We start from the raw sequence: 113664 nt of genomic DNA on the forward strand, positions 1-113664 counted from the left end.
GAGTGAAGGTGTTTTGGTGAGAGATTAGTCGGCGCTTTCCATGCCTTTGGCCGCCAAGCGTCCCTGCGATACGGCCATCCAGTTGCAGAGTTGGTAAAGCAGGCGGGCACCTACAATGCCATTCCACTCGCTGTCGCCGGGCGCCACCTCATTCAGGTCGAGGCCAATGATGGTACGGCCCGAGCGCACTACCTGACGCAGCAAGTAGGTCGCCTCCTCAAATTCCAGGCCGCCGGGTACGGGTGTGCCGGTGCCGGGGCACAGCTTGGGGTCGAGGCCGTCGATATCGAAGCTGATGTACACTTTCTGCGGAAGCTGTGCGATGATTTTACCACAGACCTTCTTCCAAGACTTCTTCACAAACTTCTCTTCGCTCAGGAAGCGCTGGCCAAAAATGGCCACCCGGCCCACCGAATGCTCGATGAGGTCAGCCTCTTGCTGGCACATATCCCGAATGCCCACTTGCACCAGTTTCTTCACCTGCGGCAGCTGCAGGGCGTTGTACATGATGCTAGCGTGCGAATATTTAAAGCCTTCGTACGCTGGGCGCAGGTCGCAGTGCGCGTCGAACTGCAGAATGCCGAAGCCTTCGGGATGGCGCTCAGCTAGCGCGTGCAGGTACCCTAGGGGCGTGCTGTGGTCGCCGCCAAGCACGGCCACGGCCTTGCCCGCATCGAGCAAGGCACCGGTTTTTTGCTTGAGCCACTGCAGTAGCTTATCGCCTTCAGCATTAATACGCGTTGTAGCTGGCGCATGCAAGGTAGCCTCGGTGGCGGGCTGGCCATTTTCGAGCCAGCCAATGTAGCCAGACGCCAGCGGACGCAGGTCGCGGCTGGTTTGGGCAATTACCTCGTCTTCCTCTTCCATAGCCAGGCCTAGCTTCCAGGCGTCGGGCAGGTCGGGGTCGTAGAGGTCTACTTGCAGCGAGGCTTCGCGGATGGCTTCGGGGCCCTGCGCCGTACCGGCGCGGTAGCTCACGGTTACTTCCCAGGGCACGGGCACTACTACTACCTGCGCTTCGTCGGGGGTGAAGGGCAGGCCAAACAAGCCGCCCGCCGCATCGCCCAAGGCGTTGGGGTCAAAATTGGCTATTTTTTGAGCGCGAGAATCTGTTGACACGGGTAAAAAATAACACCAAGTGCTGGGCACTTGGTGGAGTGAAAAGTGAGCTTAGAATAGATTAATGTAAAGTCCTAGGTGGCTACCTATACGCAGTAGAGCAGTGCTAGGCAGCCGATTGAGTTTTGCCCAGAAAATCGTAAGTACGGATGATTTCCAGAATTTTCTCGAAGGTAGCCCGGTCAAAAAACAGCATTAGCGGCAACTCCACCGAATTATTTTTGTCCGAGAACTGCGTAATAACCGAAAAAATCAGTGGCTGCAACGTGTCGGGGTCCGGCATCAGGCTATGCAAAGCCGTCGACAGGTCGCCAGTTGGCGTGAGCGGCGGCGCTCCATAGATACTGGCCTTCAATATGTTGGCTAATTGGGTCACCAATGCACCCGTAATGATATTGCTGATTTCCAGCAGTAGCGACTCCTGCAGCTCGTTGAGTTGCAAGGAATCGGGCACCTGCATACGCAGGCAAACCTTGGACAGCCGCTGAATGTGCTGGCCCGAGAAGAACATAAACGTCGACCCGTTGAAGTCGCCCCTGATGTCGCTTTGAATGGCTACGTAGCGCGCCTGGTACTCGCGCACCCGCCCGATGATGTCGGTGCTCGGTAGCAAGTCCAGATTAGGCACTTCCAGCATCACCCGCTCCTGCGCAATCACTGCGAAGCTATCGGCCGCGCGTGCTAAGCCAATATTGAGAATTTCGCGGATGATGTCGCGCTCCAATTCATTCATTAAGACACTCATAACATTCTAGGCATAGAAGCAGCAAGCAGAGCCTGCGCGGTACTTACGAAAGCAAGTGAAAAGCGGCTGAAGTCAGGGCCGTTTAGTTAAGAACAAGCGGGTGAGAGCAGGCACGTCGAGCACTAGGCATAGCTGCCCACTACCCAGCAGCGTAACGCCCCCAAATAAGTCTATTGTATCCAGCGGCTTACTTAGGGGTTTGACCACAATGCTCTGCTGGCGCAGAAAGCGGTCTACTATCAACCCTAGGCGGCGATTGTTGTAGCTCACCACCAGCACTTGGTGCAGCGTATCGTCGGGGGGCAGGTCGGCGCGGGTAGCGCGGGGCAAGGGCTCGTCGCCTTCTACATATAGCAGCTGGCGCAGGGGCACGAGGGGCACATTTTCTTCTTGCACGCGGGTCATCAGCAGACCGCCCACGGCAAATATTTCGTCGGCGTGCAGCGCCAGTACTGTGTCGGTGTGAAGCAGCGGCACGGCATAGGCGCGCGCATCGAGTTCGACCAGCAAAGCGCCCTTCACGGCAATAGACGTGGGCAGCACTAAGGTAAACGTGGTACCTTTGCCTAGCTCTGAGTTTACACGCAGGCGGCCACCTAGGGAGTCGATGGCCAGCTTTACCACGTCGAGGCCCACGCCGCGGCCCGAGATGTCGGTAATCTTCTCGGCCATCGAAAAGCCAGCTTCGAACAGCAGCATCCATACGCCTTCCTCGTCGAGCAAGGCAGCGGCATCAGCCGTCACCACACCCTTGCGAATGGCTTTTTGGCGCACTGCCTCTGTGTTGATACCGCGGCCATCATCCTGCACCTGAATCAGAACATCATCACGCTCGGTGAGGGCCGAAATGCGCAACTGGCCCACCGGGGGTTTGCCAGCCGCCACGCGGGTAGCGGCATCTTCGAGGCCGTGGCTGACGCCGTTGCGCACAATGTGCAACAGCGCATCCGTAATAAGCTGCAGCACGTTGCGGTCAATCTGCACGTCCTGCCCAGCCAGAGTGAGCTCTACCTGCTTGTTTTCGGCAGCAGCCACGTCGCGCACCACCCTAGGAAACTTATTGAGCAAAACTCCTGCACCAACTAGCCGCACATCCATTACGGAGTACTGCAAATCGTCGGAAATGCGGAACAAGTGCTGGGCCGTGGTTTGCAAGGCGGCATTGCCAATTTCGGCAGCCAGGGTCAGAATACGGTCGCGGTCGATAACTAGCTCCCCTACTAGATTAAGTAGGTTGTCGAGCTTTTTGACCGGGATATATACCAGGTCCGACAGCTCTAGCTTGCGGCCAGCATCGGCATCGGCCTCTTCAGTGGTTTGCTCCGTGGCCGCCTGTATGGGTTCTTCCCCCTGAATAAGCCGCTCCAAGTTGTCGAGTAGCGTGTGCGCATCGGCCGATTCTTGGCCGGCCCCCACGGCCCGAATCATGTTGCCTAGGGTGTCTACTGCCCCGAACGTAAGCGGAACTAGTGAGCCCGTAAACGTACGCTCCTGCCCTCGAATCTGTCCAAAGAGGGTTTCCATCTTGTGGGCCACTTCCCCCATGTCCACAAAGCCCATGGCGCGGGCATTGGCCTTGAGGTTGTGCATCAGCCGGAATAGCTCATTGAGCGCCTCCGTATCCTGCGGGTTGCGCTCGAGCTCGCTCAGGTGGCGCGACATGGCGTCGTAATATTCCAACGCCTCGGCCATGAACAGCTCCCGGTATTCCTGGTCGCGTGATTTCATAGCCGTTTAAGTAGTGGTCCGCGCTGGCTAGCTCGCGGCGGGCTTCCGGCTAGCCCAGCCGCGCCCCACCTACCAGCCAGGAGTACCCCGGCTGGCCGGTAAAGGCCCAATAGCAAACTAGCAGTAAACATCAGCAGCAACGCAATGCAGAAAAGATGGATGGAAACCAGCCGCTAGGCTGGTAGCACAGCAAGAGAAAAGCGAGGAACCTAGGCGCGGGGGCCGTCGCCCTGCAGCGCGCCGCCCACTATTTCGAGCACGCGCTCTTCGGAAAAGGGCTTCACGATATAAGCGAGCGCTCCATTTTCAATGGCCTCGTTCACAATAGTTTCTTGGCCAACGGCCGAGCACATTACTACTTTGGCATCGGGCTGCTGCTGGCGAATGCCTTTGAGCACGTCGAGGCCCGTGTTGTCGGGCAGAATCACGTCGAGCGTGATGAGGTCGGGCGTGGTGGCCACGGCCATTTCCAGCGCTTGCTGGCCGTTGGCAGCTTCGCCCACCACGTCGTAGCCGGCGTCGGTGAGCATATTTTTGAGCATCGTCCGCATATAGAACGAGTCGTCGACGATGAGAATGCGCTTATTCATGAAGCTGTACTTGGGATAAAGAGGAAAGCGGTGGGAGGCTAGCAGCACAAGGCCACGCGGGCTCTCTACGGCTTTTCGGGCGGGGTGGGTGCATTCGGGGCCTCATCGGCCTTGGTGGCGGGTGGTTCAGACCGCCCAGGCAGGCGCATTATCTCACTAGGAGTTAGCAGCTTAGCCATGTCTAAAACAATAATAACCCCTTCGCTATCGGGTAGCTTTGCAATGCCTTCGAGGTACTTATCGCGCTGGCCACTGTCTTGCACAAATTCTGGAGCTGGCTCGATAAGGCTCACCGGCATGGTGACAGGGCGCGGCACCTCGCGCACCATCAGCCCTAGGGTGTAGTCGGCAGCCTCTACAGCCAAGGTGTACGAAAAATCGGGCACCGGCCGGCCAGCTGGTCGCAGTTGAAACCGTTCCTCTAGGTCTACGATGGCAATAATATCGCCGCGCAAGTTGGCAATACCCTTGATAAAAGGCGGTGTTTTCGGCATTTTTACCACTTCGGGCGTTACCGTCACTTCCTTCACCTGCTCGATGCGGATGCCATAGTCCTCGTCACCCAGTCGAAAAACGATGAGTTGGACAACGGCTTCCGGCGCTACTGGAGCCGCGCGCCGCGAACCGGGTGCCGCAGAAGAATCAGCCATAGTTAGTTATGTACTTCCTGGGTTAGACCTAGGCACTCGCCACTGTAGGGCGAGCACATAGGTAGCGTTACATTAATCTTTCGAGCGAGCTTTAGCAGCAGTGCGCGAACGTGTTGGCTTTGTTGGAGTAGCAGCGGGCGCGGGCTCTTCAGGCGCGGGCGTCGCTGCCGCCTTGGCGCGGCGGCGTGGTGGCGCGGTAACTACTGCGAGCTCAGGGGCTGGTGCAGCCGCGGCAGTAGCTGTAGGCTTGCGCATGGGCCGTGCAGCTGCAGCCGTTTGGCCGTTGGTGCGGCCATTGGCGCTGGCTTCACTCGTGCTGTGGCTCAAGGCGGCGCGCGCTGGCTGTGTGCGGCTGCTAGCAGCAGGGGCCGATGGGGCAGCCACCGGGGCTGGAGCAGCTGCCACTGGGCGGCGCACTAAGCGGCGCGGCAGGGGTTCGGGCTCTGGCTCGGGTTCGGGCTCGTAGTATTCCACGAGCTGGAAGGTTTCGAGGCCGCCTTGCAGGTCGTCGGCAATGTCGGAGAGGCGCTGCGAAGAGCTTACCAACTCTTGCATCGAGGTCGAAAGTTGGCGGGCCGTACCGGCCACCTGCTGGGTACCAGTAGCCGTTTGCTCGGCAATAGCTACTACTTCTTCCACGTACTTCACTACGTCGCCAATCGACGTTTGCTGCTGGGCCGTAGCCGTGAGAATATCGCGCGAAGTGCGCAGCGTTTCGCCGCTACTAGTCGCAATATTCTTAAAGGCTGTGCTGGCTTCGAAGGTAGCATTTTTGCCCTTGAGTACCCGGCTTTCCATGGCGCTGATAGCCGCGGCAGCGCTAGTCGTGTCCTTGCGAACGTCCTCAACGAGCGTTGCAATTTCACTGGCTGATTTACGCGAGCCTTCGGCCAGCTTGCGGATTTCCTCGGCTACTACAGCAAAGCCACGACCAGCCTCGCCAGCGCGAGCCGCTTCGATGGCGGCGTTGAGGGCCAGCAAGTTGGTTTGCGAGGCAATGTCCGTAATCACGCCCAGCGACTTGCTGATTTCCTGTGAGCGCGTGCTGAGTACTTCGATGGTGCGGGAAGTCTGAGTAGCAGCACCGGAGATTTCCTCCATGTTCTTCACCACCTCGGCTACCGTTTTCAGGCCCTGCTGCGAGCTTTGCTCACCCATGATAGCCGATTTGTTTACCACGTCGGCTTTGTTAGCCGTTTCGCGGGTGGCCGTCATGATTTCCTCAATCAGCTTGAAGGCCTGGTCGGTCTTGAGGGCTTGATTTTGGGCGCCCTCGGCCATCTGCTGCATGGCCAAGGCCACGTCAACCGTCACCCGGCTCATTTCCTGGCCTTTGTCCACCATTTCCTCCGAAGAAGTACCCACTACCTGCGCCGAATCGTTGATTTCGCCGAGCAGGGTATTGAGGTTTTCTACGGCCAAGTTCAGCGAATTCGACATTGAGAGAATGTCACCCGTCGTCTGAATCTCCACGAGCTGCGTTAGGTCGCCTTCCGACATCGCCTGCACCACACGGCTCACTTCCAGTACCGGCAGGCCAATGCTCTCGATGAGCGCATTCAGCGTGTCTACCAGTTCTTTCCACGAACCCGACACGCCACCCACCGTAGCACGCTCGGTCAGTTTGCCCTCGGCGCCGGCCACACGGGCCACACGGCTTACTTCCGAGGCCAGGCGGTTGAGGTCGTCCACCATCAGGTTGATGGTCTGGGCTAGGTCGGCTACCTCGCCCGCAGCCTCTAGGGTCAGCTTTTGGGTCAAGTCGCCTTGGCTTACCGCCGTCACGATTTTCACAATGCCCCGCACCTGCGTGGTGAGGTTGGTAGCCATCGTGTTTACGTTGTCGGTCAAGTCTTTCCACACGCCGCTCACGTTGGGCACTTCGGCTTGGCCGCCGAGTTGGCCTTCGGTGCCCACTTCCACGGCCACGCGAGTTACCTCGCCGGCGAAGATATTCAGGGAGTCAACCATCTGGTTGATGTTGTCCTTGAGGTCGAGCAGTTCGCCGCGCACGTCTACCGATACCTTCTGCGAGAGGTCGCCGCGGGCTACGGCCGTAGTCACGTTGGCAATGTCGCGCACTTGGCTAGTGAGCGAAGCGGCCATCGTATTTACATTGTCCGTCAAGTCTTTCCAGGTGCCTTTCACACCCGGCACGTTGGCCTGTCCGCCCAGTTTACCTTCGGTGCCTACTTCGCGGGCCACGCGCGTTACCTCGTCGCCGAACACGTTCAGCGAGTCCACCATCTGGTTGAGGTTCTCTTTGAGCTGCAACAGCTCGCCGCGCACGTTCACCGTGATTTTCTGCGAGAGGTCACCGCGGGCTACGGCCGTGGCCACATTGGCAATGTCACGCACCTGACTTGTCAGGTTCGAGGCCATTGTGTTCACGTTGTCCGTCAGCTCTTTCCAGGTACCCGATACGCGAGGCACGTTGGCCTGGCCACCTAGGATACCCTCAGTACCCACTTCGCGGGCCACACGCGTTACCTCACCAGCGAAGATGTTTAGCGAGTCCACCATCTGGTTGAGGATGTTTTTCAGGTCGAGGATTTCGCCCTGCACATCCACTGTCATTTTCTGGCTAAGGTCACCACGCGCTACGGCCGTAGCCACGTTGGCAATGTCACGCACCTGACTCGTCAGGTTAGCGGCCATCGTGTTTACGTTGTCCGTCAGCTCTTTCCAAGTACCACCGACCCTAGGTACTACAGCTTGGCCACCAAGTTTGCCTTCGGTGCCTACCTCGCGAGCCACGCGGGTTACTTCGTCGCCGAACACGTTCAGCGAGTCTACCATCTGGTTGAGGATGTTCTTCAGCTCCAGAATCTCGCCCTTCACGTTCACCGTCATCTTTTGCGAGAGGTCACCGCGGGCTACGGCGGTAGCCACGTTGGCAATATCGCGCACCTGACTTGTCAGGTTGGCCGCCATATTGTTCACGTTGTCGGTCAAGTCTTTCCAAGTGCCCGATACGCCCGGCACGTTGGCTTGGCCGCCGAGCTTTCCTTCAGTGCCCACGTCGAGAGCTACCCGCGTCACCTCACCCGCGAAGAGGTTCAGCGAGTCCACCATCTGGTTGAGGTTCTGCTTGAGTTGAAGCAGTTCACCCTTCAGTTCTACCGTTACTTTCTGGCTAAGGTCGCCGCGAGCTACGGCCGTGGCCACGTTGGCAATGTCACGTACCTGACTTGTCAGGTTTGAGGCCATCGTGTTTACGTTGTCCGTCAACTCCTTCCACACGCCCCCCACGTTGGGCACTACTGCCTGGCCACCTAGGCGGCCTTCAGTACCCACTTCCTGCGCCACGCGGCTTACCTCGCCAGCAAAAACGTTCAGGTTGTCGATGGTGCGGTTGATGGTTTCGGCCATCAGCTTAAAGTCGCCCGACACCGGAATTTGGAAGCTTTCGTCGAGGTTGCCCCGGCTGATGTTTTTCAGCACTTTTCCCACCTCCAACACCGGTACCGCAATGCTGTCCACCAAACCGTTGATATTGTTGAGCATATCGCGCCAAAAGCCCGCTGCTCCGTCGGCCGAGGCCCGCGCCTTGAGGTTACCCTCTACGCCGGCCACTTTGGAAATGCGCGATACTTCGCCTCCTACCCCGCCTATCATCTCCACCATCGAGTTGTAGGCCTCGGCGATTTCGGAGAAGATATCGTCGTTTTGCTTCGTCAGCCGCACCGATACATCGCCTTTTTTGAAGGCGTCGAGGGCGAAAAGCACGCGGTTGAGTTGCTCGTTGACGTAGTCGGTATCCTGGGTCGAGTTGGGGTTGGCCCGGCGGGTGCCACGCTTGCGCGTGCTGTCGCCACGCCCAGGGCTGGGCGCGGTAGGCGCAGTAGTTACCTCGGCCGCACCATCGACTTCGGGTAACTCAGAGTTTCTTTTGGCAGTAGCCATATAATAAGGACAACGGGAAAGCTAGACCTAGGCGGCCCGGCTGGTGGGGTTAGGCAAAAGTATAACAACGGCGCGGCTTGCCAAGGCGCGCCGCCTAGGGCGGGTTTTCAAATCGAGCGCGGCGAGGCGTGCATCTTTGCCCCCGTTTTCAACTTTTCGGCCGGGCGCAACGTTCTTCGCACCGAGAACAAACTCGCTACCCGTCTTTTTCCCGCCTGCATGGTCAAGAATTTAGTTATCGTCGAGTCGCCCGCCAAAGCCAAGACCATTGAGGGCTACCTCGGGGCTGATTTTGTGGTGCGCTCCAGCTACGGGCACGTCCGCGACCTGCCTAAGGACAACAACGCCGTCGATATTGCCAATGGTTTCAAGCCAACTTATGTGGTGGATGCCGACAAGCGCGAGCTGATTTCGCAGCTAAAGAAGCTGGCCAAAGAAGCCGAAACCGTATGGCTGGCAAGTGACGATGACCGCGAGGGCGAAGCTATTTCGTGGCACTTATCTGAGACCCTTAACCTCAAGGCTGACAAGACGAAGCGCATTGTGTTTCGCGAGATTACCAAGCCTGCGATTCTCAATGCTATTCAGCATCCACGCGAGATTAACCTCGACCTAGTAAATGCCCAGCAGGCCCGCCGCGTGCTCGACCGCTTGGTGGGCTTCGAGCTGAGCCCGGTGCTGTGGCGCAAGGTAAAAGCGGGCCTATCAGCGGGCCGCGTGCAGAGCGTGGCCGTACGCCTGGTAGTAGACCGCGAGCGCGAAATCAACCAGCATAAATCGGCCAGCGCCTACCGCGTGGTGGCCCGTTTCGACGCCGGCCAGGGCACCACCCTAGAAGCCGAATTACCGACTCGCTATAAAACTCGCCAAGAAGCTGAAGATTTTCTGACGCGCTGCATTGGGGCTACTTACAGTATTAATAGCCTCGATAAAAAACCTGGTAAGCGCAGCCCTGCTGCTCCATTCACGACCTCTACTTTGCAGCAGGAAGCTTCGCGCAAGCTAGGCTTTTCGGTGGCCCAGACCATGACGGTGGCCCAGAAGCTGTACGAAGCCGGCCGCATCAGCTATATGCGTACCGACTCGGTGAACCTGTCGGAGGAGGCCCGCAAGGGCGCCCGCGAGGCCATCGAGGCTGCCTACGGTGCGGAGTACGTGCACGAGCGGCAGTTCAAAACCAAATCGGCTTCGGCCCAGGAGGCCCACGAAGCCATTCGACCTACCGATTTTAAGCAAGTGAAAGCGGGCGCTGATGCTTCGGAGCAGCGCCTCTATGACCTCATCCGCAAGCGGGCGATGGGTTCGCAAATGGCCGATGCGCAGATTGAGCGCACAACGGCCGTTATCGGCATCAGCACGCAGCCGGGCACCACGTTTTCGGCTACGGGTGAAGTCATTACGTTTGAAGGCTTTCTGAAAGCCTACGCCGAAAGCAAGGACGACGAAGACCAGCCCGCTGACGGCGAAAGCTCATTCTCGCGCGGCTTGCCGCCCCTGAGCGTGGGGCAAAACCTGCCCCTGCAAACTCTGACGGCGACCGAACGCTTCTCGACACCGCCCGCCCGCTACACCGAGGCTTCGCTTGTGAAGAAGCTGGAAGAAATGGGCATCGGCCGACCCAGCACATACGCCCCTACTATTAGTATCGTGCAAAAGCGCGGCTACGTGGAGAAGGATTCGCGCGAGGGCAAAGAGCGCAAGATTTACGCGCTTGCGCTAGTTGGTGACGAGGTAAAAACGGAGCAGCGCACCGAAACCTACGGCGCCGACAAAGCCAAGCTTTTCCCAACCGATACTGCGCTAGTTGTCAATGACTTCTTGGTTGAACACTTCCCGGCTATTGTGGACTTCCAGTTCACGGCCAAGGTAGAGGACGAATTTGACCAGATTGCCAACGGCCACGAAGACTGGGGCCACATGCTGGCAGGCTTCTACGAGCCTTTCCACAAGAGCGTAGAGCGCGGCCAGGACATCGAGCGCAGCACCCTAGGCAGCACCCGCGAGATTGGCCTGCACCCCGAAACCGGTGAAAAAATAACTGCTCGCCTCGGCAAATACGGCCCCTACGTAGCCCTAGGTGACACCGAAGGCGAAACCAAGCCTGCCTACGCCAACCTGCGCAAAGGCATGTTTATCGAAACCATTACGCTCGAAGAAGCGCTGGATTTGTTTAAGCTGCCTCGCGTGATAGGTGAGTTTGAGGGCAAGGACATGACGGCCGCCCTAGGTCGCTTTGGCCCCTATATTCGCCACGATAGCAAGTTTTACTCCTTGACCAAGGAGCAAGACCCGCACACTATTACGGGCGAAGAAGGGGTAGCTCTCATAGAAGCCAAGCGCAAGGCTGATGCAGAGAAGCTCATTAAGGATTTCCCCGAAAACCCCGACATCCAAGTGCTTAACGGCCGCTTCGGTCCCTACATCGTGGCGGGCAAGAAGAATGTGAAGATTCCGAAGGGCGAAGAGCCTACCGAGCTGACCCTCGAGCGCTGCTTAGAGCTAGCCGCGGCCACTCCTGACAAGCCCGCCAAGGGGGGCCGCTTTGGCAAGAAGGCTGCCGCTGAAAAGCCCGAAAAGGAAGCCGACGCCCCAGCCAAGAAAGCTGCTAAAGCACCGAAAGAAACTGCTGCTAAAAAGAAGGCACCGGCTAAAAAGGCCACAACTGCCAAAGCACCGGCGGCAAAAAAAGCGGTTGCTAAAAAGTAATTGTGTTCAGCATGCATAAAAAAAGCCCCGCCTACTGCGGGGCTTTTTTTATACTTTAGTGGTCCTAGGTTTCGTTTGCAGGCTTTCTTCAGCATATGACTCACTCCTACTCACTTGGCTTAGTACTCACGGCCTTGGGAATGCTACCGAGCGCTTTGGCTAGCCCAACACCGGCGAGCCCAGCTTATCCCTGGCTAACTACTATTCCGGCGGCACAGCAGCAGGTAGCCGCGCGCTTTCCGCCACCCGCAGGTTGCCGGCGCGTGGCGGCAGCGGCGGGCTCGTGGGGTGCGTGGCTGCGCGGCTTACCCCTACGCCCAGCCGGTACGCCAGCACGTCTTTACACGGGGCAGCTTAAAGACAATCAGGCCGTAGTGGCGGCGGTTATCGATATAGACCCTGGTACCAAAGACTTGCAGCAATGCGCCGACGCCGTCATCCGGCTGCGAGCGGAGTATTTATTTAGTCAGAACTTCAATAAAATTCATTTCCACCTGACCACCGGCTACGATGCTTGGTTTTCGGACTACGTAGCTGGCCGCACCTTTCGGGTGCAGGGCGAGCAGGTGCTACCAGCCACCAAGGCCACTGAGGCACCTACGCACGCCGCCCTAGGTCGCTATTTGCAGCCAGTATTTGGGTATGCGGGCACGCTGTCGCTCAGCCGCGAGCTGCGGCGTATTCCGTTGGAGGAAGTGCGTCCTGGCGATGTGCTTATTCATGGCGGGCGGCCCGGCCACGCGGTGCTGGTGGCCGACGTAGCCGAGCATCCGCAAAGTGGCCAGCGCTACTTGCTGCTGGCCCAGAGCTACATGCCAGCCCAAAACATCCACATTCTGCGCAACACTGCCCGGCCAGCTCTAGGTGCCTGGTTTGCGGTGCCGGGGCCCGAGAAGCCGCTTGTCGAAACGCCCGAGTGGACATTTGCCCGTAGTGAGCTAGGGCGCTTTGACTGAGTGCCCCGCTAGCGGCCCGTGCGTGCCGTAATTTGCGCTTTCTGGTAGTTTTCTTGCATGAATCTGTTTTCTTACGCCACCTTGGCTAGCTACGAGTGGCAGCACCCGCGCGTGTTGTTGCTACTCGGGTTGGTGCCTTTGCTGCCGCTGCTGCGTGGCCTGCTGGCGCGGCGCCGGCGGCAGGTGGTAGTAGCTTTTGGGCCGGGCGGCATCCGGCGCGATTGGCGGGCCTTGCTGCGTTTCGTGCCCGATATCGTGCTCAGCCTGAGCCTAGGGCTGCTCGTGATAGCCGCTGCTCGGCCTCAGCACCCAAGCGAGCACCTCACTCAAACCGGCCGCGGCATTGATATCATGGTAGCCATCGATGTGTCGGCGAGTATGGAGTTAGAAGACCTGAAGCCTACGCGCCTCGAAGCTGCTAAGCGCTTGGCGCGCAGCTTTGTGCAGCAGCGGGCCGGCGACCGGCTCGGGCTTATTGCATTTGCGGGGCAGGCCTATTCAGCGGTGCCATTGACCACCGACTATGACCTACTTCTCGACAACCTAGGCGGGCTGCGCCCCGGCCTTATCGCCGACGACGGCACCGCCATTGGCACGGCGCTCGGCGTAGCTATCAACCGCCTGCGCGAGTCCACGGCGCATTCTAAAGTGTGCTTGCTGCTTTCAGATGGCGAGAACACGGCTGGTAGCCTCGACCCACTGCTAGCGGCACAGCTCGCCCACGCCTATGGCATCCGGCTTTACACCATCGGGCTGGGTGAAGACGGCTTTGTGCCCTACGGCCGCGATTCGGTCAGCGGCAAGCCCCGCTATGTGCAGACTCGCCTCGACGAAACAACCATGCGCCAGTTGGCGCAGGCAGCCGATGGGCAATTTTTTCGGGCTACCGATAACGCGGCCTTACGCCAGGTTTTCGGTGCTATCAATAAGCTCGAAAAATCAGACATTCGCACCCAGCGCTATCGTAGCGTAGAAGATTTCTATCGCCCCTACCTAGGCTGGGGGCTTGTATTGTGGCTGCTCTGGCTAGGGCTCAAAAGCACGTTTATGAGTAATGTGCTCGAAGACTAAAATAGTGGCGAGTAGTCTTTACTAGCGCCTCATACGCTCTATCCACTAGCTAAACACCTGTAAATTAGTGAAAACTATTAATCATTCGTATGTCGATTGCTGAGAATATCGCAGCCATAGAACAAACGCTTCACGGCACCGCGGCCCGCTTGGTGGTGGTAACAAAGACACACCCCGTTGAGCGCTTGCGCGAGGCTTACGCAGCGGGCGCCCGTCTATTTGGTGAGAACCGGGTACAAGAAATGGCCGCCAAGCAACCCGAGCTGCCGGCCGATGTGGAGTGGCACCAGATTGGGCAGCTGCAAACCAACAAGGTGAAGTACCTGGCCGCCTTCGTGCACACGGTGCAAAGTGTGGATAGCCTGCGACTATTACTGGAGCTCGATAAGCACGCCGCTCGCCACCAGCGCGTTATTAATGGCTTGCTGCAATTTCACATTGCTCAGGAAGAAACCAAAACGGGCCTAAGCTTACCCGAAGCCGAAGCTATTCTGCAAGCGCCCGAATACCAGAACATGCGCCACGTGCGCCTGACTGGCGTGATGGGTATTGCCACCAACTCGCCGGATGAGGCGGTAGTACGCGGCGAGTTCCAGCAGCTCAAGCAGCATTTCGACTATCTAAAAGAACGATACTTTGCTGCTAGCGAGGCTTTTCGTGAAATTTCGATGGGCATGAGCGCCGACTACCCGCTGGCCGTAGCCGAGGGCAGCACGCTGGTGCGCGTAGGCAGTGCCATCTTCGGGAGCCGCGGGTAGCTTATTGATGGAGCATCACTTCTCTGTAACGCGCACGGCTCGCTACGAGCAGCTAGGCAAGTTCTCGGCCGCTACGCGCCAGCTCTGGCTGGTAGCGCACGGCTACGGGCAGTTGGTTGAGTATTTTAGCCGCCACTTCAAGTCGGTGCAGGTCCTCGACCCAACGGGCACAGTCATTGTCGCGCCAGAAGCACTGTCGCGCTTTTACCTCAACGGCACCAACGGGCGCGTAGGCGCCTCTTGGATGACTACTGCCGACCGGCTCACCGAGATAGCTGACCAAACCGCCTACTTCGACGCCTTACTCGACCACCTGCTGCGTGCCTGCCCACCCGACGTGCGCGTGACCGTGCTGGGCTTTTCGCAAGGCACTGCCACCGTGAGCCGCTGGCTGGCGGCCAAAGCCGGGCAGTGGCGGCCTCATCAATTGGTGCTATGGGCTGGTGACTTTCCGGCTGATATCGAAGCATCGGCAGCCCAGCAGCTACTGCAAGCCCTACCTGTAGTGCTGGTCAGCGGAGAACAGGATGGCTACGTTGGCCCCGACAAACTACGGGCGCAAGCCCAGGTCTTAGGGGCCTACGGCGCGCAAGTAACTGTGCGCAGCTTCGAGGGCAACCACACGCTTTACCCGCCGCTGCTGCGACAGTTGCACGCAGCCTTCGCTTAGCCAGCATATCAATTCAGGGCTTGGCGGCACTGGGAAAAATAAGAGACGCCAGCCGTTGGGTCTGCTGCCTGAATAAGCTATTCAGGCAGTAGACCCAACGGCTGGCGTCTCTGCTAATAAAGAAGTCTAAACCTTACCTAGGCTAGGGGCTGCTTACGACTGTCGGCGAACGGTGGCAGCGGCCGCCTGCGCCGCCGGGAAAATAATAACTTCGGCCAGTTGCACGTGCGGTGGGCGCGTTACCATGAACTGGATAAGGTCGGCTACATCCTCGGCGCGTAACGGCTGCACACCCTTGTAGACGTTAGCTGCTTTCTCGGCATCGCCCTTAAAGCGAACCTCCGAAAACTCAGTTTCTACCATACCCGGCGCTACTTCTGCTACCCGAATACCCTTGGGCAGCAGGTCGATACGCATGGTACGGGTAAGCATAGACACGGCCGCCTTTGAGGCGCAGTACACGTTGCCATTGGCATAGGCTTCGTGGCCCGCAATGGAGCCTAGGTTGACTATAAAGCCACCTTCGCCCATGTGTGGCAGCACAGCCCGGCTCACGTAGAGCAAGCCTTTCACGTTACCGTCCAACATAGCATCCCAATCGGCTACGTCGCCTTCCTGAATGGGCGCTAGGCCATGCGCGTTGCCAGCATTATTGATAAGCACATCGATGTGCTTAAACTCAGTAGGCAATTCAGCCACGGCCGCTTCTACCGCTGCCCGGTCGCGCACATCAAACGTCAGAATATGCACGTGGGTGGGCGCTACTGCCTGAGCTAGCTCTTCTAGCCGCTCGCGCCGCCGCCCGGCCACCACGAGCCGAAAGCCAGCTGCGGCGAGTGCTACCGCTGTAGCTCGCCCAATTCCCGAAGAAGCGCCCGTCACGAATGCCGTCTTTTCCATTTACCAGTATCAATTAAGAGTCAACAATTCTTCAACCAGCCTGTCGCTGTTCCGCAACTGTGCTGAGTAGCCGTCATACGGCGGCCAAGGCGAATTGATACCAGCCAGCCGAGCTTACTCGATATTTAAATACAGCGTTACGGTGTTTGTGCGCAAGCTTTGTAAGCTGTTGCTGTAGGTGTTGTTGCGCGGGTCCAGGAGGTTGCGGAGCCCGTGCGAGAAACGCAGCTCTGGACCAAATTTGAAATAAGGATAGAACAAGTCTAGCCCAACGCCATACTCCAGCAGCACGTCGTTACGGTTAATAGTCAGCTGGTTGATAGCCAAATTGTTTTGGCGCTGCGTTACAGCAATACTAGGCTTGACGCCCGCAATCATATACACCCGCGTGTTGCGCCGGCGGTTCGACTGGTATTTGAGCAAGAGTGGTAGCTCCAATTGAGTGGTAGCGACCTCCTGCGTGCGAATAGTATCGGGCATGCCCACTCCGCGCCCCGTAAACTCGACGCTGCGGGTTTCAAACCGTAGGCCGGGGGCAAAACGCAAGTGAAAGGGCGTGTTAACGTTACCTAGGCGAATATCGCCAATAAAGCCAACGGCCAGGCCTGGGCTTATTATCGAATTAGCAGCTATGCCACGGCCCTGCTGCAAGGCTTGTACGTAAGCATCGGACTGCTCAATAAAAAAGCGCGAGAATGAGGGCGCGATATAGATACCTGGCCGAAAAAACCGCTGATTGTAATTAGAGAGGTTTTCGACAGTAATGCCTTTAATCCGTCCCTTGCGGCTACGGTCGATGGCATCGCTGCGCTTGCGCTGAGCCAGCGCCGGGCCAGCTACTAGCAATAGACCTAGCACAGCCAACAGGCTCCAGCGGTGGCGGCGTCCTATTTGCGAGCCGTGTAAATGGAGCTTATGCCGAACGTAAGGGGTTGCCATGCGGGAGAAGTAAAGCCGATGCGGCGCAGAATAGCCACGAAGTCGGCACCATCGGGGAATGCCTGCACCGATTCGGGCAGGTAGGTATAAGCTGACTGGTCTTTGGAAATCACTTTCCCAAATACAGGCAGCACCCGACTAAAATAAAAATTATAGGCTTGCTTGAGCGGAAACGCAGTGGGCTTGCTGAACTCCAGTATCACCAGTTGGCCACCCGGCCGCAGCACGCGGCGCATTTCGGCCAGGCCGCGCTCTAGGTGCGCAAAATTGCGCACGCCAAACGAAGCCGTTACAGCGTCGAAGGTATTGTCCTCAAAGGGCAGGTTTTCTGAATCGGCCTGCTCTAGCCGGATGCGGTGGCTTAGGTTCTTGGCTGCCAGTTTCTGGCGACCTACCTCCAGCATGCCAGCCGAAATATCGACACCGGTTACCTGTGCTTCGGGCGCGGCGGCACGCAGCGTTTCGATGGCGAAGTCGGCTGTGCCAGTGGCAATATCCAAGATGCGAGCCGGGCGCAGCGCTTTAAGCTCATCCACAGCCTTGCGGCGCCAATAGATATCGGTGCCTACGCTCAGGAAATGATTCAGGAAGTCATACTTCCCGGCGATGCTGTCAAACATCCGCGCCACCTGCGTTTTCTTGTCGGCGGCGTCTTCTTTGTAGGGTACTACGGCCATAATTTTCGGAATGCAAAGAACGGCATACGGCCGCACAAAATTGTGATACGCTGTCCGAAGCTTTCGAAGCAGTCTAGGTCGGCACACCTACGCAAACGGAAGCAGTACGGTATAAGCAGGACAAAAAAACGGCCGGACTGTTCGTCCGGCCGTTCCTTTTTTATGGCTAAAGGTGGGCTAACCTATTCAGGCTTTGCTTTCACTTTAGCTTTTTCGCCCGAAGCGTCTTTGGCTTTCGAATCGAGTTCGCCGTCTTTGGCTTTGGTCTTCGATTTTTCGCCGTTAGTGCCTTTGGTCTTCACCTTCACCTTGTCGCTGTCGTCGTCCACTTTGGTTTTCACCTTAGTGCCGTCGGCGAGCTTCACTTTGCTCTTGCCAGGCTGAGGACGGGCGGGTTTTACCGGTACAGCGATGATGGTAGTAGTCGGAGCAGGCTCCTGAATAACAGGCATCGACTCGCCTTCTTTCAGCACCACGCGGAATTCATCGCGACGGTTGAGCTGCATGTTCTCGGGCGTATCGTTCGGAGCGGCCGGACGACGCTCACCGTAGCTAACCGTGGTCAGGCGGGCACCAGCCACACCTTGCTTCACGAGGTAGTTGCGGGCAGCATCAGCACGGTTTTGGCCGAGTACCATGTTGTACTCATCCGTGTTACGCGAGTCGCAGTGGCCTTCAATCGAGATGTTCAGGCCAGTGTTAGCCTTCAAGATAGCTGCCGTGTTGTTGAGGGTCTTGATAGACTCAGCACGCAACGTGTACTTGTCGGTGTCAAAGTAAATCTTCTTGAACTGGCTGTTAGCCGTCGTGTCGATATAGTTGACGTAGAAGTTCTTAACAATCGAAGTCGAATCGGTCGTCGAAATCGGCACTGCAAATTCTTGCGTCTCGATGTTCTTGCCGTCCTTATTCACTGCTACCTGGTAGGTACGGCCCGACAGCAAGTTCACGCTGTAGTCGCCGTTAGGCTGCTTCGTGATATCACGGAAGCTGATAGCCTCGTTAGAGGCAGTCTTACCGCTGAAGACCAGCTCTACCCCAGGGATAGATTGCAGGCTATCGCGCTTCGAGAACACCTGACCTTTGATGGTGACGTTCTTGATGTAGTTGATGGTGTAGATATCCTTCTCACCGTAGCCACCAATGCGGTACGAGCTGAGGTAAGCATACGAGCCATCAGGAGCGAGGCGGTAGTACGAGTCAGCATCCGGCGTGTTTACGGGGTAGCCCAAGTTCTCGGGGCGGCCCCACTTGCGACCGATGCTGTCCCACTGCGACTTGAAGATGTCGTAGTTGCCCATCGTGTTGTGGCCACGCGAGCTGAAATACAACGTCTTGCCATCGCGGCTTAGGTACGGGCTGTCTTCGTCGTACTTGGTGTTGATAACACCACCTAGGGACTTAGCCGGGCCCCAATCGCCGCCGTTTGAGCGGGTGCTGTAGTAGAGGTCCAGCGAGCCATCTTCCGAGTATTTACCCGTCGAGAAGTACAGCGTCTGTCCATCGGGCGTAATGTAGGCGTCGCCTTCGTAGTATTTCGAGTTGATGTTGTCGTTCAGCTTCTTAGGAGCCGTCCAGTCACCACCCGTCTTTTCCGACACGAAGATGTCACCATCTTGGTCGCTGCGGTACATGAGCAGTTTGCTGTCGTTGTCGAACAGCTGAATAGAAGCGTCGTGGCCTTTGCCATTGAGCACGCCCGACAGCGAACGAGGCTTCTCCCAGTTGTCGGCGTCTACGCGGTGGGTTTCGAAGATGTCTTCGTAGTACTCACCGTCGGCAGCGATGCCCTTTTTCTTTACGTCCGAGCCAGTTACCTGCTCACCGCGCGAGGTAAAAATCAGAGTCTTGTCGTCGGCCGAGATTACGGGGCTGTGCTCCGAATACTGCGTGTTTACCGTGGGGCCCAGGTTCTTCACGAAGATGTCCTTGGGCTGGTTGAAGAGCACTTTCGCGTTCTTGCTGTGCTGAATGAGCTGCGCTACTTCTTCACGGCGCGTGTCATTCTTTTTCTTCAGCGTGGCATTATACGCTTGGTAGTGCGTAATGGCCTCGTCGAAATTATAGTTGAGGTGGTCAACCTGACCTAGCCAATACTCGATGTCACGCGACACCTTTGGCTTCAGCTTCTGCGCCTTATAGATATAGTCGCTCGCTTTTTCCTTATCGAAGGACAGGTACGCTACACCGGCCCGGAACAGCGCCTGCGCGTTGTTAGGGTCTTTAGCCAGCACCCGCTCATAGTAAGGGATGGAGGCACGGTAGTTTTCCAGGTCGAAAAGCTTGTTGCCAGTCTTAAGGTCCTTGCGCGTGCTCTGCGCCAGGGCGGGGCTGCTCGCGGCCGCCGTCAGGGCCAGCGCGCACGAGGCGTGCAGCAGCTTTCTGGATAGGTTGTCCATTGAAAAGAGGTGTTTTTGGTAATTAAAGAAGTGCATAGAGACGGAATAAGCCAGGACGTATCCCATTAGCAGTTCGGCGTCTTATACTAATTTTTAGCGTCAGGGTTGGTATTACTACTTCTAATTTGATGCTGAACGACCGAAACAATTGGCACAAATATAGGCACCTGCTCGTGGCTGCTGAGCCCTATTGCACTACCTAGGCTTTCAAACTGTTCGCTTCTCGACCCGTTACTATATCTATTCAAGCAAAAGGTAACCCGGCAAATATAGGGAAGCTGCGAAAAAAGCTTAAAAAAGGCCTCTTTTCCGCTAAATGCTTGTCCGGCACCGCTAGCCGGGGCGTGCTGCCAAGCTTTAGTACGGCATCTTTGTACTACCTAGGGGCTGTTAGCTCCTCTTTACCTAGCACTACTAACCTACACGCTATGCTCATTCGCGACGCTCATTTTGTGAGCAGTAACACCCAGCTGGCGGCCTGCCCTACCCCCGACCGCCCCGAATATGCCTTCATTGGTCGCTCCAACGTGGGCAAATCCTCGCTGCTCAACATGCTCACTGGCCGCAATGGACTAGCCAAAATATCGAGCACCCCCGGCAAGACTCAGGTCATCAACCACTTCATGATAAATGACGAGTGGTACCTCGTCGACTTGCCCGGCTACGGCTACGCCCGCGTGAGCAAAAGCTCGCGTGCTGACTGGGGCAAAATGATAAATGCCTACCTAACCCGCCGCGAAAACCTGACTTGCGTGTGCGTACTGCTCGACTCGCGCCACCCACCGCAGGCCGTAGACCTGGAGTTTATGGAAAAGCTAGGCGAGGACGGCGTTCCGTTTGTCATGGTGTTTACTAAGACTGATAAGCAATCGGCCACACGCACTAATGAGCTAGTAACAACTTACCTGGCTAAGATGGGCGAAACGTGGGACGAACTGCCCCGGCACTTCCTCACTTCTTCCGAAACTGGCGTCGGGCGAGAAGAATTACTCGGCTTTATTGAGGAAGTAAACCGGCAGGTGGCCGCCGGAGCCGCCGATGCGCAGTAATTTGGCCCCTCAATTGCTCAGCGACCAATCTATTTTCTCGTATTTCTTATTTTCCATGAAAAAAATTATGCTTTCGGTGCTAGGGTTGGCCCTGGCCGCTAGCTCTGTCCACGCCCAGGCTACCAAGCCCGCACCTAATACGACCTCCCCTGCCCAAGCCCCCTCGCAAACCGAGCAAGGCACGGGCCTCAACCACGTAGGCGCTAGCATTCCGGTGGCAGCCTACTATGAAGGGGGCCAAGAGGCCATGTATGCCTTCATTGCCAAAGAACTGAAATACCCCCTGATGGCCAAGCGCAACCGCATGCAGGGCCGTTGCATTGTGAGCTTTACCCTCAACCCCGATGGCACCATGCAGGGCATTAAGCTGGTGAAGCAAGTAGGCGGTGGCACCGGCGAGGAAGCGCTACGTGTAGTACGTTTGCTCAAGTTTAAGAAACCTGAATACCCCATCCTGACTAGCCTACCTATCGACTTCAAGCTAGGAGTAACCGGCTCGAACGCGCTAGAAAACTAGTTTTTTAATGAGTAGCAGGTAGCGTTTATTGAATACGGAATAAACGTTACCCACTATCCATTAATCATTAAATACTAAGAAAATGCCTTACGATTTGAAAGAACTGGCGGCCATCAGCGGCCAGAGTGGTTTGTACCGCCTCCTGAAGCCCGCCCGCCACGGTGTGTTGGTAGAAAGCCTCGATGCCAAAGCGGCCCGCTCGCTGGCGCCAGCCAGCAACAAAGTATCGCTGCTGAGCGAAATCGGTATCTACAGCCAGGACTCGGATGATACGGTGCCGCTGACGCAGGTTTTTGAGAACATCTACCAGAAGTACGGCACCAACTTGCCCGTAAGCAACAAGTCGTCGGAAGCCGAGCTAACAAGCTTTCTGGCCGAAGTACTGCCCGAGTACGACCGCGAGCGCGTGTACCTCTCCGACATTAAAAAGCTGGTGACCTGGTACAGCATCGTGAGCCAGCACCGCCCATATGAGGAAGCTACTACCGAGAGCGAAGCACCCGCCGCTGAAACGACAGAAGAGGCTTAAGCCCTAGGTTAGCAGTTCTGCTATAAAAAGAGGCGGCGCCCAGTTGGGGCGCCGCCTCTTTTCGTATTGGCCTTTTGGTTAAAATGGGGCGCTTCAGGGGACCTAGGTGCTTGCGAGGGTGGCGGCTACGGGTGCCGTCTCTTGTGCCATAAAGGCCTCGGCCTGCTCTACTAGGTCTTGGCTGCCGATGAAAATGGGGCAACGGGCGTGGCAGTCTTTGGGCTCGATGCTGAGTGTGCGCTGATAACCGTCGGAGCTACGCCCACCGGCTTGCTCTACAATGAAAGCCAGTGGGTTGCACTCATACATGAGGCGTAGCTTGCCCTTGGGCGCCTTGCCGGTGGCGGGATAGATATAAATACCACCCTTGAGCAGATTGCGGTGGAAGTCGGCCACGAGCGAGCCGATATAGCGGGCCGAAAAGCTCGCGTCCTTGCAGTGCTTCACGAAAGCCACCACGCCGGGCGAGAACGTATCGGATGCGCCCTCGTTGATGGAATAGATGGCGCCAGTTTTAGGCGTTTGGATATCGGGGTGCGACAGAAAAAATTCGCCTAGGCTCGGCTCGTAGGTAAAGCCATTGACGCCGTTGCCAGTGGTGTACACGAGCATGGTGCTGGAGCCGTAAATGACGTAGCCGGCCGCTACTTGGTGAGTGCCGGGCTGCAGGCAGTCGGCCGAGGTGCCGGGGCGGCCAGTGGGCGACACGCGGCGGTAGATGCTGAAAATAGTGCCAATGCTGACGTTGACATCAATGTTGCTGGAACCATCGAGTGGGTCGATGGCCACCACGTACTTACCCTGGTCGTTGCCGGTTTGAATCATATCCTCATCTTCCTCAGAGATGATGGTGCAGACCTCGCCCCCATTGCGCAGCGCCCGGATAAAGCGGATGTTGGCAATCACGTCGAGCTTTTGTTGGTCCTCGCCTTGCACGTTGCGGTTGCCGTAGGCCCCGGCGATGTCAATGAGGCCCGAGCGGTTGATTTCGCGGTTCACGATTTTGGCCGCCAGGGCAATGTCGCGCAGCAACTGCGACAGCTCCCCAGTGGCATAGGGGAAGTCTTCCTGCTTGCGCATAATGAAGCGGTCGAGAGTGGTGCCGACGGGCAAGGCGAGTTTGTTGTGGTCCATATAAGCGTAAGGAAGGAGAGCCTTCGCAAAGCTACCTTTTTTTAGGTAAGCGACCTACCTGCGCCCTACTGCCTAGTTTTGGGGCCTATGGCAACTGAACTAACGGGCCTACAGGTCTACAAATTTGGCGGCGCCTCGGTGAAGGACGCGTCCGCCATTCTCAATCTGCGCCACATCGTCGAAACCACCGCCGCGGGACGGCCGCTGCTCATTGTGGTGTCGGCCATGGGTAAAACAACGAACGCGCTGGAAGAATTAATGGCCCTAGCCTACGCTGGCCGCGACTATACCGCGCCGCTAGTGCGGCTAGAAGCCTACCACCAGGAAGCAGCTCACGCCCTGACAGCCCACCTGAAGCCGACTACCCAGACCGACGTGCAGGAGATGCTGCACGAGGCCTTTGAGGCACTGAGCGAGCAGTTGGCGGGAGTAGGCGGTACGGCTGGCTACGACGAGCAGTACGACCAAGTGGTGAGCTTTGGCGAGTTGCTTGCGTCCCAACTCATTGCGCTAGTACTAAATGACCTGCGCCCGACGCGGTGGCAGGATTGCCGCCCACTGCTGCGCACCGATACTAGCTGGCGCGAAGGCCGGGTGAACTGGACTGTGACTGAAAACAACCTGCGCACTGCCCTGCCGCCCCTACTGCGCGAGGGAGGCATAGTTGTAACCCAAGGCTTTGTGGGGGGCACCACCAAGAGCCGCACCACCACCCTAGGACGTGAGGGCTCCGACTACTCAGCCGCCATTTTTGCCTACTGCCTACGAGCCGAGAGTGTAACCATCTGGAAAGATGTACCGGGCCTGCTCAACGCTGACCCCAAAATCTTCCCGGACACGGTGCGCTACCCCGAAATCAGCTACCAGGAGACTATAGAGATGGCCTATTATGGGGCCAGCGTCATCCACCCCAAGACGCTGAAGCCGCTGGCCGACCGCAAGATTCCGCTGCGGGTGAAGTCGTTTCTGGACCCCGCGGCCGAGGGAACGCTCATCCACGATTGCCAGCACCCACCGCTGGCACCCGCTTTTATCCGCAAAACGGGGCAGTGCCTAGTGTCGCTAGAAAGCAAGGACTTCGCGTTTATTTCGGAAGAGAACCTGGAAGTGATTTTTGGAGCACTGGCTCAAGCCCGCCTGAAAATCAACCTAATGCAGAATTCAGCCCTCAGCTTCTCCGTGTGCCTCGATGGCGAGCCTACGCGGCTGGCACAGGCCGTAGCGGCTCTAGGTGCTCAGTTTCGAGTGCAATACAATGAAGGCCTGACACTCTTTACTGTCAAAAATTACACGGCCGCCAGCGTAACCCAGCTTGTGGCCGAGCGCACAGTACTGCTAGAGCAGCGCACGCGCAGCACGTTTCAGGTAGTGGTGAGGGAGTAGCTGCGCCTGCAAGGTTCAACCTATACCCTAGGTGTAGTCGAAAGCCGACGTGTAGAGCGGCTGCGCCGAGTTTTGTTTTACTTGTTCTGGCGCTAAGCCATTGGTTTTAACTAGCACCTGCGTGTAGGTGGGCTGCTTTAGACGCTGTAGCAGCCCGAGCTTGCCGCTGCCTTTGAGATAGTGGTGCAAAGGTGAGGCAACATCGAGCAGCACCAGCGCCGAGGTGAAGCCGAAGTAGGCCAGCACACTTTCTAACAGGCGCAGCAGCTCGGGCTCGCGGCCAGGCTGTACATACAGGGCTTCGAGGGCAGCAAATTCATAATTGGCGGGGTTGATGAGCCGCTTGAGCACTGGCACGCGGGGCAGCACACGCAAGAGCAACTGCCCGCCGAAGCCGGGCATAGCCACGATGCGCCACCGCACCGGATTGGCCTGCACGCCGGTAATGATTTTGCCGTTTTCGCGCAGCACGAAGTAGTGCTGCTGGTCGTATAGGTGGTCGAACTGGACTAGGGAATAGCCAGCGTAGGCTGCCGCCAGCGTGGCGCGCATTACTGGCAACTCGGACACTTTTAGCTGCCCAAAGCGGGCGTCTCGGCGCGGGTACAGCCGGCCAAAGGCTAGCGCCTCTAGCCGGGCTACTGGCTGAAAGCCCGCCTGAGCCGAGATGCGCAACGAGCGGGCATTGGCTTCTTCGATGTAAGAGTAAAACACCTGGGGCGCGGGCCGGGTACGCTCGATGTAGTGCACAGCTTCTTGCTTGAGCCGGTGGCCGTAGCCGTGGCTCCGGTGGGCGGCGGCTACGGCTAGGTAGCGGCCGTAGTAGCCGGCTACCTGCCCGGCTGGCGTTTGCACTAGGCGCTCCGACAGGCAGTAAGTACCTACGAGCTCCTCGCCCGCCCATAAGTCGAAGAAATAAGCCCCTGTAATGTGCGTTACTTTTTCGGCCTGACCGGTGTGGCTGTACTGCGGGCCGTGCGTGCCATAGATGGTCTGCTGCAACAGGGCCACGCTCAGCGGGCTGGGCGTGCAACTGATGGTGAGTCGTAGCGGCGGCGAATCGGAAAGGAGTATCTGCTCCATAAAGGTGGGGCGTTGGGCGCAAGTAGTGAGCTAGTAAGCAACCGCCGACGCAAATTTGGAGTAAGCAGGCGCATTTGTACGCAACCGCTTTACCTTTCTACTCATGGCCGTTCTCGTGGGCAAGCGCGCCCCTTCCTTTAAAGCTACCGCCGTCATTGGCACCCAGGTCGAAGAAGAATTTTCGCTCGACCGCTACCTAGGCAAGCGCTACGTGCTGCTGTTCTTCTACCCAGCCGATTTTTCGGGCCTCTGCCCGACCGAGCTGTACGCTTTTCAGGAAATGCTGCCCGAATTTGAGCGCCGAGGCGTGGCCGTAGTAGGGTGCAGCACCGACTCGCACCAAACGCACCAGGCGTGGCTGCGCATGCCGCGCGACTCGGGTGGTATTGCGGGCACTACCTTCCCGCTGGTGGCCGACGCGACCAAAACCATTTCGGCCAACTACGACGTGCTGGCCGGCCATTACGACTATAACGAAGCCGGCGAGATGGTCTTTGTAGGCTCACCAGTGGCTTATCGGGGCTTGTTTCTAATTGACCGCGACGGCATTGTGCGCCACCAGCTCGTCAATGACCGGTTCCTAGGTCGCCGCATTTCAGATGCGTTGCGCATGGTCGATGCCCTCCAACATTTTGAGGAGCACGGCGAAACCTGCCCCGCTAACTGGGAAGCGGACAAATAGCTAAAAATCATGAGTTAGAAGTTGAGGGGGTGCTAGAACCAAGCGGCCCCAACCAGCAACTCCTAACTCTTAACTTAATTTTGCAGCCCCGCCCGGCCTGATGCCGGGCGGGGCTGTTGTTTTTGCGTTTCTTATATTCGTTGGGCTTGGCCCTGTATGCGCTGCTGCTGCGGTTGGTAGCTCCTTTCAACCCTAAGGCGGCGGCCTGGGTAGCGGGCCGCCAGGGCTTGCTACCACGCATCGAGCAGGCCATAGGGGCCGAAACGGCGCCGCGCCTGTGGGTGCACTGCGCCTCCCTAGGTGAGTTTGAGCAGGGGCGGCCGCTCATTGAGGGGCTGCGGCGGCAGTACCCCGGCCACAAAATAGTGCTGACATTTTTCTCGCCCTCGGGCTACGAGGTGCGCAAGAACTGGGCGGGAGCCAACTACGTCTTCTACCTGCCGCTCGACACCGCCGAGCACGCCCGCCAGTTTGTGGCGGCAGTGCGGCCCGCGCTGGCCGTATTCGTGAAGTACGAGTTTTGGTACTACTACCTGCGCGAACTGCGCGAGCAAAGCATTCCAGCAGTGGTAGTGGCGGCCATCTTCCGGCCTAGCCAGGTTTTTTTCAAGCCCTGGGGCGGCTTCTTCCGGCAGATTCTCAGCCAGCTCAGCTTCATCTTCACTCAAAATGAAGAGTCGGCCGAGTTGCTGCGCGGCATTGGCCTGAAGCGGGTGCGCGTGGCCGGCGATACGCGCTTTGACACCGTGGCGGCCACGGCCGCCGCGCCGCCTAGGTCGCTGCCGCTCGTCGAAGCTTTTGTGGCCGACGGGGCGCCCGTGCTCGTGGCCGGCAGCACTTGGCCCGAAGACCTACCTGCCCTGGCGCCGTTGCTGCGCAAGCACGCGCGCACCATGCGCTTTATCGTGGCGCCGCACGAGGTGTCAGAAACGCATTTGCAGGAAGTAGAAGCCGCCATGCCGGGCCTCACGGTGCGCTACTCGCAGGCCACGCCCGCTACTGTGGCCGAGGCGCGGTTGCTACTCATCGACAACGTGGGGCTGCTGAGTCAGCTCTACCGCTTTGGTCGATTTGCCTACGTAGGCGGCGCTTTCGGGGCGGGCCTGCACAACACGCTGGAAGCGGCGGCCTTCGGGCTGCCGGTGTTTTTTGGGCCGCGCTACGAGCGGTTTCAGGAAGCCGTGGCGTTGGTGGACCTAGGGTGCGCTTTTTCGGCTCGCTCGGCTCACGAGCTGGAAGCGGCGTTTGATAAGCTCTATTACAATGAAGCAGCCCGCCTCTCGGTACAAGACATAAGCCTCGACTACGTGCACCAGCACGCCGGGGCCACCGGGCGCATTTTAAGAGAATTAAGAGTTAAGGAGTAAAAATTAGACGGGCGATGCAATTGTGAACGTGTCTTTGTACTGCGTTTGCTAATTGTCATCTCCAAGGCCCAACCCGATATGACCGGAACCATCATTAAATCTACCGGCTCGTGGTACGTGGTGCGCGGCCATGAAACAGGCGAGCTCTACCGCTGCCGTTTGCGAGGCAAGTTCAAGAATAAAGGCCTGAAAGTGAGCAACCCGCTGGCTGTGGGCGACGGGGTGGAGTTTGACTTACCCGAGCAGTCGGAGGGCGCGGGCGTGATTCATACCATCGCGGCGCGGCGCAACTACATTATCCGTCGCTCGGTGCACAAAAGCGAGCACGCCCACATCGTGGCAGCTAACCTAGACCAGGCGTTGCTGGTGGTCACGCTGGTGTCGCCAGCTACCTCGTTCGGGTTTATCGACCGTTTTCTGGTGACGGCCGAGGCGTATCATATTCCGGCGCTATTGATTTTCAACAAGTCGGATTTGTACGATGAAGACACGCTCGACTACCAGCGCCAAATAGCCGGCATGTACGCCAGCGTGGGCTACCCTAGCGTACTGTGCGCCGCCGAATCGGGCGACAACGTAGCTGCCGTAGCCGCTTTGTTGCCGGGCAAGACTTCGCTGCTTTCGGGGCACTCAGGCGTGGGCAAAAGCACACTTATCAATGCCCTAGTGCCCGACCTGGACTTGAAAACGGCCGAAATCAGCGCATTTTCTGATAAGGGCAAGCACACCACTACCTTCGCCGAAATGCTGGAAGTGGAGCCCGGCACCTACCTCATCGACACGCCCGGCATTAAAGAACTAGGGCTGGTAGATGTACCCGCGGCCGAGCTGGCAGGCTACTTTCCCGAGATGCGGGCGCTGCTCAACCAGTGCCGCTATCATAACTGCCGCCACGTGCACGAGCCCGGCTGCGCCGTAATAGAGGCTGTAGACCAGGGCCGCCTGGCCGTGCCCCGCTACGAAAGCTACGTAAGTATGCTGGCCGACGAGGACAACCGGCATTAGTTAAGATTGTCCTTGCACGTGCAGCGAAGCAATCGCACCCAAGCAGAACCCGAACGGCGCGGCTCAACAAGTACAATTGCTTCGCTACGCGCAAGGACAGTTTTTATCTTCACTCTTTCAAAACACTAGCCTTCACCGCTATGCTGGTCAGCGTCTTACCCGTACCCTTCGGCGATGCCGGCCGCCAGCGGCAGTACGAAGCGGTGCTAGCCGCCTTTGAGAACGAGGCCGATATGCCAGCTACTGTACTGCTAGGCAACCTAGGAGCTTTTTCGCCTGCCCAGGCAGATATCATTGTGGTCCAACCCACCAGCCTAGCGTTCGGGGTGCTGCTGCCCCAGGCCGGGCAGCTCACGATACCGGCGCTAACCCACGGAAGCTGGCAGCTTGACGGGCAGCCGCTGCCGGGCTTTACGGACGCTGACAACCCCTTTGTGCACTACCAGCAGCAATTACCACTGGCACTGGCTTGGCTGAGTGAACACCTAGGCTTGCCTGAAGAGGAGTTGCCGCCCTGCACGGGCTTTGCGCTATTTGAGGCGCCGCTCACCTTTGGGCCGGGGGTAGAGACGCAGCTACATCGCCACACGGCAGCTACTGATTTTCAGCTAGTGGGCGGAGTTGAGCAGTTCCTCGCGCGCTTGCATCAACTACCAGCGGCATCGGCCGCACTCAACGAAGACGAGCTACTAGACTGGGGCGAATACCTGGCCCGCGAGCCCTACGTTGCCCACGAGCAGGGCATACCTATTGGCCTATTCGACGACCTGCCGGCCTTGCTAAAGCAGAAGCTGCAGCAGCTTTGGCGCTGGCTTGGGGCCGAAGATATTCCTGCTGACCCGCCCTATGGGAGCGCCCCGCTCCTACCCGACCCTGCCCTGCGCGACGAGCAGGAGCAAGCGCGCCTGCACCAGCTGCGCCAAGAGCTGCTGGCCGAGCTTCAGCAGCAGCGCCAAGAGGCTGCCGCCCGCGAGGCTACCCGCACGCAGGAGCTAGCCCAGCTGCGGCAGCAGTTGGCGCAAGCTGGCCAGCCCGCCGCCGAGCGCCAAGCCGAGCTAGCCGCCAAAGCGGCCCTAGAAGAATCGCTGCACACTGCCCGCGCCGAGCTCACGGCCCGCAACCAGGAACTTGACGCCCGCCTCCGGCAGCTAGAGCAGCTTAGCCAGCAGTTGCGCGCGGCGCCGGTGGCCGTGCCCGCTCGGCCTGCTAGCCAGCCCGTGGCGGCACCTAGGCAGGCTTCAGGGCGCGCAACGCCTCCCAAAGTAGCTTATCGGCGCATGCAGCAGGCCGAGCGCTGGGGCCTGATAGCCCTGGCCGTGGGCATCCTAGGTGCGGGCGGAGTTGGCCTGGCCCGCTGGCTACACCCCTCTCAAAGTAAGCCGCTCACCACGGCCCCCCGCCGGGCGGCGCCCGTCTACCAACCCGAGGAAGACCTAGTACCATCTCCCGTTATTATTTATGACAGCGTGGCGCACACGGGTTTGACGGTGCCAGATACATCCCTGGTGCGCGAAGCTGCGGCACCCGATGCCAACTACGAAGACCATGAAGCGGCCCGCCGAGCCGAGTCGGCGCCAGTGCGCTTAGACAGCGCGGCCTCGGCCCCCGAGCCACCTAGGCCTGCGCCTGCCGACTCAGTCGCGGCTAGCCCTGCGCCCTAGTTTCCGCGTACACTCAGCCATTTCAAGCTTTCTCTACTTTTCATGGCTGATAAAATTGCCTTCCTAGGCCTAGGCAGCATGGGCGCCGCTATGGCCACCAACCTGCTTAAGGCTGGCTTTCCGCTCACCGTCTATAACCGCACTGCCGCCAAGGCCGAGCCACTGCGCCAGCAAGGTGCCACTGTGGCCACCACTCCCGCCGAGGCTGTGCGTGATGCTGACATCGTATTCACGATGCTGACCGACGACAAGGCCCTCGAAGAAATCACGACGGGTCCCGACGGTTTCATTCATGCGCTAAAGCCCGGTGCCATCCACGCCTCGTGCAGCACAGTAGCTCCCGACACCAACCGCCGCTTGGCTGAGGCGCACCGCGCTCACGGCTCTTTTCTGGTAGCTTCGCCAGTGTTTGGCAAGCCCGATGTGGCTGCCGCTGGTAAGCTCTGGGTTGGTTCATCGGGCCCTGCAGAGGCCCGTGAGCGCCTGAAAGCCGCGCAAGCCGCCATTGGCCAGGGCACCCACAATTTTGGCGACGACCCCGGCGCGGCCAGCGTAGCTAAGCTTTGCGGCAACTTCCTCCTAGGTACTGTGATAGAAGGCATGGCGGAGGCCCTGACGCTAGCCGAAAAGTGTGGGCTAGACCGCGTAGGCTTCTACGAGATGCTCACCAGCACGCTTTTCAACAACCCTATTTACAAGAGCTACGGCAAGCTCATTGCCGAGCAGCACTACCAGCCGGTGGGCGCGCCGCCAGCCATCATCCGCAAGGACATGAACTTGGTGGTGCAGGAGGCCTATAAAAATGACATGCCCATGCCCTTCGCCAACCTCATTCGCGACCGCCTCACCGCCACCGTGGCCCTAGGGGAGCCCGATGTAGACTGGGCGAGCTTCGCCAAGCGCGTGTCGGAAGATGCGGGACTTTAAAAAGCAACTAGCATAAGGGGTAATGCGCGTATTGCTAAATAAGCAGTACGCGCATTACCCCTTATGCTAGTTGCTTTTTACTTCGCCAGCGGCAACACCACGCCATCAATAACGTGGGTGACACCGTTTTTAGAAATAACGTCGGCAATCTGCACCGTAGCTGAGGCGTCTTTGCCATTGCTAACCATTACTTTACCGTCTTTCACGGTGAAGTGTAGCTTCTCGCCGTTCACGGTGGTTATCTCCTGGCCATCCCGAATATCGGCGGCCAAAATGCGGCCTGGAATAACGTGATAGGTCAGCACCCCTTTGAGCTTGGCTAAGCTAGCAGGGTCTTGCAGGCTAGCTAGGGCTGCTTTGGGCAGCTTGTCGAAGGCGGCGTTGGTTGGAGCAAATACGGTGAAGGGGCCGGTACCTTTCAGTGTTTCGACGAGGCCCGCGTTGGTCACGAGTTTCACGAGCGTGCTCACGCTCTTGGCCTGCGCAGCGTTCTCCACAATGTCTTTGTCGGCAGTCATAGCTACCCCGTCCACCATCACCCCGCCGGGCTTAGCCATGCGCAGCGAGTCGGTGGGCATGGCGGCCGAGTCAGCCGTGGCCTTAGCCGCAGCAGCTTCTTCGGCGGTAGGGGTTTCTTTTTGGTCGGTGCCACCACACGAAGTCAGTAGCAGGGCCGCCATAGCGGCAGCGGGCAGGTGGCGGAAAAGGTTAGTCATAAAAAAAGTGAGGTGAAATTTTGCCGCTAAGCAAAACCAGCGGCGTACTGTTTGGCTTACGTAGCAGTAGCCGCCCTAGGTTATCCTAAACCCTGCGGCCGGGCTGCCGTTTTTACTTTTGCTGAGCCAGCGCGTAGCTGGCTTTTTCAACACCATCCACCCGCATGAAAACTGCCGAAATCCACACGCCCAAGGGCGTTATGAAAGTTGAGTTCTACGAGCAAGACGCTCCTAACACTGTTAAGAACTTTATCGACTTGGCCGAGAAGGGCTTCTATGATGGCACCAAGTTTCACCGCGTCATTCCGAATTTTATGATTCAGGGCGGCGACCCCAACACCAAGCCCGGCGCCAAGGGCATGCCCGGCACCGGCGGCCCCGGCTACAAAATCAAGTGCGAAACCAGCGGCAACAACCAGTACCACGACCGTGGCGTGCTGAGCATGGCCCACGCTGGCAAAGACACTGGCGGCTCGCAGTTTTTCATCGTGCACAACCGCCAAAACACTGCTCACCTTGACCGCGTGCACACGGTATTCGGTAAGGTAGTAGAAGGTGATGAGGTAATCGACCAGATTCGCGGCAACGACGAAATCACCAAGATTGTAGTGAAGGACGACGCTGCTTCGTAGTGCTCCTTTCGCCTTCACACGAAATGCCCGGAATAGCTTCCGGGCATTTTTTCGTTTTGGCTTGATTATTTAGCCAGAAGCCACGTATAAGCTAGCATTACTAATAGCAGGAAAACCATATTTAATTGAACTTGTCGCTCAGCAACACAAGCTCAGTAAGGTTCTTAGTAACCTGTTTTCTTGCCAAATTCTATACCCATGAGAAGACCTAGCCAAGTACTTGCCTTTGCGCTGGCCGCCAGCCTTTCTTTAGGAAGCTGCTCCTTGATTCGCTCCGATGCTAATTCCAGGAATCCACTCATTGCCGAACAAGCTCAGCGTGTCAATGACTTACAGCGCCAGGTTGATGACCAAAATCGACTGGTTGATACCGAAAAAGCTAAAGAAAAAGCTTTGAAATACCAGCTTAAGAGCGCTAAGCAAGAGCTGAAAGCCCGTAAGCAACAAGCTAAAAGCGGTTATTAACGCTCAGCTATCCATTTAAAAAAGCCCCGCGCACCTTTCGATGCGCGGGGCTTTTTACTTATGAACGGACTCACAGAGCCTAAAACACTACCTAGCGGCGGCGACGGGGCTTTTCTTCTTCCTCGTCATCGTCGTCATCGCCGAAGCTCGGCATGGTGAACATCGACGAGAGCAGGTCCTTGAACTGCGCACCGGCCGTGAGGCGGTTGCGCGAGATAAGCGAGTGCTCGGCCAGGCCGTGCAGCAAAAACTCCATGAGGAAGTACGTGGTATCGGCGTCCTCCTTGGGGTGCAGTTCCTTCACGATATCGCGCAGGCCGGGTACTTTGTCGAGGGCCGCGCGGTAGTCGTTTACGTGGGCATCGTGCAAGATATCCAGCGTGTTGCCGTTGCCGAACCACTCCTGTATCGTCTTGTAGGGCGACGGGCGGTTTTTGAGTTTCTTGGCCTTGTCGGGGTCTGGGAAGTATTGGAGGAACAGCGTACGGATGGCTTTACCCATCAGCTTCTCGGCCACGATGCCAGCGCCTTCCTGCTCGCCTTCGTACACCAGCTCGACCTTACCCGTGATGGCTGGCACGGCCGAAATAAAGTCGGCTACGCGCACGTAGGTGTTCTTTTCGCCATTGATGAGGGCGCGGCGCTCGGCGCCGGCAATCACCTGCTCGTAGGCCGAGATGGTGAGGCGAGCCGATACCCCCGACTTAGCATCCACAAACTCGGAGCCGCGAGCCTCTACAGCTACTTGCTCCACGAGGTCATGCACAATTTCGTTGGTGGTTACCATGCCTTTCTGCACCTCTTTAATGCGGGCTTCCTGCTTGGTAATGCGCTTGCCGATTTCTATCGACTTGGGATAGTGCGTGATAATCTGAGCGTCGATACGGTCCTTGAGGGGCGTCACGATGCTGCCGCGGTTGGTGTAGTCCTCAGGGTTGGCCGTGAACACAAACTGAATATCCAAAGGCAAGCGCACCTTGAAGCCACGAATCTGAATGTCGCCTTCCTGCAAGATGTTGAACAGCGACACCTGAATACGGGCCTGCAAATCGGGCAGCTCGTTGATTACGAAAATGCCGCGGTGTGCCCTAGGTATCAGGCCAAAGTGAATCACGCGCTCATCGCTATAAGGCAGCTTGAGCGTGGCCGCTTTGATGGGGTCAGCGTCGCCGATGAGGTCGGCCACAGATACGTCGGGCGTAGCCAGCTTCTCGGTGTAGCGGTCGAGGCGGTGCCACCAAGCTACGGGGGTGTCATCGCCTTTTTCAGCGATGAGGTTGCGGGCAAATACCGATAGCGGCTGCAGCGGGTCATCGTTCAGCTCCGAGCCCTCAACAACTGGCACGTACTCATCAAGCAAGTTGATAAGTAAGCGCGCAATACGGGTTTTGGCCTGTCCGCGCAAGCCTAGGAGGTTGATGTGGTGCCCAGCCAAGATGGCGCGCTGTAGCTCGGGAATCACGGTCTCTTCGTAGCCGAAGATGCCCGGAAAAACGTCTTCTTTGTTACGAAGTTTTTGGATGAGGTTGTCCCGCAATTCCTCTTTTACGGAGCGGGGCTTGTAGCCACTGGCGCGCAGTTGGCCCAGGGTGCGAATAGCGTCGTGTGTCATTACTGTCTTAAACCCACTAAGGGGGCCTGAGGTTCAGCCAGCCGCAGTGGAGTTTTAGGGCACCTATGTGCCTATTGCGCCGCCTCCCAGCCCTATGCCGTGGCCGCTACCATCCGTGCCCCTATTGCGGGGGCAACGACAGCAGGTAGCCAATCGTGAAATTGGCGTCCCAGTCAAACACAAACTGCTTGCAGCCAGTAGCTTCGGCTAGTGAGCGATAAATAACCAGCCCGGCCTTGGATTTAGCTTTATCAAATTGATATGCTTCGGGCATGTCGAGCACGGTATAGCGCTCCTTGCCCTGGCGCACCTGCTTGGCCATCTCGTAAGGCACCCCGCCGATGATGAAGCAGGTTTGGCGCAGCTTAGCGGGCACCTGTTGGGCTTTGGCCTTTACGTCGGCAGCCACTACATCATCGGCCGCTCCATACTCATAATATTTTGAGCCGAAGGTGCTCACCGACTTAGGCTTGCCCTCGGCCAGCCACGAAATTTCGGTACCGCCCGACCCAATATCCACCACAAAAGCCCGCTCGCCGAAGGGGGCAGGCATGGCCACGCTCAGCCCTAGGGCCGCTTCCTTCTCGGGTGTCATGCGGTTTACCACGTAGCCCATTTGGGTTAGCTCCTTAGCAATGCGGTGGGTAGCGGCCATTTTCAGGGCCCCCGAGCTCACTACGAAGTGAATATCCCTGCCTCCCACGCCGTAATCCAGCATATTGGCGATATAGGCGCGCAGCCCCCGCCGTATTTCTTCGTTTGAGGCCAGATTTTCCATCAGCAGGCTGTTATCAAATTCGGCCTTTTGCAGCTCCCAGTTGCGGCGGGCATCGGTGCGCACCACGAAAGAATTAAAGCCACTTGCTCCGAGCTCTACCACGCCGCGCAACTTACCGCCCACGGGCTTGGGTGCGGGGTAGTTGAAAGCAGTACGAACGCTTGGCGCAGCTGCTGCTGCAGGTGCAGGTGGCTCCTCGGCACTAGGGTCAGGGGTGGAGGTAGACCTAGGTGTGCTCGAGGGCGTGGTTTCGGCCCAGGCGTTGGCCGCTGGCTCTGGCCTGCTATCGAAGGAAAGCACGACAAAATATATAGCGGCGATTACGGCGAGCAAGATGCCGAGGCGTGTAAAAAGGGAAAGATTTCGCATGTGGGCGGGCCAGGAGAAGGAATTGAGGGCCTAAATATAAAGTTGCTATTGCAATATAGAATTGCACTACATCTATACCTAGGTTTGCTTTATGGCGGCAGAGTAGCGCCGCTGCTAGCCCATATGCTAGCGCTGCACTCGCCCGTTTCTACTGTTTCCCCTAAAAAAAAGCCCTAGCAGCTTACTGCTAGGGCTTTTTTAAGAGACTGATAATTAGCTAACCTACTGGCGCACCAAACGCTGGGTAGCTATCCCGGCGGCCGAGGTCACCCGTACCAAATACACCCCAGCAGGCAAGGCCTGTAGGTCGAGCGTATGCTCCTGGGTAGCAGTAGCAGGCAAGGCCTGCTGATACACGGTGCGGCCCAGCGCATCGAGTACTTGCAAGGTAGCGGCCTGGGCGGTAGCCTGCACCAACTGCACCGCTACGCGGCCGGTAGTAGGATTGGGCGCCAGCGCTAGGCGCGGGGCAGCCGAAGAGGCCAACTGCACGGGCACCACGGGCGAGTAGTGCGCCGCGCCACCTAGGTCGAGCTGACGCAGACGGTAGTAGCTGAGACCGGACAGCGGGGCGCGGTCCAGCACCTGGTACTGCTGGCCTTGGCTGGTAGTGCCAGCCGCTGCTAGCTGCCCTATTTTAGTGAATACCAAGCCATCGGCCGAGCGCTCCACCTCAAATGAGGCACTGCTCTGCTCCGAGGCCGTAGTCCAGCTAACGGCTACTACGGCACCTAGGGCCTGGGCCTCGAAGCGCGTGAGCGTCACGGGCAGGGGCCGGGGGCTGCTGCTCGAGCACAGTACCGTAGTAGGCACTATTTGCTGGTTGATGCCGCTACCTGCGGGTCCGGCGTATTGCAGCGTGAGGTAGCTGTCGGTAGGGTTCTGGCCATAAAGCACCAGAATATCGTGCAAGCCAACTGTCAGGTCTTTCGAGCCCGACTTGGTGGTGCCCGAGCTATGCAGGCCGCCATTGTTGACGGTAGCACTGGCAATGGTAAGTGTGGTAGCAGTAGCGGCTTCATCCAGAAACACATAGGAGCCATCGTCGCTGTTCAGCGAGAATGTATACGTACCTGGCGTGGCGATGTAGATACGACCCCGGTAGCGCGCCGAGAAGGTAGCGGGGGCGGCATCGGAGTTAGAAGCTGCCCCCGCCGTGAACAGGTTCAGCCCCGTGCTGCTCCAGGAGGCGTTGATAGTGTAATTCAAGGTCGACGCTACCGCCTGGAGTTTGGGCGTGTTATTGTTGAAGAACGCTAGGTTGGCGTCCGTATCCGTACCGTTGGTATTGCCAAAGTACCCGGTGTAGTACTCGCCGTACAGGCCCGACTGTGCTGCATTCCCGCCTGCATCATTGCCAGTGCAGCCTTGGGCTAGCACTGTGAAGGTGTACACCGTAGGAAAAGCCGCCGTACCATAGGCATTCGTTGCCGACATGCTGACGGTGTACGTCCCCGGCGTAACAGTACCATTACCAGAGAGCACGCCCGTAGCCGGATTGATGGTAATGCCCGCTGGCAAGCTACCAGCGTTAGTGATGGCGTAGGTCAGGGGCGTCGTGTTGCCGCTGTATACGGTGGGGGCCGCCGACGAAGCGGTGCTGCCCGCGGCGTAGGTAGTAGCGCCCGGCGAATAAGCTAGGCCGGTCGGCACCGATTGAATGCCTGTGCACAATACTGCCGTTGGAATAACCTGCTGGGTATTGTTATTGTCTGCTCCTGAGTACTCTAGCTTTAGGTAGCTGCTGCTAGGGTCATTGCCGTAGAGCAACAATAGGTTGTGCCAGCCCACTGCCAGCGGGGCCGTCGCAGTGCCCGCGGTGCCCGATACTGTTTTCGTGCCGTGTCCACCCCCGTTATTGACCGTATAGGGAGCGCTAGCCGTTTGGGCCGTTGCGTTGCCGTCAATTAGCAGGTAAGAAGCATCATCGCTGGTCAGGTAGAAAGTATAAACACCAGCCGTTGAGATATAGATGCGCCCGCGGTAGCGAGCCGAAAACGCAGAGGGTTGCGCGTCGGAACCACCAGCCACTCCCGCCGTGAACAGGGCAAGGCCGCTGGCGTTCCAAGCACCATCGGTGGTGTAGTTGGGAGCCGTTTCTACCCGCTGAATGCGCGCCGGGTTATTCGTGCTATTAAGCGGATACGCGGTATTGTTGGTAAAAAAACCTGGCTGGTCGGCAAAGTACCCTTTATAATATTCGGCTAGCAGCCCAGGCTGCGAGGGATTGCCGTAGGGGTCGATGCCCGCGCAGCCCGGCGCGTATACGTTAAATGTATATACGCTCGGGAATGCGGCTGTGCCATACGTGTTAGTGGCCGACACGCCAACGGCATATGCGCCTGGCAGCACTGTCGGACCGGCCGTGAGCACGCCTGTCGTAGTGTTGATGCTGATGCCCGCCGGCAAGCTGCCAGCATTAGTGATAGCATAGCTCGTCACGGGTGAGTTGCCATTAGCTACTGTGGGGGCTACCGAGCTACCAGCAGTGCCATAGGTGGTCTGGCTAGTGGCGGGCGCATACGTTAGCGCCGTGGGCACCGACCGGATGCCTGTGCAAAACCACGAGCTAGGCACAACCGTTCTTGTCGTTACGCCTGGACCAGTGTACTTCAAAATCAAGTAGTTATTCCCCGTATTCTCGCCGTACAAGATGGCTAAATCGTGGTAGCCCTGCGTGAGCGTGAGCGCCCCAGAAGCAATTTCAGTCCCGGTGCCCGTTATCTTAATATTGGCGTTGTCGAGCGAGGGGTTTTGCGCCCGCGCATCGCCATCTATCCAGAGGTAGCCCGCATCGTCGCTGCTTAGGTAGAAGGTGTAGCTGCCGGCTGTCGGGATATTAAGCCCGCCCCGGTAACGGGCCGAGAAGTTGTCGGGGTTAGCCGCTGTGCCCCCCGCTGGGCCCGCGCCCCCGTTATACAGGTCACCCCAAGAGTTGTTGGCCGCATAATTCACAGCTGCGGTGGTTTCTATCCGCCGGATGGCCGGCGTTCTGTTCGTGAAAAATGCGCTGCGGCCAGCATTATCTGCAGCGCTGCCATACCAATAACCAGTATAGTACTCGGCATACAGTCCCGACTGCGAGGCGTTACCAGCTGGGTCTATACTACCGCATGCATTCTGAGCCAAGACTGACTTGCTCAATAGAAAAGGCAGCAAGAATAAATAAATTCTTGCTTTAGTACAAACATTGTGAATAAAATTTTCTTTCATACAATTATTACTTAACACAAGTAAAGTACACAAATGAGAATTCTGTCTAAATCTTGGACAAAAGTAGCTGAGTACTTAATAGCCAACAATAAGCAAATATGATATACCCACTATTATCATGATATAGTACCATTATTATTACATTTATTAAATTAAAACCCCACAGTATTATCTTATTTAAACACAATGTCATATTGCTTAGCATTAGCTTTAGGCTATTTAGCTCAAACTGAGAATCAGCCATAAAAAAGGCGGCTTCCTATGTAAGGAAGCCGCCTTCTAGCCAAACGCTAGTCTTAACGTATGCAGGACTACAGTACGCCTGCGTTACAGTGACTTGCGCCGATTTTTCTTATAATCCTCAAATACTAGGTGCCCAAGACCTTTGAGGCCCGAATAATAGGCTTTACCCTGGTTGACCTCCGTAAATTCCTCTACGAACTTCTGCAAATACGGGTCAGAGGTAATCATGAAAGTGGTAATTGGAATCTTGACGCGGCGGGCGGCAGCGGCTAAGTTTAAGGTCTTATTAACCACCTTGCGGTCTAGTCCAAACGAATTTTTATAATAGCCACCTGGCTCCTTGAGGCAAGTAGGTTTGCCGTCGGTTATCATAAAAATCTGCTTGTTAGGCGTTTTGCGCTTGCGCAGCAGGTCCATCGCCAGCTCTAGGCCAGCTACGGTGTTAGTGTGGTAGGGTCCTACTTGCAGGTAAGGCAGGTCCTTCACCTCAATCTGCCAGGCGTCGTTGCCAAACACGATAACATCGAGCGTATCCTTTGGGTATTTCTGCTTCACGAGCTCGGCCAGGGCCATAGCTACCTTTTTGGCAGGCGTGATGCGGTCTTCGCCGTAGAGTATCATCGAGTGCGAGATGTCAATCATCAGCACCGTGCTGGTCTGCGACTTATGCTCATTTTCGCGTACCTCTAGGTCACCCTCGGTCAGCATAAAGTTGTCGCCGTCCATGCCGTGGTTGAGCTGAGCATTGCGGATGGACTCGGACATCTGAATCTGCTCGAGCGAATCGCCGAAGCGGAACTCGCGCAGGTCGGTGCTCTGCTCATCGCCCTGCCCGGTTTGGGGCGTGCGGTGATTGCCGGTACTGCTTTTCTTGAGTTTGCCGAAGATTTCCTCCAGCGCCGACTTCCGAATTTTCTGCTCGGTTTTGGCCGTGATTTTCAGTTCACCGCGCTCCTGCTCATTTTCATCAATGTAGCCTTTTTTCTTAAGGTCCTCGATGAAGTTGCCCATGCCGTAGTCGTCGTCGGTGAGGCCATACTGCTTGTCGAGCTCATTGAGCCACTGCAACGCCTCGCCTACATCACCGCTGGTGATGGTTATCAATTGCATGAACAGCTTGAGCAGCTGTTCAAAGCCTTTATCGCCCGAGTTTTCATCGGGCACAAAATCACGAAAGCGGACGCCGAGAGCCATAGAAGTGGTAATAACGTATAGGCCAGGAAAACAAGCGCTGCGGCGGCAATGTTCAATTTGAGACTTAGGGCAGGCCATAGGCCGCCCTAGGTCAGCTTCTGAGCCGCGCCTCACACAAGCCCCCTTTACCCTACTTCTGATGAAAGCTATTTGGAACAACACTGTCGTGGCCGAGAGCGACGACACCGTAGTAGTTGAAAACAACCACTATTTTCCCGCCGACTCACTTAAGAAAGAGTACTTCGAGGATAGCATTGCCCACACCACCTGCCCCTGGAAAGGCCGCGCCAGCTATTACTCCCTGCGCGTAGCAGATGAGCTAAACAAAGATGCGGCCTGGTACTACCCCGAAACCAGCCCCGCTGCCGAAAAAATAAAGGGCCGGGTTGCCTTCTGGAAGGGTGTGAAGATTGAGGAGTAGCAAGCCCCTCACAGCACTACAAAAGGCCGGCTGCGTAGCACGCAGCCGGCCTTTTTTGGTAGTGCCAGCCCCTAGGGCACGATTACCACCTTGCCGGTAGTGTGCTTGGTTTCGATTTGCTCGAACGCCTGCTTGACATCGGCCAGGGCAAAAGTGGCCGATACGGGTACTTCGAGCTTGCCGCTATCAGCCAGCTCGCGCAAGAAGTCGAGGTCGGGCACGCTGGGCTGGGTCATCACGTGCTGAAAGCGCACGCCGGCTGGCAGGTGCAGCGCTTTGCCATCGTTGAGCACCGAAATGAGCCGGCCATTAGGCTTAAGTGCGGTTAGGCTTTGGGTAAGCGTGTCGCCGCTTACGGCATCGAACAGTAGGTCTACGCCGTCGGGAGCTACTTTTTTTACAGCATCGGCCACGGACCCGGCCTTGTAGTCGATGGTGAAATCGGCACCTAGTGCCTTCATGTGGTCGGCGTTTTGGGCACTAGCCACGGCTATGACGGTAGCGCCAACATTTTTGGCTAGCTGGATAGCGGTGCCCCCCACCCCGCCCGAGGCACCTAGGATAAGCACCGTTTCGCCCGCCTTGAGCTGCCCGGCCTGATGACCGACTGGTATGCCGTGAGGCCCGCCAGCGGCAGCGCCCCGGCCTCCTCCCAGCTTAGGTGCTGCGGCCGGGCAGCGAGGTAGCACTCGGGCACTACTAGCCGCTCCGTAAAGGTGCCGTGCTGCACCACGAGGCGCCGCACGTAGCCATATACCTCGGCGCCTTCGGCAAAGCGTGAGGCGCCGTGGCCGCGCTTCTCTACGATGCCAGCCACATCCCAGCCTGGCACGGCCGGGAAGGCATTGGTCACCACTTGCTGAAAATGCCCTTCGCGCACCACATAATCGACTGGATTGATGCCTGCTGCTTTCACGCGCACGAGTACCTCGCCCTCACCTACTTCGGGAAGGTCGAGTGGGCCTACTTTTAGTTTATCAATGCCGCCAAACTCGGTATAGTAAGCGGCTTGCGTTTGTTCTGCCATCAGTAAAAGAAGTATAGTATTTTTCTCCTAACGCGGCAATCCCCAGGTGGTTGTGAGTGCCCCTGTGCAGCCAAAAGCCCCAGCTGCACAGGGCAGCCGGGGCTTTTATAGCATTGCTTCCTAAGTAGCTTACTGCTTAGCTAATCCATTTGAACTGGTACTCCAGCTTGGGCACCGGCATGCGGTCGCTCACGCGGCGCAGGCGGGCGGGCAAGGCCATGAGGTAGTCGCGGCCCTTTTCGGCGGCCGGCGTGAGGCCGGTGCGGTCGGCGATTTTCCAGTCGCTGATGAGCGTGTCCAGAATCTCGGTGTAGTCGTTGCTGGTGTACACCCCTAGGCGCTGGGCAGCGTCGGTGAAGTGGCCAAAGGTCTTGCCAATGTCCACACCCATCTCGCGCATGTAGTGGGCGGGCATCACGATTTTCTTGCGCATCATTTCCTCGAAGGCCAGCATCATCTCGCTCGGGTCAAGCTCGAAAATCTTGTCCACAAAGGTTTTGTAAGCACGAGCGTGGCGGTTTTCGTCGCCCGCAATCATGCCGCAGATTTTAGAGAGCTGGTCGTCGCCGGCGGTGCGGGCCAGCTGGCCCACGCGGCGGTGCGACACGTTGGTGGCCATTTCCTGGTAGCTGGTGTACACAAACGACTTGTACGGGTCGTGGGCCATACCGAGGTCGAAGCCGTCGTTGATGAGGTGCTGCGTCGAAACCTCAAACTCGCGCATGTTCACGCGGCCGCAGAGGTAGAGGTAGCGGTTGAGCAAGTCGCCGTGGCGGTTTTCCTCGGCCGTCCAGCCCCGAATCCACTTTGCCCACCCGTTGTTGTCGTCGCGGTTCATGTTGTCAATCTCATGAAACCACGCCTCGTAGTTGGGCAGCGCTTCCTCGGTGATGGTATCACCAATGAGCACGGCCAGCAGGTCGTAGGGCAAAGCGGCGGCTTTTTCGCGGAGCTCTTTCACTTCATCGAAAAAGGTATCGCGGCGCGAATCGGGCAAGAAATCGGCGGGCTGCCAGCTTTTTTCCACGGGCTTCAGAAACTCGTAGATATTGTCTTTCAGGTAACCTTCGAGTTGCTCAAGTACTTCGCCGCGCGAAATAAGAAGGTTTTCAGGAAGTGTCATAAGATATAAGGGCACTGCACATGAGCGGGCAGTGAATAGAACACACGAAGGTCCGCTTTTAGTTGAATTGATGCCGTACATGATTAGGGCATTTGTGCCAGCAGCGGCGGTTGGCATAGCGGCCCATTGTGGCGCTTGGCACTACCTTGCTTTTTCTCAGCTAGTAAGGTTTCGTTCTTTCTTTCCCGCCCATGCCCAAAAAATACCTGGCCCTGGCACTAGCCACGTTGGCCGCCTGCCAATCGGCCCCTTCGCATCCCGAGACTACAAGCCAAACGCCAGCTTCCGCGGCTACCTCGCCCAGCGCCAAGCCCGCTGCTTACCAAGAGCCCTACCGGCCGCAGTTCCATTTTTCGCCTAAGGAAAACTGGATGAATGACCCCAACGGGCTGATGTACGAGAACGGCACGTACCATCTATTTTTTCAGCAAAACCCCACGGCGCCAGTAGCCGGCAATATTCACTGGGGCCACGCCACCAGCACCGACTTGGTACACTGGCAGCAGCAGCCCACGGCCTTAGCCCCCGATAGCCTAGGGCTGATTTTTTCGGGCAGCGCAGTACTTGATGCCCAAAATACCAGCGGCCTAGGCCAGCCCGGGCGCCCGGCTATGGTGGCTCTTTACACCAGCCACAGCGAGAAAAAGGAGAAGCTAGGCCGGCAAGATGTAGAAAACCAAAGCCTCGCCTACAGCCTCGACCACGGTCAAACCTGGACCAAATACGCCCAGAACCCGGTGCTCAAAAACCAAGGCAGCCGCGACTTCCGCGACCCCAAAGTGAACTGGTACGCGCCCGGCAAGAAGTGGTTGATGGCCTTATCGGCCCACGACCACATCGAGTTCTACTCTTCCAAAAACCTGTTGGCCTGGACCAAGGAAAGCGACTTTGGCCGCACCCTAGGGGGCCACGGCGGCGTGTGGGAGTGCCCCGACCTGATACAGGTGCCCGACGAGCAAGGAAAGCTGCACGACGTACTGATAGTCAACATGAACCCCGGCGGCCCCAACGGCGGCTCGGCCACGCAGTACTTCGTGGGTAGCTTCGATGGCAAGACCTTTCGGGCCACCCAGCCCGGCACGCACTGGCTCGACTACGGCCCCGACAACTACGCCGGCGTAACGTGGACCAACCTGCCCGCCGGCAGCCCGGTCACGCTCATCGGCTGGATGAGCAACTGGAACTATGGCCAGCAGGTGCCTACCAACCCTTGGCGCAGCGCCATGACCGTGCCGCGCACCCTGCGCCTGCGCAGCGCGGCGGGCCAGCTGGAGCTGGCCTCGCAGCCCATCGCGGGCCTGGCCAAGCTCTACGACCAGCCCGTGACGCTCAGCAACGTGGCCGTGAATGGCCGCTATGACCTAGGTAAGCAGTTGAAGACGCGCACCGGGCGCTTCCGCCTCAACTTTACCGTACCTAAGGCTCAAACCTGGTCGGTGGTGCTCGGCAACGACCGCGACGAGCGCCTGACCATCGGCTACGACCACGCCAAGAAAGAGTATTACCTCGACCGTAGCAAGTCGGGCAACATCGCCTTCGCGCCCGCCGATAAAGGCTTTGCGCAGGTGGCCCGCGCCCCGCGCCTAGCCACGGGCCCCACCCAGGAAATCACGCTGCTAGTTGATGCAGCTTCCGTCGAGCTGTTTGCCGATGGCGGCCTGACCTGCATGACGGGCATCTTCTTCCCCAGCGAGCCCATGACGGAGCTGGTAGCCCTGCAAGCCGAATCTGCCCTTACCCTGCCGCGCGTGGAGCTGGCTGGTATGAAGTCGATTTGAGATAAGTAAGCCCATTGTCCCTAGGTCGTCTTGCTGAGCTTGCCGACCTAGGGACCTTTTTCAAAACCTTGAATGCGCGCTGCGCCATCAGCATCTAGCAAACGCAAAAGGCGGGCTAGCCCTCTGACAGATAACATTAGCCTAGGTGCACCAGAGGCTACATGATACCCAAAGGCCACATTAGAGCTTTTCAGCCACTATCAGCCGGGCGCAACCGGGCCACAGCCGCTGCTGCCGCACCTGGCCAAAACCTGCGTCGCGCAGGGCGGCCAGCAGTGCCGGCCAGCGCACCCCAGCACAGGCGTAGCGCGGCAGGGCAGCATGACCAGCGGCCTCGCGACATAGGTGCCGCAGCGTGGCGGGCAGCAGTTGCAAATAAGTCAGCATGGCCGCCCGCACCCAAGGTTGGGTAGGCAGGTCAAATTCCAGAAGCGCCAGCTGGCCGGCAGGGCGCAGCAGACGGGCGGCTTCGGCGGCTAGTGCCGGGTAGGCAGCCGGGGCCAGCGTTTTTAGGCCGAAGGCGCAGGTAACGGCCGCCGCCGCGCCGGCGGGCAGCTCAGTGGCCAGCGCATCGGCCTGACGCAGCGTGAGGCCCGGCGCATGCTGCCGAGCAGCGCGAGCGAGCATAGGCGCCGAAAAATCGACGGCCGTCAGGGCGAGCCGGCTGCCTAGGTGCTGGTGCAGCGGCTGCCACAGCTCGGCCCCACCGGCCATGAGGTCGATCACTGGCACAGGGCCGGCGGCGGGCCAGCGGAGGGCGGCTACCAGGCTGCGCCGCCAGCGCCCCAACTGGCCGCCCGACAGCCATTCGGCCGCGCCGTAGGTACTGGCTAGCTCATCAAACAAGGCCCGCACGCGGGCGGGTCGGTAGCGGGCGGCTACCGGCAGCGAGGGCAATAGTAGCTCAGTCATGGCGGGGTTGGGCTTGCGTTTCGGCAGCGACTTTGAGGGTGGCTAGCACGCGCTGGTGCATCGCATCGAGCAGATAATCAGACCAGAGCTGCCAGTAGGGCCGCGGCCCAATGCGGTGGCGATACACGGTGCGGGCTTCGAGCAGGGTGCGCCCGCCCGGCAGCGGCCGCAGCCGAAACGTGCCGCTATCGACCTGGAAGTACCCATGCAGGTGAGGCGCGTGCACCTGCGGGTACGGGCTCAGCTCGTGCATCGGGGCGGGCATATTGGCCGGGGGCACCGCAAAGGTGAGCTGCCGGCCCGGCTGCCAGGCCACCACCGGCAGGCGCGCCAGCCCTTGCGAGTAACGGCACACCAGCGTGCGGCAGTTGGCAGCCGAGTCGTAAGCCAGGGCTGTGCGCGTGGGGTACACTACTCCCGCCCGAAACCAGCCCGTGGCGGCCGGGTACTGCACCGGCCGCGTGAGCGCAGCCCACACTTGAGCGGGGGGCGCGTTGACCTCCAGCTGCGTGCGAACGAGCCGGGGCACTACCGGCGCAGGGTGGCTAGCCTCGTAGTGCTGCGCGGCGGGGTACAGCACCAGCACGGTCATGAGCATGGGCAGCGGGCGCGCCCGGCCCGTAACCTGCACTAGCAGCGCCCCTAGGGCTGCCCCCACCAAGGCCATAAAGAAGGCAATGGGCAAAGCCATCGCAATGCAGATAAAGCCCTCTAGCTGCAAGCTCAGCAGGCACACCAACGAAAAGCCCACCGCCAGCACCCCTACCACAGCCTTCGTAATGGGCCAGGTACCACCTCCCTCGCTGGGCCGCGCCCACTCGTGCAGCAGCACGGCCAAAAAAGCGCTGATGCCCGGCGACAAGCAAAACAACAGGCCGCCATAGTCGCCATATCGGGTAATGGATAAGGTCATCAGGCCCGCGCCCAGCAGGCCCGTAGCCACAATGGCCACCAGGGCGCATAGCCACGGCGAATCGCGCCAGCTTGCCGGTTGGGGCGGCTTGGGGGTAGGACGCACGGGGTCGGTCGCCGGCGAAGGGCCGGCGGAGTCTGGGAAGGGCTCCATACTGAAAGAGATTGAAAGTGAGCTACAAAAACAGCTTCAGAAACTTATCTAGAATCCAGTTGCGCTCGGCCCGCATGAGGCGGGTAAGCAGCTTGTCGGAGGTGTCGGCCAACTGCTGAATGTCGCTGAGCACGGTGTGAAAGGCCTGGTAGTCGGCATCGGCTGGGTTGCCGGGCAGCTGGGCCAGCTGGTCGAGGGTGCGCTTCATCTGGTCGAGCTCGCGGCGCTTGCGAGCGGCGATGATGCAGCGCGTTACTTGCAGCATATCCTTCTCGGCCACAAAGTACTCGCGGCGCTCGCCGGGGCGCAGCTCCTTGTAAACCAAGCCCCAATCGATTAACTCGCGCACCGTCATGCTGGCGTTGCCGCGCGAGATGGTGAGCTGCTCCATAATGTCTTCGGTGCTCAGGGCCTGCGGGCTCACCAGCAGTAGCGCATGCACCTGGGCCAGCGTTTTGCTTACGCCCCAGCTTGTGCCCGACACGCCCCAGAGGTTGATGAACTGGGCTTTGGCTTCGGCGAGGGTGGGTGCGGGCTGGTCGGGTTGGATGGGCTTTTCAAGTGGCATTTGACAACTTATTCAGCGTAAAGCGATTGCAATGGTAATGTATAGCACAATGGGTGTTAGGTAAGGAAATATCACTAACACAACCTTTTGGGTAGTGCTCAGCGATGACGACAACACTAATAGACTACCTAGAAATGATACTGGTAGAAAGACAATGCCGATATAGGGTGTCATCGTCAGTAAGCAGCCTATACAGCTCAGCAGAAACCCCGCAGCGTTGAAGCAGCCTTTCTTAGTCATGACCCCGCGAGCTAAGTGTACCTAGCGACATACTGGTAGTATCACTTGTCTGCAACAAGTCCCCCACCGCTACCTCACAATTTTCATACTCAAACTGAAAACCTGCCGCGAGCAACCGCGCGGGGTACACCTTGCGGCTTTTGAGAATCAGCTCGGTCTCGGTGCGGAGTACGAAAGCTCCAATTTCAAGCAGCCACCGGGGCTGCGGCAGCCGCAGCAGCGGGCGTAGCTCGCGGGCCATCAGAGCGTTGAACTCCCAATTGCGCAGCGGGTGCGGAGCGCAGAGATTGACCGGGCCGCTGAGGTGGTCGGCATGGGTTAGGAACTCTACCGCCCGGCAAAAATCGCGGATATGCAGCCAGCTAACCCACTGCTGGCCGGAGCCTTGTGGCGTGCACAGACCGAAGCACGCCAGCCGCGCCATTACCGGAAACGCGCCACCATCGGCACCTAGGACAATGGCCGTGCGCAGCGCCACGCGGCGCGTAGTGGCGGGCACAGGGGACGCCCAAAACGCCGCTTCCCAGGCCCGCCCCACTTCTTCCGAAAAGGGGCCGCCCGGCGTGAGGTTGGCTTCCACGTTGGCGGGCGCGTCGTTACGCGTATCAGGGTAAATAGTAGCGGTTGAGGAGTTTAACCACACCCTAGGTGGCCGTATACAGGCAGCCACAGCTGCGCCTAGGATATGGGTGCTGTCAGTGCGGCTGGCCAGGATGGCGCGGCGATTGGCCTCGCTGTAGCGGCAATCGACCGAGCGGCCGGCCAGGTTCACGAGCAGGTCGGCGCCTTCCAGTTCCTGCGCCCAGGGGCCTAGGGTGCGGGCGTCCCAGCGCACGTCGTTGGGGCCGGTGCGACTAATGCTTACCGTCTGGTAGCCCAGCTCTCGAAAATGCGCAGCCAAATGCCGACCCAGAAAACCATTTCCACCAATGAGGACAAGTTTAGGCTGGGGCATGGCTAGAGGGAAGGCTGGGCAACCGGCGCCGTGCCGGGGCTACTGCCTTTGACGAAGCAAATGTATCACAAGTTTCAATAATTATTGAAACTTGTGATACATAATTTCGCAAACCATCACTAATATCTCTTATCTCACTATTCCACAGCCTTATAAAAAGCTGTTCGCACCCGCCGCAGTATTTCTTCGGCCACGACGGCATCGGGTGCGGCGGGCAGGGCTGAGGCAGTGAAAGCGGCTTCCACCCGCTCGACCAGTTGCTCGGCTTCGGCCACTAGCTCGGCATACTCAAACTCGCCGCGCCGGATTTGGAGCAGAAACTCGCGATTGGGGCGGCGCACGTGTAGTTGGCCGGTTAAGGCAATTTCCTCAGCCATTTGTAGCAGCCGAAAGACGTGCAGCATATTTTTGGCGTCGTAGTTTTTGCCGTGCTGCACGGTGTTGGCATAGCGCTCTTTGTTGCGCTTCTCGACCCACTCCCAGTACTCGCGAAATACGCGGCAGTAGGAGCTGTAGCCGTTGCGGTTAAATGATAAATACGCCACCGGCTCCTCCCCTTTCGGCACCGCCGATAGCTGCACGTCCTGGCTGGTTTCGGGGTCGCGCACGAGGCCACGGTAGCCTAGGTGCTGGCTAGGCGTGCGGTCTACGAATAGCGCGTAGAGGTCAGTGAGGTGGGGCACATTAGCTAGGCCGCATTGCGCAGTACTGAGGCCCTGGCGGGCCAGCCATACTTCGGCGGGCTGCGCGCCGGCCCCTACCGTGACGTAGCAGAAGTCTAGCACCGACTTACGGCCGGGCGGCTCGGGGTGGTTTATCTTCTTATTCAAACCCTTGGCCTTGCGGATTTGGGCCACGGCATACTCGGCAAAGCTTTGGCGGCAGAGCTTGGACAGAAAGTCCTGGGGTTGAAACTGGTCGAAGAGTGGGTGCTTGTAGACAATGCAGTCAGGCGGCGTGCCCAGCAGTTCCAGTACGGTGGGGTTGTTTTTCAAGAGTAATTCCACGAAGCGGCGTAGCTCATAAAACACCTCATCGTTGGTGTCATTGGCCACCTGCGGCACATAGTCGAGGCCAAAGAAGGCATTCTCGGGCAGCACAAATACGCCTTTCAGGTCGGTATCGGAGTGCGGCAGGTTGGTACCATAGGCCCGGCTCCCACTCACGGCTTCAAACAGAATAAGGCGCTGCTGGCGCAGGTCGGCAATGGTCATCGATTAGTAACGGCTAGCGGGCGGTACCTTCAGAATTCCCCCAAATAAACGGCCGTGTTTTGTAGACTAATGCCCAGGGTTCGATTGCCGGGCGTTTTTATCGTGCTATTACGCTGTTTACTCTTCGTGCTTCTGCTGGCATTGCCAGCCGCATTGCGCGCCCAAAGCCTTCGTTTTATTCTCCGCGACTCGACCAGCCGCCAGCCGCTCATCGGGGCCAGTGTGGGCGTGCCGGGCACCGGCGTGGGCGGCACCACCGATGCTGCGGGCAGCGTGCAGCTAGCGCCCGCCCCCGCCGCAGGCACCCGCCTGCGGGTAGAGGCCCTAGGGTACAAGCCGCGCACTGTGGCGGCCCCTGCGGCGGGCGGCGCGCCTACTACCCTGCTGCTAGCCCCGAGCGCCGCCGAAATCGACGAAGTGGTCGTTACGGCCACCCGCACCAACTCGCGCATTGAAGACCAGCCCGAGCGCATTGAGGTGCTGGGCGAGGAAGAAATGCAGGAGGAAAATGGCATCAAGCCCGGCAACATTGCCAGCTTGCTAGGCGACTTTGCGGGCACCCAGATTCAGCCTACCTCGCCCACTACCGGCAATGCCGATTTGCGCATTCAGGGCTTGCAGGGGCAGTATTCGCAGATTTTGCGCGATGGGCTGCCGCTGTACGGTGGCTTTGCGGGCAGCTTCGGCATCTTGTCGGTACCGCCGCTCGACCTCAGGCAGATAGAGCTGCTGAAAGGCTCGAATTCGACGCTGTTTGGCGGCGGGGCCATTGCGGGCCTGGTAAACTTGGTAAGCAAAACACCCACGCTCGGCAAGTCGCAGTTTACGGCCACGCTCAATCAATCGACCCTGCGCGAAACCAACCTCAATGGCTTCGCCGCGCAGCGCGGGCAGCGCTTTGGCTACTCGGTATTTGCGGGCCTCACGCGGCAGCAAGACGTGGACGTGGACGGCGACGGCTTCGTGGACGTGCCCCGCGTGCGCAACCTCACGGTGCACCCTAGGCTATTTTATTACCCCAATGCCCACAGCCAACTAGCTCTAGGCTACACTGGCACCTTCGAAAGCCGGCGCGGCGGCCAGCAGCAAGCGCTGCGCGATGACGTAGAAACGCTGGGCGGCACTACCTATTTCGTAAATAACGCCAGCCAGCGCCACACCGTCGATGCCATCTATACCAACGACAGCGTAGGCACGGGCCGCCTTACACTGAAGGGCGCAATTACCAATTTCGGGCGCGATGTACTGACCAACACGGTGGCGTTCAAAGCTAATCAAACTACCTATTATACTGAGGCAAGCTATTTGCACGACCTAGGCCGCGGCAATACCATCGTGGCCGGCGTGAACATCAACGGCGAATTGCTGCGCAACGCTGCTGGCAGCGCCACGCCACTGCTGAGCACGTATACCTATAATACAGTGGGTGTTTTTGCTCAGGACAACTGGACGCCCACGCCGCGCTTTAACCTGCAAGCCGGCCTGCGCTACGACCACCACAACCCCTACGGCGGCTTTGTACTACCGCGCCTCTCGGCGCTGTGGCACGTTACCGACCGGTTTACCGCTCGTCTCAACGGCGGCCTAGGGTATCGAGTGCCGGTGCCCTATGTCAATAGCCTCGACGAGCGCGACTACCCGCAGGTGCAGCCGTTACGCGGCCTGCAGGCCGAAACATCGCAGGGCCTCAACGGCGACGTGAACTACGAGCACCGCTTTGGGCCCGAAACGGTGCTGAACCTCAACCAGTCGTTCTTTTACACGCGCTTGCAGCACCCGCTCATTTTGCCCGATGGCGGCATTGTGGGCGGCCCGGGTTCCAGCAACTACCAGCCCGGCAGTGGCCCGCTCACTTGGCAAAATGCCAGCGCGCCCGTCGTTACGAAGGGCCTCGAAACCTATGTGCGCCTGCGCGCCGACGAGACAGAGCTGTACCTAGGGTATGTATTTACCTACGCTCGCCGTGGCTACGACCCCGTGAACCCGAACGTAGAACTTGCCGCCCGCCACAAATTTGCGGCGGTGGCCGTGCAGGAGTTCAGCGAGCATTTTGGGGCGGGCATCGAGGCCAGCTACACCGGCCAGCAATACCTCAGCGATGGCACCACCACGCCCGGCTACCCCATTGTGGCGGCGCTGCTGCGCTACCGCACTGGCCCCTGGACGGTGGTCCTCAACGCCGAAAACGTGTTTGACTACCGCCAAACGCGCCGCGAACGCGTGGTGCTGCCCGTGGGCGGCAGCTACACTAGTCCCGTTTTCCGCGAGCTGTGGGCGCCGGTAGAGGGGCGCGTAGTGAACTTGTCGTTGAACTGGAAGTTCGGAGGCTAATGCTACACGCTTGCATCTACCTGTCATGCTGACGAAGGAAGCATCTTATCAGGTTAGAGCCTTACGTGATGAGATACTTCCTTCGTCAGCATGACAGGTGGTTATGGTTAAGAATCAACTCCTAGCAATTGCCGAAATAAAGCATCTAAGGGCTCATTCAGATTCTCACCGCGCACTACTGGCAGCGCCGCCCGCGCCGCCTGCCCGGCTGCATATTCTGCCGCCAAAAACTCCACCAACGTGCCCGGCCGGGCCACCATCGTTTTCTCATTAGAATGAGCTTTTTGTGCCAGTAGCTCATCCACAGCCCCTTGCAAATAAGCAGGTAGCAGCTCGCGCAGTGGGGCAAATTCCATGGGCGGCAGCGTGTGGCGCTCGCGTATCCAGCGGGCGGCCAGGGCTGAGCGCAGGGCATAGAACAGCCGCTTTAGGCGCACCTCCTCGGTCACTAGGTCTTCTTCTACCCCGCGCCGCAGTTGCCCGAGGTAGTGGTGTAGCCCGGCTTTCAGGTTAAAGGCCTGCGGGAGCAGCGGCGCTAGCTGCGCCTGAAAACCTGGTGCCTCGTGGTACACAATGGGTGATTGCAGCCACTCGAAGAGCGCCGCATTGCTCCCGCGCAGCAGGCGTAGGGTTTTGCGCAGTTCCCAACCGCCTAGGTCCAGTTCGTCATCGACAGGAAAGCTGAGCGTGTCGGGGCCTTCGTCGAGCCCTAGGTACCAGGCCAGCGGGTGCACGTAGATGAAGCGTACATCGTAGTCCGAGTCGGGCGAGGGGAAACCCCAGGCGCGGCTGCCCGACTCGCAGGCGTACAAAATTCGGATGTTATGCTGCGCTTCAAGGTCGCGCAAGGCGGTGGTAATGCGGTCAGTCATTAAACAAAAAGAAGGGCAACCACTAGCTGAAAAAGGCTTTTGCCAAAAAAAGCGCTACGTTTGTTAAACAAAAAGCGATTACAAACCTTAGGTATAGCAATTCCGCAGCTAGCGGGCGCTGAACAAAAAGCGGCACCGTTGGCCTTTTAGTAAGAATGCCAAAATTTTGTAGCGGCCTTTCGCAAACCTACGTGCGAGTTGCCGGTACTTTGCCCATATTTCCTCCCAACCACTAACCCTTTATACCAATGGATAACCCCCAGAACGGGCAGACCTCGTCGGAAAACGGCAGCGGCACCGCCGTGAACGGCGTAGGCTCGGCGCAAGACCAGCGCACGGCCAGCGGCGAAACTGCCCAGACCCTGACCACCCGCCAGGGCCACCCGGTTTCGAATAACCAGAACCTGCGCACCGTGGGCAACCGCGGCCCGGCTACGCTGGAGAACTATCAGTTCATCGAGAAAATCAGCCACTTCGACCGCGAGCGCATCCCCGAGCGCGTGGTGCACGCTCGCGGCGCTGGCGCCCACGGCGTATTCGAAGCTTACGGCACCGTAGGCGGCGAGCCCATTGAAAAGTACACTCGTGCGAAGCTGTTCAACACTAAGGGCAAAGAAACCCCCGTGTTTGTACGCTTCTCGACGGTGGGCCACGGCGGCCACTCGCCCGAAACCCTGCGCGACCCGCGCGGCTTCGCGGTGAAGTTCTACACCGAAGACGGCAACTGGGACCTCGTGGGTAACAACCTGAAGGTGTTCTTCATTCGTGACGCCATCAAGTTCCCCGACCTGATTCACTCGCAGAAGCCTGACCCGGTGTTCAACCGCCAGACTGGTCAGCGCATCTTCGACTTCATTTGCAACACCCCCGAGGCCATGCACATGGTGGCCTTCCTGTTCTCGCCCTGGGGCATTCCGGCCAACTACCGCCAGATGCAAGGCTCGGGCGTGAACACCTACAAGTGGGTGAACGCGCAAGGCGAAGCCGTGCTGGTGAAATACCACTGGGAGCCGCAGCAGGGCGTGAAAAACCTGACCGCTGGTGAAGCCGAAGCTATTCAGGCCAAGAACTTCAACCACGCTACCCAAGACCTGTTCGACAACATCAAGAAGGGCAACTTCCCCAAGTGGGAGCTGCGCGTACAGATTATGTCGGATGAGGAGCATCCCGAACTGGACTTCGACCCGCTCGACGACACCAAGATTTGGCCCGAAGACAAGTTCCCGCACCTGCCCGTAGGCATGATGACGCTGAACCGCAACCCCGAGAACTACTTCGCTGAAGTAGAGCAGTCGGCCTTCGGTACCGGCGTACTCGTAGACGGCCTCGACTTCTCGGACGACAAGATGCTGCAAGGCCGCACCTTCTCGTATTCGGACACCCAGCGCTACCGCGTGGGCCCCAACTACTTGCAGCTGCCCATCAACGCGCCCAAAAAGCACGTGGCTACCAACCAGCGCGATGGCCAGATGACGTACCACGTAGACGCGGCCCCCGGCCAGAACCTGCACGTCAACTACGAGCCCAGCAGCCTCAACGGCTTGAAGGAGTCGCCCTCGCAAGGCCCCGACCACACGCCGTACTACGCCGCCAAGCTGGTGCGCCAGACCATCGACCGCACCAACAACTTCGGCCAAGCCGGTGACCGCTACCGCCAGCACGAAGACTGGGAGCGCGACGACCTCATCAACAACATGGTGGGTGCGCTAGCCGACGCCGAGAAGGTGATTCAGGACAAGATGATTGAGCTGTGCACCAACTGCGACGCCGACTGGGGCAAGCGCCTGGCCGACGGCATCAAAGCTGCCCAAGCTAACGCTGACGGCGGCAACCAGTACAACGAGCGCCAGGCTACCGAAGCGGTAGGTCAAGCCGAGGAAATGGCGCACGACGCCAAGCCCTACTAGCTTGAAGCACTCCTAGGTCTGCCCACGGCAGCCCTAGAACCAAGAACGCCGCCCTGGCAACGGGGCGGCGTTTTTTTGGTATTATGCTGATAATTAAAAGTTAGTCGCCACAAATTCTTGCGCGTACTGCTTTACCTGGTCGCGCACGCGGCGAAACTGCTGCATTATATCCTCTTCGCTGCCAGTGGCCTTGGCGGGGTCAGGGAAATTGTGGTGCAGTTTCTGCGCCGACGACGGGAACACCGGGCATACCTCATTGGCGTGGTCACATACGGTCAGCACATAGTCGAAAGGCACTTGGGCGTACTCCTCCATGTGGTTGCTGGTGTGCTGACTGATGTCTACGCCGTCTTCGGCCATTACGCGCACGGCGCGGGGGTTCAGGCCGTGCACCTCTACCCCCGCCGAATAGACATGGGCTTTCTCGCCCAAGAGTTGCTGGAGGTAGCCGTGCAACAGCTGGCTGCGGCACGAGTTGCCCGTGCAGAGCACCAGGATATTTTTAGGAGCCATATGGTTGATAATAGGCGGCTTGGAGAGTTATGCAACCAGTAATGTGAAGCGCTACTGCGCCGAATGTGCTACGCTTGGTACCATCGCCGCCGAAACCAGAACGCCAGGTTGACTAGCGCAATCAGCGCCGGCACTTCTATCAGCGGGCCAATGACGCCAGCGAAGGCCTGGCCCGAATTCAGGCCAAATACCCCAATAGCCACAGCTATTGCCAGCTCGAAGTTGTTGCCGGTAGCCGTGAAGGCGATGCTAGCGTTCTCAGCATAGCCGGCCCCTAGGTACTTACCCGCCGCGAAACTGAGCACGAACATGATACCGAAATACAAGGCCAGGGGTAGCGCGATGCGTAGCACGTCGAGCGGAATACGCACGATAGTATCGCCTTTCAGGCTGAACATGAGCACGATGGTGAGCAACAGGGCCACCAACGTTACGGGGCTGATGGCGGGCAAGTAGACGTTTTCGTACCACGCGTCGCCCTTCAGGCGGCGCAGGACCAGGCGCGAGAGAAAGCCCGCCGCAAACGGAATACCTAGGTAAACGAGCACGCTCCGGGCAATAGCGCCGATGCCAATGTGCACCGCATAGCCCTTCAGGCCAAAATAGGGCGGCAACACCGTGATGAACAGCCACGCCAGCACACTATAGAAAAGCACCTGAAAAATGGAGTTGAGCGCTACCAGCCCGGCCGCGTACTCCCGGCTGCCATCGGCCAGGTCATTCCAGACTAACACCATCGCAATGCAACGAGCAATACCAATGAGAATCAGCCCCATCATGTACTCCGGCTTGTCGGGCAAGAGCCAGACGGCCAGCAAAAACATGAGTACCGGCCCCAATATCCAGTTCAGAAACAGCGAAAGCCCGATGATGCGCGTGTTGCGAAAAATCACCGGCAGCTGCTCGTACTTCACCTTAGCCAGCGGTGGGTACATCATTAGGATGAGGCCGAGGGCCAGCGGCACGTTTACCGTTCCGACCGAGAAATAATGGATAGCCTTGCTGCTACCTGGCACAAAGTAGCCTAGGGCCACCCCTAGGGCCATGGCTAGGAATATCCAGAGCGTGAGGCCCCGGTCGAGGCCAGACAATTTCTTCTCAGCCACCGCCGTAGCGGGCGGGGCAGCTTGCTGGGTAATTTCCATGCTTATAAGTTGTTAAGCCACGCCTACGCGTTGGCTGCGCCGCTCTAGCAGCAGCGTATCGCGCCAGATACCGGCCAGGCAGCCAATGCGTTCGCGCCGACCCACTACTCGGAAGCCTAGGGCCTCGTGCAGCCGCACGCTGGCTTGGTTTTCGGCAAAAATGCCGGCCTGCAGCGTCCACAAGCCGTGCGCTTCTGACTCGGCCGCGAGGGCGGCCAGCAGCTGCCGGCCCACGCCCCGGCCCCGGGCCTCGGCAGCGATATAGATGCTTACCTCCGCCACGCCCGCATACACGCAGCGGCTCGATACGGGTGTCAAAGCCGCCCAGCCCACTACCAAGCCGGCATCGGCCACAGCTACCAAGCGGCTGTGGGCCAAATGGCTGCGGTCCCATTCCTCCCAGCTGGGCGCTTCGGTGGTAAAAGTGGCTTGGCCAGTAGCGATACCCTGCTCATAGATGGCGCGCACGGCGGGCCAGTGCGTTGATAGCAGAGGCTCTATCTGCAAATGCATCATACCACAAACCACTCGTTTAAAAGCTTTTATAGACAATTAATGAACCTAGGGAGGCCGGCGTAGCGGCGCGGGCAGCCTAGCAGCACCCGCCGCCCGGCGTGCAGCAGGCTACTTGCAATTGGGGCAGCGCAAACTGCCCATTACTAGGAATACCGCAGGCATCCTGCGCCAGGCAAGCTGTTTGCTTCGGCGTCAGCAGAAAGTCGGTACCGTCGAAGGCCAGCCCAAACTTGCCGATGGTGTCCTGCTGGTATTCTACCTCAATGTTCAACTCTTCGCTGCCCAGAATCCGCTCCGACAGGTTTAGGATGTGCAGAAATTTTTGTGGAGCCAGCCGGTGGTCGTAGTCGCCAGCTTCCCAGAGTTGGAAGTTGGCCACGGTTTCTTTCCGCTCCACGCCGCCACAATCAATATAGTGCTTAGTTACTAGCCCTACCTCCGTCACGTGGAAGTGGGCCGGCAGGTACGTGCCATTGGGCAGCTTGAAGTTCACGGCTTCCAGCCCCGCTAGGGACTGCTTCATTTCAGCGATTTTCATGGCTTTTGAGGAAATAAGGGGAAAGAAAATCAGTTAGCAGCCACAGGCATTGGCATCAGGCCCACAGATATCGGTGGCCGTGGCCGCGTCGAAAAAGGCCAAAAATTGCTGCCGCACCTGGCGCAGCAGTTCAGTATTGAGGCAGTAGCAGACGGTGAGACCGTCGATTTCCCCGCGTATCAAATCCAGCGCCTTCAGCTCTTGCAAGTGCTGCGACACGGTAGTGCGCGAGAGCGGCAGCTCGGCGGCAATGTCGCCCGAGATGCAGGTAGTCTTGCTGGCCAGCAGCTGAATAATAGCCACCCGCGCCGGGTGGGCCAGGGCCTTGGCCACGCGGGCTAGCTGCTGCTGCTCATCGGTGAAAACGGTGGTTTTGGCGTAGGTCAAGGGTAGCTTTATTAAGTATGACGCAAACATACGACATAGTATCTAAAAGACTAACTAGCGCCTAGGCCTTTGCCTACGCACGCGCTTGACGAAGTAGACAGCCACGACCTCCTTTGGCACCGCCCACGCACTTAGTACGAGCGCTATTTCAGCCAGCACCCGGTCTGCGTACCAGACCTTCCCTCCTGCCCCCGCGGACTAAGCTTCTGCTTAACTTCGCGCTATGCTATATCGCCCCCTGGCTTTTGCGGCCGCTACTTCGCTCCTGCTTGTTGCCTGCCGCGAGCAAGCCACCCAAACCACCGAGGTACCCGCCACATCGGCGGCCTCTACCCCTGCCGGGCCGCAGTGCTATGCCTACCGTTCGGCTAAGGACACAGTGCGCTTGACCTTGAGCACTATGCAGCCCACGGTCACAGGTCAGCTTTCGTACCGCTACTTCGAGAAGGACCGCAACGAGGGGACTATTCGGGGTGCTATGCACGGAGATACGCTGCGGGCCGAATATACCTTTCAGTCGGAGGGTGTGGCCTCCGTGCGCGAAGTGGCTTTTCTGCGGCGGGGCACCGGCTTTGTCGAAGGTTACGGCGATGTAATAGAGCGGGGCGGCGCTATGGTATTTAAGCAGCCGCAAACTCTAAAATTCGACTCGACTACTACCCTAGCACCCGTACCCTGCCCTAAATAGGCACCTAGGTCCCCACCGAAACGCCTCACCGGCCTACGCCCGCAGTATCTTTTCGAGCAGGGCCTTAGTCTTGCGGATGCCCTCCGGCTCGCTGGTCGTTTCGCCTTCATACTCGATACCCACGATGCCGCGGAATCCCGAGGCTTTGATGATGTTAAACATCTTGGGGTAGTCCGTTTCGACGCAGTTGCCCGCCGCGTCAAAGTCAAACGTTTTGGCGCTGACGCCTTTGGCCACGGGCATCCATTCCTTCACGGCCAAGTACTTGTCGTATTCGTCGAGGCACTTGCCGCGGTACAGCTCGCCGGTTTCGCGGCGGATGCAGAAGTTGCCGAAATCGGGCAAAATACCGACGTTCGGCTTGCCCACCTTCTGGATGGTACCTAGCAGCCACTTGCCATCGGAGGTGTAGCTGCCGTGGTTTTCGACTATCACGTTGAGGCCCGCTTTTTGGGCGTAGGTACTGAGGCGGCTCAAGCCATCGACGGCCGCCTGCTGCACCTCTTGGGCCGTGCCTTTGCCGAAGGCATTGACCCGCACCGTGGTGCACCCTAGGTAGTGCGCAGCATCGACCCACTTGTAGTGGTTCTCGATAGCTTTTTGGCGCTCGGCCGCGTCGGGGGCCCCTAGGTCGCCCTCGCCGTCTACCATAATGAGATGGTTGCGCACACCGTTGTCTTTGCAGCGCTGCAGCAGCTCGCTCAAATATTTTTTGTCCTCGGCTTTGTCTTTAAAAAACTGGTTGACATACTCAACCACGCTAATACCAAACTCCTTCTTCGCCATTACGGGAAACTCGAGGTTGGTCATTTTATTAGCGAACAAGGCCTTGTGCAACGACCACTCGGCCAGCGAGATTTCGAAGAAAGGCTTGGCACTAAAGGCCTCGGCCGCCAACTGTGGCGCTAAGGCAGTAGCGGCGGTTAGGGCCGCGGTATTCTTTAAAAACTGACGACGAGAAACGGACATGGGGGTGGGATAAAAGAAGTGAGGGAGCCTGCGCCCAGCCGAAAGTAGCACTCACGGCGCTACGCTACGCAGCAGCACCGGCAGCAATGGCGAAAAGCCCTGCGCGGCGCGTAGTTTTGAGGGCAACCCATCGCTCCCATCCAGTCCTTTGCTCTAATGAAAAAACTACTTTTTTACAGTGTTCTAGCCTTTTCCTTTGCTTTACTTGCACCTAGGGCCGCTCGGGCGCAGGGCCCGGTAGTGCTCAACCACATTGCGCTGTACGTGGTGGATTTGCAGAAGAGCGCCGACTTTTATAAAAACGCGCTGCTGCTGCCCGAGCTGCCCGAGCCCTTCAAGGACGGCAAGCACGTGTGGCTGCGCATTGGGCCGCACAGCCAGCTCCACATCATCCAGGGAAATAAAGCGCAGGAGCACGATATCAACACGCACTTGGCTTTCAGTGTCAAGGACCTAGCAAAATTCATGGCCCACCTCGACAAGCTGGGCGTGCGCTATGGCAGCTGGAAAAGCGAGCCGGGCAAAACCACTCCCCGCCCCGACGGCGTGAAGCAGATATATCTGCAAGACCCAGACGGCTTCTGGCTGGAAGTGAACGACGACAAGTTTTAAATCATATTCTTAAAAAACCAAAATCCCCTCCTGCTGTGGCAAGCGCAGCAGGAGGGGATTTTAGTTTTCTACTGTAGCCTTACAGGTCGGAGTAGTTGGCAGGCTGCAGGAAGGTGATGTCGATGTGCGACACGTTGTTTTGGTACTCGGGCAGGGCCGACAGGCGCTTCCATTCGGGGTCGGCGCCGAAGGCTTTCCAGTGCGCTTCGCGGTCAGCTTTGTTGGCAAAGGAAGTCATGTACATGAGGTTCGGCATTTTAGCGCCGAACAGGACCTCGCCGTAGAATATACCATTGAAGCCTAGGCGGTTGAAGAGCTTGATTTCGCCACCCGCGTTGAACATCTGCATTTTATTGCGGAAGATTTTTTCGCTCGCGCCCTCGTAGCTGCGCAGCTCATACACGCGCTCGGCCTTAGGGGCTGTGAGCTTGGGAGCGGTGAGCGCGGTCATTTCGTCGAACGCCTTGAGGAAGATGGTTTCGAGGCGACCGTAGGCAGGATTATTATAGGGTGCGTTTTCGAAGCTGCCACCAGCCGCCAGCAGCTTGGGGGCGGTGGTTTGGCGCAGCTTTTCCCACTGGCTCAGCGAGGCAAAGGGCGTGAATACGTAGATGCGCTTGTCGACGGCCGTGTCGTTGCCGATGGCCTTAAATACGCCCACCGTGCCGACGCCCGCGGCGTGCAGCTGCGGCACATACTGGTGCTGCAAGAAGCTATCGACCACCGCCACTTGGCGGGCCGTTTTGAGGTGGTACACTTTCAGCTCGAAGTAGGTGGGGCGAGCGGCCAGCGGGCGGGCAGTGGCGCTTGGGCCAAAGCCTAGGTAGCTACCAATAAGTAGCAGTAGGAAAATACGTTTCATGAGGGGGTTAAGTGGAAACTGGGGTACGCAAGCTAGCGGCGCGCGGCCAAACCCGATGCCCCACCCCGCGCAAGTAGCTAAGCAGCTAGCAATACACGTAGTAGCTGTGGCCAGCGGTAGCCTCGGCGCTGGCTGAGCCGCACTGGCTAGTTTCCATCCTTTTCTTTTCCCACCCAGCCCCGCCTTATATGGTAGCTTTTGCGCAAAGATTTTTTTTGGTGGCTCTCGGGCTAGTTGCTTTTTTGCACGCCTCGGCACAGCAGTTAGGCGTTTTTGAGGGGCAACAGGACATAGGCTCCGCAGCTAGGCCGGGCACAGCGACCTACGCGGCCGCCACGCAGCAGTACGTAGTCACGGGCTCGGGCGCCAACGTGTGGGGCGAGCACGACGAGTTGCACTATGTCTATAAAAAGCTCACTGGCGATTTTATTCTCTACGCCCGCGCCGCGCTGGTGGGCCGCGGCGTGGAGCCGCACCGCAAAATGGGCTGGATGGTACGCCAGAGCCTCGCTAGCAATTCGCCCCAGGTGTGTGTGGCCGTGCACGGCGATGGGCTGACTTCGCTGCAATACCGCCGCACGGCTGGGGCCGCTACCGCCGAAACCCAGGCAGCTATCACCCACGCCGATGTGGTGCAGCTTGAGCGCGTGGGCACTACTTTCACAATGCGCGTGGCCCAGTTTGGCCAGCCCTTTGTGACGGCACAGGTGGCCGACCTCGACCTAGGCGCTGAGGTATATGTGGGCCTGTTTGTGTGTGCCCACAACGCGGCCGTGACCGAAAAAGCTACGTTCAGCGACGTGCGCCTGGTAGTGCCCGCGCCCGCAAGCCTGGTACCCTACCGGCAGTACCTAGGCAGCCACCTCGAACTGCTAGAGCTTGCTACTGGCAAGCGCGACATTATTTATTCTGCGCCCGTTTCCTTGCAAGCGCCCAATTGGCGACCCGATGGCAAGAGTTTGATTTATAACAGCGACGGCCTCATCTATAACTTTGACCTAGCTACGCGGCGGCCAAGTGTGCTGCCCACCGGCGACGTCAAGAACAACAATAATGACCACGTGCTTTCCTTCGATGGCAAGCAATTGGGCCTCAGCAGCGGCGTGGAGGCGCTGGGCGGTTCTATTGGGTACATTGTGCCGGCCACCGGTGGCCAGCCCCGCCAGCTTACGCCCCGCGGCCCCTCCTACCTGCATAGCTGGTCGCCCGATGCCAAGCACCTGCTCTTCACGGGCGAGCGCAACCAGAACTTTGACATTTACCGCGTGCCGGCCGCGGGCGGGCCCGAAGTGCGCCTTACCACCGCCGCGGGCCTCGACGATGGCCCCGAGTACACGCCCGACGGCCAGTACATTTATTTCAACTCAAACCGCAACGGGCCCATGCAAATCTGGCGCATGCGCGCCGATGGCAGCCAGCAGCAGGCCGTGACCTCGGGCGATTACCAAGATTGGTTTCCGCACGTGTCGCCCGATGGTAAATGGCTGGTTTTTATTTCCTTTCTCAAAGAAGAAGTGCCGGCCAGCGACCACCCTTTTTATAAGCACGTGTACCTGCGCCTGCTCCCTATCGGGGGCACGGGCCAGCCCAAGGTCATTGCCTACTTGTATGGCGGCCAAGGCACTATCAACACGCCTTCGTGGTCGCCAGACAGTAAGCGCCTAGCCTTTATTAGCAATAGCGCGGACGCCCGCTAGCGCCCTAGGGTACTTTAATGGTGAGCACCCGGCGCGAATGCGCGCTGAAATAGCCCAGCGCGCCACCCGAAAAGTTTGATTTGGGGTTAGCGGGCGTGGTAGTAGGCGCGCCCCCAGCCGTGAGAATCAAGGTGAGGGTGCGGAAATACTCGTACACGCCGGGGTCGATGTTCTGCATCTCCACCCGTAGGCTGTCGCCAGCTTTCAGCTTGTCAAGCTCGTTGGGGTCGGTGCTGCTGCTACTGCGCGTGCGCAACACCTGGCTGATGCGGTTGCCGTCGGTGAACTCGTCGTTCTGCACGAAGATGGCGTTGTTAAGCTTGCCATTGCGGTACTGCCGAAATAGGTAGCTGTTGCCCTTGCCGGCCGGGTCGGTGTAGTCTACCACCGCCTGAATATTATCGGTGCCAAACGCACTGAGCTGGGTGCTTAGCTTCTCAAATGGCACCACCGGGGCGGGCAGCCGCGAAGTGGCCACGTAGGCGGCCCCATCGGTTTCGACGCGCAGCGTATAGGTGCGGCCCGGCACGCCCCGCAGGGTGGCACCTAGGTAGCGGCCGGGCGTAGCAGTTTCGCGTAGCGTTTCGAGGCCGCCCGCATTATCGGCCAGCGTGATGGTGGCCCCGCGCACTGCCTCAAACGTATTAGTATCGGTGTAGTTGGCCGAGCGGCTGATGCTGACCTGGCAGGGCTGGTTGTCATCTACCAGGTTGCCTTCGATAACGAGCTGCGCAGTCGAAGTTTTGAGGTTGAGGTCAACTATCTTTTCGCAGCCGGTGCTGGCTAGCAGCAGGGCACCAGCGGCCAAAGCCCCCACGCAACTTTTATAAGTTGTCAGACTGAGCTGGCCGCTTTTTTTAAAGACTGGTAGCATAAGGCTTAGAAGCTGAAATTGTACGTGGCCGAGGGCACCATCCGAAACAGGGCCGTTTGCACGGCCTGGGTTTTGGTAGCGTCGTTGGGGTCGGCCCGGAAGCTGATGCTGTAAGGGTTTTCGCGCCCTAGGGCGTTGTAAATGGAGAACGACCAACTGCTGCGGAAGCGGTGGCCTTCTTGGTTGGGCTTCTCGTAGGTGGCCCCTAGGTCGAGGCGCTGGTAGTAAGGCAGGCGGTCGGCATTGCGCTGGCCGTAGAGGCTTACCACCTGGCCAGCCACCTCGTACTTGCCCACGGGGTAGGTTACGGCGTTGCCAGTGCTAGCCAGGAAGGTACCCGAGAAGGTCCACTTGCTATTGAGCTGGTAAATAGCTACTAGCGATACGTCGTGCGGCCGGTCCTGGCGGGCGTTAAACCAAGTATTGCCGTTGATTTCAGTAAACCGGCGCTCCGACTTGCTGAGCGTGTAGCCTACCCAACCGGTGAGGCGGCCCACATCTTTACGCACCAAAAACTCAACGCCATAGGCCCGGCCCTTGCCGTAGAGCAGGCTGGCCTCCAAGTCGAAGTTGCCGCGCAACTGGGTGCCATCGCGGTAGTCAATCTGGTTGCCCAGCGCCTTGTAGTAGGTTTCTACGGTGAACGAGTAGCCTTTCTCAGGGCCCAGCGTGCGGTAGTACCCTAGGCTCACTTGGTCGGCCGTTTCGGGCTTCACGTTGAAGGTGGTGGGCACATAGAGGTCGGTGGGCAGCGAAGTGCTGGAGTTGCTGAGCAAGTGCAGGTTTTGCACGTTGCGGGCATAGCTGGCCTTCACGGTGCTGCCTTCATTGACTTGGAAGCTGGCCGAGAAGCGTGGCTCCAGGCGCACGTAGGTCTTTAGAAACTCTCCCTTGGTGGGGTAGTTGGTGGCGGCGAGCACGTTGCCGGCCGCGTCGTAGGTCGAGTAGGTGCCGGGGCCTAGGAGGCTAAAGCCCGAAAGGCGCAGGCCGGTGGTGAAGTTGAGCCGCGGCGCGGCCTGCCACTCGTGCGAGGCATAGGCTGCCGTTTCGAGCGAGTAGTTGGTGCGGTCGGCGGTGCCGTTCACCGCCGAGCCCGCATCGGCCGTGACATAGCCCGGCGTGATGGTGTGGTAAATGGCGTTGGCCCCGAAGCGCAGCGTCTGAGTAGCGCTGGGCGTAAACTCCATGTCCTGCTTGAGGTTCAGGTCCTGAATTTTGGACTTGATAACGAAGTTGCTAGCGTTGGCCGTAATATCAATTCGGTAGTCGTACTTACTGTAAATGAGCGAGGTATTGGAGAACACCCGGTCGCTGAACAAATGGTTGAGCCGCAGCGTGGCCGTCTGGTTGCCGTAGTACTGCCCAAAGGTATTGGCCAGCCCTAGGGCATCGCGCCCGAGGTAGGCGCTGAGGTAGATGCGGTTGCGGTCGTTGAGCGCATAGTTAGCCTTGGCGTTTACGTCGTAGAAATAAAGGCTGGAATTCTTGGTGGTTTCGTTGCTCGAAAGCTTCAAAAACACGTCGGCATAGGTGCGCCGGGCCGCCACCAAAAACGAACCCTTGCCCTTCACTAGCGGCCCTTCCAGGGCCAGCCGCGAGGCAATGAGCCCGATGCCGCCGCTGCCGTGCAGCGTCTGGTTGTTGCCGTCCTTCATCTTGATATCCACCACCGACGATAGCCGGCCGCCGTACTGCGCTGGCATGCCACCCTTAAACACGGTGAGGTCCTTGAGGGCGTCGGAGTTGAAGGTCGAGAAGAAGCCCAGCAGGTGCGAGGCATTGTAGACGGGCGCCTCATCTAGCAAAATCAAGTTTTGGTCCACAGCGCCACCGCGTACTGAAAAGCCGCTGCTGCCCTCCCCCGCCGTTTTGATGCCCGGCAGCAAGGTCAGTGTCTTTATCACATCCTTTTCGCCAAACAGCACCGGCACCTTAGCCACCTGCTTGAGGTCGAGCGTTTCCACGCCCATCTGCGCCTTGCTGATGTTGGCTTCAGCGCTGCGGCCGGTCACTACCACCTCGTTCAGCTCGCTGCCGCCGGGCTTCAACTTAAAGTCGAGGCGCTGGCTGGCGCCTAGGGTGAGCTGGCGCGTTTGGGTGGCGTAGCCTACAAAGCTGGCTTCTAGGGTATAGGAGCCGGCTGGCACGGTGAGCGTATAGAAGCCGTAGGCATTGGCGCCGGTGCCCACGCCGGGCAGCTCGCGCACCCGCACGGTGGCGCCGGTGAGATTTTCGCCCGAGGTAGCATCCTGCACGGTGCCGCTGAGTGTAACGCGGACTTGGGCGCGGGCCGGCCCTAGGGTCAGCCAAAGCAGCGCTACCAACCACAGCCCCAGAGGGCATACTTGTTTTCGCATAGTCAAAGAGTAGGAGCAGCCTTGCCGCTAGCCGATAAAACGGCCCCGCGAAGGTACTGCCCGTGTTGGCTGCCCGCCGGCCAACCTAGCAAGGACCGCTGCCCATTTTACTCCTCAGCAACGCTCAAGTACGACCCTACTTCTAAATCTTACCCAAATTCAGAGCCAAGATAAATTTTATAAAAATAATACTATTAACAATTTCAACAATTAATATAAACAGACCAATACAATGCTACTAAAATAACTTTTATGAGCTACTAAAACGTTTTTATAAGCACAACGCTTAGCTAACGAGGTATATTTGTCCAATAAATGGAAAAGTGTCTAATAAATGGATAATACAATTTTATCCATTCTCTTATCTCTTCATGAAGCTATTCAATACGTTCTTTTTAGCGGCCGGAGCCAGTCTACTTGCTAGCAGTGCCAGTGCCCAGTACCTTTTCACCGATGGGGCACTGATGCCCTATAAGCAGAATTTCAACAGCTTAAGCGGCACCGTGGGTTTGACTGGCAACCAGCTGACCGCCATTCCAGAAGTTTACGCCCAAGCCGAGTTTGGCACGCTGCCTTACACTGCCGCCTACAGCCCTACCAGTATTGGGGCAAACGATGGCTCTAACATCTACGCCAACTACTACCACTTTGGCTACGCGGGCACTACGGGCACTAGCACCGACCGCTCGTTGGGAGGTATCGCGGCTACTACTACGGCCGATGGCGTTGGGTACGTGGGTATTCGGTTTAAGAATAACTCCACCGTCACCATCAAGAACCTAGAGGTGCAGTATGCTATGGAGCAGTGGTACAACTCGGGTCGGCAAGACGCGGCGAGCGTCTCGGTGTCGTACCTCACGGCCCCGGTGGGCACCACTATCGAAAACCTATTAGAAAGGACAGGCGCCTGGCAAACTATTGCGCCGCTGCAAGTAGATGCCCCCTCAACGGCCACCGTAATCGCGAGCCGCGACGGCAACGCGGCGGCTAACCGCCGGGTGCGCCAAACTACACTGGCGGGCATCAACCTACTGCCCGGCCAGGAAATTATGATTCGCTGGGGCTACACGCTTAATAACCAGACTAATGGCAACGGCCTGAGCATCGACGATGTGGTGGTGACGCCCGAAACCAACGTCTACTATGCTAAAGGCAACGGCGACTTGGACGCTTTGGCTACCTGGGGCCAGAATATGGATGGCTCGGGCACAGCCCCCACTAGCTTCGACGCCGATAACCAAACCTTTTACGTGCTCGGCGGCACTGCCACCGACCGTATTTCCTCGAAGGCCACGGGCTCGGGCATTTTGGCTACCTGGAAAGTGAGCGGCGCCAACTCGAAGATAGTAGTAGGCCTGCCAGCTACGGCCACTACGAGCACCGCAGCCGTGCCGGGGCAGCTTTACCTACAGTTTAACAAGAATATCGAGGGCACCATCGACGTATCGGATGGCTCCAAGCTTATTATCCGTAATACCAACCCGACGCGCACCTTCGCGCTAGGGTCGCTGAGCACGACCAGCACCGTTGAATACAACAGCGGTACTTCGACTACCATTATCCCGCAGAGCTACGGCAACCTAGTCATTACGGGGGCCACTGCCTCTGGCCCAACTACCAAATCCTTAGCGGGTAGTGTTATCGTGAACGGCAGTGTCCGGCTCAGAGACTTGTGCAGCCTTTCCTTGGGTAGCTACGACCTAACCCTGGTGCGCCGCGACAGCCTAAGCAACGGAATGAAGTACAACGCCAACATTGTGCGGGGCGCCTCGGCCAGCAGCTACATCGTGGCGGGTGGCACGGGCCGGCTCCGCATTTCGGTACCTGGCAACGGCGTGGGCATCGTGTTTCCGGTGGGTGTGAGTGCCCCTACCACCACGGCCACGGCCTACACGCCGGCCACCTTGCTGCAAACAGCCCTCAACTCGGAAGATATTTTTGGGGTGCGCATGCTTTCCAATCTATATAATAGCTACAGCAGCACAACCGAAGCTGGCAGCGGCACCGCCCGCAATGAGCTAAGCGTAAACAAAACCTGGCTGGTGAGTGAGGAAGTGCCCGGCGGCTCGGACTTGTCGCTGACCCTACAATTCAACGGCGCCGATGCCACGGGCGACTTTGTGCAAGACCAGGCGCACCTCATCCACTATCTCTACGCCAACGGTGCCTGGGACCAGCACACCACAGCCGATGAATGGGGCACTACTACGGGCACTACGACCGGCAGCCTAGCCATCACGCGCGCGCACATCACCTCGTTTTCGCCCTTTGGCATCGTATCGGTTGCGCCGACGCCGCTGCCCGTGAGCTTGACGGCCTTCGAGGTACAAGCTACGGGCCCCGCCGCCACCTGCACCTGGACCACCGCGTCGGAAACTACTAACGACCACTTTGTGGTGGAGCGCTCGCTCGATGGGGCCACGTTTGCGGCCCTAGGTACTGTGAAAGGCCAGGGTACCCACGCGGCGGCTACTGGCTATCGCTTCGACGATGCCGCGGCCGGCCGCCTAGGTGCCACCGTGGTGTACTACCGCCTGCGGCAGGTAGACACCGATGGCCAAGCTACCTATAGCACTGTGCGCACGGTGTCATTTGGGACGGCAGCGCTGGCCCTCTACCCCACTCCCACGCGCGGCAGCGCGGCTACACTCGACCTGACCAGCCTGGCGCCGCGCGTGTACCAGGCCCAGGTGCTGGACCTCACTGGCCGGGTACTGCTTACGCGTGCTTTCCTAGGTGGCCAAGCTCACCCCTTCGATGTGCAAGGCCTCCCTGCTGGGGCCTACGTGGTCGTCATTACGGGGGCTGATACGCACCAATCGTTGCGCCTGCTTCGTAACTAAACAATACGCTTGCTCTACCTAGGGCACGCAATGAGCCTCAGCGGGCCACTAAGCGCAATGGCGCTTGGTGGCCCGCTGAGGCTCATTGCGTGATGGCGCCAAACTTTTGCCCAACTTTGCGCCCGTATCTGCTTCGTGCTTTTGCTATGCCTGCTCATTCTTCTGCCCCCAACCCGGCTGCGCTACCCTCGCTCACCGATTTTGCCAGCTTCTACCTCTACGGCCTCACCAACAACCCCTACCAGCAGTCGACCGACCTCGAGCGCTTTGGGCAGCTTTATCGCTTGGTTATTGGGGAGCACGGTGGCGTGGGGCTAGCCAGCTCGTTTCACCCCTACCAGCTCGTGAACCCGGCAGGTGTGACGGTGTGGTACGCCGCCTACGCGCAGCTATATGCCCAGCCTGACCGCGCGGCGCTGTTTGAGGCCATGGCCGACGAGCAGGCGCGCTTTGTGGTGGCGCCGCCCGCCTCGTTTAGCGAGTTTCACGTGTGGCCCGATACGCGGCTTACCAGCCCCGAGAACCCCGTTTTCAGTCACTACATCCCGTTTGTGCTGCCCTTTTTGGTACGCAAGGGCCCCGCCCCGCTGCGCTGGGATGCCGAGCTAGCCAACGCCGATGGCGAGCCAGCGCGCCTGCAGCCTTACCTCGATGCCGTAAACCAGGCCATTCGGTTTGTGCAGCCCAGCCCGGCCTTCGTGCTAGGCTTTGGCGAGTTCGACGAGCAACAGCCCGAGCGGCTCATCGAGCGGTTTATGGAGTGCCGAGCCATGCTGCTCAGCCAATAAGTGATAATCTCCTGCTATGGCACAAAAAACGGATGCCCTGATACCTAGGGTATCAGGGCATCCGTTTTTTGTGCCATAGCGTAAGCTGCTACTCCACCGCCACACCTACGGCCTGCTTGTTCACGTAAAACTTGCGCTCCGTGATGCAGTACACGTTGCCTTTGGCGAGCACATGCATGCGCACGTTTTCGATAGAGAGCGTAGTCCCCTTTTTGGCCGCGGCTGCATTATTGTGCACGATGTCGTGGCCATCCATAATAATGACTAGGTTCGAGCCGATAGTCTCGACCAAGTGGCCCTCGGTGATGAGCACGCCCGTGTCCTCCCCTAGGCCAATGCCGATGAGCTTGGGGTACAAAGCCACCGATTCGAGAAGACGGCCGAAGCGCCCGCGCTTCACAAAGTGCGAGTCGATAATGGCCGATGGCAGCAGCCCAAGGCCCACGCCCATCTTTACGGCACCCTTAAGCAGGGCATCGGGCACCGAGCCACCGCGTATCATGTGCTGCGACATGGCCATGGCCCCGGCGCTGGTACCCGCAATCACGAAGTCGGGCTCGGCGTAGTAGCGGCGCAGCAGCGTATCCAGGAAATCAGTTTCGGCAAACATCTCGCGCAAACGCGACTGGTTGCCGCCCGACATCATCACTACGTCGGCGGCCAGCAGGCGCTCTAGGTACTCGGGCTGGCGAGCGTCTTCGGGGGTGCGAATGTCCATGATGCCCACGTTGTGACAATTGAGCATAGCAAACGAGGCCGTATAAATAGGGCCCACCTCCTGCGGAATCATCGAGGCCGTCGTAATGACTTCAATGCGCGGGTCGTCCTTGCCCGACTCGCTCACCACGCGCTTGAGGATGCCGAGCTCAAAAAAATTAAGGTAATACTTGCGTTTGCTGCGCGTGGTCGGATAAGTACCCTTGTCTTCGTTGCCGCCTACGGCGATAAGCTTGCCGCGAGGAATAAGATTTTTCAACGTACGATAGCTAGCTGGTTAAGCTTGCAAAATTAGGTTCTACAAAATAGGAACTCGTCACTAGCGGCCCCTAGCGTCGGCTGCCACCCTAGGGCAAGCCTTATGCCAGCAATACATCGAGCGTGCTCGTCGCCACCGAATGGTAGTTGGGCCGCGCTTGCCGGTAAATCTCCTGGGCCCGCGCCTGGCCATTGGGCGTAGCCAACAAAGCCCGGTACAACGGCACCAAAAATTTGCGCCGCCCCACGTGCAAGAGAAAACTGGTGAGTGCTGCATCGGCCGGCGCGTACCCGGCTCGCAGCGCCAGCGGAAACCACGTCGCCAGCAGCTCGGCGTTGCCTGAGGCCGTGAAATGAAAAACTGCGTCGAGCGCCGCTAGCTCGGCCGGGGGCAGCGTCGGCGACAAGCCTTGCAGGAAGTGCACCCACTCGTGGCTGCTCCACTCAGCAGTAGCCGGCACTAGTGCGGCGGCCGGCGTGCCCGCGCTGAACTGGGCCAGCACAGCATCCACCGCGTCGAACCGCGCCGAGTGCGCCACGGGTGCATTGGCCGGCAGGCCGGGGCCGTCGACCCAGGCACCTAGGTTCAAGCGCTCGGCTAGGCCGGGCTCAGGGCCGAGCAACTGCTGCTGCAGGTAGTCGATAAACGTGGTCGTATCCATGCTCTGAAAACTGAACCGCGCGAAGTACTCCTTAATAAAAGCGTCGAGGCGCGGGCGCCCCACCAGCTGCTCAAGGGCTAGCAGCAGTAAGCAGCCCTTCTCATAAGCAATATCGTTGAGGCCATCGTCGGGGTCACGACCGGCTAGGTGCAACCGCAAGTGAGTAGCTGGGCTGGTAGCACCGAGTTCACCAATTGTATGGTGCAAGTCGGCCTCGCCTAGCACTTGCAGCATGTCAGCGTAAGTGCTTCCATATAAGTGCTCCATGATGCGGCGCTCGAAGTACACCGTAAAGCCTTCATTGAGCCAGAAATCATTCCAGGTTGCATTTGTAACCAGGTTACCACTCCACGAGTGCGCTAGCTCGTGTGCCACCAAGCTAGTAAGACTGCGGTCACCCGACAGAATTGTTGGCGTAACAAATGTTAAGCATGGATTTTCCATGCCGCCAAATGGAAAACTAGGTGGTAACACAAGTAAATCGTAGCGCTTCCAGCGGTATGCGCCATACAATTGTTCGGCGGCGATTACCATCTGCTCTAGGTCGGCAAACTCATAAGTAGCTCGCGCCAGCGTGGCCGGCTCGGCGTAGATGCCGGTGCGCTCGCTAAGCGGCGCAAAGTCGAGCCGCCCCACAGCCAGCGCCATGAGGTAAGCCGGAATAGGCTGCTCCATTCGAAACTGGTAGCGGCCATCAGCGGCGGTGTGCTGTGGGTTCTCAGCACTCATCAGTGCTAGCAGCTGCCCGCGCTCTGGGCCGAGGATTTCCACGGTGGCTTCATAGGTAAAGCGGATACCCGGCGAGTCTTGGCACGGCAGCCAAGTGCGCGCCAGAATGGCTTGCGACTGCGTGAAGAGGAACGGGAACTCGCCGGCCGTTTGGGCAGGGTTCAGCCATTGCAAGGCTGCCGCGGCGGGCGCAGTGCGATAGCTAATAGTTACCGCCGCGGTGCCCGCTGGCAGTTGAATGCGCAGGGCCTGTCCGAGCACGTTATCAGCTGCGCCAAGAGTATAGGCAGCGGCCGGGCCGTTGGTGGTTTCCCCTAGGCTCACACTTTCAAGAAGCAAGTCACGGGTGTCCAACACGAGCGCTGCCTCTGCTAGGTGGCCAGCCGCAGCTGCTCCTGCTGGCGCCGTGAGCAGCCAAGTGGCGGTGCCCACCAGCGTGCGCTGAGCGAAGTCAACGGCCAAGTACAGGCGCAGGTGGCGGACCAGCTGCGTGCCTTGGCTGGCGTAGCTGTGGGGGTCCGAAGCGAGGGGAGCGGCCGGGGACACCGGCGAAGCAAGAGGAGCCATGCGGAAGAAAATTGAGAGCAGTCAAGAAAACTCTGCTATACGAACACCTAGGGCCCGGCGAGGTTGCCCCAGTCTTGTTGGCAGCGCGGGGGCTCGCAGTGGCGGCCTGAAAGCTGGCCTCGGCCCGAGAGTCCAACGAGTCGTCTTCTCGCCCAGTAGGCTCCTCCGGCCAAGCCAATAGCAAGCACGAGGCAGCGGCCCAGCCGCCCGCCAGCACCCCGTGCCTTGAGATTAATTCTGCCTCAACGTTGGGTTTACTAGCAATAGCACTTTCTGGCGCGTACTTTGCACCTAGGCTTGCCACTGTGCTCAGGCAACCTACCTACCGGCCGCTCAGTAAACGCTACCATTCGCGTTCACCTTTGCTGGGCTACGGCCCGGTTTTTTCTTGCTTCAATGTATCTCAAGTTTCGTTTTAATTTTTTAGTACTTGCCTTCTGGCTGGGGTTGCTCAGCCTGTCAGGATTGCTGACGTCGTGCGGCGGCAGCGGCGACCAAACTGGCACGCCCACTGCCGGCGGCATCAAGCAGGGCATCGCCACGGCGGGGCCTGCGCCGCATCTTGATAGTGTCTTTGTCATCCGGGCTATGCAAACCAACGCCCGCTTTAAAGCGCAGGAGCGCTGGGCTCGCAAGTTTTACCGCGAGCGGCAGTTCCGCCTAGGGTGGTTTAAGGACCACCAGCTGGTGCCCCAGGCCCAGACACTACTCAATGTCATCGCTAAAGCAAAAGATGATGGCCTTGACCCTAAGAGGTATCAAGACAATGGGTTAACTAAGCTACTGGCAGAATTCAAAACTGTCCAGGATTCGACGCGTCGTAACCAATTGGAACGTCAAATAGACGTGGCACTTTCGGGCACGTACTTCAATTGGGCCTCGGATTATTACCGGGGCGTGGCCAATCCGCGCGATACCAAGAACGATGCGTGGAAAGTAAAGCGCAATAAAATCAAGCTTGACCGGGCACTGCTCACCATTCTGCGTGAGCGTGAAAGCACGTATCCGTACTACGACTTTGCCCCCCTGCACCCCGAGTACGACCACCTAAAGAAGGCGCTGGCTTTGCTGCGCTCGCGCCAGCAAGCGGGTGGCTGGCCTACCCTGCCGGCCTCTACCAATCTGCGTCCTGGCCAGACTTCGCCCGTAGTAGGACTGCTTCGCCAGCGTCTGCTCGGCAGCGAAACGGCGGGTCCCACAGCCCCAGCTACTGCACCGGGCCAAGCCCTGCCAGTAGTAAATAAAGAGCCCGCGCCCACAGCAGCGGAAGTTTATAATTCGGAATTAGTAGACGCCGTGAAAGGCTTTCAGCGCGATGCTGGTCTACCGCCTACGGGCATCGTAAATGGCGAAACGTTGCGCCAACTCAACGTGCCGCTTAGCGCCCGCATCAACCAAGTTATCCTGAACATGGAGCGTTGGCGGTGGCTACCCAAGAAGTTCGAGCCCGACTACTTGCTGGTCAATATTCCGGAGTATCGCCTCTACGTCTACGAAGAGCACAAGCCCGTCATGACCATGCGCGTCATCGTGGGCAAGACCCTCAACGCAACGCCCGTGTTCTCCGACAAGATGGAATATGTGGTACTGTCACCCTACTGGAACGTACCCTTTAGCATCATCGATAAAGAGCTTCGCTATAAGCTGGCCGAGAACCCACAGGGTACCCTCGACCGCCTCGACATGGAAGTAGTGAAGGGGTACGGCCGGCGCGCTACCGTCATCGACCCCTCCACGGTAGACTGGGCCAACGTGACGCCGGCTACTTTCAAGTACACGCTACGCCGCCGGCCGGGCCCCAAGAATGACCTAGGGGAAGTAAAATTCATCTTCCCAAACTCGAACGACATCTACCTTCACGACACGCCGCACGGCGAGTTGTTCTCGCAAACGGCGCGCAATTTCAGTCACGGCTGCGTGCGCGTGGAGGAGCCCGTGAAGCTGGCCACCTACCTGCTTCGTGACTACTCACAGTGGGACCAGGCGACCATCCAGGACACCATTGCACAGCGTCGCGAGAAGTACATTACTCTCAAGGAAAAGCTACCCGTATACTTAGTGTACCTCACCGCCTGGGCCGATGCCGACGGCCACGTTCACTTCCGAAACGACATTTATGGTCATGACAAAGCGCTCGCTAAAGAGTACTTCGAGCAGAGTTAATCTGTAAGCACAGCGGCCTTACAGGAACCGCTTACACTAAAAAAATAGGGTCACTTCATCTGGCATGCTCCAGTGAGGTGGCCCTATTTTTTTATGATTATGCAGCTACTCTTTTGGTGATTATTACCTGCTAATATACTTCACACAAAAGTATACTCTTATGAATTAAAACCATAAAGCGTCTAATAACATATGTACCACTCATGTCCAATATCTCTAAATTACATATGTATACATCAGTCAAATCAGCTATCGTATACATATGTTAAGGCATTACGTCTATATGTAAACAACGCATCTCTTAGCAATAACATATATAAACAGTCGCTATTTGTTTACTTATGTGCATCTTTGCATTGAAGTAAACTATCATTATGATTACGCGCATCCGCGAACTGCTAGAAGACCGTCAGCTTAGCCCTACTCAGTTTGCTGACCTTATCGGGGTTGGCCGCCCGGTTATCAGCCATATCCTCAGCGAGCGTAATAAGCCCAGTCTAGAAGTAGTCCAGAAGATTATTGGTGCTTTTCCCAATATATCGCTGCCTTGGCTGCTTGCCGGTACTGGCCCCATGCTGGCAGCTACGGCCCCACCTGCTGCTGGCCCCGCCACAAGTGCTCCAGAAGTAGTGCAGCCTCCTGTTTCAGTAGCTCCGCCCCCACCAGTAGCCGTTGCTACGCCGCCAGCCCCCGCCCCTAACCCAGTGGCCGCAGCCCGGCCAACGCCGGTATCCCGTCCTGGCAACTATAACCAGCCCCCTAGGTTCCGGCCCGGAGCTACCGCTGCGGTCTCTGCTACCTTGGCTAGCGTTGAGGCATCTCCCCTCACGCCACCAGCGGCCGATGCTATGCCTATTGCGCCCGTGCTGCCTAGCCAAGTTCCACCTACTGCTCCTGTGCCTCCTACTCCTGCTAGTAAGCCAGCACCAGCAGTAGCGCCGGTTGCAGTTCAGTTGCCCCCAGCCCCTGCCCCTTATGAAGACCTAGGCGCTGCTGAGAGCCCGACTACCGCTGCAGAGGTATCTGCCCCAGCAGCCAATACCGAAGTGCCTGCGCCTGCCCCACACCCAGCGGCAGCCTTATCGTTCTTAGGTGAGCCAGGCAAGGCTATTCGCCGCATTGTCATCTTCTACCGTGATGGCTCATTCAGCGATTATCTACCCGAAGGCTATTAGTCTAGTCTGCTACCTAGTCCCTACTACGAGTTGTGGGACCAGGAAAAATACGTTGGTATTTACAAATCTAGCAGCATGTTTTCCCGCGCGGCAGCGGTAGAACCTAGGCTCCTCTCTTACCTATTTTTATCTTAAACGGGCCTGCGCTTAGGTAGCTTGTAATGCTACCTAAGCGCAGGCCCGTTACGCATTCACCCAGCTCTAGGCTAATGTTATTGACCGTTGCCTATCCAAATTTAGTTATAATTTTATAGCGTTCTATTTAAAGAAATATAGCTCCTATACTGGGCATGATACATAATAAATCACGCATACCCCACCACATCAAGCCTCTTTAAATAGCACAACGAAATTTGCATACTTATTCATGGCTTATATCAACGCCTTTTTCTACTCTTTTACTTCTTTCTATCAGGCACTTATATACATCAATCAAAAGAATTGTTTTAAGCAAAATATGCTTAATCAGACGCTGTACTTGATATTTTTTTCGTGCAAGAATAATCCTTAACCAATATGCGACAACAACCTATTGCTCACACCTAACTTTTGCTAATATTCCAATCACCTGTCTTTACTCAAAAAAAACAATTATCATTCAGCCAATAGTATTCGCAGCTACCGAGCAAATGCAGAGACTGAGATGGCTGCTTGGTGAGCAATTAACCTTGCTATCATCTCAAAGTCGCCAAGTCAAGACAGTGCAACTAGATACCAACACTGCTACTAGCTGCTACCTGCTAGCAGATGGGCAACCAGCCATTCCTACGGGCTAGCAGTGATAGCAGACAGACCGGCACAACGGCACTGTTTACACTTCCTGCCGTCAGCTACTACTCACAAATTGCGCCAAGTTTGTAGGCATCGTTTGGCGGCTACGGCTTACCTTCGCGGCATGAAACGTCTGCGCACCTACTCCTTGCTGCTGGCCGCCAGCGCGGCCCTGTTCCTCACCGCTGCCTGCTCGGTTGCTCCCGATGCGGAGAAAGACCCGAGCGCCGATGCGGCCTACAAGCGGGAACACCGCACCGAAGGCTACCGCGAAGCGCAACGCAGCAACGTCAACTACTAAGCCCTTGCCGCCGCTAGTGCCTGAGCCACTAGGCTAGCGCAGCGAGGCCTCTACATGCAAAAGCCCCGACTACTTGGTTAGTAGTCGGGGCTTTTGCGTGTAGAGGCCTCGCTGCGTTTATTGAGTTGCTAGCTATGCAAGGCGGCCGTCTCAGCTACCTCGGGCAGGGGTAAGGTGTCAAGCAGACGCTGCTCGAGTAAGTCGGCCCAGGTGCGCAAGTACAGCACAACATCATCGCGCTGGTTATGACGCAACGCATTGCGTCGCTCAAACGGGATGGCCAAGCGCACGGCCGGGTCGGAGATTTTTTCTAGGTGGGTCAAATCCTGCCGCGAGAAGCCCAGTGCCAGCATTTCGTCGATAGTCTGGTCGAAAGGTAGACCGCTGGTAGGACAGTAATCGATGAGTTGGCGCTCCCAATCGCCGTAGCGCTGCAAGGCTTGGGTATGAATCTCGGCCTTAGTGAGGGACGTTACCGTTTGGGCCAAGTGGCCGCAGTTGCAGCTGCCCATATGGCCCCACTGGTACGGAGCCTCGGCGGCCAAGCGGCGGGCCGTGTCACGCAGGGCCTGAATCAACGGAAGAGAAACGCGAGAAGTCATGGGCTGAAAGGCTACTAGTTAAACAAATAGCTTCTGCTAGAAGCGATGCCAGCCGATTTTTGTTTCCGGCTGCCACACAAAAAGACGTTCCGGCCTCCCAGCCTAAAGCAGGCTGCGAAACCGGAACGAATATAACTACGAGGGCTCGTTGTGCCTATCTAGCGATAGCAGAACCTAAGAACGGCGGCTGCCACCTTCGCTTCCGCCACGGCCCGCTTGCCAAGGACGGCTGCTCGAACGGCGCTCGCCGCCGCCAGCACTACCCGCGGCGGCTGGTCGCCCGCTCGCTTGGGGCCGCCCACCACTACGCTGCTCGCCCCGGTTGGGCGTGCCTTGGCCACTAGCAGCACGCGGTGCGCCACCACGGCCCTGGCCACCACCCGAGCGGCCATCGCGGGGCGGGCGACCAGCCGGGCCTTTGGGCCGGATGATGCGCTCGCTACCATGCAGCGATACTGGCGCCACGCTAGCCGTGGTAAACGGATGGTCACTATCCACATCAATCTGCTTACGAATAAGCTTCTGAATGTCTTGCAGATAGGCCCGCTCCTCACCCTCTACAAATGTAAATGCCGTACCGAAAGCCCCCGCTCGGCCTGTGCGGCCAATGCGGTGCACATATGTTTCGGGCTCGTTGGGCACTTCGTAGTTGATGACGTGAGTCAGCTCGTCCACATCGATGCCGCGGGCGGCAATATCGGTAGCCACCAGCACGCGCGTAGTGCCCGCCTTGAAGTTGCTCAGCGCCCGCTGGCGGTGATTCTGGCTTTTGTTGCCGTGGATGGCTTCAGCCGTAATCTGGGCCTTCTCCAAGGTCTCGGTTACTTTGTTGGCGCCGTGCTTAGTGCGGGTAAATACCAGCACGCGCTTGATGGCGGGGTCTTTCAGCACGTGGCGCAGCAGCGCGGGCTTATCATTTTTATCGACCAAAAACACCGACTGCGTCACGGTGTCGGCGGTGCTCGACACGGGCGTCACTGCTACCTGCACGGGGTTAGGGCGCAGGATGGTGGCCGAAAGCTCTTTGATAGCCTGCGGCATCGTGGCCGAGAAAAACAAGCTCTGGCGGCCAGCCGGCAGCTTGGGCAGGATGCGCTTGATGTCGTGGATGAAGCCCATGTCAAGCATGCGGTCGGCCTCATCAAGCACAAACACTTCAAGGTGCTGCAGATTGACGTAACCTTGGTTCATCAAATCGAGCAGGCGGCCGGGTGTGGCCACCAATATTTCAACGCCGCGCTGCAAGGCTTGCACCTGCGGGTTTTGCCCTACCCCACCAAAAATAACGGTCGAGCGCAGTTGCGGCAAGTGGCGGCCGTATGCTTTGAAGCTCTCGCCAATCTGGATGGCGAGCTCGCGGGTGGGTGTGAGTACAAGACAGCGGACGCGCCCGCGCGGGCCCTGGCCTTTTTGGGCTAGGGCGGTTTGGTGCAGTATCTGGAGGATGGGCACCGAGAAGGCGGCTGTTTTGCCAGTGCCCGTTTGGGCGACGCCGAGCAGGTCGTGGCCTTCGAGCACCTGCGGGATAGCCTGCTGCTGAATGGGCGTGGGGGTGGTGTAGCCTTCCTCGCCTAGGGCGCGCAGGATGGGCTCAATCAGGTTGAGTTCGGTAAACGTCATGGGGTGGCGGGCCGCCCGCCAAACAAGCGGCGACCCAGGGCGGGGCAAGCGGAGCTCCCCGGTCGGAAAAAATTTCAGGATAAAACAGCCCGCACCTTACGCGCCACTTACGACGCGGCGGGCCGGATGGCCGTATATACGGCCGGCAGCCGGTCCGCAACCAGACTGCCCGTAGCGGCAAAGGTACCGCTTATTTTTACAAGCTATGAAAATCACGCAACGCCGCCGCGTATTCGACGGGCATTTCAAAATCACCGAACTCACCGCCACCACTCCGCAAGGAGAAGAAATAACGCGCGAGCGTTTTGAGCCAGGCCATGCTGTGGCCGCGCTGGTGTTCGATACGAGTAAGCAACAGTATCTATTCACGAAGCAGTTCCGCGTCGGCCCCGAAGCCGACCTACTGGAAATCGCCGCTGGCATGGTAGATAAAGACGAAAGCCCCGAAACTGCCGTGCGCCGCGAGCTGCACGAAGAGCTAGGCTACGAGGTCGATGAGCTTACCCAAATAGTAAAAATGTGGCCCTCGCCCGGCACTAGCGGCGAAACCATTACGGTGTATTACGCCGAGGTGAGCCGCCAAACCGGCGCCGGGGGCGGCCTAGCCGACGAGCACGAGCACCTAGAAATGGTAGCCTTCACCCGCGAGCAGCTAGTTGCCGAGCCTTGGCAAGATGCTAAAACCCTACTGGCCGTGCAGTGGGTACAGCTGCATAAGTAAGTTCCGCGCCCTAGGTGGCAGTTGGGATAGCGTTGCTTATGAAGTCCTCGCCTGCCCCAACTACCACCTAGGTCGTTTTACGGAATAGACAACTGGTATTCAAATACCTGCCGCAGCTTGCTATCTGTAATTGATAATAGATAAGGCCCTGGCACAGTGGGCTTCACAAAGGGTACGGCCTGCTGTGCCTGGTACAGGTCGCGGCCGAAGAAACGGCCGGAGCCGGGCTTGGGCGTGGCCGTGTACACCTCGGCGCCGTCTTTGGTGCGGGCCGTGAGGGTGAGGGCAGAAGGGTCGGCGTTCTTAGCGCCTTGGCGATGAATAGTGAGCAGCAGCGCGCCGCCAGGCGGCAATGCGGCCAGCCGGCGCTGATAGGTGCTGTCGGCCCAGGTATGGATGCGGCGCAGCTCGTCGATTTCGGCCAGCATCTCGACTGGCGAGCGGTAGCACACCCGCGTGTAAGAGCCTGTGATGTCAGCGTCCTCGTCAGTGTTTTTAGTAATGTTAGCTACCACCGGGCACTCGGGGTCCTTTTGCGCAAACATGTACTTTTTGCGGGGTGGGCCAGCGGGCGTAGGGTACTTATTGGCACTCTGAGCCGAAGCAACGGGAGCCGACATGGCAAGTAAGCTGATGCTCAAAAGAGAAGCCTGCAGCAACTTTTCAAATTGCATTTTATTTATAAATAATGTGTAATAAGTTCATTATAATAGAACACTGCAAAGAACGGCATTAATTATCAATCTATAGCTCGCTGTAGCTTTGGGTTTACTCTTTATTTGTTCAGGGTGCCTTCGCTTCAACGCTATTCTGAAGAGGAAGCATTATACCAACTTCCCATATTTCGTCGCTGAACAATACCTTCCTACGAGTCTGGTCGGCCGCCTGTAGTTCATCCTTATAGAGTAGGTAGCCATACGCCGCTTCTTGTGCTAAATACTGACTATTAAAAACATACCGCCCAAACCGATTGACCTGGTAAGCACCTTCTAGCGAGTCTATTCCTACTTGCGCTTCTCGCTGAAACTGGGCGGGCGGGTAGCGCTGGTAAAAGAGAGTGTACACATACCCTAGGGGCAGGTGCGGCGTAACATATACCTGCCCCACCCCTTGCAAGCGGTTTACAGCTGCAAAAGCCGCTGGCAACCCACTGTTAAACTGCTCCTTGATAGGGCCGTGCGGATAGTGACGCAAGTAATAACTCGCCGCCAGCCCCCCCTCCAGTACAAACCAGGCGAGCACTGCCCCCCGAATAAACTGCTTAGGTGTGCTCGGCCGCAAGTGCCGAATGAGCATGTTCACAAACCAGGCAGCCAGCCCCAGGCAAGGCAAGAAAAAATGATTCACCCGGTTCGTATTCAGCCCAAATAAAAAAATGAGCGGAATACAGGCCACGGCCCAAGCTAGCAGTAGCAACCCCATTGCTTCGTGCCGGCGCTTGCTCAGTTGGGTACGCCACTTTGCCAGTCGGTAGAGCAGCGTGCAGCTTCCAAGCGCCGCTAATGCCCATGTAAACCGTAGTAGCAACGGGTAGCCAGGCAATTGATTATAAACTGTACTATCAGTGAAGCCCCGCGCAACGAACATGCTGTTCACCTCATATATATCTCGCAAGGTGTTATGGCTTTCTTGGCTGAGGCGCGTAGCTGGCAGCACAGGAGTCGAGAAAAACAGCTTGTCGGTCCACGGTAGGTTGTGTTCCAGGACATAGTTTTCAATAATGAATAGTCCAAATGGCGCCGCCACTACTACGAACAGGCAAGCTGCTAGTAACCAAGGCCCTGGTCGCTGACTAATAAGCTGAAAAAAAGCAATTAGCACTAGTGCAAACAGCGTCGGCAGTATAATAAGCGTAATGCCGTAGGCGTACAGCGCAATGGCGAAAGGCAAAAGAGAAGGGATAATCCAGCGTCGCTGCTGCGTACTAACTGCCCGCGCTACCATTACACAGCCCAGCAGCATCCAAAAGGGAGCGAGGTTACTTTCCAAACCCCAGCGCGAAAGCATAAAGTGCCAAGGCGCTAGCGCCAGCAGTAGCAACCCCAGCAAGGCCGGGTAGCGCCCCATCGGCCGCAGGCCATAGTAAAACAGCGGCAGTGTAAGCAGGCCCACCAGCAACGACACGAGGCGGGCCGAGAAGATACTCAGGCCAAACGCTTTAACCACCGGCACTGTGAGATAGGCCAGTAGCACATTTTGCCCGCTGCCCCACGCCGGGAAATAAGCCGGCCAGGGGTTACCCCATTTATCGCAGCCAGTTTCGGCTAGGGAGTAGGCTTCGTAAGCGCTGGCGGCCTCATCCTGGTTGAGGCCAGGCGGCACACTTGGAAAATGCCATACGCGCACAAAAAATCCTAGCCCAAGCACAGCAAGCACCAGCAGCCGGTATGCTCGTTGCCGACCTAGGTATTGCTCCAGACTCCTCATTAACCTAGCTTAATAGATAGCAATGTGCACCTCGCCGGCCATGTTGCGGCTGGCCCGGTACATGCCCTCCGAGTTAAAAGGCAACGCCAGGTTGCCAGCGGCATCCACGGCAATGAGGCCGCCCTCGCCACCCACCGGGGCCAGTTTGTCGTGCACCACCACGCGGCAGGCCTCGGCCAGCGATAAGCCCCGATACTCCATCAGGCACGCCACGTCGTAGCTGGCCACGGCCCGGATAAAGTACTCGCCGTGCCCGGTGCAGCTGATGGCACAATGCGCATCGGCCCAGGTGCCTGCCCCAATGAGGGGCGTGTCGCCGATGCGGGCGTAGCGCTTGTTGGTCATGCCGCCGGTGCTGGTGGCGGCGGCCAGGTGGCCGCGCTGGTCGCGGGCCACGGCCCCCACGGTGCCTTTTTTCCAGTTGGGGTCTAGCTTCGGCGGGTCGCTGGGGGTATGGTCGAGTTGCACCCGGCCGGCCGCGATGGCCTCTTGCAACTGGTCGTAGCGTTGCTGGGTAAAGAAATAAGCGGGCGGCTGCAGCGGCAGGCCGTGCTCGCGGGCTAGCTGGTCAGCGCCGGGGTAGGCCAGCAGCACGTGCTCGGTTTGCTCCATCACTAGGCGCGCCGCCCGAATGGGATTTTGTACCTCGCGCACCCCAGCCACGGCGCCCGCGCGCCGGGTGGCCCCGTCCATGAGGGCGGCGTCCATCTCGTGGTGGCCTTCGTGGGTGAATACTGCCCCCCGCCCGGCGTTGAAAAGCGGGCAGTCTTCGAGCGAGCGCACCGTGGCTTCTACCGCGTCGAGCGCCGGGGCGCCCTGGGCTAGCAAGTCGGTACCTAAGTCTAGTGCTGCGCGCAGCGCGGCGCGGTAATCGGCTTCTAAGGCGGGCGTCAGCGCGGCGCGGGCGATGGTGCCAGCCCCCCCGTGCAAGGCAAGTGCGAACATATTTTTAGCTTTTGGCCGCAAGAACGGGATTCGTGCTCATAAGCTTAGTGCGCGCCAACTACTTGGCTGCGAAACAGGCGCTGCCCTAGGTTATTATTTCAACTGTATTTATCAAATAATCAAGCAGATAATTAACGTTAAAAATTCAGGTTTTTTGCTACAAAACTGACTTTACCGAAACCAAAACCTAGCCGCCTTCGGTTTTTATTCGTAGGTTTGACCTCCCAATCCCAATTTTCTCTTAACCATACAATACGATGGCATACGACGTAACCGGCCGCCTGCACGAAATCTTTGACGAACAGCAGGTTAGCGATAAATTTCGCAAGCGCGAGTTCGTCCTGGAAGTCCAAGACGGCCAGTATCCCCAGCAAATCAAGTTTCAGCTGACTCAGGACAAAACCAGCCTCATTGACCCCTACAAAATGGGCGACGAGGTGAAAGTTACTTTCGACCTGCGCGGCCGCGGCTTCAACAAAAACGGCCAGATGCTGTACTTCACCAACCTCGAAGCATGGCGCGTTGAGCCGGCTGCGGCGGGTGGTGCCCCGGCCGGTGGCGGTGGTGGCTATGCCCAGCCTCAAGCCGCTGCTCGCCCTGCTGCTCAAAACCAGAATCCCAACCTGCGGGCTCAGCCTTCGGCTGCCCCCATCGCCAGTGACGACGACAACGACCTGCCCTTCTAAATCGCAGACTGTGTTAGGTTAAACGGACTTCACAGATACGCCCGCCTTAGGCGAGCTGATTGACAGCCGTTAGCTATTTGATGTGCCGCTTCCTACTTAGGGGGCGGCACATTTGTGTTTCGGCTTACGTTAGGATAAGCTACTAGAAAGCTCACAGCCAATAGCTGCTAGCTAACAGCTTATACATATGAACTTACGCGCACTTATCAGCCGGGGCGAGGGCGAGGAACTGGAATTTAAAAAGAAAACCACCCACCCTACCCGTATTTCGCGCACGCTGGCCTCGCTGGCCAATACCCGGGGCGGCAAGGTGCTAGTGGGCGTCGACGATGACGGCCGTGTGGTGGGCGTGCGCGACGCCGAGGAAGAAATGTTTGTGCTGCGCGAGGCGGCGGCGCACTACATCGAGCCGCCGCTTACTCTGCATTTTCGCGAGATAGAAACGGAGGACGACCGCATTGTGCTCATTGTGGAGGTGCCCGAAAGCCAGAACAAGCCGCACCGCGCTCAAATAGCGCCCGGCGAATGGCGCGGCTACATCCGGGTGCGCGATGAAAGCGTGCAAACCAGCTCGCTCACCGAAAAGCTACTGGAGCGCCAGCAGCCTGAGGCCCGCTTCGAAAAGCTGCCGCTTACGAAAGACGAGCTGCGCGTGCTGGAATACCTGCGCACCACCCCGCGCATCACGGTGGCCCAGTATACCAAGCTTATTAATGTGAGCCGCCGCCGCGCCTACCGTACCCTCATCAAGCTGACGCTGCACGGCTACCTGCGCTACCACGACAAAGAGAAAGAACCTTATTACACCCTCTAACCCATCTACAGTACCCTTACATTACTTACTCATACGCTCACTACTAAAGGCCTTTTTTCGCTAGGCGCGCGCAACAGCTTATGCAAGGGGTGCTCTACCCACTTGTAGAGCAGAATAGCTAGCAATGTATAAGCGCATAGCCTCGCTACCACATTGCCTGTCACGTAGACGCTGAAAATAGTATCCAGCGTACCTAGGTGAATTAAGTAGAACGCGTAAGAGCTCTTACCCAATAATTGCGCCGTTTTCGATTCGAGTATTCGCCGCAGCCAAGTTCGCTCGTAGAGCAGGCCCCATAGCATAATTGCAATTGGCAAAGGCAACATAATGTTGGTCAAGAGTCGATTTATGCTAAAGGCCACCCATGAGTTGATTGGCAGGCTACGCTCCAGCCACAGCAATAGCAGCAAACAGCTTACTATCCCCGCACAGCCCAGCAACGTGGTCGACCCGCCTCTGCTTACTCCTTGCGCCATCGGGCGCCGGTGCACCCACCACGCCAGCCCTATCCCGATTAAGAATTCCACGCAACGACCAAAAAATGTTTCGCTGAGCATAAAGCGTAGGTTAGCCATTAAGCCGTAGTGAGGCAGCCAGCGTTCACAAACGAGTACCAATAGCAAGCCGCTTAAAATGAATAATACGGGATAAGTATAGAACCATCGGATGCTATGCTTTAAGCCAAGCAGTAAGAACGGAGCGCTTAGGTAGAATGTCTCCTCGATGGTCAGAGTCCAGGCTGTGGGTACGCCCACAAAAACAAATTCGTTAAAAAAGGCTCGAACTAAGGTTAAGTTGGCCAAAATAATAACCGCTTTATCACCACTGCTAGAGGTGCTAGACCACTCATACCAAGTATGAAAAGGGTGCACCAGCATCACTGCGAATGTAAAAGCTGTCAGCAGAAAGTAGAGCGGGTAGATACGGGCAAAGCGATTCTGCACATAGTGTTTGAACCAGATACCAGTTAGCTGAACGCGGTCAAAGTTGCGGATGGCAATTAGAAAGCCGCTCAGCACAAAAAAGATACTTACCCCGATGTAGCCCTGCTGGGCGAGCCGTCCTGGCCACTTCAACCAAATAATTTGGACATCAGCAGGAGCTTCGGGCACGGCGTGAAAGAAGAAAACCAGGAGAGCCGCCACGGCCCGAATACCCGTCAACGCCGGAAAATAGCTTGCAGACTTGGAAGAAGTAGTTACCAATTGTTAAGCCGGTAGCTGTGTAAAATACTGCATATATACCTATTATACTTCATTACTCCTTTTAAACCCAATAAAAAAACCAGCTGGCTGCAACAGAATGGTTCCTGTTAGCAGCCAGTTGGCTTTTTCCAGTAAGTTGTGCAAAGTCCTAGAAGCAGGCTACTCTTGCTTGCGGGCGCGAGCAGCTTTTTTCTCGTCTTTTTCAGCCTTCTTCTCCTTCATAGATTTGGTAGGCTCTTTCTTTTTTTCCTTACGGGCGTCTTGTGCTTTTGCCATGAGTGAAAAGGTGTGTGGGAGGGGTAAAAGGAATCAAAAAAATCGGCATTCTAACGCAGTGGAGCAGCTAGTTGTTGTGCCGCGGTGTCGGCGGCAGGCAACACGGGCCAGTAGCGCTCACGCAGTATACCTAGGTGGTGCCGCTCGTGACCGGCCGTGATAAAGAGCAGGGCGCGCACGCTAGTAGCGCCTCCATTGGCGAGGCCCACGCGGTCGAGCTGCGCGGGTGTGAAACTGCTAAAAAGGGCCAGCGTAGCCGCCCGCACGGCATGATACTCCATTAGCAGGTCGCTCATCGGGCGGTCGTTGGCCTCGCTCGTAGCGGCATATTCGTTTTCATTGAAGCCAGGCAGCGACTGGGCATCGCCGCGGGCGAAACGCAGGGCCCGGTACGTAAAAATGCGCTCCGTATCAATGATATGTAGTAGCACCTCCTTAGGCGTCCACTTGCCGGGCGCGTAGCGCATAAATGCCTGCGCCTCGGTGAGGCGGGCCAGGTCGCGGTGCAGTTCGGCGGGCTGCTGGCGCAGCAGCGCGAGCGGGTCGGCGCCTTCCGGAATCAGGTCGAGGTAGCCTTGCGCGTAGGGCTGGTAGGTGCCGGGCGCGGGGCGGGCTGGGGTAGCAGTGGCAGGCATGGCGGCAAAGGTAGCCGCCCGCGCCCGGCCCTTGGCCAGATATCGAAACCCCAGGCGTGCGGCGCCAAGCGGCCGGCGGCGTAGATGGCGCTTGCCAGCCAACAGGTGCGCCCCTAGGTGGTGCTGTAAGTAATCACGGGTATCAACGCCCTCTACCCCAAAGGCCCAGCGCAAAAAATCGGGCATGATGGCGCCCCAGGTGTCTTGGTGGTGGTGGCCGCCGGGCACCTCTACGTAGCGCACAGCCTCGGTGGGCAGCCCCTGCTGGGCCAGCGTGGCCATCAGGTCGAGGGTATCATCTATCGAGTCGATGATACCGTTGTTGTTGCGGTCGCTGGTTTCATCGTCGGTGCCGGTTTGCAGCCAGTATTGCTGGCCGGGCCTAGGCGCCCGGGCACTTACCAAGCTGTGCATCAATCGGTCGGCATCGGTGTAGCCATCATTCAAGCCCCGGCTGCGCCACCAAAACGAGCCGCTGAACGAGCCCGCCCGCTGAAACGCTTCGGGGTGGTGCCAGGCTAGGTCGAAGGCCGTGAGGCCACCTAGGGACATCCCGGCCACTACCGCTTCGGCGGGGTTGGCGCTGGCGTGGTAGTGGGCCTGCACGTAGGGCAGCAACTCCTTGAGCACAAACTCGGTGTAGTGCCCGGCGCGGCTGCCGCGGCCTAGGTAGTCGGGCTGGGCAGCCACGCCGTACTCCTGCAGGCGGTCGGCGGCGTGCACTGCTACCAGCACAAAGGGATGCACGGCCCCGCGCTTATACAGGTAGTTGAGCGTGGCGGGCAGGCGTAGGCGCTGCAGGTCCTGGCCGTCGTTGAGGTACAGCACCGGGTAGGGCTGCGCGGCGGCCACGTCGAAGCCAGGCGGCAACACCACATCGAGGCGCACCACGCGGCCCAGCCGGATAGAGAATAAGGATTCGTCGCGCCGAACGGCCACGGTGGCCCCGCGCGGCGACTGAAAGCGGAATACTGCCATTATCTACGCAAAGAAACACGCCCCGCCCGCGTTTCCCAGAATTTTATCCAAAGTTGGCCGTTCAGATTTTCTGCTTAGTTTGCGGCCGGTTCCGGGGTGGGCTCCTTTCCCACCGGCACCTGCCCCTTGCACGAAGAATACCGCCGCTTCTACTCCCAGCACCTAGGCCTCGACATGGAAATGCTGGTTTTAGGCGACTACGGCTACCCCATCCTGGTTTTTCCGACCTCCAATGGTCGCTACTTCGAGGCCAAAGATTTTCACCTGGTCGACTCAGTGCGCTGGTTTATCGAAAACAAGCTCATTAAGCTGGTTTGCATCGACAGCGGCGACAAGTGGAGTTGGTACGCCAAGCACCTGCACCCCGGTACCCGCCTGCACAACCACAACCTTTATGACCGCATGATAAGCGAAGAGTTAGTGCCGCGCCTGCAGCAAGAGTGCCAGGTCGACAAGATAGGCGTGGCGGGCTGCTCCCTAGGTGGCTACCAGGCGCTTAACTTCGCCTTTAAGCACCCCGAGAAGGTGGCGCACCTATTTTCGATGGGTGCGGCCTTCGACATTCGCATGTTTATGGGCGGCTACTACGACGAGCAGGTGTACTTCAACAATCCGCCCGATTTTATGCCCAATGCTCAGAATGACAACTTTTACAAGATGAACATCATCTTGGGCACGGCCGAGCACGACTTCTGCAAGGATTCTAACTATCAGATGTCGGGTATTTTAGCCGCCAAAGGCATTCCGCACCGCCTCGATGTGCGCCCCAACGGCACCCACGACTGGCCGGTGTGGCGCGAAATGTTCCCGGAATACGTCTCTTCTATCTTTTAATAAGGCTGTTGCGTACAACTGCGCAGCTTCTCTCCCAAACACCCATTTCGTCTTCTCTCATGAAAAAAATAGGCATTCTTTTCGGCCAAGAAAACACGTTTCCGCAGGCTTTTGTCGACCGCGTCAACCAAAAAGCCGTTGATGGCATCACGGCCGAGTTTGTAAATATTACGGAAGTGGAGCAGGCTGTGCCCACTGACTATGCCGTTATTATCGACCGCATTTCGCAGGACGTGCCTTTCTATCGTGCCTACCTCAAGAACGCCGCCCTCACGGGTACGGCTGTGATTAACAACCCCTTCTGGTGGAGCGCCGACGAAAAGTTCTTTAATAATGCCCTCGCGGTGCAGCTCGGCGTGCCAGTGCCCAAGACGCTGCTGCTGCCCAGCAAGGCCCGCCCCGACGACACCAATGAGAACTCGTTCCGCAACCTGTCGATGTTCGACTGGCAGAAGGCGTTTGAGAAAATCGGTTTTCCGGCCTTCATGAAGCCCCACTCGGGCGGCGGCTGGAAAAGCGTGTATAAGGTGGACAATCCCGACGAAGCCTGGCGCGCCTACGACGAAACTGGTCAGCTCGTAATGCTGTATCAGGAAGCCGTTGAGTTCGATGACTATTTCCGCTGCTACTGCCTAGGTGGTAAGGATGTGCTCATCATGCCCTACGAGCCGCGCAATGCCTTCCATGAGCGCTACAAGACGGAGATGAAAACGCAGGGCGAGGCCGGCGAAAAGCTGCTCGCAACGGTAAAAGACTATACGCTGCGCCTCTGCCAAGGCCTGGGCTATGACTTCAACACCGTAGAATTTGCGGTGCGCGACGGTGTTCCAATCGCTATTGACTTTGGCAACCCCGCGCCTGACGCCGACATTAATTCGGTAGGCCCCGAAAACTTTGAGTGGGTGGTAGAGCACGCCGCGAACCTAGCCATCGAGCGGGCCCAGGCCCAGCAGCCCGGCCGCGACAACCTCACCTGGGGCACGTTTGTGCAGAAATCAGCTAGCCAAACCGTCATTGCCTCGACCGATGGCGCGGTGGAAGTTGGCAGCCCCGTGCATGAAACCAACGACCTAGGGGCCACTGGCATTCAAGCCGCAACGAAGAAGGCCGCGCCCAAAAAATCGGCTGCTCCTCAGCCCGTAGCCCCCGAGGGCGAGGTACCAACCGAGAAGCCCGCCGCTAAAGCCAAAGCGAAAGCTGCCCCCAAAGCAGAAGCCAGCGCCGAAAAGGCGCCCGCCAAACCCAAGAAGGCACCCGCTAAGAAATAACTGTTTTTCCTTTTTAGCTGCGTGAGAAAGGGCTGCCATCGCTGCTTGGTGGTAGCCCTTTTTGTGGCTCTTTGCTTCCTCTAGCGCCCTAGGGGTTTTTGCTTACTCATTTCTAGTCGCTGCCCACCTATGGCCCGGCCCGTTTTCACCCTCGGAATCGAAGAAGAGTTTCAAACCATCGACCCGGTCACGCGCGACCTGCGCTCGCACATGTCGAAGATTGTGGAGGACGGCAAAATCACGCTGCACGAGCAGGTGAAGGCCGAAATGCACGAGTCGGTAGTGGAAGTTGGCACCAATATTTGCCATAATATCGAGGAGGCCCGCACAGAGGTAATTCACTTGCGCCGCCAGGTGATAGAGCTGGCCGACCGCGTGGGCCTCAAAATAGCGGCAGCGGGCACGCACCCGTTTTCGCGCTGGCAAGACCAGCCCATCACGCCCGATGCGCGCTACGACAAAATAGTGGAGGAGCTGCAAGAGGCTGCCCGCTCCAACCTCGTCTTTGGCATGCACGTGCACATCGGCATCGAAAACCGCGACCTAGGCGTGTACATGATGAACGCGCTGCGCTATTTCTTGCCGCACTTGTTTGCGCTCAGCACCAACTCGCCGTTTTGGGAAGGCCGCGAAACCGGTTATAAATCGTTCCGAACTAAGGTATTCGAGCGGTTTCCGCGCACCGGTATCCCGGGCTATTTCAATAGCGCGTCTGACTACGACGAGTTTCTGGCGTTGCTCATCAAGACGGGCTGTATCGACAACGGCAAGAAAATCTGGTGGGACTTGCGGCTGCATCCCTTCTTCGACACCATCGAGTACCGCATCTGCGACATGATGATGCGCGCCGACGAAACCATTGCCGTAGCTGCCGTAATGCAGGCGCTGGTAGCTAAAATTTATAAGCTTAAGTGCCAAAATCTGAACTTCCGGCTCTACCGCAGCGCCCTCATTAAAGAGAATAAGTGGCGCGCCGCGCGCTACGGCATCAATGGCACGCTCATCGACTTTGGCTCACAGGAAGAGAAGCCGGCCCGCCAACTCATTCTGGAACTGCTCGACTTTGTCGATGACGTACTCGACGACCTAGGCAGCCGCCACGAAGTAGAGTATGTGCTTAAAATGTTGGAAATGGGCACAGGCGCCGACCGCCAGCTCGCCGTTTTTCACCAAACCGGCGACCTCACCAAAGTAGTTGACTACATTTTAAGCGAGACCACGCACGGGCTCTAAACAGCTTATGCGCTGCTTCAACGAACTTATTATTAATTTGCTACCGTTATTTTAAACAAGCCTTTTCTTATCGGGTTTATTAAGATTATTCATTAGCCTATGCCTACTTTCCGTATTGCCGTCCTGGATTTGTACAATAACACCCGCAATGAAGGGATGCGTTGTATCTACCAGCTTTTACGCCGCACCGAAGCCGCTCACCACGTAACATTTGCGGTTGACACGTTTAATGTCCGGGCTGAGAACCAGGTTCCAGGCCTCGACTACGACATCTACATCTCGAGCGGCGGGCCCGGCAGCCCCCTTCCTTCTACCGAAGCTTGGGAGCCGCTTTATTTTCAGTTTATTGACTCACTGCTGACTTACAATCAGACAGCTGAGCGCAAAAAGCACTTACTTCTGATTTGCCACTCGTTTCAGCTCATAAGCCGGCACCTAGGGCTGGGCGAGGTGAGCAAGCGCAAGTCTACTTCTTTTGGCGTGCTGCCGGTGCACCTTACGCCAGCCGGCGAAGCTGACCCGGTATTTGACCAGCTGCCCGAGCCATTCTACGCCGTCGATTCGCGTGATTATCAGCTTACTGACGTTGATGATGACCGCCTGGCCGAGTTAGGGGCTTCGGTGCTGTGCCTCGAGAAAGAGCGCCCCCACGTGCCGCTGGCCCGGGCCGTTATGGCCATCCGCTTCTCACCCGAGGTGCTGGGCACCCAGTTTCACCCCGAGGCCGATGGCGAAGGCATGCTACGCTATATGCTAACCGATGAGCGTAAGCAGCAGGTAATCACAGCCTATGGCGAAGATAAATACGACGACATGGTGCGCCTGCTCGCCGACCCCAATGCCATCGAGCGGACCGAAAACGTAATTATTCCCAACTTTTTGCGCCGGGCGCTGGCGCAGCTTGGCGAGTTGGCACTAGCCTAGGTCCCTTCTGCTATGCTGATTGCTAAGCGCTCTTAAGTCCATTTACTGGCGCGAACCTGACCGTTCGCGCCATTTTTTTGCTCGTCATTTCTTCTCCTTATGATTCCTGCTGCCCGCCACCTCTTCAACGCCGCTTTCACCCCCGAGAAATATCAGGAAATGCTGGCCGACATCGACCAGCAGCTACCGGGTCAGTTGGATTTTCGCGTGGCAGAAACGCCGGTTTTTGTGCCGGCAGGCTTACGCGACAAGCTCATTCAGGCGGGCCAGGATATCATCGATGTTATTCAGCAGCCCGATTTCAAGCAGCTCACCGAGCAGGCCATTCCTCCCCACCAACGCGTGCCGCATGAGGATGAGCACGCCGAATTTTTAACGTTTGACTTTGCGGTGTGCCGGGGCGCCGATGGTGACTTGGAGCCACAGCTCATTGAGATGCAAGGCTTTCCGTCGCTTTATGCGTTTCAGTCGTGGCTGCCTTCTATTTTTCGAAAGCACTATCCTATTCCCGAATCGGTAACTCCGTTTTTGGAAGTGGCCGATGTAGATGCCTACCACGCCGAAATGCGTAAATTGATATTAGGCGACGAGCAGCCGGAAAATGTCATTCTACTGGAGTTGTTTCCAAAGCTGCAGAAGACTCGGATAGATTTTATGCTGTCTAAGCAGTTCTGGGGCATCGAAGCCATATCGCTGCCCGACGTGCGGAAGCGTGGCCGACACTTATTCTATGAGAAAGACGGCCGGGAAATTTTAATCAAGCGCATCTACAACCGCATCATCTTTGATGAGCTAGTGCGCTACCCCGATTTGCACCCTGAGTTTAACCTCACCGACGATGATGTGGACGTGGAGTGGGTAGGCCACCCCAACTGGTTTTTCCGCATCAGCAAGTACACGCTGCCGCTCGTCAAAAGTGACTTTGCGCCGGCTAGCTACTTCTTGCACGAGCTGACAGAATACCCAGCCAACCTAGAGAACTACGTGCTCAAGCCCCTGTTCTCGTTTGCGGGCGCGGGCGTGCGGCTGCACGTGACAGCGGCCGACCTCGACGCGCTGCCCGATAAGCAGAATTACTTGCTGCAGCGCAAGGTGCAGTACGAACCAGTAGTGCAATCGCCCGATGGCTTGGTGAAGTGCGAAATCCGTCTCTTGTATAGCTGGCCTAAGACGAGCACCAAGCCAATGCTGCTCACTGGCTTAGCCCGTCTGAGCCGTGGTGAAATGATAGGCGTGGATTTCAATAAAAATAAAGATTGGGTGGGCGGCACTACGCCGCTGTTTGAGAGATAAGCTCAAGCAGTCTGCGTTTAGCCCTTAGGAGACTGGCAACTACAACGGTTGGCCCTGCGTATTGCCGGGCTAACCGTTCTTCTTTCGTCTCTCCTCATGTCAACTCTTGCTCAACGCGGCCTCGAGATTTCCAAAAACTTACTTTTCAGCAAATTTATCAGCCGCAGCTCTCGGCTACTCAGCAAGCCCCTCAAGGTGGCTGTTGTGCTCAACGAAGCCGCCGACAAACTAGCTGATAAGAACAGTAAGGAAAATAAATTTGTCCAGCTCTTCGAAACTGGCCACACACTGGTGCGCCTCGTGCGCAATTATGTCAGCGGCGAGTATCGGCAAATTCAAACCAGCACTATTGTTTCGGGCCTAGGTGTACTTCTCTACGTCATCTCCCCTATCGACCTAGTACCCGACTTTATTCCAGCGCTCGGCTTTCTCGACGATTTAAGTCTGATAAGCTGGTTTATCGGTAAGTTCCACGTGGAAATTACCAGTTTTCATGAATGGGAGCAAACCAGTGCACCAGCATTAGCGCACTCAGCCCCTGCTCAGAGCGACCGCTCGCTACCTGCCGTAGCCGAACTCGGTCATTCCTAGGGTATCAACACTAAAAAGCCGGCTACTCCTTGTAGGACACGATGTTGTCTTATAATGAGTAGCCGGCTTTTTAGTGAAATAGGCTTGGGCGTAGCGCGTAGATACGCTCAATCAACTCGACTACTTTCAAGCCATCTTGAGCATTGGTAATGACTTGGGCACCGCTTTGCACGGCCTGCACCACGTCGTCAATCACATAGCCGTGGTTGGCAGCCGAGCCTTGGTAGGTGCCGTAATTATTGGCGGCGTTGGTGGCGGGCAGGGTCGGCAGCTCATAGCCTTGCACATGGCAGTAGTCGATTTTATCTAGGTACTGCCCCCCTATTTTGAGTGAGCCGCGCTCGGCCACTACGGTCAGGGAGCTTTCGAGATTGCGGTCCCACACCGCAGTGCTGTAGCTGAGCGTGCCACTGCCGCCACGCACTAAGTCAAAGGTAACGAGCCCACTGTCTTCAAAATCAGTGACCCCTTGATGCACAAAATCTTGAAAGCGAGCGTTGATATTCGTGATATCCCCAAACACCCAGTATAACAAGTCAACGAAGTGGCTGAACTGCGTAAACAGCGTGCCGCCATCCAGCGCCTGGGTGCCCCGCCAGCCGCCCGGTTGGTAGTACCGCGCATCGCGGTTCCAGAAGCAATTGAGTTGCACCAAAAAAACTCGACCTAGGTAACCGTTTTCATATAGCTGCTTAAGCCAGGCCGCGGGCGGCGAGTAGCGGTTCTGCATCACTCCAAAGACCAGCTTGTTAGCTTTTTGCGCCGTTTGCAGCACTAATTCAGCGTCGGCAGTACGCAGGGCTAGAGGCTTTTCAATGACAACGTGCAAGCCGTGGCGCACGCCAGCCACAGCCTGGCTAGCATGCAAGCCATTGGGCGTAGCTATGGTAAGCACGTCAGCGGCAGGCCCTTGCGCAACATACGCTTCTAAAGATGTAAAGAAGGGTACCCCCGGGAACGTAGCAGCCAACGCGGGGCGTAGTTCTGCTTGCACATCGACCAGGGCCACCAGCTGCGCCTCGGGGTGGCGGGCCACCAGCGTGGCGTGGCGGTGGCCAATATGGCCTACCCCACAAATAACGAAGCGAACTTTAGCTTTTGAATAAGTCACGCGCGAATATCAAACTGCGAAGAAAGCACGCGTGCTGGCTATGATGTAATCGAGCTGCGCGCCCGTCAGCCCCGGATGCAGCGGTAGCGATAGCACCTGCTGGCACAGCTGCTCGGCTACCGGAAACTGGCCCGCCCCGTACCCTAGGTAGGCGTAAGCCGGCTGCTGATGCACAGGCAGTGGGTAGTAAATAGCGCTCGGAATAGCGTGCTGCGCCAAGTGCTGCCGCAGTGCCTCGCGGCGGCCATCTCCTTCTATACGAAGCGTATACTGGTGAAAAACGTGGCTGCTGCGCGGGTCGCGAGCAGGGATGTGCAGGCCGGGCATGTCGGCTAGCCCAGCATCATAGCAGGCACCTAGGGCTTGGCGGGCCGCCTGCGCAGCTGGCAGGTGCCGCAGCTTTACGCGCAGCAGGGCCGCTTGCAGGGTATCAAGGCGCGAATTTAGGCCAATGTGCTGGTGGTCGTATTTCTGCGCTTGGCCGTGGTTGGCCAGCCGCTGCAAGAGGCTGGCGTGGGCCGCGTCGCGAGTAAAAAGTGCGCCGCCATCGCCAAGGCAACCTAGGTTTTTGCTTGGAAAGAAGGAAGTAGTACCGACCTTCCCTACTGTGCCAGCATAAGCAGTCTTGCCGCTAGCAAAGGTAAAAGTAGCCCCTAGGGCCTGGGCATTATCTTCTACCAAGGCAACACCAGCCGCCGAGCAAATTTTCGCTAAATCTTCTAAATCAGCGCATTGCCCAAATAAATGCACAGCCAACACGGCCCCAGTACGCGGTGTGAGAGCTGCCCGAACCGCCGCTGGGTCGAGCATAAAAGTGTCGGGGCGCACATCGGCCAGTACTGGGCGCAGCCCTAACAGGGCTACGGCCTCCAGCGTGGCAATGTAGGTGAAGGCCGGTACAATAACCTCCGCACCCGGTGGCAGCCCTAGGCTGAGCAGCGTCAGTGTAAGAGCATCGGTGCCGTTGGCGCAGGGCACCACATGCGCCCCACCCAGCCAACTACCTAGCTCGTTGGCAAAGGCCTGCACCGCTGGTCCCTGAATAAACGCGGCCTCCTGTGCAGTAGCTCGCCAAGCAGCATCCAGTTCCGCTTGGTAAGACGCGTGTTCGGCCGCAAGGTCGAGTAGCGAAATAGGAGCGGGTGGCAGCAAAGCAGCAAGTAAAAAACAGTAGACGCGGCCAAAGATACTGGCCAGTTAGCGGCCGCCCCCTTCTCGCAATAGCCAGAGCAACTTAAGTGCATCTAACGCTTTTAGAGAGGGTCTCGTACTAAGTAAGTTACGCCGTAGCAGTGGCTCACCCAGCGTTAGCGCTGCCTGCAAGGCGGCGGCTAAGCGGGCCCGCTGCAGGCGCCGAGCCGCCTGAACCAACCGGCTACTTGCGCCTAAGTTATCTTGGCGCAGCAGCTGCGCTAGGTTACGCACGGCCTGCTCCGATTTCTCGAGGAAAGCAGTGGCCGTTTCCAAACCGGCGTGCATAATGGGGTTGTCTAGGTGATGGATTGGTACGCCCGCCGCCGCAAGCTGCCAGCCTAGCTTCGTATCCTCGTGGCCGTAGCCACGCAAGCGCTCATCAAGTGGAAACTGTTGTAACAGTGCTTTTTGAATCAGTAAATTATTTATTAACAACTGGTCGTAGGCCGCAGCTTTGCGCTGCGCTAGGGGGCGAGCTTCGCGTTGGCGGCCATATAGCCACCGCAGCCGCAAGCCAGGCTCGGCCGGTGCCTGGTCGGCATAGCGTACGCCTCCTGCTACTACTGGCGCCTGGCTGCTGGCTGCGGCGTAGCGAGCTAAGTAGTGGCTAGCTGTCACTTGCCCGGTGTTGTCGAGCAATAATACCCATTCGTATTTAGCCTTGGCTACTAGTTGATTGCGCACTGTTGCGCGGCCTACGTTGGCGGCTAGCTCTTGGTACACTACCCTAGGGAGCGTCGCTAGTAGTCGATTTGCCACCCGGTATTTTTCATCCGAGCCATCGTCAAGTAGTCTGATTTCGGTAGGGCCCGGCCAGTCGGGCAGCTGCGCTAGCAGCGCGTGCACCAACTCTGATACGTCACGATTAAAAATCGGAATCAGAATGGATAAACCAGCCATGAGCAGACGCCGCGAAGCGCTATTTCCGGCCCGAATCTAGTAGCTGCCCGCCCTGGCACGTGAGCACGCGGTGCGGAAACCTATCAATTAGCTGGAAGTTGTGCGTAGCCATGAGCACGGCCGTGCCCGCGTGGTTTATCTCCGTAAACAACTCCATGATACCATCGGCCACCTCGGGGTCTAGGTTGCCGGTGGGCTCGTCGGCGAGTAGTAGCACAGGCTCGTTGAGCAAGGCGCGCGCAATAACTACGCGTTGCTGCTCGCCACCCGAAAGGCGGTGTGGCATGCGGTTGCCCACCCCACTAAGGCCTACTTGCGTGAGCACTTCTTGGATGCGCTGCTGCTTACGCGCTTTGCCACTCCAGCCGGTAGCGTTCAGCACAAATAACAAGTTTTCAGTTACGGTCCGGTCGGATAGCAACTGAAAATCCTGAAATACGATACCTAGCTTGCGGCGCAGGTAGGGCACTTTACCCGCGGGTAGCTTGGCTAGGTTAAATCCAGCGACCTCGCCGGTACCCACCAGCAGCGGCAAGTCGGCATATAAGGTCTTGAGCAGCGACGACTTGCCCGAGCCCGTGCGCCCCACTAGGTAGGCAAACTCACTCTTGGCCAGCGCAAACGTGACGCCCGCCAGCACGGCGCGCTCCTCCTGGGTCACGGTTGCATCGCGCAGCTCTAGAATCGGCTCGGTCATAGTCTTTTAGAGTTCGAGCTTACGCAGCTTGCCAAATTCCAGCTCCGAGATGATGGCGGCCAGCGGCACTTCCTGGCCTTCGAGGCCGTAGCGGTGCAGGTCTTTCAGCGGGCGGTCGGCCCGGAAATAGGCAATCAGCACGAATTGCTCGTCGCGCAGCTGGATGTAATCCGGAATTTTGGCCTTGCCTTTTACTTTGATGATATACACGCTCTACCTAATTAAAAGTACTGTCATTGCGAGGAAGAACGACGAAGCCATTCATCCTCAGGTGCTAGCTAACGTCCGCTAAGCTAAAAGGAAAGATGGCTTCGTCGTTCCTCCTCGCAATGACAGACTATTTTTAAGCGTTTACTTTCTTGTGGTCGGCCAGGAAGGTAGCCAACCCTTTGTCGGTCAGCGGGTGGTTGAGCAGCCCGGTAATAACGTTGAGCGGGCACGTTACGACATCGGCCCCTAGCTCGGCGCACTGAATGAGGTGCGGCACGTGGCGCACGCTGGCAGCCAGAACTTCGGTGGCGTAGCCGTAGTTGGCAAAAATCTCGATAATCTGGGCAATCAGACCCAGGCCATCGGCGCCGATATCATCGAGGCGGCCCACGAAGGGCGACACGTAGGTAGCGCCCGCCTTAGCGGCCAGAATAGCCTGCCCTGCCGAGAAAATAAGCGTGCAATTGGTGCGAATACCCTTGTCGCTGAAGCATTTGATAGCTTTTACGCCATCTTTAATCATCGGTACTTTCACCACGATATTGGGGTGCAGGTCGGCCAAGGCCTCCCCTTCGCGGATGATGCCTTCGAAGTCGGTAGCAATCACTTCGGCCGATACGTCGCCGTCTACAATGTCGCAGATGGCTTGGTAGTGCGCCATCACGGCATCGGTGCCCCGGATGCCTTCCTTGGCCATCAGCGAAGGATTGGTGGTAACACCGTCGAGCACGCCTAGGTCTACGGCTTCTTGAATCTCGGCTAGGTTGGCCGTATCGATGAAAAACTTCATTTGTAGAATGTTAGCTAGTACCGGCTGGCTGCTAGCCTTTTTGTAAAGAACCTGGTCGTGGCTTTAGCGCTTTTGCCAAAAACAAAACCGGCCCAAAGCTACGCGCCGACTGCCCAAAACCGGCAGGCAAACGCGGCTCTAGGCCGGTTGGAAAAGACAAAAAAAAGCGAGCCAAAATCGCACCGCTCAACCACCTACCCTTGCTGCCTTCCGGCCCTGGGGGAGTTCAGCAGGAGCTGGTCGTTCTGACTCGCCGGTGCAAAGGTACAACCATCTAGCGCAGATTCGTACGCTTTTTCCTTTTTTAAGGCCAATGAACCGCATTAGAAGACCTAATGCACAGATTGTCGGGCAGAAATAGTTAGCGGCACCTTCGCAAGTAGCGGGGGCTATTCGGCACCTAGGGCTACCAGGCGGCCCTTTTGGGCCCTACCTTTGTGCCCCATGCAGCAGATTCTAATTCTAGACTTCGGCTCGCAATACACGCAGCTCATTGCCCGGCGCATTCGCGAGTTGCATGTTTTTTGCGAGATTCACCCCTACACCCACGCCCCCCAGCTGGCCGCGCGCATTAGCGCCGGCGACGACAGCTTGCGGGGCGTTATTCTTTCGGGCTCGCCCTGCTCGGTGCGCGATGCCGACTCGCCCAACCCCGACCTAAGCGGCATTCTGGGCAAAGTGCCTGTACTGGGCATCTGCTACGGCGCGCAGTTGCTGGCGCAGCAGGGCGGCGGCGAGGTGCTACCAGCCACCATTCGGGAGTATGGCCGGGCGCGGCTAACGTCGCTGGAGGAAGCCTCGCCCCTACTCACTGGCCTGCACCTGGATACGCAGGTCTGGATGTCGCACGGCGATACCATCAAGACCCTGCCGGCCGAGTATAACATCATTGCCAGCACGCCCGAGGTGGCGGTGGCGGCCTACCAGTTGCCTGGCCAGGATACCTACGGCATCCAGTTTCACCCCGAGGTAACGCACTCGACCGAGGGCAAGCAGTTGCTGGCCAACTTCGTGGTCAATATCTGCGGCTGCGACCAGAGCTGGACGCCCGAGCACTTTGTCGACTCGATGGTAGAGGCCCTGCAAAACACCGTCGGCCCCGACGACCAGGTTATCCTAGGTCTGTCGGGCGGCGTGGATAGCAGCGTAGCGGCGCTACTGCTGCACCGGGCTATTGGGCCGCGCCTGCACGGCATTTTTGTGGATAATGGCCTGCTGCGGCAAGATGAGTTTGCTTCGGTACTGAAGGCTTATGAGGGCCTAGGCCTGAACGTGACCGGCGTGAATGCCGCACCCGAGTTCTACGCCGCGCTCGCTGGCCTCACCGACCCCGAGCAGAAGCGCAAGGCCATCGGCCGGACGTTCGTGGAAGTGTTTGACCGCGAGGCGCAGAAGGTAGAGGGCGCTCGCTGGCTGGCCCAGGGCACTATCTACCCCGACGTTATCGAGTCGGTATCGGTGCACGGCGGCCCAGCCGTGACCATCAAAAGCCACCACAACGTGGGCGGCTTGCCCGAGAAGATGAACCTCAAAATCGTGGAGCCGCTGCGCATGCTCTTCAAGGATGAGGTGCGCGAGGTGGGCGCCACCCTGGGGCTACCCGCCGACATTCTCAACCGCCACCCCTTCCCCGGCCCCGGCCTGGGCATTCGCATCCTCGGCGACATCACGCCCGAGAAGGTAGACCTGCTCCAGCGCGCCGATGGCGTGTTCATCAACCTCCTCAAAGAGCGCGGCCTTTACGATAAAACCTGGCAGGCCGGCGCCATGCTGCTGCCCATCCAGAGCGTGGGCGTGATGGGCGACGAGCGCACCTATGAGCGCGTGGTGGCCCTGCGCGCCGTAACCAGCGTAGATGGCATGACCGCTGACTGGGCACACCTACCCTACGACTTCCTGGCCGAGGTGAGCAACAAGATTATCAACCAGGTACGCGGCATCAACCGCGTGGTGTACGATATCAGCAGCAAGCCCCCAGCAACGATTGAGTGGGAATAGTTAAAGCGCGTGCAGCCGCTTAATTAAGCTTTGACCAGCAGTTTTAATCGTCTGTCATGCTGAGCTTGCGAAGCATCTTATCACGTTAGGTTACTACATCTAACTAACCTGACATGATAAGATGCTTCGCGAGCTCAGCATGACAGGCGTTTTTGCTTTTTTACTTTATGCGTTGGCACTGCCTCCAACATTTACCCGACGAAGGTCCTGGCTACGCCGCTGAGTGGCTGGTGGCGCACGGCCATACGCTCAGTTTCACGCGCCTATTTGAGCCTAATCCGGTTTTCCCGCCTTTAGCCGATTTTGATGGTTTACTCGTCCTTGGTGGGGCAATGAGCGTGCATGATGAGGAAAACTTCTCGTGGCTGCGCGCCGAAAAAGCGTTTTTGCAGCAGACATTGCGAGCAGGCAAAATCACGCTGGCCATCTGCCTAGGTGCGCAACTAGTGGCACAGGCCCTAGGTGGCGAGGTGCGACCCAACCCCGAGCCAGAAATTGGCTACTGGACGGTGCGCTTTTCGGCCAAGGCTCTCACCCACCCGCTGCTGCGCGGTTGGCCCGACAAAGCCACCGTGCTGCACTGGCACTTCGACACATTTACAGTGCCGCCGGGCGCACTGCGCGTGGGTATGTCGGCTGGTTGCGCGGCTCAAGGCTTCGTGTGGGGCGATGGCATTATCGGCCTCCAGTTTCACCCTGAGATGACGGAGGCGATGGTCGAAAAGCTGATAGCTTTTGAGGACCATGAAGCGGCCGAAGAACAAGAATTTGTACAGACCGCGAACCAGATTCGAGCTAAACTAAAATCGGGCTGGAAAGGACGAAGGTTGCTGGAGGCACTGTTAGCGAATATGGTGGCCTTGCACGAGGAAGAAGCCATTTTCTAGCAGAAATAACTTTAAAACCCTTTCGGCAATTCAATGCCCTTAATTGTCTTATACAAGCTTAGGGCGTGCTGGTCGGTCATGCCGGCTACGTAGTCGGTAAGCAAGAGAATTTGCTCATAGGCCGACGCGCCGGCTTGCGGGCCGATGGCGCGGTACTGAGCCGGCAGCAGGTCGAGCAGCTTGCGCGAGCGGTGGTTTTCCTTCTTGTCGAAAATGGCGCACAGAAAGGCGTCGAGTAGGCCGCCGAGCACCTCGAAGCCGGCCGCTTCGATTTCGAGTACTGGGCGCGAGCGGTAGAGCTTGGCAATGCTGAGGCGCTGAATCTCTTGCAGATACTCGTAGCCGCTCAGCTCTTTTACCAGCGAGGCATCGTAGGTGCCCCCTAAGATGGCGGGCGCATGCTGGGCAAAGCGGGTAGCGGTTTCATCGACGAGCTGGCCGATGAGCGTGGCGCGCAGGTAGCCGAGCTCCTCCTGCCAGTCGCGCCAGTGCAGGCCGCTGCTGCCGCTGCCTTTGGGGCGGGCGTTGGGCGCGGCGGCGCGCAGCTCGCGCAGCAGCTCTAGGCCGCGCTCGTGGTCAATGAGGCCGAGCTTGAGGCCGTCTTCAAAGTCGATGATGCGGTAGCAGATGTCATCGGCCGCCTCCACCAGAAAGGCCAGCGGGTGGCGGTGGTAGAAGCCAGCCACCGGGTCTTTGGGCCGCAAGCACAACTCCTCGGCCACTAGCTTGAAACGCGGGTTTTCCGCTTGAAAGTGACCGTATTTCTTCTCGCTGGCGCCACCTTGCTTTTTCTCGGCCTCGACTACCGAGGGGCGCGGGTACTTGGTAAACGCGCCTAGGGTGGCATACGTGAGCCCCAGCCCGGCCGAGCCGCTGCTGAGCGCCGCATAGGTGTGCGTGAGAATGCGGAAGCCCGCTGCGTTACCCTCAAAATGCTGTAAGTCACTTTGCTCGGCGGTGCTGAGCCCGGTGATGAAGCGCTCGGCCGCTCGACTAGCAAAGTAGGCCGAAATAGCATCCTCGCCCGAGTGGCCGAAGGGCGGGTTGCCAATGTCGTGGGCCAGGCAAGCCGAGGCCACAATGTCGCCGCAGTCCTGGGCGAAGTCGGGCAATTCATCTGCGATGCTTGGGTCGCCTTCGAGCACACGGCGGGCCGACAGGCGACCTAGGGAGCGGCCCACGCAGGCTGTTTCGAGCGAGTGCGTAAGGCGAGTGTGCACGAAGTCGGTCTCGGGCAGCGGCATCACCTGGGTTTTACGCTGCAAGCGCCGGAAGGCCGACGAGAATACGACGCGGTCGTAATCAGCGAGGTAGGGCGAGCGGCCGGGCATAGGCACCTCGGCGGGACGGTCGGGGTAGCGACGAGTGGAAAGCAGGCGAGACCAGGACGTTGACATTTAACAGGTATCAATAAATAAGGAGTAGAAAAACAAAGAAAGGTCATGCAGCGAAGCAGCTCGCTGCATGACCTTTCTTTGTTGCCCTGCCTCTCTCCACTCACCTTCTGCAATGAAACACCGATTGCCCCTGCTATTCTCCCTGCTCAAAATCATCTCGGGCCTGCTGCTGGCCGGCTACGGCACCTACGAACTGCAACGCGATGAGTACCTGTACCTCGACTACGGCCGACACCTGGCCTGGGGCTACATTGAGGTGCCGCCCCTCACAGCTCTGCAAAGCTGGGTAACGTTGGCATTGGGCGGGGGCTTCTTTTGGGTGAAAGCGTGGCCGCTGCTCTGGGGGGCGCTCACTATTTATGTGGTGGTGCGGCTGGCACAGCGGCTGGGTGGCGGGCCGTGGGCGCAAGCGCTGGCGGGGGTGTGCTATCTCACCACTGCCTACGGCCGGGTTAACCTGCTATTCCAACCCAATGCTTTTGAGATATTCAGCTTTACGCTAGCCACTTACTTATTAGTGCGGCACGCACAGCCTGACGGCCGCCCCAGGCACCTCTACGCCCTAGGTATCGTGCTGGGCCTGGGTATTCTCAACAAATACACAACCTTTTTCTTCGGAGCGGCCGTGCTAGGGGCGCTGCTGCTTACGGCCCCGCGCACGCTAGGGCGGCGGCCCGTGTGGGTGGCGGCGGGGCTGGCGCTGCTAGTGGCGGCCCCTACCCTGCTGTGGCAGGTGGCCCACGGCCTACCCTTCCGGCACCACATGGCGCTGCTGCACGACCAGCAGCTGGTAAACGTGACGCCAGGCAATTTCTGGCAAGAGCAGGTGCTCATGAACCTGCCGGCGCTGGTGGTGTGGGTGCCGGGGCTAGTGGCAGCGTTGTGGGGCCGGCCCGCGCCGGCAGCTCGCGCGGCCGGGCTGGTATACCTAGGCGGTATGCTGATTCTGAATATCTTGCACGGCAAAGCCTACTACGGCCTAGGTTATTATCCGGCGCTATTTGCGGTGGGTGCCGTGTGGTGGCAGGCCCGGCTGGCGGCTCGGCCTCGGCTGCGGGTGGCGCTACTGGGGCTACCGCTGGTATTATTGGCGCCACTGCTGTTTATTATTTATCCACTGCTGCCGCCACCTCGTATGGCGCGCCTCGGTCAAACTCCTACTTTTCAGAAGCTGGGCCTCAACCGCTGGGAAGATGGCCAGGTGCACGCACTCCCTCAGGACTTTGCTGACATGCTGGGCTGGCGCGAGCTGGCTGATAAAACCTGGCAGGCCTACCAGGCCCTACCCGACTCAACCCGTGCCCGCACCCTCATCAAGTGCGACGACTACGGCCAAGCTGGGGCCATCAACTACTACAATCGAGGCCGCCAGCTGCCCGCCGCCACCAGCTTCAATGGCAGCTATTTGCACTGGTTTCCAGCCCAGCCACCACGCCCCTGGCGGCACATGCTGCTTGTGGGCGAAGGCCACCCCGAAGAACTAATACCTTATTTCCAAAGCTTGCGCAAAGTGGGCGAAATAACCCATCCGTACGCCCGCGAACGTGGCGAAACTATCTACCTAGGCACTGGCCCCAGCCCGGCGCTGCTAGCCCGCGTGCAGGCCGAGCGGCAGCAGGAACTAGCAGCTTGGGAAGGAGGACTGGGGCGGTAATACTACCCTTGCTACGGATAAATTCTCCGCTAAAGAAAATTTGATTTTTTACTACTTATCCCTCCTGCTCAATTGCCGTTTCCACGCGCCCTAGCAGGCGCACAGTAGCGTAGCCAATCAGTAGAAAGGCCCAGAAAACGACGGTCACGCCCCAGGTCTGCCAGTTATGGAAGGGGTGCAGGAAACGCTGCACAATATCGTAGAACAGGGTAAACGGGTTGCTAAGAATATCCCAGGAGTTGAAGCGCAAATACCGACCTAGGTACACCCCAAACGCGCTGAGACCCAATGCCACTGTGGCAAAGCCCCAGCCCGCCACGAAGCCCAGCCGCTGCCGCACCAGCGTGTGCATATCCATGAGCGAGGAATAAGCCAGCATCAGGCCGTTCCAGGCGCAGGACATGATAAGCGCGAGGTCATACCAATACGGCACGCCGGGGCGTGGCTCGAGGTGAAAAAGGTCGGTGACGAGGTAGGGCGCGTTGGGGAAGAAGAGCAACCACACTGCACCCACTGGCAGCAGCAGCCGGGCCTTAGGCCGGTGGGCGGCCAGGTGAATGGCCGCGCTCAGCGCAAAGGGAATAGCGGCCAGAAACAAATTCCAAAGCAGGAAAACAAACGTCAATTGCTGCGTGAGCAGTACCCGCACCGCCACGAGCACAAAGCTTAGGGCCAGTGACAAACCCAGCGCCAGCAGCAGCGGCAGGCGGTGGCGCAGGGCAGGCATCGATAGAGGCATGGCAAGGGACATGGGCACAGTGTTAAAGAGTGAATACGCTAAAGTAGAGCGCCGAGGTGAGCAAGTTGCGTGCCGGCCCCCTCTCGGTGGCACGTACCTTTGCGGCAGCTAACGCGGCTACCTAGCCGTTTCAGTATCGCATGACTCATTTTTATCGGGCCGTTCCTTCGTCGCTGCGGCGGCTCCTGCTGCTATGGCCCTGGGCCCTGCTCAGCCTGAGCGCCGCCGCGCAGGGCCAGCTTACCCGCTACCAAACCGCTAAAACCCAGCTCGACCAGGGCCACTACGCCGTGGCCATGCAAGAGCTGCAGCCCCTGACCCAGCCGGTCAACCACTTTTCCAAGGCCCCCGACGCGGCCTACCTCTACGCCGTGGCCGCCACCCGCCTCGGGCAGTGGGCCGAGGCCGAGCAGATGCTTAATCTCATCCGCAACCAGTATCCTACCTACGCGGGCCTCAACGAGGTGCTGTACCTGCAAGGCCAGGTGTCGTTTGAGCAGGGCGACTACGACACGGCACTGCGCACCCTAGGGCAGCTGCCTGCTGAGCAGTATGCGGCGCTGCGCGAGGCTATGCAGGCCAACTACTTAGCCAAGCTAAAGGACCGCGCTGTTTGGCAGCGCCTGCGCCAGCGCTACCCCCAAAGCAAGCTCGTGGGCCGACTCTACGCCGACTTCTTGCTAGCTAGCGCCCCTCTTCTTGATGCCGACCGCCAACAGCTCGACGCGCTAATCACGCAGTTCAAGCTTGAGCGCAGCCGCTACACCGCCGTGCTAGCTACGGCGCCAGCGGCACCTAAGGCCTTGCCCCGCAAGGGCACTTACAACATTGGGGTGTTACTGCCTTTCGAGCTGCAAGACAATACATGGCAGACACGTCGCAAAAACCAGTTCGTAACCGACCTCTACGCCGGCCTGCGCCTGGCCCAAGACTCCTTGCAGCGCGCTGGGCACCCGGTGCAGCTATTTGCATACGACACGGGCGCCGATACGCTCACCCTCAAGTCGGTGCTGACGCTGCCCGAACTCGCGGGCATGGACATGATAGTCGGGCCGGTGTACAAGTCGGGCGCCAAGCTAGTGGCTCGCTTCGCCCGCGAACACCAAATAGTGTGCATCAACCCGCTTTCGCAAGATGCGAGCCTTGTGCTGGATAATGCCTACCACTACCTCTACATGCCTAGCGCGGCTACCCAGGGCCGGCTGGCGGCGCAGTTTGCGGCCACGGCCTTCGGTACCGGCCGCCCAGCCATCTTGTTGCACGAAGACGCGAAGGACGACAACGAGTTTGCCTTAGCTTACCAGGCAGCTTACGAAGAAGCCGGCGGCAAAATACTGACCTCGCGCGCGTTCCGGCCCGACGACCCAGCTAGTCTCACCGCCGCCTACACGGGCCTCGATCTAGCCAGCGCCAGTCACCTCGTGGTGGCGTCGGATAACCGCAAGGCTGGTCCACCCGCTTTCGCGGCCCTAGGTACGGTGCCCAGCGCTACCCGCCCGGCGCTGCTGGCACCCGGCGAATGGCTCGATAATCCTAGCCTGGGCGCCGGCCAGCTCGGCGGCCCTAGCGTGTATTACTACCATCCCAAGTACTTCGATGCGCAGCGCCCGAGCTATCGCCGCTTCCGCCAGCTGTACCTAGCCAAGCAGAACCTGCCGCCGTCCAGCTTTGCTAGCCAAGGCTTTGAGCTGCTGCTGTTTTTTAGCTCTGCGCTTCAGCAGTTTGGGCCGGCCTTCCAGAGTGCGCTGGCGACCGCGCCCCCGCAGCCGGGCGCCATTTTCGAGGGCTTGTCCTACCCCGGTGGCGCCCATGACAACCAAGTGGTGCCAATTGTAAAACTCAGTAATCTGGAATTTCAACTCGTGCGCTAAGCGTTGATGATACATCACCCCAGCGCTTTCTCTGCGCAGAGGCACGACCATAGAAATTAACTAATTCCCTACCTCTTGACTACTTCCGAAAACCTTTTTGCCCGCGCCCAGGAGCTGATTCCGGGCGGCGTTAACTCACCCGTTCGGGCCTTTCGGGCCGTGGGCGGCGCCCCCATTTTCATGCAGTCGGCCGAAGGTGCTTGGCTCACCGATGTCGATGGCAACAAGTACGTTGACTTCATCAACTCGTGGGGACCGATGATACTCGGCCACGCGCCAGCAGTGGTGCTCGATGCCGTGCGCGAGGCGCTGCCGCACTCGCTTTCTTATGGCGCGCCCACCCGGCGCGAGGTTGAGCTGGCTGAGCTGCTTATTGAGATGGTGCCGAGCGTGGAGAAAGTCCGCCTCGTCAACTCTGGTACCGAGGCTACGATGTCGGCTATTCGGGTGGCGCGAGGCTACACCGGCCGCGATAAAATCCTCAAGTTTGAGGGCTGCTACCACGGCCACGGCGATTCGTTTCTTATTGCGGCCGGCAGTGGCGCACTGACCCTAGGTGCCCCCGACTCGCCAGGCGTGACCGAAGGCGTGGCCAAGGACACCCTCACTGTGCCTTACAACGATATACCGGCCGTGAAGGCCGCCATAGCCGCAAACCCTGAGCAAATTGCGACCATCATTATTGAGCCGGTAGTAGGTAACATGGGCCTTGTAGTGCCCGCGCCGGGCTTTCTGGCCGAGTTGCGCGCCCTGTGCACCGAGCACGGCATTGTGCTGCTCTTCGATGAGGTAATGACAGGCTTCCGCCTCGCCCCTGGCGGCGCGCAGCAGCTCTTCGGCGTCACGCCCGACCTCACGACCCTAGGTAAGATTATCGGCGGTGGCCTACCCGTGGGCGCCTACGGTGGCCGCGCCGACATCATGAACCAAGTAGCCCCCGCGGGCAAAGTGTACCAAGCCGGCACGCTCTCGGGCAACCCGCTAGCTACCGCCGCTGGCCTAGCTCAACTGCGCTACCTGCACGAGCACCCCGAAGTGTACGAGCAGCTCGAAGCCACCACCGCCCGCCTGGCCGACGGCACCCGCCAGATTGCCCAGGAGCTGGGCCTGAACTACACCGTCAACCGAGTGGGCTCGATGTTTAGCTTGTTCTTCACTGCTGAGCCGGTAAATAACTTGGAAGACGCCAAGAAGGCCGATTTACCAGCCTTTGGCCGCTACTTCCACGCCATGCTGAGCCGGGGTATTTATTTGGCACCGTCGCAGTTCGAGGCGCTGTTTATTTCTACGTCCATCACCGATGAGCTAGTGGAGAAGTACCTAGGGGCCTGCCGCGAGTCGCTGGCCGAAGCGCACGGCCTTTCGCTTTAATTTCACGCCGCGCCTTTTTCACTTCTGAATTTCTGAGTTATGCGTTACTTGTGGAAGCTGCTGCTGTTCGTTCCGTTCCTAGGCTTTGCCCAGGGGGAAACACCCGCGCAGGCCAACAAAAAGTTGTTTGACCGCACCATCGACGAGCTGAACTTTCGCACGTTCGAAACGGTGTACGACAAGCACTTTACGCGGCAGAAATTCCCCGAAAACCTGCGCACTGCGGCCGCTCGGCGCGACTTCACAAATTTCGAGAACAACGCCGAGCTGCAAAAGCTGTTTTTGAACTACAATGGCGTGGCCGAGCGCTACAAAACGCACTTTGGCGGCGGCTCGCTTTCGCAGGCCGAGTTTGAGAAGCAACTGAACGCGGTGGTACGCGACCGCAACTTCGAGTTCTTCATCCGCGGCCTGCCGCGCGATGAGCGCTCGGCCCTCATCCGCACCGAGCAGCGCATCATCAAACAGGCTGTGGCCCGCTTCAATGCCAGTGGCGAAACGGCCACGGCCAACGTGCCGGCTGCCGATGTGGAGCCCGAGCCCGCCGTGGCCTCGGCGCCCCTCACCACCAATGGCACCACCGACCCCGAGGCCGCGCCCGCTGCTACCCCCGCCGCCCGCGAGCCCGAACTGCGCAGCCCCGACGCTGAGGCTCCCAGCAGTGGCCCCGGCTGGGTAGGCTACCTCACGCTCCTAAGCAGCCTCGCCACGCTGGGCCTAGGCGGGTTCGCCCTACTGAGCGTGCTGCCCGAGTTGCGCCGCCTGCGGCGCCGCGTGCGCGAGCTAGAAGACGCTGGTGCTCAAGCCCCACCTTACGGTGAAACTGACCTAGACGCTCCCGACCAGGAGCCAGCCGAGGCACGCCCCAGCTTTTTGAGCCGCCTGCGCGGCCCGGCCAGCGGCGAGCTACTTGCCGACAACTACGGCGATGACGACGACGAGCCTGACCCGCAACATCCTGTACGCTAGGGGCCCCTGCCACCGCAGCGCCCTTGCCAGGTGCGCTGCCTACCCTCTTACTTTCTCCGGCGGAGCGCCTCCAAAACCCGCGCCATCCGCTACAATTTGAGTTAACCCGTGATTCTTACCGACCAGCAAATCCGCGCCGAAATGGAGCGCGGCACCATTGTAGTGCAGCCCTATGACCCTAGCTGCCTGGGTACCAACTCCTACGATGTGCACCTAGGGCGCTATCTAGCCATCTACGACGAGCCCGTGCTGGATGCGCGCCGCCACAACACCATCACCACCTTTGAAATGCCGGCCGACGAAGGCTACGTGCTTCAGCCCGGTATTTTGTACCTCGGCGTCACCGAAGAGTACACCGAAACCCACGCCCACGTGCCCTTTCTCGAAGGCAAGAGTAGTGTTGGCCGCCTAGGTATCGATATTCACGCCACCGCCGGCAAAGGTGACGTGGGCTTTTGCAATCACTGGACGTTGGAAATCAGCGTGTCGATGCCCGTGCGGGTGTACCCTGGCATGCCCATTGGGCAGCTCATTTATTTTGGTTTGCAGGGCGACGTGCAAACCTTTTACAACCGCAAGCAATCGGCCAAGTACAACGACCGCACCGACCGCCCCGTGGAGAGCATGATGTGGAAAAACTCGTTTTAGCCACCCATTAAATCGGCTTTTTGTGTAGTGCAAGGGAGCCAGCGCAGTGTTGCAGCCTGCTAGTAAAGGCCTAACCTCTGCGCTGGCTCCTTCGTTAGTACTACTGCCAGCGCCGCTAACCTTGGCACGCTAGTTGGCAATTAGACATCTTTAGTATCTACTCCGCATGACCTTGAAGCCTTTTTTTGCCGCTTGGTTGCTGGTTGTTGCCCCAGCAGCGGCGTTTGCCCAGCAGCCCGCTACGCTTTCGGCCCCTACCCCGGTGGCCGTGCAGGATAAAACCCAATCTAGCCCCCGCCTCAACCCCGTAGAGGCCCGGGCCGACCGCCTCAGCACGCAAATGGTGCGTGACCTGCACCTTAACAATTACCAAGCAACCCGCCTACGGGCCATCAATACCGATAAAGTGGCCAAGCTCGACGCCCTTGAGCGCCAGTATGCCCGCAGCCCCAAGCAGTTAGAAGAACAGTCGAAGGTGGTGGGCCGCGAGCGCGATAAGGAGTTGCAAGCTGTGCTTACTACCGACCAGTACACCAACTATTTCGACGCCCGCCAGCGCTACGCGCAGTTCGATAAAAACTACGCAGCCTCAGCCTCGTCGGCCATTTTGGTCAATTCCATTCAAAACCCAGCTCCGGTGCGAGCCAATGATGCTACTATCGGCCCGGCCCGCAAGGAAACCCGCCGCACCGAGCCCCTAGGCCGCACAGTGCGCCAGTAACCCAACCTTTCTTTGACTAAAACCGCCTTTGACGTCATGTCAAGGCGGTTTTTTAATGTATTGCGCAGTGCTATTTGCTACAGCGAGCTAGCACTGCTAAGGTACTTGCCGCATAAATTTCCTGCGCTCTGCTTGGCTATATAGGCTGGTGCGCCTCGGTGGGCTATTGGGAGGCGTGATAGTATGGCCAAACCTAAAGGGAGATGTCAATTGGTAAACTCTTGCTGGTGCTTTTCGTAACATGGCTTCCTCTTTCATCCATGTCTTTTTAGTTAAGTATCATGATTAAGACGATTTTAACAGCATTGGCTGTTTCTGGTATGCTTAGCTTTACAGCACAGGCACAGACTACCTCAGGCACTGCTCCCGCAAGCACCACCAAATCAGCCAACTCAACCAGCAAAACTGGTCAGAGTAATTCGGGTAACATGGCACCTAACCGGTCGAGCACGGCTGGCAACCCCAGTGCTTCTACCTCAAACAACCCAGTAGATGCGACTGGCAAGCCAGTTGGCACTACCCAATCGCCCACTACTATGGGCACTGGCAAAGCCCAGAAGCCTAAAAAATAGCGTTGCCAAACTGGCAGCATTTAGTGAGCTTTTCTAAAGCTTTGAACACAGAGATTACCCAAAAGCCCCGCGCCTAACCGGCGCGGGGCTTTTGCTGTCTCACCAGCTATGTTTCACGTTCCAGCTGGCAGTATATGCAACCACAGCCTTTAGACATAAGCTTGGGCAAATGATAACCAGCCCAAAAGACCAAAAAGCGCTCATGGCAGCAGCTACTATATAAATTGGGCTGGGAGTTGAACGCCGGCCGAGGTAGCCGGGCGGGCCGTGGTGGTAAATAGGGACACCGCCAGGGGTAGCAGCAGGTCAATAGCCACCAAGTGGGGCATTGCCAAGGCTACCGACCCAGTAGGCTGACTCAGCACGATGGTGGCATCGACGCAGGGAATGAGTGCGCCCAACAGCAGCACCCAGGCCAGAGGCCGGTCGTAGCCCAGGCTGGCAAATAGGACTAGCAGCAGCCCCGAGAATACATCACGGATGCCTTTGGCGTAGTGGAAGGCGTACTGCGCGTCGGTAGGCGGCAGAAACACACCGAAGCCTTCGGCCCCCGCACGGGGAGCCAATAGGAAGCGGAGACCGATGAAAAGCATGCCAAGTCCGATGACTAGGCTCAGGCTGCGGGAGAGGGTGCGACGCATAACAGAGAGGTTTTTGGTACGGCACAAAGGTCCCGCTACCCCACTCCCCTAGGCATTCACCCAAGTGCATAAATGCGCCGCTGGCTACAACGTCGCCCGGCCCCGAATCCGACTTAGCGATTGGGGCCTGACACCCACGTAAGAGGCGATATAATACTGCGGCACGCGCTGCTGCAAGTCGGGGTAAATGCGCATGAAACGGGCGTAGCGCTGCTCGGGCGTGTCCTCGTAGAAGGAGGTAAGTTGGCGCAGCACGTCCACAAACAGCGCCTCGGCCATGAGACGGCCGAAGCGCTCGCCCGCACGCACCTCGCGGTAAAACCGCTGCAAATTGTCGTGGGTAATGGATAGCAAGCGGGCTTCCTCCAGGGCCTGAATGCCGTGCTGGGCGGGCTGAGCAGGCAAAAAGCTCTCGTAGTCACCGATGAACTCCTGCTCGCGGCCAAAGTAGTACGTGAGTTCCTGGCCGTCGCGGCTTTGAAAGTTGTGAAACACGCCTTGCAGCACAAAGCCCACTTTGCGGCTCACTTCGCCGGGCCGTAGAAAGTAGCCGCCCTTGGGCAACGTCTCAGGCACAAATAGTTGCCGAACAAGGTCTTCTTCTGCCTCATTTAAGGCGATGAAGTGACGAATGGTAACTAGCAGCGAGTCGTGCATTGGGTAGTAGGCCCGCCTAGGTCAACAACTGGCCGACGGAGTGGAGCGAGTCAAAAATAGCGCCTAGCCCTCGCCCCACCAGACGGCTTGCAGTGCCTGAAGCCCACAGGTTACCAGGTGCTGTAAAAGCGATTATTTAGCTCGCAACGGGAAGGAGCTTATCCACTGTCAAGGCTGGCACCTAGGCCTGAGTTGAGGGGTCAGCAGCAATTGACGTAGATTTGATTATATTACTTTTGCAGCATGAGTGCTATGTCTAATTCAGTGCTTCCTGTCTTTGCTGGCGTGACCCTGCCGCTGCAAGGATTTAAGGCCTACAAGGTCGTTTCGCCAGCTAATGCGCTGCTGGCCGCTGGCCGCCGCGACTTTTACAAGCTTGTGCTAGCTACCGGGCAAATGACCGTTGGCCACGGAACCGAAACGACTTACCTCGACGGCACTTTTCTGCTGTGCATCAATCCGCTCGTGCCGCACTCGGTGGTGCACCACTCGGCGGATAATAGTGGGTACGCCTGCGTGTTTACCGAGGCGTTTGTAGCCAGCCTCAGGCGCACGGAAAAATTGCAGCACTCCCCGTTGTTCCGCGTGGGCGACTCTCCCATCATTCAACTCACCGGCGAGCAGGCAGCGTTTATGGCGGGCCTTTTTCGGCAAATACTAGCAGTG

General features: G+C 58.2%; 101 protein-coding genes and 1 other RNA gene (1 of these 102 running past the window's edge). 47 read left to right on the top strand and 55 right to left on the bottom strand.

Annotated features, from left to right (window positions below):
• Positions 1–24: 24 nt before the first annotated feature.
• From FNT36_RS02505 to FNT36_RS02530, 6 genes are all read right to left on the bottom strand, one after another.
• The gene (locus FNT36_RS02505) at positions 25–1119 is read right to left on the bottom strand and encodes an agmatinase family protein (protein ID WP_144843894.1); all 1095 of its coding nucleotides are present in this window, start codon (positions 1117–1119) and stop codon (positions 25–27) included.
• A 106-nt stretch (positions 1120–1225) separates the two neighbouring features.
• A complete protein-coding gene (locus tag FNT36_RS02510) occupies positions 1226–1864 on the bottom strand; it encodes a chemotaxis protein CheC (RefSeq protein ID WP_233635617.1) in 639 nt (212 codons plus the stop codon).
• A 72-nt stretch (positions 1865–1936) separates the two neighbouring features.
• Positions 1937–3592 carry a chemotaxis protein CheA gene (locus FNT36_RS02515; protein WP_144843897.1) on the bottom strand — a complete coding sequence of 552 codons (1656 nt, stop codon included), beginning with the start codon at positions 3590–3592 and terminating at the stop codon, positions 1937–1939.
• Between the two features lie 209 nt (positions 3593–3801).
• The gene (locus FNT36_RS02520; protein ID WP_144843900.1) at positions 3802–4182 is read right to left on the bottom strand and encodes a response regulator; all 381 of its coding nucleotides are present in this window, start codon (positions 4180–4182) and stop codon (positions 3802–3804) included.
• 65 nt (positions 4183–4247) lie between these two features.
• Positions 4248–4832 (bottom strand): chemotaxis protein CheW, encoded by a 585-nt coding sequence (locus FNT36_RS02525; protein WP_144843903.1) that lies wholly within the window; start codon positions 4830–4832, stop codon positions 4248–4250.
• Positions 4833–4904: 72 nt separating this feature from the next.
• Positions 4905–8738 (bottom strand): methyl-accepting chemotaxis protein, encoded by a 3834-nt coding sequence (locus FNT36_RS02530; RefSeq protein WP_144843906.1) that lies wholly within the window; start codon positions 8736–8738, stop codon positions 4905–4907.
• A 219-nt stretch (positions 8739–8957) separates the two neighbouring features.
• Between FNT36_RS02530 and topA the strand changes: the two genes are divergently transcribed.
• From topA to FNT36_RS02555, 5 genes are all read left to right on the top strand, one after another.
• Entirely contained in the window at positions 8958–11444 is a 2487-nt protein-coding gene (gene topA / locus FNT36_RS02535; protein ID WP_144843909.1) for a type I DNA topoisomerase, read from the top strand.
• A 95-nt stretch (positions 11445–11539) separates the two neighbouring features.
• Entirely contained in the window at positions 11540–12400 is an 861-nt protein-coding gene (locus FNT36_RS02540) for a DUF4846 domain-containing protein (protein WP_144843912.1), read from the top strand.
• A 57-nt stretch (positions 12401–12457) separates the two neighbouring features.
• Positions 12458–13471, top strand: coding sequence for a VWA domain-containing protein (locus FNT36_RS02545; protein ID WP_144843915.1), 1014 nt, complete (start codon positions 12458–12460; stop codon positions 13469–13471).
• Positions 13472–13560: 89 nt separating this feature from the next.
• Positions 13561–14229 carry a YggS family pyridoxal phosphate-dependent enzyme gene (locus FNT36_RS02550; RefSeq protein WP_144843918.1) on the top strand — a complete coding sequence of 223 codons (669 nt, stop codon included), beginning with the start codon at positions 13561–13563 and terminating at the stop codon, positions 14227–14229.
• 7 nt (positions 14230–14236) lie between these two features.
• Complete coding sequence (locus FNT36_RS02555) at positions 14237–14899, top strand: alpha/beta hydrolase (protein ID WP_144843921.1); 663 nt, start codon at positions 14237–14239, stop codon at positions 14897–14899.
• Positions 14900–15052: 153 nt separating this feature from the next.
• Here the strand turns inward: FNT36_RS02555 and FNT36_RS02560 are convergent, their stop codons facing one another.
• The 4 genes from FNT36_RS02560 to FNT36_RS02575 form a co-directional block, all read right to left on the bottom strand.
• Complete coding sequence (locus FNT36_RS02560) at positions 15053–15799, bottom strand: SDR family NAD(P)-dependent oxidoreductase (RefSeq protein ID WP_144843924.1); 747 nt, start codon at positions 15797–15799, stop codon at positions 15053–15055.
• Between the two features lie 114 nt (positions 15800–15913).
• On the bottom strand, positions 15914–16738 hold the full coding sequence (gene porT / locus FNT36_RS02565) for a type IX secretion/gliding motility protein PorT/SprT (protein ID WP_144843929.1): 825 nt from the start codon (positions 16736–16738) through the stop codon (positions 15914–15916).
• Positions 16687–17415, bottom strand: coding sequence for a bifunctional demethylmenaquinone methyltransferase/2-methoxy-6-polyprenyl-1,4-benzoquinol methylase UbiE (gene ubiE, locus FNT36_RS02570; protein WP_144843932.1), 729 nt, complete (start codon positions 17413–17415; stop codon positions 16687–16689). The genes porT and ubiE overlap by 52 nt, the downstream gene beginning before the upstream one ends.
• A 182-nt stretch (positions 17416–17597) precedes the next feature.
• Entirely contained in the window at positions 17598–19814 is a 2217-nt protein-coding gene (locus FNT36_RS02575; protein ID WP_144843935.1) for an OmpA family protein, read from the bottom strand.
• Between the two features lie 428 nt (positions 19815–20242).
• On the opposite strand from FNT36_RS02575, the gene yihA reads away from it, so the two are divergent.
• The 3 genes from yihA (at position 20243) to FNT36_RS02590 (ending at position 21909) form a co-directional block, all read left to right on the top strand.
• Positions 20243–20863, top strand: coding sequence for a ribosome biogenesis GTP-binding protein YihA/YsxC (yihA, locus tag FNT36_RS02580; RefSeq protein ID WP_144843939.1), 621 nt, complete (start codon positions 20243–20245; stop codon positions 20861–20863).
• A 55-nt stretch (positions 20864–20918) separates the two neighbouring features.
• Positions 20919–21380, top strand: coding sequence for an energy transducer TonB (locus tag FNT36_RS02585; protein WP_233635618.1), 462 nt, complete (start codon positions 20919–20921; stop codon positions 21378–21380).
• Positions 21381–21462: 82 nt separating this feature from the next.
• Positions 21463–21909, top strand: coding sequence for a DUF5606 family protein (locus FNT36_RS02590; protein ID WP_144843942.1), 447 nt, complete (start codon positions 21463–21465; stop codon positions 21907–21909).
• Between the two features lie 102 nt (positions 21910–22011).
• Here the strand turns inward: FNT36_RS02590 and fbp are convergent, their stop codons facing one another.
• Positions 22012–23043, bottom strand: coding sequence for a class 1 fructose-bisphosphatase (gene fbp / locus FNT36_RS02595; protein WP_144843945.1), 1032 nt, complete (start codon positions 23041–23043; stop codon positions 22012–22014).
• An 87-nt stretch (positions 23044–23130) separates the two neighbouring features.
• Here fbp and FNT36_RS02600 point away from each other — a divergent pair, with 87 nt between their 5' ends.
• Positions 23131–24426 carry an aspartate kinase gene (locus FNT36_RS02600; RefSeq protein ID WP_144843948.1) on the top strand — a complete coding sequence of 432 codons (1296 nt, stop codon included), beginning with the start codon at positions 23131–23133 and terminating at the stop codon, positions 24424–24426.
• Positions 24427–24453: 27 nt separating this feature from the next.
• Here the strand turns inward: FNT36_RS02600 and FNT36_RS02605 are convergent, their stop codons facing one another.
• Entirely contained in the window at positions 24454–25509 is a 1056-nt protein-coding gene (locus FNT36_RS02605) for a GNAT family N-acetyltransferase (RefSeq protein ID WP_144843953.1), read from the bottom strand.
• A 103-nt stretch (positions 25510–25612) separates the two neighbouring features.
• Here FNT36_RS02605 and FNT36_RS02610 point away from each other — a divergent pair, with 103 nt between their 5' ends.
• The 5 genes from FNT36_RS02610 (at position 25613) to FNT36_RS02630 (ending at position 31151) form a co-directional block, all read left to right on the top strand.
• Positions 25613–26191 (top strand): peroxiredoxin, encoded by a 579-nt coding sequence (locus FNT36_RS02610; protein ID WP_144843956.1) that lies wholly within the window; start codon positions 25613–25615, stop codon positions 26189–26191.
• Positions 26192–26313: 122 nt separating this feature from the next.
• Positions 26314–27558, top strand: a complete 1245-nt coding sequence (locus FNT36_RS02615; RefSeq protein ID WP_144843959.1) for a 3-deoxy-D-manno-octulosonic acid transferase — start codon at positions 26314–26316, stop codon at positions 27556–27558.
• A 78-nt stretch (positions 27559–27636) separates the two neighbouring features.
• Positions 27637–28563, top strand: coding sequence for a ribosome small subunit-dependent GTPase A (gene rsgA / locus FNT36_RS02620; protein ID WP_144843962.1), 927 nt, complete (start codon positions 27637–27639; stop codon positions 28561–28563).
• Positions 28564–28703: 140 nt separating this feature from the next.
• Positions 28704–30224, top strand: a complete 1521-nt coding sequence (locus FNT36_RS02625; RefSeq protein ID WP_144843965.1) for a hypothetical protein — start codon at positions 28704–28706, stop codon at positions 30222–30224.
• A gap of 42 nt (positions 30225–30266) precedes the next feature.
• On the top strand, positions 30267–31151 hold the full coding sequence (locus FNT36_RS02630) for an NAD(P)-dependent oxidoreductase (protein ID WP_144843968.1): 885 nt from the start codon (positions 30267–30269) through the stop codon (positions 31149–31151).
• Between the two features lie 77 nt (positions 31152–31228).
• On the opposite strand, the gene FNT36_RS02635 is transcribed toward FNT36_RS02630, so the two are convergent.
• Entirely contained in the window at positions 31229–31867 is a 639-nt protein-coding gene (locus FNT36_RS02635; RefSeq protein ID WP_144843971.1) for a fasciclin domain-containing protein, read from the bottom strand.
• A gap of 164 nt (positions 31868–32031) precedes the next feature.
• Here FNT36_RS02635 and FNT36_RS02640 point away from each other — a divergent pair, with 164 nt between their 5' ends.
• Positions 32032–32499: a peptidylprolyl isomerase gene (locus FNT36_RS02640; protein WP_144843974.1), complete on the top strand. Its 468-nt coding sequence runs from the start codon at positions 32032–32034 to the stop codon at positions 32497–32499.
• A gap of 198 nt (positions 32500–32697) precedes the next feature.
• Positions 32698–32964: a hypothetical protein gene (locus tag FNT36_RS02645; protein WP_144843977.1), complete on the top strand. Its 267-nt coding sequence runs from the start codon at positions 32698–32700 to the stop codon at positions 32962–32964.
• Positions 32965–33055: 91 nt separating this feature from the next.
• Here the strand turns inward: FNT36_RS02645 and FNT36_RS02650 are convergent, their stop codons facing one another.
• From FNT36_RS02650 to FNT36_RS02665, 4 genes are all read right to left on the bottom strand, one after another.
• Entirely contained in the window at positions 33056–34576 is a 1521-nt protein-coding gene (locus FNT36_RS02650; protein WP_144843980.1) for a sigma 54-interacting transcriptional regulator, read from the bottom strand.
• 121 nt (positions 34577–34697) lie between these two features.
• Complete coding sequence (locus FNT36_RS02655) at positions 34698–35723, bottom strand: hypothetical protein (RefSeq protein WP_144843983.1); 1026 nt, start codon at positions 35721–35723, stop codon at positions 34698–34700.
• A 222-nt stretch (positions 35724–35945) separates the two neighbouring features.
• Positions 35946–38867, bottom strand: a complete 2922-nt coding sequence (locus FNT36_RS02660; RefSeq protein ID WP_233635619.1) for a PA14 domain-containing protein — start codon at positions 38865–38867, stop codon at positions 35946–35948.
• Between the two features lie 396 nt (positions 38868–39263).
• Positions 39264–40373, bottom strand: a complete 1110-nt coding sequence (locus tag FNT36_RS02665) for a vWA domain-containing protein (protein WP_144843989.1) — start codon at positions 40371–40373, stop codon at positions 39264–39266.
• Positions 40374–40512: 139 nt separating this feature from the next.
• Between FNT36_RS02665 and FNT36_RS02670 the strand changes: the two genes are divergently transcribed.
• On the top strand, positions 40513–40794 hold the full coding sequence (locus FNT36_RS02670; RefSeq protein ID WP_233635620.1) for a DUF427 domain-containing protein: 282 nt from the start codon (positions 40513–40515) through the stop codon (positions 40792–40794).
• Between the two features lie 71 nt (positions 40795–40865).
• Here FNT36_RS02670 and FNT36_RS25315 read toward each other — a convergent pair whose 3' ends face one another.
• The 3 genes from FNT36_RS25315 to FNT36_RS02680 form a co-directional block, all read right to left on the bottom strand.
• Positions 40866–41282: a zinc-binding dehydrogenase gene (locus FNT36_RS25315; protein WP_233635621.1), complete on the bottom strand. Its 417-nt coding sequence runs from the start codon at positions 41280–41282 to the stop codon at positions 40866–40868.
• 68 nt (positions 41283–41350) lie between these two features.
• Entirely contained in the window at positions 41351–41821 is a 471-nt protein-coding gene (locus FNT36_RS25320) for an alcohol dehydrogenase catalytic domain-containing protein (protein ID WP_233635622.1), read from the bottom strand.
• 136 nt (positions 41822–41957) lie between these two features.
• Positions 41958–42944 carry an acyl-ACP desaturase gene (locus FNT36_RS02680; protein ID WP_144843996.1) on the bottom strand — a complete coding sequence of 329 codons (987 nt, stop codon included), beginning with the start codon at positions 42942–42944 and terminating at the stop codon, positions 41958–41960.
• Between the two features lie 191 nt (positions 42945–43135).
• On the opposite strand from FNT36_RS02680, the gene FNT36_RS02685 reads away from it, so the two are divergent.
• On the top strand, positions 43136–44722 hold the full coding sequence (locus tag FNT36_RS02685; protein WP_144843999.1) for a glycoside hydrolase family 32 protein: 1587 nt from the start codon (positions 43136–43138) through the stop codon (positions 44720–44722).
• A gap of 180 nt (positions 44723–44902) precedes the next feature.
• On the opposite strand, the gene FNT36_RS02690 is transcribed toward FNT36_RS02685, so the two are convergent.
• From FNT36_RS02690 to FNT36_RS02710, 5 genes are all read right to left on the bottom strand, one after another.
• Positions 44903–45634, bottom strand: a complete 732-nt coding sequence (locus tag FNT36_RS02690) for a class I SAM-dependent methyltransferase (protein WP_144844002.1) — start codon at positions 45632–45634, stop codon at positions 44903–44905.
• Positions 45627–46700 (bottom strand): SRPBCC family protein, encoded by a 1074-nt coding sequence (locus FNT36_RS02695; protein WP_144844005.1) that lies wholly within the window; start codon positions 46698–46700, stop codon positions 45627–45629. Before FNT36_RS02695 ends, FNT36_RS02690 begins: the two co-directional genes overlap by 8 nt.
• 22 nt (positions 46701–46722) lie before the next feature.
• On the bottom strand, positions 46723–47268 hold the full coding sequence (locus tag FNT36_RS02700; RefSeq protein ID WP_233635623.1) for a GbsR/MarR family transcriptional regulator: 546 nt from the start codon (positions 47266–47268) through the stop codon (positions 46723–46725).
• A gap of 232 nt (positions 47269–47500) precedes the next feature.
• Positions 47501–48463: a TIGR01777 family oxidoreductase gene (locus FNT36_RS02705; protein ID WP_144844006.1), complete on the bottom strand. Its 963-nt coding sequence runs from the start codon at positions 48461–48463 to the stop codon at positions 47501–47503.
• A 137-nt stretch (positions 48464–48600) separates the two neighbouring features.
• Entirely contained in the window at positions 48601–49677 is a 1077-nt protein-coding gene (locus FNT36_RS02710) for a nucleotidyltransferase domain-containing protein (protein WP_144844009.1), read from the bottom strand.
• 126 nt (positions 49678–49803) lie between these two features.
• On the opposite strand from FNT36_RS02710, the gene FNT36_RS02715 reads away from it, so the two are divergent.
• Positions 49804–52008 carry a TonB-dependent receptor gene (locus FNT36_RS02715; RefSeq protein ID WP_233635624.1) on the top strand — a complete coding sequence of 735 codons (2205 nt, stop codon included), beginning with the start codon at positions 49804–49806 and terminating at the stop codon, positions 52006–52008.
• 107 nt (positions 52009–52115) lie between these two features.
• Here the strand turns inward: FNT36_RS02715 and FNT36_RS02720 are convergent, their stop codons facing one another.
• Positions 52116–52880 carry a nucleotidyltransferase domain-containing protein gene (locus FNT36_RS02720; protein ID WP_144844015.1) on the bottom strand — a complete coding sequence of 255 codons (765 nt, stop codon included), beginning with the start codon at positions 52878–52880 and terminating at the stop codon, positions 52116–52118.
• Positions 52881–53128: 248 nt separating this feature from the next.
• On the opposite strand from FNT36_RS02720, the gene FNT36_RS02725 reads away from it, so the two are divergent.
• Complete coding sequence (locus FNT36_RS02725; protein ID WP_144844018.1) at positions 53129–54787, top strand: catalase; 1659 nt, start codon at positions 53129–53131, stop codon at positions 54785–54787.
• Between the two features lie 93 nt (positions 54788–54880).
• Here FNT36_RS02725 and FNT36_RS02730 read toward each other — a convergent pair whose 3' ends face one another.
• From FNT36_RS02730 to FNT36_RS02750, 5 genes are all read right to left on the bottom strand, one after another.
• Positions 54881–55300, bottom strand: a complete 420-nt coding sequence (locus tag FNT36_RS02730; RefSeq protein WP_144844021.1) for an arsenate reductase ArsC — start codon at positions 55298–55300, stop codon at positions 54881–54883.
• A gap of 68 nt (positions 55301–55368) precedes the next feature.
• Positions 55369–56445: an ACR3 family arsenite efflux transporter gene (gene arsB / locus FNT36_RS02735; RefSeq protein ID WP_144844024.1), complete on the bottom strand. Its 1077-nt coding sequence runs from the start codon at positions 56443–56445 to the stop codon at positions 55369–55371.
• 12 nt (positions 56446–56457) lie between these two features.
• A complete protein-coding gene (locus FNT36_RS02740; protein WP_144844027.1) occupies positions 56458–56961 on the bottom strand; it encodes a GNAT family N-acetyltransferase in 504 nt (167 codons plus the stop codon).
• Between the two features lie 76 nt (positions 56962–57037).
• Complete coding sequence (locus tag FNT36_RS02745; RefSeq protein ID WP_144844029.1) at positions 57038–57499, bottom strand: DUF6428 family protein; 462 nt, start codon at positions 57497–57499, stop codon at positions 57038–57040.
• A 33-nt stretch (positions 57500–57532) separates the two neighbouring features.
• Positions 57533–57886, bottom strand: a complete 354-nt coding sequence (locus FNT36_RS02750) for an ArsR/SmtB family transcription factor (protein ID WP_144844032.1) — start codon at positions 57884–57886, stop codon at positions 57533–57535.
• Positions 57887–58109: 223 nt separating this feature from the next.
• Here FNT36_RS02750 and FNT36_RS02755 point away from each other — a divergent pair, with 223 nt between their 5' ends.
• Positions 58110–58574: a hypothetical protein gene (locus FNT36_RS02755; protein ID WP_144844035.1), complete on the top strand. Its 465-nt coding sequence runs from the start codon at positions 58110–58112 to the stop codon at positions 58572–58574.
• Positions 58575–58607: 33 nt separating this feature from the next.
• Here the strand turns inward: FNT36_RS02755 and FNT36_RS02760 are convergent, their stop codons facing one another.
• Positions 58608–59543, bottom strand: coding sequence for a sugar phosphate isomerase/epimerase family protein (locus FNT36_RS02760; protein ID WP_144844038.1), 936 nt, complete (start codon positions 59541–59543; stop codon positions 58608–58610).
• Positions 59544–59699: 156 nt separating this feature from the next.
• Here FNT36_RS02760 and FNT36_RS02765 point away from each other — a divergent pair, with 156 nt between their 5' ends.
• Positions 59700–60155 (top strand): VOC family protein, encoded by a 456-nt coding sequence (locus FNT36_RS02765; RefSeq protein WP_144844041.1) that lies wholly within the window; start codon positions 59700–59702, stop codon positions 60153–60155.
• 79 nt (positions 60156–60234) lie between these two features.
• Here FNT36_RS02765 and FNT36_RS02770 read toward each other — a convergent pair whose 3' ends face one another.
• Positions 60235–61017, bottom strand: a complete 783-nt coding sequence (locus FNT36_RS02770) for an NIPSNAP family protein (RefSeq protein ID WP_144844044.1) — start codon at positions 61015–61017, stop codon at positions 60235–60237.
• 242 nt (positions 61018–61259) lie between these two features.
• On the opposite strand from FNT36_RS02770, the gene FNT36_RS02775 reads away from it, so the two are divergent.
• A complete protein-coding gene (locus FNT36_RS02775) occupies positions 61260–62714 on the top strand; it encodes a TolB family protein (RefSeq protein WP_233635625.1) in 1455 nt (484 codons plus the stop codon).
• A gap of 4 nt (positions 62715–62718) precedes the next feature.
• Here the strand turns inward: FNT36_RS02775 and FNT36_RS02780 are convergent, their stop codons facing one another.
• Together FNT36_RS02780 and FNT36_RS02785 are read right to left on the bottom strand one after the other, a co-directional pair.
• Positions 62719–63588 (bottom strand): DUF4249 domain-containing protein, encoded by an 870-nt coding sequence (locus FNT36_RS02780; protein WP_144844050.1) that lies wholly within the window; start codon positions 63586–63588, stop codon positions 62719–62721.
• Between the two features lie 5 nt (positions 63589–63593).
• Complete coding sequence (locus tag FNT36_RS02785) at positions 63594–65945, bottom strand: TonB-dependent receptor (protein ID WP_144844053.1); 2352 nt, start codon at positions 65943–65945, stop codon at positions 63594–63596.
• Between the two features lie 371 nt (positions 65946–66316).
• Between FNT36_RS02785 and FNT36_RS02790 the strand changes: the two genes are divergently transcribed.
• Both FNT36_RS02790 and FNT36_RS02795 read left to right on the top strand, forming a co-directional pair.
• Positions 66317–68788 (top strand): T9SS type A sorting domain-containing protein, encoded by a 2472-nt coding sequence (locus FNT36_RS02790; RefSeq protein ID WP_144844056.1) that lies wholly within the window; start codon positions 66317–66319, stop codon positions 68786–68788.
• Between the two features lie 146 nt (positions 68789–68934).
• Positions 68935–69576 (top strand): hypothetical protein, encoded by a 642-nt coding sequence (locus FNT36_RS02795; RefSeq protein WP_144844059.1) that lies wholly within the window; start codon positions 68935–68937, stop codon positions 69574–69576.
• 88 nt (positions 69577–69664) lie between these two features.
• Here FNT36_RS02795 and FNT36_RS02800 read toward each other — a convergent pair whose 3' ends face one another.
• Complete coding sequence (locus tag FNT36_RS02800; protein WP_144844062.1) at positions 69665–70552, bottom strand: cyanophycinase; 888 nt, start codon at positions 70550–70552, stop codon at positions 69665–69667.
• A gap of 100 nt (positions 70553–70652) precedes the next feature.
• Positions 70653–72509 carry a M1 family metallopeptidase gene (locus FNT36_RS02805; RefSeq protein WP_144844065.1) on the bottom strand — a complete coding sequence of 619 codons (1857 nt, stop codon included), beginning with the start codon at positions 72507–72509 and terminating at the stop codon, positions 70653–70655.
• 396 nt (positions 72510–72905) lie between these two features.
• Between FNT36_RS02805 and FNT36_RS02810 the strand changes: the two genes are divergently transcribed.
• The 3 genes from FNT36_RS02810 (at position 72906) to FNT36_RS25325 (ending at position 76919) form a co-directional block, all read left to right on the top strand.
• A complete protein-coding gene (locus tag FNT36_RS02810; RefSeq protein WP_144844068.1) occupies positions 72906–74672 on the top strand; it encodes a L,D-transpeptidase family protein in 1767 nt (588 codons plus the stop codon).
• A gap of 374 nt (positions 74673–75046) precedes the next feature.
• Positions 75047–75847 (top strand): helix-turn-helix domain-containing protein, encoded by an 801-nt coding sequence (locus tag FNT36_RS02815; protein ID WP_144844071.1) that lies wholly within the window; start codon positions 75047–75049, stop codon positions 75845–75847.
• An 895-nt stretch (positions 75848–76742) separates the two neighbouring features.
• A complete protein-coding gene (locus FNT36_RS25325; RefSeq protein WP_233635626.1) occupies positions 76743–76919 on the top strand; it encodes a hypothetical protein in 177 nt (58 codons plus the stop codon).
• 128 nt (positions 76920–77047) lie between these two features.
• On the opposite strand, the gene FNT36_RS02820 is transcribed toward FNT36_RS25325, so the two are convergent.
• Complete coding sequence (locus tag FNT36_RS02820; protein WP_144844074.1) at positions 77048–77521, bottom strand: hypothetical protein; 474 nt, start codon at positions 77519–77521, stop codon at positions 77048–77050.
• 174 nt (positions 77522–77695) lie between these two features.
• Positions 77696–79141 carry a DEAD/DEAH box helicase gene (locus FNT36_RS02825; RefSeq protein ID WP_144844077.1) on the bottom strand — a complete coding sequence of 482 codons (1446 nt, stop codon included), beginning with the start codon at positions 79139–79141 and terminating at the stop codon, positions 77696–77698.
• Between the two features lie 205 nt (positions 79142–79346).
• Between FNT36_RS02825 and FNT36_RS02830 the strand changes: the two genes are divergently transcribed.
• Complete coding sequence (locus FNT36_RS02830; protein ID WP_144844080.1) at positions 79347–79862, top strand: NUDIX domain-containing protein; 516 nt, start codon at positions 79347–79349, stop codon at positions 79860–79862.
• A gap of 77 nt (positions 79863–79939) precedes the next feature.
• Here the strand turns inward: FNT36_RS02830 and FNT36_RS02835 are convergent, their stop codons facing one another.
• The 3 genes from FNT36_RS02835 to FNT36_RS02845 all read right to left on the bottom strand — a co-directional run bounded on the left by FNT36_RS02835 (position 79940) and on the right by FNT36_RS02845 (position 83234).
• The gene (locus FNT36_RS02835; RefSeq protein WP_144844083.1) at positions 79940–80482 is read right to left on the bottom strand and encodes a hypothetical protein; all 543 of its coding nucleotides are present in this window, start codon (positions 80480–80482) and stop codon (positions 79940–79942) included.
• A 163-nt stretch (positions 80483–80645) separates the two neighbouring features.
• Complete coding sequence (locus FNT36_RS02840) at positions 80646–82289, bottom strand: glycosyltransferase family 39 protein (RefSeq protein ID WP_144844086.1); 1644 nt, start codon at positions 82287–82289, stop codon at positions 80646–80648.
• A gap of 9 nt (positions 82290–82298) precedes the next feature.
• Complete coding sequence (locus tag FNT36_RS02845) at positions 82299–83234, bottom strand: isoaspartyl peptidase/L-asparaginase family protein (protein ID WP_144844089.1); 936 nt, start codon at positions 83232–83234, stop codon at positions 82299–82301.
• A gap of 257 nt (positions 83235–83491) precedes the next feature.
• Between FNT36_RS02845 and FNT36_RS02850 the strand changes: the two genes are divergently transcribed.
• Positions 83492–83920, top strand: coding sequence for a DUF3127 domain-containing protein (locus FNT36_RS02850; RefSeq protein ID WP_144844092.1), 429 nt, complete (start codon positions 83492–83494; stop codon positions 83918–83920).
• Between the two features lie 187 nt (positions 83921–84107).
• Positions 84108–84734, top strand: a complete 627-nt coding sequence (locus FNT36_RS02855) for an AlbA family DNA-binding domain-containing protein (RefSeq protein ID WP_144844095.1) — start codon at positions 84108–84110, stop codon at positions 84732–84734.
• Between the two features lie 29 nt (positions 84735–84763).
• Here FNT36_RS02855 and FNT36_RS02860 read toward each other — a convergent pair whose 3' ends face one another.
• Both FNT36_RS02860 and FNT36_RS25330 read right to left on the bottom strand, forming a co-directional pair.
• The gene (locus FNT36_RS02860) at positions 84764–85939 is read right to left on the bottom strand and encodes an acyltransferase family protein (protein ID WP_144844098.1); all 1176 of its coding nucleotides are present in this window, start codon (positions 85937–85939) and stop codon (positions 84764–84766) included.
• Between the two features lie 326 nt (positions 85940–86265).
• The gene (locus tag FNT36_RS25330) at positions 86266–87828 is read right to left on the bottom strand and encodes an alpha/beta hydrolase-fold protein (protein WP_233635627.1); all 1563 of its coding nucleotides are present in this window, start codon (positions 87826–87828) and stop codon (positions 86266–86268) included.
• Positions 87829–88002: 174 nt separating this feature from the next.
• On the opposite strand from FNT36_RS25330, the gene FNT36_RS02875 reads away from it, so the two are divergent.
• From FNT36_RS02875 to FNT36_RS02900, 6 genes are all read left to right on the top strand, one after another.
• Positions 88003–88662, top strand: a complete 660-nt coding sequence (locus tag FNT36_RS02875) for an alpha/beta fold hydrolase (protein ID WP_394348937.1) — start codon at positions 88003–88005, stop codon at positions 88660–88662.
• A gap of 59 nt (positions 88663–88721) precedes the next feature.
• Complete coding sequence (locus FNT36_RS02880) at positions 88722–89930, top strand: ATP-grasp domain-containing protein (protein WP_233635628.1); 1209 nt, start codon at positions 88722–88724, stop codon at positions 89928–89930.
• Positions 89931–90059: 129 nt separating this feature from the next.
• Entirely contained in the window at positions 90060–91163 is a 1104-nt protein-coding gene (locus FNT36_RS02885; protein WP_144844105.1) for a carboxylate-amine ligase, read from the top strand.
• 99 nt (positions 91164–91262) lie between these two features.
• Entirely contained in the window at positions 91263–92087 is an 825-nt protein-coding gene (locus FNT36_RS02890) for a type 1 glutamine amidotransferase (RefSeq protein WP_144844108.1), read from the top strand.
• A 99-nt stretch (positions 92088–92186) separates the two neighbouring features.
• Positions 92187–93380: a hypothetical protein gene (locus FNT36_RS02895; RefSeq protein WP_144844111.1), complete on the top strand. Its 1194-nt coding sequence runs from the start codon at positions 92187–92189 to the stop codon at positions 93378–93380.
• Between the two features lie 96 nt (positions 93381–93476).
• Positions 93477–93971 carry a YkvA family protein gene (locus tag FNT36_RS02900; RefSeq protein ID WP_144844114.1) on the top strand — a complete coding sequence of 165 codons (495 nt, stop codon included), beginning with the start codon at positions 93477–93479 and terminating at the stop codon, positions 93969–93971.
• A gap of 70 nt (positions 93972–94041) precedes the next feature.
• On the opposite strand, the gene FNT36_RS02905 is transcribed toward FNT36_RS02900, so the two are convergent.
• From FNT36_RS02905 to ffs, 7 genes are all read right to left on the bottom strand, one after another.
• Positions 94042–95082, bottom strand: a complete 1041-nt coding sequence (locus FNT36_RS02905) for a Gfo/Idh/MocA family protein (protein WP_144844117.1) — start codon at positions 95080–95082, stop codon at positions 94042–94044.
• A 9-nt stretch (positions 95083–95091) separates the two neighbouring features.
• On the bottom strand, positions 95092–96234 hold the full coding sequence (locus FNT36_RS02910) for a DegT/DnrJ/EryC1/StrS family aminotransferase (protein WP_233635629.1): 1143 nt from the start codon (positions 96232–96234) through the stop codon (positions 95092–95094).
• A 45-nt stretch (positions 96235–96279) separates the two neighbouring features.
• On the bottom strand, positions 96280–97176 hold the full coding sequence (locus FNT36_RS02915) for a glycosyltransferase family 2 protein (protein WP_144844122.1): 897 nt from the start codon (positions 97174–97176) through the stop codon (positions 96280–96282).
• Between the two features lie 19 nt (positions 97177–97195).
• Positions 97196–97873, bottom strand: coding sequence for a cell division ATP-binding protein FtsE (locus FNT36_RS02920; RefSeq protein ID WP_144844125.1), 678 nt, complete (start codon positions 97871–97873; stop codon positions 97196–97198).
• 6 nt (positions 97874–97879) lie between these two features.
• Positions 97880–98083 carry a fructose-6-phosphate aldolase gene (locus FNT36_RS02925; RefSeq protein ID WP_144844129.1) on the bottom strand — a complete coding sequence of 68 codons (204 nt, stop codon included), beginning with the start codon at positions 98081–98083 and terminating at the stop codon, positions 97880–97882.
• A 133-nt stretch (positions 98084–98216) separates the two neighbouring features.
• Positions 98217–98873 (bottom strand): fructose-6-phosphate aldolase, encoded by a 657-nt coding sequence (gene fsa / locus FNT36_RS02930; protein WP_144844132.1) that lies wholly within the window; start codon positions 98871–98873, stop codon positions 98217–98219.
• A gap of 160 nt (positions 98874–99033) precedes the next feature.
• An RNA gene (ffs, locus tag FNT36_RS02935) (signal recognition particle sRNA small type) lies at positions 99034–99130 on the bottom strand.
• Positions 99131–99317: 187 nt separating this feature from the next.
• Here ffs and guaA point away from each other — a divergent pair.
• Positions 99318–100871 (top strand): glutamine-hydrolyzing GMP synthase, encoded by a 1554-nt coding sequence (guaA, locus tag FNT36_RS02940; RefSeq protein WP_144844135.1) that lies wholly within the window; start codon positions 99318–99320, stop codon positions 100869–100871.
• A gap of 167 nt (positions 100872–101038) precedes the next feature.
• Entirely contained in the window at positions 101039–101758 is a 720-nt protein-coding gene (locus FNT36_RS02945) for a type 1 glutamine amidotransferase (RefSeq protein ID WP_144844138.1), read from the top strand.
• A gap of 11 nt (positions 101759–101769) precedes the next feature.
• Here the strand turns inward: FNT36_RS02945 and dgt are convergent, their stop codons facing one another.
• Entirely contained in the window at positions 101770–103155 is a 1386-nt protein-coding gene (dgt, locus tag FNT36_RS02950) for a dGTP triphosphohydrolase (protein ID WP_144844141.1), read from the bottom strand.
• A gap of 112 nt (positions 103156–103267) precedes the next feature.
• On the opposite strand from dgt, the gene FNT36_RS02955 reads away from it, so the two are divergent.
• The gene (locus tag FNT36_RS02955) at positions 103268–104809 is read left to right on the top strand and encodes a glycosyltransferase family 39 protein (RefSeq protein ID WP_233635630.1); all 1542 of its coding nucleotides are present in this window, start codon (positions 103268–103270) and stop codon (positions 104807–104809) included.
• 55 nt (positions 104810–104864) lie between these two features.
• On the opposite strand, the gene FNT36_RS02960 is transcribed toward FNT36_RS02955, so the two are convergent.
• Positions 104865–105548, bottom strand: a complete 684-nt coding sequence (locus FNT36_RS02960) for a DUF1361 domain-containing protein (RefSeq protein ID WP_233635631.1) — start codon at positions 105546–105548, stop codon at positions 104865–104867.
• Between the two features lie 140 nt (positions 105549–105688).
• Here FNT36_RS02960 and FNT36_RS02965 point away from each other — a divergent pair, with 140 nt between their 5' ends.
• The 6 genes from FNT36_RS02965 (at position 105689) to FNT36_RS25335 (ending at position 111700) form a co-directional block, all read left to right on the top strand.
• Positions 105689–107419: an ABC transporter substrate-binding protein gene (locus tag FNT36_RS02965; RefSeq protein ID WP_144844151.1), complete on the top strand. Its 1731-nt coding sequence runs from the start codon at positions 105689–105691 to the stop codon at positions 107417–107419.
• 75 nt (positions 107420–107494) lie between these two features.
• Positions 107495–108790 carry a glutamate-1-semialdehyde 2,1-aminomutase gene (gene hemL, locus FNT36_RS02970; protein ID WP_144844154.1) on the top strand — a complete coding sequence of 432 codons (1296 nt, stop codon included), beginning with the start codon at positions 107495–107497 and terminating at the stop codon, positions 108788–108790.
• Positions 108791–108829: 39 nt separating this feature from the next.
• Complete coding sequence (locus FNT36_RS02975) at positions 108830–109759, top strand: hypothetical protein (protein ID WP_144844156.1); 930 nt, start codon at positions 108830–108832, stop codon at positions 109757–109759.
• A gap of 108 nt (positions 109760–109867) precedes the next feature.
• Positions 109868–110407, top strand: coding sequence for a dCTP deaminase (dcd, locus tag FNT36_RS02980; protein ID WP_144844159.1), 540 nt, complete (start codon positions 109868–109870; stop codon positions 110405–110407).
• Between the two features lie 166 nt (positions 110408–110573).
• Positions 110574–111128: a hypothetical protein gene (locus FNT36_RS02985; RefSeq protein WP_144844162.1), complete on the top strand. Its 555-nt coding sequence runs from the start codon at positions 110574–110576 to the stop codon at positions 111126–111128.
• Between the two features lie 428 nt (positions 111129–111556).
• Positions 111557–111700, top strand: coding sequence for a hypothetical protein (locus FNT36_RS25335; RefSeq protein ID WP_233635632.1), 144 nt, complete (start codon positions 111557–111559; stop codon positions 111698–111700).
• 215 nt (positions 111701–111915) lie between these two features.
• Here the strand turns inward: FNT36_RS25335 and FNT36_RS02990 are convergent, their stop codons facing one another.
• Positions 111916–112341, bottom strand: a complete 426-nt coding sequence (locus FNT36_RS02990; protein WP_144844165.1) for a DUF4267 domain-containing protein — start codon at positions 112339–112341, stop codon at positions 111916–111918.
• A gap of 84 nt (positions 112342–112425) precedes the next feature.
• Positions 112426–112998, bottom strand: a complete 573-nt coding sequence (locus tag FNT36_RS02995) for a Crp/Fnr family transcriptional regulator (protein WP_144844168.1) — start codon at positions 112996–112998, stop codon at positions 112426–112428.
• Between the two features lie 252 nt (positions 112999–113250).
• On the opposite strand from FNT36_RS02995, the gene FNT36_RS03000 reads away from it, so the two are divergent.
• Positions 113251–113664 carry the beginning of a helix-turn-helix domain-containing protein gene (locus FNT36_RS03000; protein WP_233635633.1) on the top strand. The gene runs 459 nt beyond the window's last position, so only the first 414 of its 873 coding nucleotides appear in the window; it begins with the start codon at positions 113251–113253; the stop codon falls past the right edge of the window.

The sequence above is a fragment of the Hymenobacter setariae genome (assembly GCF_007713685.1).
GTDB classification, from domain to species: Bacteria; Bacteroidota; Bacteroidia; order Cytophagales; family Hymenobacteraceae; genus Hymenobacter; species Hymenobacter setariae.

Excerpts from the sequence above, each read along its gene's own strand:
- FNT36_RS02510 (WP_233635617.1), bottom strand. The coding sequence starts at position 1,864 with ATGAGTGTCTTAATGAATGAATTGGAGCGCGACATCATCCGCGAAATT.
- FNT36_RS02515 (WP_144843897.1), bottom strand. The coding sequence starts at position 3,592 with ATGAAATCACGCGACCAGGAATACCGGGAGCTGTTCATGGCCGAGGCG.
- FNT36_RS02520 (WP_144843900.1), bottom strand. The coding sequence starts at position 4,182 with ATGAATAAGCGCATTCTCATCGTCGACGACTCGTTCTATATGCGGACG.
- FNT36_RS02525 (WP_144843903.1), bottom strand. The coding sequence starts at position 4,832 with ATGGCTGATTCTTCTGCGGCACCCGGTTCGCGGCGCGCGGCTCCAGTA.
- FNT36_RS02530 (WP_144843906.1), bottom strand. The coding sequence starts at position 8,738 with ATGGCTACTGCCAAAAGAAACTCTGAGTTACCCGAAGTCGATGGTGCG.
- topA (WP_144843909.1), top strand. The coding sequence starts at position 8,958 with ATGGTCAAGAATTTAGTTATCGTCGAGTCGCCCGCCAAAGCCAAGACC.
- FNT36_RS02540 (WP_144843912.1), top strand. The coding sequence starts at position 11,540 with ATGACTCACTCCTACTCACTTGGCTTAGTACTCACGGCCTTGGGAATG.
- FNT36_RS02545 (WP_144843915.1), top strand. The coding sequence starts at position 12,458 with ATGAATCTGTTTTCTTACGCCACCTTGGCTAGCTACGAGTGGCAGCAC.
- FNT36_RS02550 (WP_144843918.1), top strand. The coding sequence starts at position 13,561 with ATGTCGATTGCTGAGAATATCGCAGCCATAGAACAAACGCTTCACGGC.
- FNT36_RS02555 (WP_144843921.1), top strand. The coding sequence starts at position 14,237 with ATGGAGCATCACTTCTCTGTAACGCGCACGGCTCGCTACGAGCAGCTA.
- FNT36_RS02560 (WP_144843924.1), bottom strand. The coding sequence starts at position 15,799 with ATGGAAAAGACGGCATTCGTGACGGGCGCTTCTTCGGGAATTGGGCGA.
- porT (WP_144843929.1), bottom strand. The coding sequence starts at position 16,738 with ATGGCAACCCCTTACGTTCGGCATAAGCTCCATTTACACGGCTCGCAA.
- ubiE (WP_144843932.1), bottom strand. The coding sequence starts at position 17,415 with ATGGCCGTAGTACCCTACAAAGAAGACGCCGCCGACAAGAAAACGCAG.
- FNT36_RS02575 (WP_144843935.1), bottom strand. The coding sequence starts at position 19,814 with ATGGACAACCTATCCAGAAAGCTGCTGCACGCCTCGTGCGCGCTGGCC.
- yihA (WP_144843939.1), top strand. The coding sequence starts at position 20,243 with ATGCTCATTCGCGACGCTCATTTTGTGAGCAGTAACACCCAGCTGGCG.
- FNT36_RS02585 (WP_233635618.1), top strand. The coding sequence starts at position 20,919 with ATGAAAAAAATTATGCTTTCGGTGCTAGGGTTGGCCCTGGCCGCTAGC.
- FNT36_RS02590 (WP_144843942.1), top strand. The coding sequence starts at position 21,463 with ATGCCTTACGATTTGAAAGAACTGGCGGCCATCAGCGGCCAGAGTGGT.
- fbp (WP_144843945.1), bottom strand. The coding sequence starts at position 23,043 with ATGGACCACAACAAACTCGCCTTGCCCGTCGGCACCACTCTCGACCGC.
- FNT36_RS02600 (WP_144843948.1), top strand. The coding sequence starts at position 23,131 with ATGGCAACTGAACTAACGGGCCTACAGGTCTACAAATTTGGCGGCGCC.
- FNT36_RS02605 (WP_144843953.1), bottom strand. The coding sequence starts at position 25,509 with ATGGAGCAGATACTCCTTTCCGATTCGCCGCCGCTACGACTCACCATC.
- FNT36_RS02610 (WP_144843956.1), top strand. The coding sequence starts at position 25,613 with ATGGCCGTTCTCGTGGGCAAGCGCGCCCCTTCCTTTAAAGCTACCGCC.
- rsgA (WP_144843962.1), top strand. The coding sequence starts at position 27,637 with ATGACCGGAACCATCATTAAATCTACCGGCTCGTGGTACGTGGTGCGC.
- FNT36_RS02625 (WP_144843965.1), top strand. The coding sequence starts at position 28,704 with ATGCTGGTCAGCGTCTTACCCGTACCCTTCGGCGATGCCGGCCGCCAG.
- FNT36_RS02630 (WP_144843968.1), top strand. The coding sequence starts at position 30,267 with ATGGCTGATAAAATTGCCTTCCTAGGCCTAGGCAGCATGGGCGCCGCT.
- FNT36_RS02635 (WP_144843971.1), bottom strand. The coding sequence starts at position 31,867 with ATGACTAACCTTTTCCGCCACCTGCCCGCTGCCGCTATGGCGGCCCTG.
- FNT36_RS02640 (WP_144843974.1), top strand. The coding sequence starts at position 32,032 with ATGAAAACTGCCGAAATCCACACGCCCAAGGGCGTTATGAAAGTTGAG.
- FNT36_RS02645 (WP_144843977.1), top strand. The coding sequence starts at position 32,698 with ATGAGAAGACCTAGCCAAGTACTTGCCTTTGCGCTGGCCGCCAGCCTT.
- FNT36_RS02650 (WP_144843980.1), bottom strand. The coding sequence starts at position 34,576 with ATGACACACGACGCTATTCGCACCCTGGGCCAACTGCGCGCCAGTGGC.
- FNT36_RS02655 (WP_144843983.1), bottom strand. The coding sequence starts at position 35,723 with ATGCGAAATCTTTCCCTTTTTACACGCCTCGGCATCTTGCTCGCCGTA.
- FNT36_RS02665 (WP_144843989.1), bottom strand. The coding sequence starts at position 40,373 with ATGGCTCTCGGCGTCCGCTTTCGTGATTTTGTGCCCGATGAAAACTCG.
- FNT36_RS02670 (WP_233635620.1), top strand. The coding sequence starts at position 40,513 with ATGAAAGCTATTTGGAACAACACTGTCGTGGCCGAGAGCGACGACACC.
- FNT36_RS25320 (WP_233635622.1), bottom strand. The coding sequence starts at position 41,821 with ATGGCAGAACAAACGCAAGCCGCTTACTATACCGAGTTTGGCGGCATT.
- FNT36_RS02680 (WP_144843996.1), bottom strand. The coding sequence starts at position 42,944 with ATGACACTTCCTGAAAACCTTCTTATTTCGCGCGGCGAAGTACTTGAG.
- FNT36_RS02685 (WP_144843999.1), top strand. The coding sequence starts at position 43,136 with ATGCCCAAAAAATACCTGGCCCTGGCACTAGCCACGTTGGCCGCCTGC.
- FNT36_RS02690 (WP_144844002.1), bottom strand. The coding sequence starts at position 45,634 with ATGACTGAGCTACTATTGCCCTCGCTGCCGGTAGCCGCCCGCTACCGA.
- FNT36_RS02695 (WP_144844005.1), bottom strand. The coding sequence starts at position 46,700 with ATGGAGCCCTTCCCAGACTCCGCCGGCCCTTCGCCGGCGACCGACCCC.
- FNT36_RS02700 (WP_233635623.1), bottom strand. The coding sequence starts at position 47,268 with ATGCCACTTGAAAAGCCCATCCAACCCGACCAGCCCGCACCCACCCTC.
- FNT36_RS02705 (WP_144844006.1), bottom strand. The coding sequence starts at position 48,463 with ATGCCCCAGCCTAAACTTGTCCTCATTGGTGGAAATGGTTTTCTGGGT.
- FNT36_RS02710 (WP_144844009.1), bottom strand. The coding sequence starts at position 49,677 with ATGACCATTGCCGACCTGCGCCAGCAGCGCCTTATTCTGTTTGAAGCC.
- FNT36_RS02720 (WP_144844015.1), bottom strand. The coding sequence starts at position 52,880 with ATGACTGACCGCATTACCACCGCCTTGCGCGACCTTGAAGCGCAGCAT.
- FNT36_RS02725 (WP_144844018.1), top strand. The coding sequence starts at position 53,129 with ATGGATAACCCCCAGAACGGGCAGACCTCGTCGGAAAACGGCAGCGGC.
- FNT36_RS02730 (WP_144844021.1), bottom strand. The coding sequence starts at position 55,300 with ATGGCTCCTAAAAATATCCTGGTGCTCTGCACGGGCAACTCGTGCCGC.
- arsB (WP_144844024.1), bottom strand. The coding sequence starts at position 56,445 with ATGGAAATTACCCAGCAAGCTGCCCCGCCCGCTACGGCGGTGGCTGAG.
- FNT36_RS02740 (WP_144844027.1), bottom strand. The coding sequence starts at position 56,961 with ATGATGCATTTGCAGATAGAGCCTCTGCTATCAACGCACTGGCCCGCC.
- FNT36_RS02745 (WP_144844029.1), bottom strand. The coding sequence starts at position 57,499 with ATGAAAATCGCTGAAATGAAGCAGTCCCTAGCGGGGCTGGAAGCCGTG.
- FNT36_RS02755 (WP_144844035.1), top strand. The coding sequence starts at position 58,110 with ATGCTATATCGCCCCCTGGCTTTTGCGGCCGCTACTTCGCTCCTGCTT.
- FNT36_RS02760 (WP_144844038.1), bottom strand. The coding sequence starts at position 59,543 with ATGTCCGTTTCTCGTCGTCAGTTTTTAAAGAATACCGCGGCCCTAACC.
- FNT36_RS02765 (WP_144844041.1), top strand. The coding sequence starts at position 59,700 with ATGAAAAAACTACTTTTTTACAGTGTTCTAGCCTTTTCCTTTGCTTTA.
- FNT36_RS02770 (WP_144844044.1), bottom strand. The coding sequence starts at position 61,017 with ATGAAACGTATTTTCCTACTGCTACTTATTGGTAGCTACCTAGGCTTT.
- FNT36_RS02780 (WP_144844050.1), bottom strand. The coding sequence starts at position 63,588 with ATGCTACCAGTCTTTAAAAAAAGCGGCCAGCTCAGTCTGACAACTTAT.
- FNT36_RS02785 (WP_144844053.1), bottom strand. The coding sequence starts at position 65,945 with ATGCGAAAACAAGTATGCCCTCTGGGGCTGTGGTTGGTAGCGCTGCTT.
- FNT36_RS02790 (WP_144844056.1), top strand. The coding sequence starts at position 66,317 with ATGAAGCTATTCAATACGTTCTTTTTAGCGGCCGGAGCCAGTCTACTT.
- FNT36_RS02795 (WP_144844059.1), top strand. The coding sequence starts at position 68,935 with ATGCCTGCTCATTCTTCTGCCCCCAACCCGGCTGCGCTACCCTCGCTC.
- FNT36_RS02805 (WP_144844065.1), bottom strand. The coding sequence starts at position 72,509 with ATGGCTCCTCTTGCTTCGCCGGTGTCCCCGGCCGCTCCCCTCGCTTCG.
- FNT36_RS02810 (WP_144844068.1), top strand. The coding sequence starts at position 72,906 with ATGTATCTCAAGTTTCGTTTTAATTTTTTAGTACTTGCCTTCTGGCTG.
- FNT36_RS02815 (WP_144844071.1), top strand. The coding sequence starts at position 75,047 with ATGATTACGCGCATCCGCGAACTGCTAGAAGACCGTCAGCTTAGCCCT.
- FNT36_RS25325 (WP_233635626.1), top strand. The coding sequence starts at position 76,743 with ATGAAACGTCTGCGCACCTACTCCTTGCTGCTGGCCGCCAGCGCGGCC.
- FNT36_RS02820 (WP_144844074.1), bottom strand. The coding sequence starts at position 77,521 with ATGACTTCTCGCGTTTCTCTTCCGTTGATTCAGGCCCTGCGTGACACG.
- FNT36_RS02825 (WP_144844077.1), bottom strand. The coding sequence starts at position 79,141 with ATGACGTTTACCGAACTCAACCTGATTGAGCCCATCCTGCGCGCCCTA.
- FNT36_RS02830 (WP_144844080.1), top strand. The coding sequence starts at position 79,347 with ATGAAAATCACGCAACGCCGCCGCGTATTCGACGGGCATTTCAAAATC.
- FNT36_RS02835 (WP_144844083.1), bottom strand. The coding sequence starts at position 80,482 with ATGTCGGCTCCCGTTGCTTCGGCTCAGAGTGCCAATAAGTACCCTACG.
- FNT36_RS02840 (WP_144844086.1), bottom strand. The coding sequence starts at position 82,289 with ATGAGGAGTCTGGAGCAATACCTAGGTCGGCAACGAGCATACCGGCTG.
- FNT36_RS02845 (WP_144844089.1), bottom strand. The coding sequence starts at position 83,234 with ATGTTCGCACTTGCCTTGCACGGGGGGGCTGGCACCATCGCCCGCGCC.
- FNT36_RS02850 (WP_144844092.1), top strand. The coding sequence starts at position 83,492 with ATGGCATACGACGTAACCGGCCGCCTGCACGAAATCTTTGACGAACAG.
- FNT36_RS02855 (WP_144844095.1), top strand. The coding sequence starts at position 84,108 with ATGAACTTACGCGCACTTATCAGCCGGGGCGAGGGCGAGGAACTGGAA.
- FNT36_RS25330 (WP_233635627.1), bottom strand. The coding sequence starts at position 87,828 with ATGGCAGTATTCCGCTTTCAGTCGCCGCGCGGGGCCACCGTGGCCGTT.
- FNT36_RS02875 (WP_394348937.1), top strand. The coding sequence starts at position 88,003 with ATGGAAATGCTGGTTTTAGGCGACTACGGCTACCCCATCCTGGTTTTT.
- FNT36_RS02880 (WP_233635628.1), top strand. The coding sequence starts at position 88,722 with ATGAAAAAAATAGGCATTCTTTTCGGCCAAGAAAACACGTTTCCGCAG.
- FNT36_RS02885 (WP_144844105.1), top strand. The coding sequence starts at position 90,060 with ATGGCCCGGCCCGTTTTCACCCTCGGAATCGAAGAAGAGTTTCAAACC.
- FNT36_RS02890 (WP_144844108.1), top strand. The coding sequence starts at position 91,263 with ATGCCTACTTTCCGTATTGCCGTCCTGGATTTGTACAATAACACCCGC.
- FNT36_RS02895 (WP_144844111.1), top strand. The coding sequence starts at position 92,187 with ATGATTCCTGCTGCCCGCCACCTCTTCAACGCCGCTTTCACCCCCGAG.
- FNT36_RS02900 (WP_144844114.1), top strand. The coding sequence starts at position 93,477 with ATGTCAACTCTTGCTCAACGCGGCCTCGAGATTTCCAAAAACTTACTT.
- FNT36_RS02915 (WP_144844122.1), bottom strand. The coding sequence starts at position 97,176 with ATGGCTGGTTTATCCATTCTGATTCCGATTTTTAATCGTGACGTATCA.
- FNT36_RS02920 (WP_144844125.1), bottom strand. The coding sequence starts at position 97,873 with ATGACCGAGCCGATTCTAGAGCTGCGCGATGCAACCGTGACCCAGGAG.
- fsa (WP_144844132.1), bottom strand. The coding sequence starts at position 98,873 with ATGAAGTTTTTCATCGATACGGCCAACCTAGCCGAGATTCAAGAAGCC.
- guaA (WP_144844135.1), top strand. The coding sequence starts at position 99,318 with ATGCAGCAGATTCTAATTCTAGACTTCGGCTCGCAATACACGCAGCTC.
- FNT36_RS02945 (WP_144844138.1), top strand. The coding sequence starts at position 101,039 with ATGCGTTGGCACTGCCTCCAACATTTACCCGACGAAGGTCCTGGCTAC.
- dgt (WP_144844141.1), bottom strand. The coding sequence starts at position 103,155 with ATGTCAACGTCCTGGTCTCGCCTGCTTTCCACTCGTCGCTACCCCGAC.
- FNT36_RS02955 (WP_233635630.1), top strand. The coding sequence starts at position 103,268 with ATGAAACACCGATTGCCCCTGCTATTCTCCCTGCTCAAAATCATCTCG.
- FNT36_RS02960 (WP_233635631.1), bottom strand. The coding sequence starts at position 105,548 with ATGCCTCTATCGATGCCTGCCCTGCGCCACCGCCTGCCGCTGCTGCTG.
- FNT36_RS02965 (WP_144844151.1), top strand. The coding sequence starts at position 105,689 with ATGACTCATTTTTATCGGGCCGTTCCTTCGTCGCTGCGGCGGCTCCTG.
- FNT36_RS02975 (WP_144844156.1), top strand. The coding sequence starts at position 108,830 with ATGCGTTACTTGTGGAAGCTGCTGCTGTTCGTTCCGTTCCTAGGCTTT.
- FNT36_RS02985 (WP_144844162.1), top strand. The coding sequence starts at position 110,574 with ATGACCTTGAAGCCTTTTTTTGCCGCTTGGTTGCTGGTTGTTGCCCCA.
- FNT36_RS25335 (WP_233635632.1), top strand. The coding sequence starts at position 111,557 with ATGGCACCTAACCGGTCGAGCACGGCTGGCAACCCCAGTGCTTCTACC.
- FNT36_RS02990 (WP_144844165.1), bottom strand. The coding sequence starts at position 112,341 with ATGCGTCGCACCCTCTCCCGCAGCCTGAGCCTAGTCATCGGACTTGGC.
- FNT36_RS02995 (WP_144844168.1), bottom strand. The coding sequence starts at position 112,998 with ATGCACGACTCGCTGCTAGTTACCATTCGTCACTTCATCGCCTTAAAT.